Origin of the sequence: Pseudokineococcus lusitanus (assembly GCF_003751265.1) — a bacterium.
GTDB lineage: Bacteria > Actinomycetota > Actinomycetes > Actinomycetales > Quadrisphaeraceae > Pseudokineococcus > Pseudokineococcus lusitanus.
In genome coordinates this window covers 57672-171399 of the sequence record NZ_RJKN01000008.1, presented here as the reverse complement: position 1 = coordinate 171399, position 113728 = coordinate 57672, and the positions used below count along the sequence as shown (strand labels likewise).

Annotated in this window: 105 protein-coding genes (2 of these 105 only partly in view); 43 read left to right on the top strand and 62 right to left on the bottom strand. The window is 77.2% G+C overall.

All coding sequences use genetic code 11. From position 1 onward, the window contains the following. Both araA and EDC03_RS15035 read right to left on the bottom strand, forming a co-directional pair. A protein-coding gene (gene araA, locus EDC03_RS15040) for an L-arabinose isomerase (protein ID WP_123381070.1) crosses the window boundary here: on the bottom strand, positions 1–1255 show its 5' portion. 254 nt of this gene lie to the left of the window's left edge; 1255 of the gene's 1509 nt are visible here — the first part of the coding sequence; the start codon lies at positions 1253–1255; its stop codon lies off the left edge, out of view. Then, entirely contained in the window at positions 1252–1995 is a 744-nt protein-coding gene (locus EDC03_RS15035; protein ID WP_123381099.1) for an L-ribulose-5-phosphate 4-epimerase, read from the bottom strand. The genes araA and EDC03_RS15035 overlap by 4 nt, the downstream gene beginning before the upstream one ends. A gap of 308 nt (positions 1996–2303) precedes the next feature. Here EDC03_RS15035 and EDC03_RS15025 point away from each other — a divergent pair, with 308 nt between their 5' ends. Both EDC03_RS15025 and EDC03_RS15020 read left to right on the top strand, forming a co-directional pair. Continuing rightward, positions 2304–2540 carry a hypothetical protein gene (locus EDC03_RS15025; protein WP_123381068.1) on the top strand — a complete coding sequence of 79 codons (237 nt, stop codon included), beginning with the start codon at positions 2304–2306 and terminating at the stop codon, positions 2538–2540. 512 nt (positions 2541–3052) lie between these two features. Continuing rightward, complete coding sequence (locus EDC03_RS15020; protein WP_123381067.1) at positions 3053–3505, top strand: hypothetical protein; 453 nt, start codon at positions 3053–3055, stop codon at positions 3503–3505. Between the two features lie 81 nt (positions 3506–3586). Here EDC03_RS15020 and EDC03_RS15015 read toward each other — a convergent pair whose 3' ends face one another. From EDC03_RS15015 to EDC03_RS14980, 8 genes are all read right to left on the bottom strand, one after another. Further along, a complete protein-coding gene (locus tag EDC03_RS15015) occupies positions 3587–3784 on the bottom strand; it encodes a hypothetical protein (protein WP_123381066.1) in 198 nt (65 codons plus the stop codon). A 52-nt stretch (positions 3785–3836) separates the two neighbouring features. Further along, on the bottom strand, positions 3837–4232 hold the full coding sequence (locus EDC03_RS15010) for a DUF2382 domain-containing protein (protein WP_158674329.1): 396 nt from the start codon (positions 4230–4232) through the stop codon (positions 3837–3839). Between the two features lie 5 nt (positions 4233–4237). After that, positions 4238–5272, bottom strand: coding sequence for a DUF2382 domain-containing protein (locus EDC03_RS15005; RefSeq protein WP_199720298.1), 1035 nt, complete (start codon positions 5270–5272; stop codon positions 4238–4240). Between the two features lie 230 nt (positions 5273–5502). Then, positions 5503–6210 (bottom strand): phosphocholine cytidylyltransferase family protein, encoded by a 708-nt coding sequence (locus EDC03_RS15000; protein ID WP_123381064.1) that lies wholly within the window; start codon positions 6208–6210, stop codon positions 5503–5505. A 236-nt stretch (positions 6211–6446) separates the two neighbouring features. Then, positions 6447–7220: an anti-sigma factor gene (locus tag EDC03_RS14995; RefSeq protein WP_123381063.1), complete on the bottom strand. Its 774-nt coding sequence runs from the start codon at positions 7218–7220 to the stop codon at positions 6447–6449. Then, a complete protein-coding gene (locus EDC03_RS14990; RefSeq protein ID WP_199720297.1) occupies positions 7217–7900 on the bottom strand; it encodes an RNA polymerase sigma factor in 684 nt (227 codons plus the stop codon). Before EDC03_RS14990 ends, EDC03_RS14995 begins: the two co-directional genes overlap by 4 nt. A gap of 81 nt (positions 7901–7981) precedes the next feature. Then, complete coding sequence (locus EDC03_RS14985) at positions 7982–8689, bottom strand: class F sortase (protein ID WP_199720296.1); 708 nt, start codon at positions 8687–8689, stop codon at positions 7982–7984. A 191-nt stretch (positions 8690–8880) separates the two neighbouring features. Next, complete coding sequence (locus tag EDC03_RS14980) at positions 8881–9711, bottom strand: DUF4397 domain-containing protein (RefSeq protein ID WP_123381062.1); 831 nt, start codon at positions 9709–9711, stop codon at positions 8881–8883. Positions 9712–9938: 227 nt separating this feature from the next. On the opposite strand from EDC03_RS14980, the gene EDC03_RS14975 reads away from it, so the two are divergent. The 3 genes from EDC03_RS14975 (at position 9939) to EDC03_RS14965 (ending at position 11984) form a co-directional block, all read left to right on the top strand. Next, complete coding sequence (locus EDC03_RS14975) at positions 9939–10481, top strand: hypothetical protein (RefSeq protein WP_123381061.1); 543 nt, start codon at positions 9939–9941, stop codon at positions 10479–10481. A gap of 95 nt (positions 10482–10576) precedes the next feature. After that, complete coding sequence (locus tag EDC03_RS14970) at positions 10577–11515, top strand: aldo/keto reductase (protein ID WP_123381060.1); 939 nt, start codon at positions 10577–10579, stop codon at positions 11513–11515. Positions 11516–11519: 4 nt separating this feature from the next. Then, positions 11520–11984: a hypothetical protein gene (locus tag EDC03_RS14965; RefSeq protein ID WP_123381059.1), complete on the top strand. Its 465-nt coding sequence runs from the start codon at positions 11520–11522 to the stop codon at positions 11982–11984. Between the two features lie 42 nt (positions 11985–12026). Here EDC03_RS14965 and EDC03_RS14960 read toward each other — a convergent pair whose 3' ends face one another. Together EDC03_RS14960 and EDC03_RS14955 are read right to left on the bottom strand one after the other, a co-directional pair. Next, complete coding sequence (locus EDC03_RS14960; RefSeq protein WP_199720294.1) at positions 12027–13748, bottom strand: amidase; 1722 nt, start codon at positions 13746–13748, stop codon at positions 12027–12029. Further along, positions 13718–14056 carry a hypothetical protein gene (locus EDC03_RS14955; protein WP_123381058.1) on the bottom strand — a complete coding sequence of 113 codons (339 nt, stop codon included), beginning with the start codon at positions 14054–14056 and terminating at the stop codon, positions 13718–13720. The genes EDC03_RS14960 and EDC03_RS14955 overlap by 31 nt, the downstream gene beginning before the upstream one ends. 177 nt (positions 14057–14233) lie before the next feature. Here EDC03_RS14955 and EDC03_RS14950 point away from each other — a divergent pair, with 177 nt between their 5' ends. Together EDC03_RS14950 and EDC03_RS14945 are read left to right on the top strand one after the other, a co-directional pair. After that, positions 14234–15361 (top strand): LLM class flavin-dependent oxidoreductase, encoded by a 1128-nt coding sequence (locus tag EDC03_RS14950; protein ID WP_123381057.1) that lies wholly within the window; start codon positions 14234–14236, stop codon positions 15359–15361. Next, positions 15361–15975, top strand: coding sequence for a CE1759 family FMN reductase (locus EDC03_RS14945; protein WP_123381056.1), 615 nt, complete (start codon positions 15361–15363; stop codon positions 15973–15975). Before EDC03_RS14950 ends, EDC03_RS14945 begins: the two co-directional genes overlap by 1 nt. A 91-nt stretch (positions 15976–16066) precedes the next feature. On the opposite strand, the gene EDC03_RS14940 is transcribed toward EDC03_RS14945, so the two are convergent. Further along, positions 16067–17056, bottom strand: a complete 990-nt coding sequence (locus EDC03_RS14940) for an acetylxylan esterase (RefSeq protein ID WP_123381055.1) — start codon at positions 17054–17056, stop codon at positions 16067–16069. 197 nt (positions 17057–17253) lie between these two features. On the opposite strand from EDC03_RS14940, the gene EDC03_RS14935 reads away from it, so the two are divergent. Continuing rightward, a complete protein-coding gene (locus EDC03_RS14935) occupies positions 17254–18303 on the top strand; it encodes a sensor domain-containing diguanylate cyclase (RefSeq protein WP_123381054.1) in 1050 nt (349 codons plus the stop codon). A gap of 15 nt (positions 18304–18318) precedes the next feature. Here EDC03_RS14935 and EDC03_RS14930 read toward each other — a convergent pair whose 3' ends face one another. Continuing rightward, entirely contained in the window at positions 18319–19137 is an 819-nt protein-coding gene (locus tag EDC03_RS14930) for an endonuclease/exonuclease/phosphatase family protein (protein ID WP_148058107.1), read from the bottom strand. An 87-nt stretch (positions 19138–19224) separates the two neighbouring features. On the opposite strand from EDC03_RS14930, the gene EDC03_RS14925 reads away from it, so the two are divergent. From EDC03_RS14925 to EDC03_RS14915, 3 genes are all read left to right on the top strand, one after another. Continuing rightward, complete coding sequence (locus tag EDC03_RS14925; RefSeq protein ID WP_123381052.1) at positions 19225–20280, top strand: App1 family protein; 1056 nt, start codon at positions 19225–19227, stop codon at positions 20278–20280. A gap of 90 nt (positions 20281–20370) precedes the next feature. Further along, the gene (locus EDC03_RS14920; RefSeq protein ID WP_148058106.1) at positions 20371–21567 is read left to right on the top strand and encodes a serine hydrolase; all 1197 of its coding nucleotides are present in this window, start codon (positions 20371–20373) and stop codon (positions 21565–21567) included. Between the two features lie 238 nt (positions 21568–21805). Then, positions 21806–23167 carry a M14 family zinc carboxypeptidase gene (locus tag EDC03_RS14915; RefSeq protein ID WP_199720293.1) on the top strand — a complete coding sequence of 454 codons (1362 nt, stop codon included), beginning with the start codon at positions 21806–21808 and terminating at the stop codon, positions 23165–23167. Between the two features lie 57 nt (positions 23168–23224). Here the strand turns inward: EDC03_RS14915 and EDC03_RS14910 are convergent, their stop codons facing one another. Continuing rightward, entirely contained in the window at positions 23225–24055 is an 831-nt protein-coding gene (locus tag EDC03_RS14910) for a hypothetical protein (RefSeq protein ID WP_123381049.1), read from the bottom strand. Beyond that, on the bottom strand, positions 24052–24567 hold the full coding sequence (locus EDC03_RS17695; RefSeq protein WP_158674328.1) for a GNAT family N-acetyltransferase: 516 nt from the start codon (positions 24565–24567) through the stop codon (positions 24052–24054). Before EDC03_RS17695 ends, EDC03_RS14910 begins: the two co-directional genes overlap by 4 nt. Positions 24568–24646: 79 nt before the next feature. Between EDC03_RS17695 and EDC03_RS17690 the strand changes: the two genes are divergently transcribed. The 4 genes from EDC03_RS17690 (at position 24647) to EDC03_RS14885 (ending at position 27478) form a co-directional block, all read left to right on the top strand. Continuing rightward, positions 24647–24955: a DUF2218 domain-containing protein gene (locus tag EDC03_RS17690; protein WP_158674327.1), complete on the top strand. Its 309-nt coding sequence runs from the start codon at positions 24647–24649 to the stop codon at positions 24953–24955. A 226-nt stretch (positions 24956–25181) separates the two neighbouring features. Continuing rightward, positions 25182–25988 (top strand): GAF and ANTAR domain-containing protein, encoded by an 807-nt coding sequence (locus EDC03_RS14895; RefSeq protein WP_123381046.1) that lies wholly within the window; start codon positions 25182–25184, stop codon positions 25986–25988. Further along, on the top strand, positions 25985–26752 hold the full coding sequence (locus tag EDC03_RS14890; RefSeq protein WP_199720292.1) for a GAF and ANTAR domain-containing protein: 768 nt from the start codon (positions 25985–25987) through the stop codon (positions 26750–26752). Before EDC03_RS14895 ends, EDC03_RS14890 begins: the two co-directional genes overlap by 4 nt. A gap of 48 nt (positions 26753–26800) precedes the next feature. Then, positions 26801–27478 carry a metal-dependent transcriptional regulator gene (locus EDC03_RS14885; RefSeq protein WP_123381045.1) on the top strand — a complete coding sequence of 226 codons (678 nt, stop codon included), beginning with the start codon at positions 26801–26803 and terminating at the stop codon, positions 27476–27478. A 3-nt stretch (positions 27479–27481) separates the two neighbouring features. Here EDC03_RS14885 and EDC03_RS14880 read toward each other — a convergent pair whose 3' ends face one another. The 3 genes from EDC03_RS14880 to EDC03_RS14870 are packed head-to-tail and all read right to left on the bottom strand — an operon-like array spanning position 27482 to position 30080. Then, positions 27482–28381 carry a metal ABC transporter permease gene (locus tag EDC03_RS14880; RefSeq protein ID WP_123381044.1) on the bottom strand — a complete coding sequence of 300 codons (900 nt, stop codon included), beginning with the start codon at positions 28379–28381 and terminating at the stop codon, positions 27482–27484. Continuing rightward, a complete protein-coding gene (locus EDC03_RS14875; protein ID WP_123381043.1) occupies positions 28378–29124 on the bottom strand; it encodes a metal ABC transporter ATP-binding protein in 747 nt (248 codons plus the stop codon). The genes EDC03_RS14880 and EDC03_RS14875 overlap by 4 nt, the downstream gene beginning before the upstream one ends. Next, a complete protein-coding gene (locus tag EDC03_RS14870; RefSeq protein WP_123381042.1) occupies positions 29121–30080 on the bottom strand; it encodes a metal ABC transporter solute-binding protein, Zn/Mn family in 960 nt (319 codons plus the stop codon). The genes EDC03_RS14875 and EDC03_RS14870 overlap by 4 nt, the downstream gene beginning before the upstream one ends. A 95-nt stretch (positions 30081–30175) precedes the next feature. On the opposite strand from EDC03_RS14870, the gene EDC03_RS14865 reads away from it, so the two are divergent. After that, complete coding sequence (locus EDC03_RS14865; protein ID WP_123381041.1) at positions 30176–31111, top strand: NADP-dependent oxidoreductase; 936 nt, start codon at positions 30176–30178, stop codon at positions 31109–31111. Between the two features lie 473 nt (positions 31112–31584). On the opposite strand, the gene EDC03_RS14855 is transcribed toward EDC03_RS14865, so the two are convergent. The 5 genes from EDC03_RS14855 to EDC03_RS14835 form a co-directional block, all read right to left on the bottom strand. Continuing rightward, positions 31585–32232, bottom strand: a complete 648-nt coding sequence (locus tag EDC03_RS14855; protein ID WP_199720291.1) for an HAD family hydrolase — start codon at positions 32230–32232, stop codon at positions 31585–31587. A gap of 62 nt (positions 32233–32294) precedes the next feature. Next, a complete protein-coding gene (locus EDC03_RS14850; RefSeq protein ID WP_123381039.1) occupies positions 32295–33482 on the bottom strand; it encodes an NAD(P)/FAD-dependent oxidoreductase in 1188 nt (395 codons plus the stop codon). Positions 33483–33660: 178 nt separating this feature from the next. Continuing rightward, complete coding sequence (locus EDC03_RS14845; RefSeq protein ID WP_199720290.1) at positions 33661–35961, bottom strand: endo-1,4-beta-xylanase; 2301 nt, start codon at positions 35959–35961, stop codon at positions 33661–33663. A 256-nt stretch (positions 35962–36217) separates the two neighbouring features. Further along, positions 36218–37537, bottom strand: coding sequence for an endo-1,4-beta-xylanase (locus EDC03_RS14840; protein ID WP_123381038.1), 1320 nt, complete (start codon positions 37535–37537; stop codon positions 36218–36220). Positions 37538–37615: 78 nt separating this feature from the next. Next, a complete protein-coding gene (locus EDC03_RS14835) occupies positions 37616–38623 on the bottom strand; it encodes a LacI family DNA-binding transcriptional regulator (RefSeq protein WP_123381037.1) in 1008 nt (335 codons plus the stop codon). Positions 38624–38835: 212 nt separating this feature from the next. Here EDC03_RS14835 and EDC03_RS14830 point away from each other — a divergent pair, with 212 nt between their 5' ends. The 5 genes from EDC03_RS14830 (at position 38836) to EDC03_RS14810 (ending at position 45767) form a co-directional block, all read left to right on the top strand. Then, positions 38836–40158, top strand: a complete 1323-nt coding sequence (locus tag EDC03_RS14830; RefSeq protein ID WP_123381036.1) for an extracellular solute-binding protein — start codon at positions 38836–38838, stop codon at positions 40156–40158. 108 nt (positions 40159–40266) lie between these two features. Then, positions 40267–41301, top strand: a complete 1035-nt coding sequence (locus tag EDC03_RS14825; RefSeq protein ID WP_199720288.1) for a carbohydrate ABC transporter permease — start codon at positions 40267–40269, stop codon at positions 41299–41301. Further along, positions 41298–42200, top strand: a complete 903-nt coding sequence (locus tag EDC03_RS14820) for a carbohydrate ABC transporter permease (protein WP_123381035.1) — start codon at positions 41298–41300, stop codon at positions 42198–42200. The genes EDC03_RS14825 and EDC03_RS14820 overlap by 4 nt, the downstream gene beginning before the upstream one ends. Positions 42201–42291: 91 nt before the next feature. Next, the gene (locus EDC03_RS14815) at positions 42292–44628 is read left to right on the top strand and encodes a beta-xylosidase/alpha-l-arabinosidase (RefSeq protein ID WP_123381034.1); all 2337 of its coding nucleotides are present in this window, start codon (positions 42292–42294) and stop codon (positions 44626–44628) included. 56 nt (positions 44629–44684) lie between these two features. Further along, positions 44685–45767 carry a LacI family DNA-binding transcriptional regulator gene (locus EDC03_RS14810; RefSeq protein ID WP_123381033.1) on the top strand — a complete coding sequence of 361 codons (1083 nt, stop codon included), beginning with the start codon at positions 44685–44687 and terminating at the stop codon, positions 45765–45767. A 33-nt stretch (positions 45768–45800) separates the two neighbouring features. Here the strand turns inward: EDC03_RS14810 and EDC03_RS14805 are convergent, their stop codons facing one another. Then, positions 45801–46109, bottom strand: coding sequence for a hypothetical protein (locus EDC03_RS14805; RefSeq protein WP_148058104.1), 309 nt, complete (start codon positions 46107–46109; stop codon positions 45801–45803). Between the two features lie 222 nt (positions 46110–46331). On the opposite strand from EDC03_RS14805, the gene EDC03_RS14800 reads away from it, so the two are divergent. Further along, entirely contained in the window at positions 46332–47078 is a 747-nt protein-coding gene (locus EDC03_RS14800; protein WP_123381031.1) for a DivIVA domain-containing protein, read from the top strand. 203 nt (positions 47079–47281) lie between these two features. After that, entirely contained in the window at positions 47282–48289 is a 1008-nt protein-coding gene (locus EDC03_RS14795; RefSeq protein WP_158674326.1) for a nucleoside hydrolase, read from the top strand. Between the two features lie 85 nt (positions 48290–48374). Here EDC03_RS14795 and EDC03_RS14790 read toward each other — a convergent pair whose 3' ends face one another. From EDC03_RS14790 to EDC03_RS14750, 9 genes are all read right to left on the bottom strand, one after another. Next, positions 48375–49436 (bottom strand): LacI family DNA-binding transcriptional regulator, encoded by a 1062-nt coding sequence (locus EDC03_RS14790; RefSeq protein ID WP_123381029.1) that lies wholly within the window; start codon positions 49434–49436, stop codon positions 48375–48377. A gap of 34 nt (positions 49437–49470) precedes the next feature. Further along, complete coding sequence (locus EDC03_RS14785) at positions 49471–50415, bottom strand: carbohydrate ABC transporter permease (protein ID WP_123381028.1); 945 nt, start codon at positions 50413–50415, stop codon at positions 49471–49473. Further along, on the bottom strand, positions 50412–51401 hold the full coding sequence (locus EDC03_RS14780; RefSeq protein ID WP_123381027.1) for a carbohydrate ABC transporter permease: 990 nt from the start codon (positions 51399–51401) through the stop codon (positions 50412–50414). The genes EDC03_RS14785 and EDC03_RS14780 overlap by 4 nt, the downstream gene beginning before the upstream one ends. A 226-nt stretch (positions 51402–51627) precedes the next feature. Beyond that, positions 51628–53025, bottom strand: a complete 1398-nt coding sequence (locus EDC03_RS14775; protein ID WP_123381026.1) for an ABC transporter substrate-binding protein — start codon at positions 53023–53025, stop codon at positions 51628–51630. A 208-nt stretch (positions 53026–53233) separates the two neighbouring features. Then, positions 53234–55540, bottom strand: a complete 2307-nt coding sequence (locus EDC03_RS14770) for a diguanylate cyclase domain-containing protein (protein WP_241967206.1) — start codon at positions 55538–55540, stop codon at positions 53234–53236. A gap of 165 nt (positions 55541–55705) precedes the next feature. Continuing rightward, positions 55706–57745, bottom strand: a complete 2040-nt coding sequence (locus EDC03_RS14765) for a beta-galactosidase (RefSeq protein ID WP_123381024.1) — start codon at positions 57743–57745, stop codon at positions 55706–55708. Positions 57746–57809: 64 nt separating this feature from the next. Continuing rightward, positions 57810–58847, bottom strand: a complete 1038-nt coding sequence (locus tag EDC03_RS14760; protein WP_123381023.1) for an LCP family protein — start codon at positions 58845–58847, stop codon at positions 57810–57812. A gap of 215 nt (positions 58848–59062) precedes the next feature. Next, positions 59063–59362, bottom strand: a complete 300-nt coding sequence (locus tag EDC03_RS14755; protein WP_123381022.1) for a hypothetical protein — start codon at positions 59360–59362, stop codon at positions 59063–59065. Between the two features lie 69 nt (positions 59363–59431). Further along, positions 59432–59728, bottom strand: coding sequence for an ArsR/SmtB family transcription factor (locus EDC03_RS14750; protein ID WP_241967205.1), 297 nt, complete (start codon positions 59726–59728; stop codon positions 59432–59434). 110 nt (positions 59729–59838) lie between these two features. On the opposite strand from EDC03_RS14750, the gene mgrA reads away from it, so the two are divergent. Next, positions 59839–60894: an L-glyceraldehyde 3-phosphate reductase gene (gene mgrA, locus EDC03_RS14745; protein ID WP_277872083.1), complete on the top strand. Its 1056-nt coding sequence runs from the start codon at positions 59839–59841 to the stop codon at positions 60892–60894. A gap of 27 nt (positions 60895–60921) precedes the next feature. Here mgrA and EDC03_RS14740 read toward each other — a convergent pair whose 3' ends face one another. From EDC03_RS14740 to EDC03_RS14705, 8 genes are all read right to left on the bottom strand, one after another. Further along, positions 60922–62691, bottom strand: coding sequence for an ABC transporter permease subunit (locus tag EDC03_RS14740; RefSeq protein ID WP_422393831.1), 1770 nt, complete (start codon positions 62689–62691; stop codon positions 60922–60924). An 89-nt stretch (positions 62692–62780) separates the two neighbouring features. Then, entirely contained in the window at positions 62781–64310 is a 1530-nt protein-coding gene (locus EDC03_RS14735) for an ABC transporter substrate-binding protein (RefSeq protein WP_123381020.1), read from the bottom strand. Between the two features lie 50 nt (positions 64311–64360). Continuing rightward, positions 64361–65146 (bottom strand): ABC transporter ATP-binding protein, encoded by a 786-nt coding sequence (locus EDC03_RS14730; RefSeq protein ID WP_123381019.1) that lies wholly within the window; start codon positions 65144–65146, stop codon positions 64361–64363. After that, positions 65143–66135: an ATP-binding cassette domain-containing protein gene (locus EDC03_RS14725; RefSeq protein WP_241967204.1), complete on the bottom strand. Its 993-nt coding sequence runs from the start codon at positions 66133–66135 to the stop codon at positions 65143–65145. Before EDC03_RS14725 ends, EDC03_RS14730 begins: the two co-directional genes overlap by 4 nt. A 64-nt stretch (positions 66136–66199) precedes the next feature. After that, positions 66200–66994 carry a glycosyltransferase gene (locus tag EDC03_RS14720; protein WP_123381018.1) on the bottom strand — a complete coding sequence of 265 codons (795 nt, stop codon included), beginning with the start codon at positions 66992–66994 and terminating at the stop codon, positions 66200–66202. Continuing rightward, positions 66984–67643, bottom strand: coding sequence for a class I SAM-dependent DNA methyltransferase (locus tag EDC03_RS14715; protein WP_123381017.1), 660 nt, complete (start codon positions 67641–67643; stop codon positions 66984–66986). The genes EDC03_RS14720 and EDC03_RS14715 overlap by 11 nt, the downstream gene beginning before the upstream one ends. Beyond that, positions 67640–68365 (bottom strand): PIG-L family deacetylase, encoded by a 726-nt coding sequence (locus EDC03_RS14710; RefSeq protein ID WP_158674325.1) that lies wholly within the window; start codon positions 68363–68365, stop codon positions 67640–67642. The genes EDC03_RS14715 and EDC03_RS14710 overlap by 4 nt, the downstream gene beginning before the upstream one ends. Next, complete coding sequence (locus tag EDC03_RS14705) at positions 68362–69393, bottom strand: acyl-CoA dehydrogenase (protein ID WP_199720286.1); 1032 nt, start codon at positions 69391–69393, stop codon at positions 68362–68364. The genes EDC03_RS14710 and EDC03_RS14705 overlap by 4 nt, the downstream gene beginning before the upstream one ends. Positions 69394–69505: 112 nt before the next feature. Here EDC03_RS14705 and EDC03_RS14700 point away from each other — a divergent pair, with 112 nt between their 5' ends. From EDC03_RS14700 to EDC03_RS14690, 3 genes are read left to right on the top strand one after another with little or no spacing between them, the layout of a single operon-like run. Further along, positions 69506–70675 (top strand): acetamidase/formamidase family protein, encoded by a 1170-nt coding sequence (locus tag EDC03_RS14700; protein WP_123381015.1) that lies wholly within the window; start codon positions 69506–69508, stop codon positions 70673–70675. Continuing rightward, complete coding sequence (locus EDC03_RS14695) at positions 70672–71742, top strand: GGDEF domain-containing protein (protein WP_123381014.1); 1071 nt, start codon at positions 70672–70674, stop codon at positions 71740–71742. The genes EDC03_RS14700 and EDC03_RS14695 overlap by 4 nt, the downstream gene beginning before the upstream one ends. Then, complete coding sequence (locus tag EDC03_RS14690; protein WP_123381013.1) at positions 71739–73598, top strand: sensor domain-containing phosphodiesterase; 1860 nt, start codon at positions 71739–71741, stop codon at positions 73596–73598. Before EDC03_RS14695 ends, EDC03_RS14690 begins: the two co-directional genes overlap by 4 nt. Before the next feature lie 61 nt (positions 73599–73659). Here the strand turns inward: EDC03_RS14690 and EDC03_RS14685 are convergent, their stop codons facing one another. Continuing rightward, positions 73660–74022 carry a DNA polymerase ligase N-terminal domain-containing protein gene (locus EDC03_RS14685; RefSeq protein ID WP_123381012.1) on the bottom strand — a complete coding sequence of 121 codons (363 nt, stop codon included), beginning with the start codon at positions 74020–74022 and terminating at the stop codon, positions 73660–73662. Between the two features lie 85 nt (positions 74023–74107). Between EDC03_RS14685 and EDC03_RS14680 the strand changes: the two genes are divergently transcribed. Beyond that, entirely contained in the window at positions 74108–74623 is a 516-nt protein-coding gene (locus EDC03_RS14680) for a DUF2243 domain-containing protein (RefSeq protein ID WP_241967203.1), read from the top strand. A 6-nt stretch (positions 74624–74629) separates the two neighbouring features. Next, on the top strand, positions 74630–75457 hold the full coding sequence (locus EDC03_RS14675; RefSeq protein ID WP_123381010.1) for a cytochrome c oxidase assembly protein: 828 nt from the start codon (positions 74630–74632) through the stop codon (positions 75455–75457). On the opposite strand, the gene EDC03_RS14670 is transcribed toward EDC03_RS14675, so the two are convergent. The 8 genes from EDC03_RS14670 to EDC03_RS14635 form a co-directional block, all read right to left on the bottom strand. After that, on the bottom strand, positions 75414–76412 hold the full coding sequence (locus tag EDC03_RS14670) for an SDR family oxidoreductase (protein WP_123381009.1): 999 nt from the start codon (positions 76410–76412) through the stop codon (positions 75414–75416). The two genes, EDC03_RS14675 and EDC03_RS14670, sit on opposite strands and share 44 nt — an antisense overlap. Positions 76413–76431: 19 nt before the next feature. Beyond that, positions 76432–77769 carry an ATP-binding protein gene (locus EDC03_RS14665; RefSeq protein WP_123381008.1) on the bottom strand — a complete coding sequence of 446 codons (1338 nt, stop codon included), beginning with the start codon at positions 77767–77769 and terminating at the stop codon, positions 76432–76434. A 2-nt stretch (positions 77770–77771) separates the two neighbouring features. Beyond that, positions 77772–78593: an SDR family oxidoreductase gene (locus tag EDC03_RS14660; RefSeq protein WP_123381007.1), complete on the bottom strand. Its 822-nt coding sequence runs from the start codon at positions 78591–78593 to the stop codon at positions 77772–77774. Positions 78594–78617: 24 nt separating this feature from the next. Beyond that, positions 78618–79847, bottom strand: coding sequence for an MFS transporter (locus tag EDC03_RS14655; protein WP_123381006.1), 1230 nt, complete (start codon positions 79845–79847; stop codon positions 78618–78620). Positions 79848–79902: 55 nt separating this feature from the next. Beyond that, positions 79903–80925 (bottom strand): ABC transporter substrate-binding protein, encoded by a 1023-nt coding sequence (locus EDC03_RS14650; RefSeq protein ID WP_158674324.1) that lies wholly within the window; start codon positions 80923–80925, stop codon positions 79903–79905. An 87-nt stretch (positions 80926–81012) separates the two neighbouring features. Next, complete coding sequence (locus EDC03_RS14645) at positions 81013–81918, bottom strand: ABC transporter permease (RefSeq protein WP_199720285.1); 906 nt, start codon at positions 81916–81918, stop codon at positions 81013–81015. Continuing rightward, complete coding sequence (locus tag EDC03_RS14640; protein WP_123381004.1) at positions 81915–82694, bottom strand: ABC transporter ATP-binding protein; 780 nt, start codon at positions 82692–82694, stop codon at positions 81915–81917. Before EDC03_RS14640 ends, EDC03_RS14645 begins: the two co-directional genes overlap by 4 nt. Further along, on the bottom strand, positions 82691–83455 hold the full coding sequence (locus tag EDC03_RS14635) for an isochorismatase family protein (protein WP_123381003.1): 765 nt from the start codon (positions 83453–83455) through the stop codon (positions 82691–82693). Before EDC03_RS14635 ends, EDC03_RS14640 begins: the two co-directional genes overlap by 4 nt. Before the next feature lie 321 nt (positions 83456–83776). On the opposite strand from EDC03_RS14635, the gene EDC03_RS14630 reads away from it, so the two are divergent. Next, positions 83777–84484: a GntR family transcriptional regulator gene (locus EDC03_RS14630; protein WP_158674323.1), complete on the top strand. Its 708-nt coding sequence runs from the start codon at positions 83777–83779 to the stop codon at positions 84482–84484. 12 nt (positions 84485–84496) lie between these two features. On the opposite strand, the gene EDC03_RS14625 is transcribed toward EDC03_RS14630, so the two are convergent. Then, positions 84497–85633, bottom strand: coding sequence for a glycosyltransferase (locus EDC03_RS14625; protein ID WP_148058103.1), 1137 nt, complete (start codon positions 85631–85633; stop codon positions 84497–84499). Positions 85634–85985: 352 nt separating this feature from the next. On the opposite strand from EDC03_RS14625, the gene EDC03_RS14620 reads away from it, so the two are divergent. Then, the gene (locus tag EDC03_RS14620; RefSeq protein WP_123381000.1) at positions 85986–89231 is read left to right on the top strand and encodes a hypothetical protein; all 3246 of its coding nucleotides are present in this window, start codon (positions 85986–85988) and stop codon (positions 89229–89231) included. A 10-nt stretch (positions 89232–89241) separates the two neighbouring features. Here the strand turns inward: EDC03_RS14620 and EDC03_RS14615 are convergent, their stop codons facing one another. Both EDC03_RS14615 and pulA read right to left on the bottom strand, forming a co-directional pair. Further along, a complete protein-coding gene (locus tag EDC03_RS14615; RefSeq protein ID WP_123380999.1) occupies positions 89242–89631 on the bottom strand; it encodes a YchJ family protein in 390 nt (129 codons plus the stop codon). A 94-nt stretch (positions 89632–89725) separates the two neighbouring features. Then, positions 89726–92800, bottom strand: a complete 3075-nt coding sequence (pulA, locus tag EDC03_RS14610) for a pullulanase-type alpha-1,6-glucosidase (RefSeq protein WP_199720284.1) — start codon at positions 92798–92800, stop codon at positions 89726–89728. A gap of 116 nt (positions 92801–92916) precedes the next feature. On the opposite strand from pulA, the gene EDC03_RS14605 reads away from it, so the two are divergent. Then, positions 92917–93978 carry a LacI family DNA-binding transcriptional regulator gene (locus tag EDC03_RS14605; protein ID WP_123380998.1) on the top strand — a complete coding sequence of 354 codons (1062 nt, stop codon included), beginning with the start codon at positions 92917–92919 and terminating at the stop codon, positions 93976–93978. 53 nt (positions 93979–94031) lie between these two features. Here EDC03_RS14605 and EDC03_RS14600 read toward each other — a convergent pair whose 3' ends face one another. Next, the gene (locus EDC03_RS14600) at positions 94032–94454 is read right to left on the bottom strand and encodes a VOC family protein (RefSeq protein WP_123380997.1); all 423 of its coding nucleotides are present in this window, start codon (positions 94452–94454) and stop codon (positions 94032–94034) included. Between the two features lie 105 nt (positions 94455–94559). On the opposite strand from EDC03_RS14600, the gene EDC03_RS14595 reads away from it, so the two are divergent. The 3 genes from EDC03_RS14595 (at position 94560) to EDC03_RS14585 (ending at position 98572) form a co-directional block, all read left to right on the top strand. Next, positions 94560–95543: a helix-turn-helix transcriptional regulator gene (locus EDC03_RS14595; RefSeq protein ID WP_123380996.1), complete on the top strand. Its 984-nt coding sequence runs from the start codon at positions 94560–94562 to the stop codon at positions 95541–95543. Positions 95544–95645: 102 nt separating this feature from the next. After that, positions 95646–98024 carry a putative bifunctional diguanylate cyclase/phosphodiesterase gene (locus tag EDC03_RS14590; RefSeq protein ID WP_123380995.1) on the top strand — a complete coding sequence of 793 codons (2379 nt, stop codon included), beginning with the start codon at positions 95646–95648 and terminating at the stop codon, positions 98022–98024. A gap of 77 nt (positions 98025–98101) precedes the next feature. After that, positions 98102–98572, top strand: a complete 471-nt coding sequence (locus tag EDC03_RS14585) for a nucleoside deaminase (RefSeq protein WP_123381084.1) — start codon at positions 98102–98104, stop codon at positions 98570–98572. Between the two features lie 21 nt (positions 98573–98593). Here the strand turns inward: EDC03_RS14585 and EDC03_RS14580 are convergent, their stop codons facing one another. After that, positions 98594–100507 carry a putative bifunctional diguanylate cyclase/phosphodiesterase gene (locus EDC03_RS14580; protein WP_148058102.1) on the bottom strand — a complete coding sequence of 638 codons (1914 nt, stop codon included), beginning with the start codon at positions 100505–100507 and terminating at the stop codon, positions 98594–98596. Between the two features lie 399 nt (positions 100508–100906). On the opposite strand from EDC03_RS14580, the gene EDC03_RS14575 reads away from it, so the two are divergent. The 8 genes from EDC03_RS14575 to EDC03_RS14540 all read left to right on the top strand — a co-directional run bounded on the left by EDC03_RS14575 (position 100907) and on the right by EDC03_RS14540 (position 109977). After that, the gene (locus EDC03_RS14575) at positions 100907–102757 is read left to right on the top strand and encodes a laminin G domain-containing metallophosphoesterase family protein (RefSeq protein ID WP_158674322.1); all 1851 of its coding nucleotides are present in this window, start codon (positions 100907–100909) and stop codon (positions 102755–102757) included. Positions 102758–102962: 205 nt separating this feature from the next. Continuing rightward, on the top strand, positions 102963–104972 hold the full coding sequence (locus tag EDC03_RS14570; RefSeq protein ID WP_123381083.1) for a serine hydrolase domain-containing protein: 2010 nt from the start codon (positions 102963–102965) through the stop codon (positions 104970–104972). A 55-nt stretch (positions 104973–105027) separates the two neighbouring features. Then, positions 105028–106344 carry a sensor histidine kinase gene (locus EDC03_RS14565; protein WP_123380992.1) on the top strand — a complete coding sequence of 439 codons (1317 nt, stop codon included), beginning with the start codon at positions 105028–105030 and terminating at the stop codon, positions 106342–106344. Beyond that, complete coding sequence (locus tag EDC03_RS14560; RefSeq protein ID WP_123380991.1) at positions 106341–107012, top strand: response regulator transcription factor; 672 nt, start codon at positions 106341–106343, stop codon at positions 107010–107012. Before EDC03_RS14565 ends, EDC03_RS14560 begins: the two co-directional genes overlap by 4 nt. 258 nt (positions 107013–107270) lie before the next feature. Next, the gene (locus EDC03_RS14555) at positions 107271–108056 is read left to right on the top strand and encodes a hypothetical protein (RefSeq protein WP_123380990.1); all 786 of its coding nucleotides are present in this window, start codon (positions 107271–107273) and stop codon (positions 108054–108056) included. Next, positions 108053–108490: a phage holin family protein gene (locus EDC03_RS14550; RefSeq protein ID WP_123380989.1), complete on the top strand. Its 438-nt coding sequence runs from the start codon at positions 108053–108055 to the stop codon at positions 108488–108490. The genes EDC03_RS14555 and EDC03_RS14550 overlap by 4 nt, the downstream gene beginning before the upstream one ends. Next, on the top strand, positions 108487–109107 hold the full coding sequence (locus tag EDC03_RS14545; protein WP_123380988.1) for a DUF3618 domain-containing protein: 621 nt from the start codon (positions 108487–108489) through the stop codon (positions 109105–109107). The genes EDC03_RS14550 and EDC03_RS14545 overlap by 4 nt, the downstream gene beginning before the upstream one ends. A 114-nt stretch (positions 109108–109221) precedes the next feature. Beyond that, positions 109222–109977, top strand: coding sequence for a ZIP family metal transporter (locus EDC03_RS14540; RefSeq protein ID WP_123380987.1), 756 nt, complete (start codon positions 109222–109224; stop codon positions 109975–109977). 6 nt (positions 109978–109983) lie between these two features. Here EDC03_RS14540 and EDC03_RS14535 read toward each other — a convergent pair whose 3' ends face one another. The 6 genes from EDC03_RS14535 to rpmB all read right to left on the bottom strand — a co-directional run. Continuing rightward, positions 109984–111357, bottom strand: coding sequence for a glycosyltransferase (locus EDC03_RS14535; RefSeq protein ID WP_123380986.1), 1374 nt, complete (start codon positions 111355–111357; stop codon positions 109984–109986). A gap of 49 nt (positions 111358–111406) precedes the next feature. Further along, a complete protein-coding gene (locus tag EDC03_RS14530) occupies positions 111407–111676 on the bottom strand; it encodes a DUF2277 domain-containing protein (protein ID WP_123380985.1) in 270 nt (89 codons plus the stop codon). A gap of 170 nt (positions 111677–111846) precedes the next feature. After that, complete coding sequence (locus tag EDC03_RS14525) at positions 111847–113046, bottom strand: DUF418 domain-containing protein (protein WP_123380984.1); 1200 nt, start codon at positions 113044–113046, stop codon at positions 111847–111849. A 47-nt stretch (positions 113047–113093) separates the two neighbouring features. Next, the gene (rpsN, locus tag EDC03_RS14520; protein WP_123380983.1) at positions 113094–113399 is read right to left on the bottom strand and encodes a 30S ribosomal protein S14; all 306 of its coding nucleotides are present in this window, start codon (positions 113397–113399) and stop codon (positions 113094–113096) included. Between the two features lies 1 nt (position 113400). After that, positions 113401–113571 carry a 50S ribosomal protein L33 gene (gene rpmG, locus EDC03_RS14515; protein WP_123380982.1) on the bottom strand — a complete coding sequence of 57 codons (171 nt, stop codon included), beginning with the start codon at positions 113569–113571 and terminating at the stop codon, positions 113401–113403. Then, on the bottom strand, positions 113571–113728 hold the 3' portion of the coding sequence (rpmB, locus tag EDC03_RS14510) for a 50S ribosomal protein L28 (protein WP_123380981.1). The gene runs 79 nt beyond the window's last position; 158 of the gene's 237 nt are visible here — the last part of the coding sequence; the start codon falls outside the window, past its right edge; the stop codon is at positions 113571–113573. The genes rpmG and rpmB overlap by 1 nt, the downstream gene beginning before the upstream one ends.

Here is a 113728-nt window from a genome sequence, read left to right as displayed (position 1 = left end):
GCGGCTCGTCGGGCTCGACGACCTCGACCTCGTTGAGCGTGAGGCGGAACCGGTCGCCCATGTCGCTCATGCCGAGGATGACCGCGGGGCCGGGGACGGCGTCGAAGACGAGCCGCACGGGGTCCTCGCGGTCACCGATGCCGAGCGGGTGGACCTCGCACGACGGCGTGGCCGCGGCGATCGAGGGGCAGACCTCGAGCATGTGCGCGCCGAGGATCTTCTGCTTCCCCGGGCGGAGCTCGTAGGTGTAGTCCTCCATGAAGGAGGTGCCGCCGGGCAGCCCCTCGGCCATCGCCTTGAGGGTGCGCAGGAGGGTCGAGGTCTTCCAGTCGCCCTCGCCGGCGAAGCCGTAGCCCTCGGCCATGAGCCGCTGGACGGCGATGCCGGGCAGCTGGCGGAGACCGCCGAGGTCCTCGAAGTTCGTCGTGAAGGCGCGGAAGCCGCCGTCCTCGAGGTAGGTCCGCAGGCCGACCTCGATGCGGGCGGCCTCGCGCAGCGAGTCGTGCCGCTCGGCGCCGCGGCGCAGCTCCGGCGCGACGACGTAGGTCTGCTCGTACTCGTCCGCCAGCGCGTCCACCTGCGCGTCCGTGGCCTCGGCGACGGCGCCGACGAGCGCGTTGACGCCGTAGGCGTTGACCGTGACGCCGAGGCGGGACTGCGCGTCCACCTTGTCGCCCTCGGTGACGGCGACGTCGCGCATGGTGTCGCCGAAGCGGGCGAGGTGCAGCGACCGGAGCTCGGCCCGGCCGACGGCGGCCCGGACCCACGCGCCCACGCGTGCCGTCACGGACGGGTCGGAGACGTGGCCGACGACGGTGGTGCGGGGGACGCCGAGGCGCGACTGGATGTACCCGAACTCGCGGTCGCCGTGCGCGGCCTGGTTGAGGTTCATGAAGTCCATGTCGAGGCTCGCCCAGGGCAGGGCGGCGTCGGCCTGGGTGTGCAGGTGCAGCAGCGGCACGTCGAGGACGTTGAGCCCCGCGATCCACATGCGCGCCGGCGAGAAGGTGTGCATCCACGCGACGAGGCCGATGCAGGCGTCGTCGGCCGAGGCCTCTCGGGCGAGGCGGAGGATGGCGTCGGAGCTCGTGAGGACCGGCTTCCACACGACGCGCACGGGCACGTCGGAGGACGCCCCCAGCTCGTCGGCGACGCGGCGCGACTGCTCGGCCACCTGCTCCAGCGTCTCGGGGCCGTACAGCCCCTGGCTGCCGGTGACGAACCAGACCTCGCGGGTCTCGAGCGCGGACCTCATCGGGATGCCTCCTCGGCGGTGGTGCCGGCGCCGGCGTCGGCGCCGGCCCCCGGGGCGGACGGCGCAGCGGGGCGCTGGCCGTAGACGTTCTGGTAGCGGTCGTAGAGGCTGTCGACCGCGTCCTGGGGGATCGGGACGGTCTCCCCCAGCTGGCGGGCGATGTGGACGGAACGGGCCACGTCCTCGCACATGACGGCGGCCTTGACGGCTGCCTTCGCGTCCTTGCCGATCGTGAAGACGCCGTGGTTCTGCATGATGACGGCCTTGGAGCGGTGGCCGGTGAGCGTCTCGACGACGCCGCGGCCGATGTCCTCGCCGCCGATGAGCGCGAAGGGCCCGAGCGGGATCGGGCCGCCGAACTCGTCCGCCATCGCGGTGAGCACGCAGGGGATCTCCTCCGCGCGGGCGGCCCACGCGCACGCGTAGGTCGAGTGCGTGTGCACCTGGCCGGCCACCTCGGGCATGTGGCGGTAGACGTAGGCGTGCGAGCCCGTGTCGGACGACGGCTGCTGGGCCGGGTCGACGGCCTCGCCGTCGAGCGTGCACAGCACCATCGACGCCGCGTCGAGGTCGTCGTAGGACAGCCCCGACGGCTTGATGAGGAAGAGGTCGGCGCCCAGCACCCGCGCGGACACGTTGCCGCCCGTCCAGACGACGAGCCCGTTGCGCACGAGCTCCGCGTGCAGGACGACGAGCTGGTCCCGCAGGCGGGCCACCTCGCGGCGGACCTCCTCGGGCAGGTCGCGGTCCGTCGCCGGCACCGCCCGCCCGTCCTCGTGCTGGTCGGTGCTCACGCGCCGCTCCCGTCCCGGCCCCGCGGCCGTCGTCGTCCGTCCTGCCCCCGGCTCGACCGCCCGGAGCTCCTGCCGACGGCACCCGACGTCCTCGTCGTGCCGCGCGCAGGCATGTTAACGCTCACGGTGGAGTGAGGTCCACCACGTCCCCGCTCGGCTCCCCCGCTCGTCTTGCCAGGGGCCCGTCCGTGCCGGAGAGTTCGGTGCACAGAAACCCCCCGCGGGTGGGTCGTGGACGCGAGACGGAGGCCGGCATGTACCTCGAGCAGCGCAACCGCCGCGGTGCCGCCCTGGCACCGGTCACGACCGCCGCCGCGACGATGGTGCTCGCCGCCGTCGCCGCCCTCGTCGTCGCCGCGAGCGGGCCCTCCGTGGCCGCCGCCGCGCTCGTCGTCGTCGCCCTCCTGGCCCTGGGCGTCGCCCGGGCCACCGCACCGCGCGCCCTCGCGTGGTGGCAGCGGCCGGCCCCGCCGGCCCGCCGGCTCCGCTGAGGAGCCCCTCTGTCCACGCGTGCGCCTCGGCGGTCCTCGTCGAGGTCGCTGACGGCGTCGACACCTGACCGTCGCCCGGCCCGCTCGCTGGCGAGGTCGCCCGTAGTGCCGACTTCGGCAGCGAAGTCGTGACGCAGGGCCCCCTCTCACCGACTTCGGCAGCGAAGTCGTATCGCAAGGCCCCGCCCAACGACTTCGGCAGCGAAGTGGGGAGACCGAGCCCCCTCCCGCCGACGTCGGCAGTGAAGTCGTGACGCAGGGCCCCCTCTCACCGACTTCGGCAGCGAAGTCGTGACGCAGGGCCCCCGCCCAACGACTTCGGCAGCGAAGTCGGGAAGCAAGGCCCCCGCCCAACGACTTCGGCAGCGAAGTGGGGAGACCGGGCCCCCTTCCGCCGACGTCGGCAGCGACGCGGGACAGGCGGGGGCCACGTGCGCGGGCGCCTCGACGGGCTCCGTGCCGGGACCCCGCGTGGACGGGCGGGACCGCCCGCCCGTCCCTACCCTCGGCCTGTGGTGCTGTGGCTCACCGGAGCGGCGCAGCTCGCCGAGGACGTCGCCGACGAGCTGTGGGACCTGCTGCCCGGGGCACGGCTGGTCGACGTCGGTCCGCTCGCCACCGCCCTCGACGGCGCGGACGACCTCGAGGCGTCCCCCGGCTGGCGGGCGCTGACGGCCACCGCCGCCGCCGAGCTCATGGCCTGGCGCAGCGAGCGCCTCGTCGTCGCCTGCCCCCTCGCCGACGAGCGGGCGTGGGCCGTCGTCGAGGCGGCCCTGCTCCGCGCCGGCCTCGACGCCGTCCTCGTGGCGATCCTGCCCCCGGCGTCCGGGGACGAGACGGGGGACGGGCGGACCTGGTGGCCGGTGGCGCGGGCCGACGTCCTCCTCGACCCGTCCGAGCGGTCCGCCGCGGCGCTCGCCGCCGACGTCACCGCGGCGCTGGGCACCGGCGCCGTCGCACGCTGACCGCGCGCTCGCCCACGGCCCTCGGAGCACGACGACGGCCCCGGCGCAGCGCGCCGGGGCCGTCGTCGTGGAGCGGGTGCGTCAGAGGCCGAGCTTGCCGGCGAGGCCGCCGCCCCCGCCGCCGAGGAGCTCCTGCCGGTCGACGCCGAACTTCTGGAGGAGCCCGGCGTGCTGGTCGGTGTCCACCTGGTCCGGCAGCTCGGAGTCGGCCTGACCGGCCTTCTCGCCGCCGACCTTGCTCTTGATGAGGTCGATGACCTGCTGCTTGGGGATCTGCACGATGTGCCTCCTGCTGCTTCCGCGGTGCGGGTGGGTGGTGGCGGGCGCGGCGTCAGCCGCGGCCGGCGTCCTGCTCGACCTCGACGACCTCGCGGGAGAGGTCGACGGTGACGGGCGTCGTGCTCTCGACCCGGCGGGCGCGGACGGTGACGCGCTCCACCGGGCGGGTCTCCGTCGTGACGACGGGGACCTCCTCGTGGAGGACGACGACGACCTCCTCGGGCTCGCCGAGGTCCGTCGTCGCGGCCGCGCGCGCCTCGTCCTCGTCCACGGGGACGCGCTCGACGACGAGCTCCTGGCGCCGCACCTCGACGTCCACGCGGACGACCTCGGTGACGACGCGCGTCCGGACCCGCACGCGCTCGACGGGGACCCGGACGAGCCGGGAGACGGCCCGCTCCTCGGAGACCGTGACCACGGCCTCCGAGGGGCGGGACGCGTCCTGCACGGTGCTCAGCGCCGGTCGGTGCCGGTCGTGCCGGTCGTGCCCGTGGTGGTGTCGCCGTCGACCTCGATCTCCTCGCGGCGGACGTCCGTGGACACGCGCTCGGTGTCGGTGACGGTCTCGGTGCCGAGGCGGACGCGCTCGACGGCCTCGACGTCCTTCTCGACGACGGGGCGCTCCTCGTGCAGCGTCACCTCGTGCTCCTCCTCGGTGAGGTCACCGCCGGAGTAGGCGTCGCCGCGGTTGGCGTCGGTGATCGGCTCGCGCTCGACGACGACCTCCTCGTGGCTCACGGGGACGTCCTGCGTGACGCGCTCGGTGACGACGTGCTTGCGCAGGCGCGCCCGGCCCGACTCGCGGGTCTGGGTGCCGAAGGAGGCGTGCTCCTCGGAGCGGGTCATGGCGTCGTCGGTGTTCGGGCCGCTCGTGTCGTGGCCCGTGCCCGCGGTGCCGGCCTCGCCGGTCGTCCCGGACGTGCCCGCGGCGGCCGCGGTGCCGACGCCGGCAGCGGTGCCACCGGTCGCGGCGCCCGTCGTGCCGGTGCCCGTGCCCACGCCGCCGCCGTTCTCGCCGGAGGAGTAGCCGCCGGTGCCGGAGAAGTCGCCGGTGGACCCGACGGACTCGCCGGTGCCCGAGCCGGCGCTGCCGGCCGTCGTCGTCGTCTGGGCCGTGTGGCCGGAGGTCAGGAGGCCGCCGCCGTCGCTGCCGCCCTGGACGCCCGAGGCGCCGCCGACGCCGTAGTGCGAGTACAGGCGCTCCTCCTCCTCGGGGGAGAGCTCGGCGTCGGTGTCGAGGCGCGGGGCGTCCTTGACCTGGTCCTTGCTGTAGGAGACGCGGATCTCGTCGCCCTCGAGCGTGGCGTCCGCGAGGGGCACGAAGGACTCCGACGTGCCGAAGAGGCCCGTCTTGACGGTGACCCAGCTGGGGGCCTGCGTGTCGTCGTCCAGGTAGACGTTGCCGACGGAGCCGATCTTGCCGTCGGTGCTGGAGACGACGGTGGCGTCGTAGAGGGCCGAGATCTGGTCAGCGGTGATCGTGGGCACGGTGTGCTCCTCGTCATGGGTGAGCAGCGGTCGCTGCGCGTGACCACCCGGTGCGCGGCGGGCGCCGCGTCTCGCCGGGGGGTTGCCCGCCGTGACGGCGGGGCAGGGACGCGCGGTCTCGGCGTCCGGTGGCACCACGATGGTCACGCCCGGGTCACATCGCCACCCGAAACGACGACGTGCCGCACGACGCCCTGCGTCGCGCGGCCCGTCGGCCGGCACCCGGTCGCTCAGATGGCGTTGGCGCGCTCCAGGTCGTCGGCGAAGTCGACCTCGACGACGCCGAAGGCCGAGATGTCGACGGCCCGCACGCGCATGCCCTCGAGGGCGATGGCGTCCTCGATGCCCTTCTCGAAGTAGTCCTGGTCCCCGGCGGCGGCCAGGTGGCGCACGAGGACCTCGCGGTCGCCGGCGCTGACGTAGTTGATGCCCACGGCCTCGCCGAGCCCGCCGACGACCTGCTTCGACAGGGCGCTGATGTGGCCCGAGTCGTCGAGGAGGTACTTGACCTCCTCCTCCGCCACGCGGGCGGTGTTGACCGCCACGAAGGAGCCCTCGGCCATGTGCGGGACGAGCGTGTCCAGCAGGCCCGGCGAGAAGACGACGTCGCCGTTCATCCACAGCACCCCGCCCGGCGCCGCCATCCGCAGCGCGCGCAGGAGGCTCTTCGAGGTGTTCGTCCGCGAGAACTCCTCGTTGAAGACGAAGCTCGCCTCGGACGCCGCGGCCTCGAGGAGCCGGCGCTTCTTGAACCCGACGACGATGGAGACCCGCGCGTCGTCCGCGAAGGCCCCGCTGATGTGGTCGAGCTGCTGGCGCAGGATCGTGCGCCCGTCCCGCAGGGTGGTCAGCGGCTTCGGGTGGGGGCGGCCGAGCCGGGTCCCCATCCCTGCCGCGAGGATCACCACGTTGACCGACCGGTCGTCCGCAGCACCCATCAGGTCACCTCCGCCTCTGCGCCCTCGGCGCTCACGTCCTGTACGTCGCCGTCGCTCGGCCTCCGCCGTCCGGCTCTCGGTCGCCGCCCGGTGCGGCGCCCTCGCCCTGCCGTTGTACCCCACCTCGTCAACGTGGCGGTGACGGGCGGGCGACGTCGGGGAGGCGGCGCGCCGAGCCGGGCGGCGACAGCGGTTGTCGCACAGCGCCTACCGCCAACTATGGGCGAGCCGGCACCTCAGCGCAGGAGGGCGCCCCGGACGAGGCTGTCCCCCGAGTGGGCGGGGCTCCCGTCGAGCGGCTCGCGCGACACGTCGACCTGCACGCCGTCCACGTCGAGCGCCGCGGGCGGGGCGGTGAAGGTGCCGCGCCCCCCGGCCAGCACGCCGAGGGAGACGAGGCCGCCGTCGGGGTCGAGGAGCCAGACCTCCTCGTACGCACCGGGTCCCGCACCGTCCGCAGGGTCGTCGGCACGGTCGCCGAGGTCGACGTCGACGACCGGCACGCCGTCGACCTCGCGGAGCACGGCCGTCCCGCCGGGGGCGTCGTCGGCGAGCGTCCGCAGCTCCGCCGTCGCGAGCACGTCGCCGACCGCCCCGCCCCCCGTGCCGCCGAGGCCACCGAGGCCCAGGCCGGCGAGGACGCCGACGGCCAGCAGCGCGACGGCGGCGCCCGCCGTCGCGAGGGCCCGGCCGACGGGTCGGCGGACCCGGCGCTGGACCGGCACCGCGGGCGCGGGACCGGGGGCCGGCACGGGACGGTCCCGGGCCACCTCGGCGAGGACGGCGTCGAGCACGCGGTCCGGCGGGCGGCGGAGGAGGTCCGCGGGCTCGCCCGCGCGGCCGGCGTCGACGGCGCGGCGGTCGGCCACCAGCACCGCCCGGCACCGGGCGCAGCCGGCGAGGTGCTGCTCGAGCCGGGCGTCCGCCGGCTCGCCGAGGGCGAGCCCGGCGAGCTCGTCGTCGGTCGCGTGCGCGCCGGGGGTGCGTCCGGCGTCGTCCTGCTCGCTCATCGCCCCTCACCGCCCATCGCGTCGCGCAGCCGCCGCAGCGAGCGGCGGACGTGGCTCTTCACCGTGCCCAGCGGCATTCGGAGCCGCTCGGCCACCTGGACGTGCGTCAGGCCCTCGAAGAAGGCGAGCCGCACGATCTCGCGCGCCGGCTGGTCGAGCGCCCGGAGGTGCTCGGCGACGAGGATTCGGTCCACGAGCCGGTCGACCTCGTCGTCCGGGGTGCCCGCGGGACGGGCCGGATCGGCCAGGCCCGCGACGTCGTCGGGACCGACGAGGACGGTCCGCTGCCCGCGCCGCACGGCGGCGGCGCGGGCGTCGGCGATCTTGTGGCGCGTGATGCCCACGAGCCAGGCGCCCAGCGGCCCGTCCTCCGGGCGGTAGCGGGCCCGGCCGCGCCAGGCGGCCACGAACACCTGCTGCGTGACGTCCTCGGCCTCGCCGGCGTCCCGCAGGGCCCGCAGCGCGAGGCCGTGGACGAGCGGCGACCAGCGGTCGAAGGCGCCGCGGAGCCCGTCGTCGGTCCCGGTGGCGAAGGCCTCGGCCAGGCGGACGTCGAGCGCGAGACGCTCCGCGTCCGCCCCGGCGTCGGTCATGCGCGACCCCTCGCCGTCGTCCACGGGCGCGGACGTGCCGAGGGCGGGGCGGGGGTGCCCTCCGCCGTCCTCGTCATCGACGACCACGGGGGCGACGGTAGCCAGGGGTCGCCTCCTCCGTCGGCCGGCGGTCGCCGGGGAGGCCGGGGAGGGACGGGCGGCGCGCGCTCACGCCGGCTCCGCGACGACGACGACGTTGTCCCGGTGGGCCCCGACGTCGCGCAGGTAGGGCCCGCCGCACGTGACGAGCACGAGGCGCTCGGGGCCGTCGTCGGCGAACAGCTCGGCGACGGGCAGGGCGGGCTTCTCGACCGCGGTGCGGGTGACGACGCGGTAGGCGAGGACCGAGCCGTCCGCCCGGACCACCTCGACGACGTCGTCGACCCCGAGCGCCGGGAGGTCCGCGAGGGCCCCCGGCGAGCCGTCGGCGGCGGACACGTGCCCGGCGACGACGCTCGTGCCGCGGCCGGAGCCGGGGACGGCCCCGTACCGGTACCAGGAGGTGCGGGCCACGTCCTCGGGGAGGGCCATGGCGCCGTCCGCGTCGACGCCGAGCGCGTCGACGGGGGCGACGACGCCCAGCGCGGGCACGCGGACCTCGACGGGCGCGGGGCCGCGGCGCTGCCGCTCGGCCGCCGCGGCGGGCGAGGCGTCCCGCGCGACGGCGGTGGGGGTGGCCGGGGAGGAGGCCACCGGGGCGGGCGCGGCGGGCGGCGGGGACGACGCCGACGCAGGGGGCGCGGGGAGAGCCTCCGCGGGCGGCGCCGTCACGAGCGGCGCGCCGACCGCGGCGACGTCCTCGGGCCCCGTGGCCGCCGCCCAGGCCAGCGGTGTGCCGACGGCCACGAGACCCAGCACGACGGCGGCCGCGGGCACGCGCCCGCGGCGACGGTCCCCGCCCCCGCCGGTCGCCCGCCGTCGTCCTGCCCGCACCCGCACCGCCGCACCCTCTCCCGTCCTCGACCGGCCCGCCGTCCGACCGCTCCCGACCCGGCCGCGCCGTGGGCGGCCGCGGTCCTGCCGTCCCCTCCCGGCGGGGCAGGGCCTGCCGCCGGGAGGGGCCGGGCTCAGGCCCGCTGACGCGTGCGACGCACGGTGAGGAGCACCGCGCCGCCGGCGGCGGCGCCGACCACGAGGGCGAGCGGCAGCGGGAAGCCGCTCGTGTCGTCCCCGAGGCCCGACGGCACGCCGGACGGGTCGGAGCCGAGGTCGTCGATCGTCTGGACCGCCAGCTGCAGGTTCCCCGCCTCGGCGGAGCCCCACGCGTAGACGACGGTCGAGGCGCCCTCGGCGATCGTCAGGTCCGTCGGCCCGATGGCCGTCGTGTCGGTGCCGGCGAGGTTCACCGCGGCGCTGACCGTGCCGGCGGCCGTCTCGAGGGACGCCTCGTCGGGGTTCTCCAGGTCCTCGACGACGGCCGTGCCGTCGGCGAGCACGTCCACCGCCGGCGCGGCGGCCGTGTGGCGGACCGTGAGGCGGCCGTCCCCGGCGTCGACCGCCGAGGTGTCGTTGACGAAGGGCGTCAGCACGGGGCTGCCGGCCGCGTCGAGGTGCGCCGCGACGGACACGTTCGCGCCGGCCGGGACGGACACGTCGTCGGCGCTGATGACCGGCTCCGTGGTCGAGATGTCGGCGCCCGCCGGGTAGACGGCGAGGTCGTACTCCCCCGCGGGGAGCTCGAGCGGGTCGGTGAGCGTGCCCGGCCGGAAGTCGGGGATCAGCTCGTCCCCGTTGGCGTAGACGTCGACCGGCGTGTCCGGGACGGCGTGGAGCACGGACACCGTGGCGGTGCCGGAGCTCGCGAACGCCGGGACGGCGGGCGCGAGGACGAGGGCGCCGGCCGCGACGGCGGCGAGGGCGCGGGTGGTGCGACGACGGGCGGAGGGGGTGTGGCTCATGGCTGCTCCTGCGGGTGCGGCGACGGCGCCTACGCCGTCGGGCTCGGGTGGAGGTCACGTGCACCCCCTCTTCCGCGCCACCCCCCGTGCCGGATGCACCAGTTCTGAACCAGGTCACGCGTGCGTCGTCGCCGGGACGTGAGAGCCGCGTGAGACGCGGATGAGGGAGCCGTGAGAGACCCGCTCCCCCGCTCGCCCCCGCTCCGTCCGGCTGCCACGGTCGGCCCATGAGCAGCCGCCGCGTCCTCGCCCTCGTCGCCTCCGCCCCCCTGGTCCTCGCCCTCGCCGCCTGCGGCGGGGACGACGCGACGCCCGACGTCGGCGGCCCCGTCACCGCCGCGCCGCCCGCCTCGTCGGCCGCGCCGTCGTCCGCCGCGCCCTCGTCGTCCGCGCCCTCCTCCTCGGCGCCCACGACCTCCGCCCCGCCGGTCCCGAGCACCGAGGCCCCCGTCGCGGGCGCCGGCGACCTCCCCGCGTACACGGTGGCCCGCGAGGAGCGCGACGAGGACGACGGCGTCCTCGACGTGGACCTCGACGTCGACGTCCAGGAGGTCCTCACCGAGGACCAGGTCCGCGCGCTCGTCGCCGACCTGCAGGGCACGTACACCGAGGAGGCCGTCTACGACCTCTCCGTCGACTGCGGCGTCGCCGGGCCCGAGGACGACGTGGCCGAGGCCGACTGGGCCGTCGGCGCCGCCGCGCAGCGCGAGTCGGGCCTGGCCGAGGGCGAGGTCCGGGTCGAGCTCGAGCGCGACGCGGTCTGCGGCTGACGCCGACCGCCCGGGCCGCCCCCGCGCGGCCCGGGCACGGCGGCTCCCGCCGCCGGGCGGGCCCGCGCACGCCGACCTACCGTCGGGACGTGGAGATGCGGAACCTCGGGCGCAGCGGGCTGCGCGTGTCGGCGGTCGGGCTCGGCTGCAACAACTTCGGCGGCCGGCTCGACCAGGCCGCGACGACGGCGGTGGTCGACGCGTGCCTCGAGCACGGCATCACCTTCTTCGACACGGCCGACATCTACGGCGGGCGGGGCGCCTCCGAGGAGGCCCTCGGCGTCGCGCTGGAGGGCCGGCGGGACGAGGTCGTCCTCGCGACGAAGTTCGGCATGGACATGCAGGGGGCCTACGGCGACGACTTCGGCGCCCGCGGCTCGCGGCGGTACCTGCGCCGGGCGGTCGAGGGGTCGCTGCGCCGGCTGCGCACCGACCACGTCGACCTCCTGCAGTACCACCGCCCCGACGGCGTCACCCCGCTCGAGGAGACGCTGACGGCGATGCACGAGCTCGTCGTCGAGGGGAAGGTGCGCTACCTCGGCACGTCGAACCTCCCGGCCTGGCAGGTGGCGGACGCCGCCTGGGTGGCGCGGACCGAGCACCTCACGCCCTTCGTCTCCGAGCAGTCGGAGTACTCCCTGCTGCGCCGCGGCGCGGAGGCGGAGCTCCTGCCGGCCTGCGCGGCCCACGGCGTCGGCTTCCTCCCGTACTTCCCCCTCGCCAGCGGCCTGCTGACGGGCAAGTACCGCCGCGGCGAGCAGGCTCCCGAGGGCTCGCGCCTGGCCGGTGACGCCGGTCCGTCGTGGCTGACCGACGAGGCGTACGACGTGGCCGAGGCCGTCGCCGGCTTCGCCGCCGACCGCGGCCGCTCGTCGCTCGACGTGGCGTTCGCGGCGCTGCTCGCCCGTCCCGAGGTGTCGTCCGTCATCGCGGGCGCGACGCGCCCGGAGCAGGTCGCGGCCAACGCCGCCGCCGGTGCGTGGTCGATGACGCCCGAGGACCGCGCCGCGCTCGACCAGGTGCTGCCGGGCTGACGCCGTGCCGGACGCGGTACCGGTCCCGACGGGCGACGTCGTCCGTCTCGTCGTCACCGTCGAGGTGGACGACGCGACGTGGCGACGGCGTCGTGAGGGCCGCCGCCGGCCCGACGCGTCCTTCGGGCTGCGGCTGGAGGTCGGGCTCGCCGGCGGGAGCCGGGTGCTGCTGCGCGACGACCGGGGCTGGACGATAGGCCTGCGCTCCGTCGGCGGCGCTGCCGCTCCGCTCGACGTCTGGGAGCACCTGCGGGAGGAGGACGTCCTCGCCACGGCCCTCCCCACGGCGCTCCCGGAGGTCGACCTCGAGCACCCGGGCCCCGAGGACCTCGCCGCCTACGAGGAGCTGGCCGACCTGGCCGCGGCCGCCGGCGTCGTCGTCGGCGCGGAGCACCTGCGGGCGGTCCCCCACGTCGTCGAGCCGGGGCCCCGCCTCGTCTCCGCCCTCCGACCGCCGCCCGCCGGGTGAGGCGGACCGGCCGCTGCCGGCGGGCGACGACCGGGCGGCCGGCTACTGCGTCTGCTCCGCCGCCGCGATGGCGTCGAGACGCACCTCGGGCGCGGCGGTCGCCGTGAGCGAGCGCGCCCCCGCCGCGGGCACCACCGGGTCCGCGGGCCGCCGCCGGTGCCAGTCGGTCACCGACTGGTAGGCGGCCACGACCTCGAGCAGGCGGTCCTCCTCGTACGGCGCACCGCCGAGGATCGTGCCCAGCGGCAGCGTCGTGCCGTCCGGGCGCGGGCTGCCGAGGCCGATGGGGAAGGCGATCTCCGGCAGGCCGACGACGTCGAACGGCACGGGGCTCGTCTGGAGCACGACGTCGCACTGCCGGCCCAGCAGGTCGCCGAGCACCTCCGCGAGGAAGTGGTGCTTGGCGCGCTGCCCGGTGACCCACTCGTCGCCGGACATCAGGAGGCCCTGCAGCCAGCTGAGCACCGAGACGCCGAAGAGCGTGAGGTCCTGCTGGAGCCACGGGCGGAAGGGCTCCGTCCGCTCGGGCAGCCGGACGACGTTGAAGGTGCCGGACTGCAGGTCCCAGTCCTCCGGGTACGTGACGTCGACGAGCGTGAGCCCGCGGACGCCCCGCAGCGTCGTCAGCAGCGCCTGCCGGGCGGCGAGCTCGTCGCCCGTGACGGCGAGGAAGTCCGGGGGCACGCCGACGCGCGTCCGCCGCCGCAGCGCGGCCCGTCGCCCCGAGGTGACCGGCGTCGCGGCGCGCACGAGGTCGGGCACGGCCGGCAGCCCGAGCGTCCGGGCGTCGCCGTCGTCCGGCCCCGCCATGGCCTGGAGCACCACGGCGGCGTCGAGCGCGTCCTTGGCCAGCGGGCCGACGTGGTCGCGCGTGAAGGACAACGGGATGATGCCGCGGATCGACGTCCGCCCCATCGTCGGCTTGAGGCCCGTGAGGCCCTGGGCATTCGCCGGGGCCGTGATGCTCCCGCCCGTCTGCGTGCCGAGCGACGCGAGCGCGAGCCGCCCGGCGACGGCCGTGGCGGGGCCGCTCGACGAGCCGCCCGGGCTCACCGACGGGTCCGCGGGCGTCCACGCGTTGACGGTCGTCACGACGCCGGCCGGGGTCGTGGCGCGCGTCGTCGCCAGCGGGCCCATCTGCCCCTTGCCGACGACGACGCCGCCCGCCGCCACGAGGCGGGCGCCGACGGTGCTGTCGTACGGCGGGACGAAGTCGGCGAAGATCGTCGAGTTGGCCGTCGTGGGCACGCCCGCGGTGAAGAGGTTGTCCTTCAGGGTGATCGGCAGCCCGCCGTAGGGGTTCGAGCGCCGCCGCCGGTCCGCCCGGCGGGCCGCGACGAGCGCCTCCTCGACGAGGAGCGCGTTGTGGGCGCGGTAGGTGCCCTCGAGGCGCTCGACGCGCTCGAGGTGCGCCTGCACGAGCTCGACGGCGGACAGCGTCCCGGCGGCCATCGCCAGCGCCGCCTCGACGAGCGTCAGCGTCGTCGGGTCCTCGACGGCGGTCGGGGCCGCGCCGCGCGGGACCCGCAGGCCGGACGCCGGGGCCGCCGCCGCGGGCTGGGCGGCCACCGCCGCGGCCCCGGCGCTCATCGCCGCCACGGCGGCCGACCGGGCCAGGAAGCTGCGTCGCGCCAGCCCGCGGCGCTGCTCCTCGGCCGGCGTCGTCCCGGGGACGTCGCCGACCTCCTCCGGCGGCACGGAGGTGAGGTGGTCGCCGCGCCCCGCCCCGGCGCTCATCGCCGCACCGGCCACTGCTCGGTCCACGCCGCCGTGATCGACGGGTAGAGGGAGGGCGCCGCCTCCTGCTGGGCCAGCTCCGGCGAGGGGGCGGGCGGCGTCCAGCGCGCGAGGGCCTGGAGGGCGCCGCCCTGCCGGACGCCGTCGACGAGCGGCCCGGCGAGGAAGGTGCGCAGCGAGGCGTACGCCTGCGCCTGCGTCGGCGAGCCCGTCGCGGGGTCGGGCTCGGTGGGCAGCTGGGTCAGGTCGACGCCGACGAGCGCCAGCCGCGTGCGGATGAGGGTGTCGAGCTCGGCGTCGCCCACGGCGACCGGCTCGGGGACGGGGGTGGTCATGGCCGGACCCAAGCGGTGCCGCGAGTCGGGCGGGTTGCTCGTGCGTGTCGGGTGTGTCACGTCCTCGCCGCCCGGACGAGTGGTGCGTGGCTCCCGGGGGGCGGGGAACACGCGGGCGGGTCGTACCGTTGTGCCCACCGACAGTTGAACGTTGGAACATCTAGCCGGGAGGCGACCATGCAGTTCGGGGTCTTCACGGTCGGCGACGTCACGGCCGACCCGACGACGGGGCGCACGCCCACGGAGCACGAGCGCATCACGGCCATGGTCGCCATCGCGAAGAAGGCCGAGGAGGTGGGCTTCGACGTCTTCGCGACGGGGGAGCACCACAACGAGCCCTTCGTGCCCAGCTCGCCGACGACGATGCTCGGGTTCGTCGCGGCGCAGACGGAGCGGCTGCTGCTCTCGACGTCGACGACGCTCATCACGACGAACGACCCGGTGAAGATCGCCGAGGACTACGCGATGCTGCAGCACCTCGCCGAGGGCCGGGTGGACCTCATGATGGGCCGCGGGAACACCGGCCCGGTCTACCCCTGGTTCGGCAAGGACATCCGCGACGGCATCGCGCTGGCCGTGGAGAACTACGCGCTGCTGCGCCGGCTGTGGACCGAGCACACGGTCGACTGGGAGGGCCGCTTCCGGACGCCCCTGCAGTCCTTCACCTCGACGCCGCGCCCGCTCGACGACGTCCCGCCCTTCGTGTGGCACGGCTCCATCCGCAGCCCCGAGATCGCGGAGCAGGCGGCGTACTACGGCGACGGCTTCTTCGCGAACCACATCTTCTGGCCGAAGGAGCACTTCGTCCGGCTGGTCGACTTCTACCGGCGCCGCTACGAGCACTACGGCCACGGGAGCGCGGACCAGGCGGTCGTCGGTCTCGGCGGGCAGGTGTTCGTCCGCAAGAACAGCCAGGACGCCGTCCGCGAGTTCCGGCCGTACTTCGACAACGCCCCCGTCTACGGCCACGGGCCGTCGCTCGAGGAGTTCACCGAGGGCACCCCGCTCACCGTGGGCAGCCCGCAGGAGGTCATCGACAAGACGCTGACCTTCCGCGAGCACTTCGGCGACTACCAGCGCCAGCTGTTCCTCATCGACCACGCGGGGCTGCCCCTGCCGGTCGTGCTGGAGCAGATGGAGCTGCTCGGCTCCGAGGTCCTGCCGACGCTGCGCCGGGAGCTCGACGCGATGCGGCCGGCGCACGTGCCGGAGGCGCCGACCCACGCGAGCCGGGTGGCGGCGGCGCGGGCCCGCGCGGCCGGCGCGAGCACGACGACCGACGCGACCGCCGGGGCGGTGGCCTGATGGCGACGCGCACCCTCGCGGTCCTGTCGGCCGGGCTGGGGCAGCCGTCGTCGACCCGCCTGCTGGCGGACCGGCTGTCGGCCGCGGCCGCGCGGCTCCTCGAGGCCCGGGGCCTCTCGACGACGGTCGAGGTGGTCGAGGTCCGGGACGTCGCCCGTGACCTCGCCGACCACCTCGTCGCCGGCGCGACGACGCCCGCCCTGCGCCGGGCGCTCGAGACGGTGCAGGGCGCCGACGCGCTCGTCGCCGTCTCGCCGGTCTTCGCGGCGTCGTACAGCGGCCTCTTCAAGACCTTCGTCGACGTCGTCGACCGGGACTCGCTGCGCGGGGTGCCGGTGCTCCTCGGCGCCACGGCGGGGACGCAGCGGCACTCGCTCGTCGTCGACCACGCCCTGCGCCCGCTGTTCTCCCACCTCGGCGCGCTCGTCGTGCCGACCGGCGTCTTCGCGGCGCCGGAGGACTGGGCCGGCGGCGGCGGGGACCCGCTGGCGGCGCGGGCCGACCGCGCGGGCGCCGAGCTGGCCGACCTCGTGGCGGCGCGGGCCCCGCGCCGGACGGTCGACCCCTACGACGCGGCGCCCGACTTCGCGGCGCTGCTCGCCGGGGGCCGCTGACCCCGCCCCCCACCGCGACGTGCGGCCATGTGGGCGCCCCCGGACCTCCGGAGGGCGCCACATGGCCACACGTGCGAGAGGGGACGGGGCGTCAGGGGTGGCGCAGGTGGTGGCGCAGGAAGGCGAGCGCCCCGCGCTCGTCCTCCGTCTCGCCGCCCTCGTGGCCGTTGTAGGGCCACACGACGATCTCCTTCGGCCCCGCGTAGGCGTGGAAGGCGCCGAAGACGGTCGAGGGCGGGCAGATCGCGTCCATGAGCGCCGCCGAGAAGCGGGCCGGCGCGCGGCCGCGGCGGGCCATGACGACGCCGTCCACGTGGGCCAGCGTGCGCAGCACCGCGTCGACGTGGGAGCGGTGGCGGGCCAGGTACCGCGTGACCTCGTGGAAGGGGTCCGCGTCGGTGATCGCGAGCGCCCGCGGGACGTCGCAGAGGAAGGGCACCTGCGCGACGACGGCCGCGACGTCGGGCACGAGCGCCCCCGCCGCGAGCGCCGCCGCCCCGCCCTGGCTGGTCCCCATCACGGCGACGCGCGACGGGTCGACGTCGACGCCGACGGACGGCAGCGCCCGGGCGGCGTCGACGGCGCGGGCGGCGTCGGTGAGGAAGCGCCGGTAGTACGACGTCTCGGGCGACGTGACGCCGCGCGTCATGACGCCCGGCACCTGCGGCCCGGCGGGCCCGCTGTCGGGGGTGTCACCGCGGCTCCAGCCGGAGCCCTGGCCGCGGGTGTCCACGAGCAGGTGCGCGAAGCCGGCCGACGCCCACAGGAGCCGCTCCTCGGGCTCGCCGCGGCCGCCGCCGTAGCCGACGTACTCGACGACGACAGGCAGCGGGGCGTCCCCGCGCAGCGCGGCGACGGGTCGCCGCAGCCACGCCCGGACCGGCTCGCCCCCGAAGCCGGGGAAGGTCACGTCGTGGACCTCGAGCGTCCGCAGGTCGGTCGTCACCGGCTCGGCGCGCAGCGGCCCGCCGACGGCGCGGGCCTCGGCGAGGGTCCGCGCCCAGAACTCGTCGACGCCGTCGGGGTCGGCCAGCGTGCTGCGGTGCTCCCACAGCTGCGGCTCGCTCAGGTCGGTGTGCACGCCCGCGATCCTGCCCCGCGACGCCGCCGCCCCGGGTACGCCGGACGGATGACCTCGGCGCGGCGGCCCGCTCCCCCCGCGCTCAGGCGCCGCCGCGGCGCTGCCGATGCACGGACCGGCGGCGCCCCCGCCACCGCCCGTCCCGTGCAGCAGCGCGCGGGGCGGGCCCTGCCGACCCCGCCCGCGGGAGGAGAGCCGTGACCCGTCCCGCCCGCCCGCTCGACGACGACGCCCGCGTGGCCGCGCTGGACCGCCTCGGCCTGCTCGAGGAGGCGCCCGCCGCCGACCTCGAGGCCGTGACGCGGCTCGCGCGCTTCATCACCGGCGCGCCCACCGCCTACGTCACCGTCGTCGGCGAGCACCGGCTCGACGTCGTCGCCGGCGCGGACGGCCCGGTGAGCATGGACCGCGACGACACGCCGTGCGCGCACGTCGTCGCCGAGGACCTGACGATCCACACGCCCGACGCCCGGGACGACGCCCGGCTCGCCGACGGACCGCTCGTCGACGGCCGCGAGGACACGGTGCGCATGTACGTGGGCGTGCCCGTGCACGACCCGGACGGCCTCGCCGTCGGGACCGTCTGCGCGCTCGACCAGGTCGCGCGCCGTCTCACCGACGACCAGCTGGCCGCGCTCCACGACCTCGCCGGCCAGGTCGAGCAGCTGCTCGTCCTCCGCGCCCAGCGGCGACGCCTGCTCGAGGTCCTCGCCGAGGTCGACCACCACGCCACCTACGACACCCTCACCGGGCTCGTGAACCGGCGCGTCCTCCTCGACCGCCTCGACCGGGCGCTCGCGCGGCCGGGCGCGAGCGCCGGGCCCGCCCTCTTCTTCTGCGACCTCGACGGCTTCAAGGCGGTCAACGACACCCTCGGCCACGAGACCGGCGACGAGGTCCTGCGCACGGTCGCGCGGCGGCTGCAGGCCCTCGTGCGCTCCGGCGACACCGTCGCGCGCCTCGGGGGCGACGAGTTCGTCGTCCTCTGCGAGCAGCTGCCCCCCGAGGAGCTCGACGGCCTCGCCGCCCGGCTCGCGACGGCGGCGGACCCCCTCGTCGACGACGTCGAGGGGCTCGTCCTGGGGCTGTCCGTCGGCGCCGTCGCGGCCGGCCCGGGCGACGACGCCTCCGACGTCCTCTGCGCCGCCGACCAGCGCATGTACGCGACGAAGGCCGTCCGCCGTGCCGCCCGCGCCACGGCCTCGGTCGGCGGCCCGGTCGGCGACCTGGTCGGCAGCAGCCGCTGACCGCGGACCGCCGGGTCAGCCCCGGCGGCGCGCCCCGACGAGCAGCCCGTCGTGGTCGGTGTACGTCATCGGCAGGACGACGGCCGGGCCGGCGGCGAGCGCGGCCCGTGTCCCGTAGACGTGCTGGATGCCCGGCGCCTGGGCCGCGGCGGCGTCCGTGCGGGCCCACGTGCCCGGCGGCGTGCAGGGCGCGAGCCGGTTGACGTCGCCCGCCACGAGGACGGCGCGGCGGGTTCCCTGCGCGGCGACGACGTCGGCCAGCTCGCCGCACTGCGCCTCGTTCGCGGCGCGCGCCGCGGGCGTCCCCGCCGTGGAGAGGTGGGTGACGCACGCGGTGAGGTCGTCGACCGTCGTCGCGCAGGCCCAGCGCCGCTCCTCGGCCCCGGACTGCGCCGCGTAGGGCGCCTCCTCGACGCGCACCTGCGCCTCGCGCGTCAGGACGGCGAGCCCGAAGACCCCGCGGCCCTCCGGCGAGCGGCACGGCAGCGGCGCCCCGCCGTAGACGACGACGGAGAAGGCGAGGTCGTAGCCCGTCGCCGCGGCCACGTCCTCGGCGTCGCCGCTGCAGGCCTCGGTGAGCGTGACGGCGTCCGGCGCGTGCTCCTCGACGCGCGCCACCGCCTCGGCGACGACGGCGGGGTACTGCGTGCGGCCGAAGCAGCCGGCGACGCCGGAGAGGCAGAGGTTCATCGTGAGCATCGAGGCCGAGCGGCGGGGCTCCGGCGTCGTCGCCGCCGACGCCGCCGGGGCGCCCCCCGCGAGGAGGGCCGCGGCGGCGAGGACCGCCGTCACGGCACGACGACGGACCGGCGGGCGGGGTGCGGAGGAGGTCATGGGCGCAGGGTCGGCGGCTCCCGGTGACCGGCGGGCCACGGGGGCGTGACGGGCGGGCGGCGGGCCGGTGCGGCAGCCTGGCCCGCGATGAGGGACCTCGACCGGCTGACCCCGCAGGACGCCCCCCGCGGCGTCGCCGCCGCCTACCGCGCGCAGACGGCCCTGCGCGACGCCGTCGCCGCGGTGGCGCTCCGCGTCGGCTGGCGGCCCGCCGCGCTCGTCCACCCCGGCTACGCCGTGCCCGCGGCGGACGGGCGGACGGCGGCTCGCGTCCTCGGCCGCGTCAAGGCCGCACCCCCGGGCCGCGGCCCCGTCCAGCGGGTGGGGCTGCCGGGCTGGCGGCGCTTCCTCACCGTCGACCTGCCGGACGCCCCGGTCGCCGTCGACCTCCCGGGGGCGCCCGACGGCGGCACGACCGTCCGCACCGACGCCTCGGGGCTGCTCGACGAGGTCGTCCCCCTCGACCTGCCGCCCGACGCGCCGCGCCGCCTGCCCGTGGAGCTGCGGCTGCCGGGCCGCTCGCCCGCCCGCGGCGTCGTCCACGCCGTGCCGGCGGGCGCACGGACCGGCGTCGTGTGCGACGTCGACGACACCGTCTGGATCACCGGGCTGCGGCAGCCGCTGCTCGCCGCCTGGCGCACCGTCTCGGGCTCGAGCGCGAGCCGGCACCCCGTGCCCGGGGTCGCCGCCCTGCTGCGCGCGCTGGCCGGCACGGCCGGCGACGTCCCCGTCGTCTACCTGTCCAACGGGTCGTGGAAGCTGGGCGGCCCGGTGGTCCGGTTCCTGGCCCGCCGGGGCTTCCCCGCCGGGCCGCTCCTCATGACGGACTGGGGCGTCACGCCGGAGCGGTGGTTCCGCGACGGGCAGGCGCACAAGCGGAAGGCCCTCGAGCGGCTGGCGCGGGAGCTGCCCGACGTGCGCTGGGTGCTCGTCGGCGACGACGGCGAGCACGACCCCGCGGTCTACCGGGCCTTCGCCCGGGACCACCCCGGCGCCGTCGCCGCCGTCGCGATCCGCCAGGTCGAGCGCGGGGCGCGGGCCACCGTCGACGCCGAGGGCGACGTGCCCGTCGTCGCGGCGCCCGACGGCCACCGCCTCCTCGCGCTGCTGCGCGAGCACGGGCGGGTGCCGGTCGGCCGCTGACCCCGGGGTTCCGCGCCGCCCGGCGGCACGTCGCAGCACACCGGCCGGGGCGGCGCCACCCGGCGCCGCGGACGGGGCAGGATGCGCCGCGTGCGTCCGCTCCCCGCCCTGCCCGCCGCCCTCGCCGCCGCCGCCGTCGTCGCCCCGCTGCTCCTCGGGCCGGTCGGACCGGCCGCCGCGTCGACGACGGCCCCGACGGACGGGCCGACGAGCACGGCGACCTCCGCGCCCGCGCCGACGCCGGTCCCCGGCGCCGGCCGGCTCGACGTGGCCGCGCTGCAGGAGGTCGTCGACGAGGCGGCCGACGACGACGTCCGCCTCTCCGTCGGCGTGCAGTCGCTCGGCGGCGCGACGCTCACCGACGGCCCGGTCGTGCTCGGCTCCACCGAGTCCTACTCCTCCGCGAGCCTCATCAAGGTGGCGCTCGTCGTCGCGGTGCTGCGCGCCGTCGACCGCGGCGACCTCGCCCTCGACGACACGGTCGAGGTGACGAACTCCGACGACGTGCCCGGCACCGGCGTCCTCGCCGGGTACTCCTCGCCGTACGAGGCGACGATCGGCGAGCTCTGCGGGCTCGCCATCACCGTCAGCGACAACACGGCGAGCAACGTCCTTGCCGAGGAGGTGGGGCTCGAGGAGGTCGACCGCCTCGTCGAGGACCTCGGCCTCGAGCCGACCCACATGGGCCGTCTCTTCTTCTCCGACGGGCCCAAGGACGAGAGCAACGACCTCGACGCGGCCAGCACGCTCGAGCTGCTCCGCGCCGTCCACGACGACGACGTCCTGGCGCCCGCCTCGCGCGGGCGCCTGCTCGGGTGGATGCGTCAGCAGGAGCTCGACACGAAGATCGCCGAGGAGGTCGAGGACGACGTCCAGACGGCGACGAAGACGGGCGACACCTCGCGCGTGAGCCACGCCGGCGGCTACCTGCTCGACCCGGGCCGCGAGACGGCGCTCGTCGTCCTCACCGAGACGGAGGACGGCCGCTCCCCCACGGCGGCGGCCGACCCCTACATCCAGGACGTGGCCGCCCTCGTCGCCGAGCAGGTCCTCGCCGCGCCCGAGGCGCCGGAGCCGACGACGGCGCCGGCGCCCACGACGACGCCGGAGCAGGTCGTCGCCGAGGAGGTCCGCCAGACCCTCGGCGGGGACGACGCCGCGGCCGCGGAGGACGACGGCCTCCCCGCCGCCGTCACCGGCGCCCTCACGGTCGTGGGGCTGCTCGCCCTCGTCGTCGTCGCGCTGCGGGCGCGCGTGCTCCTGAGGCAGCGGGCGCGCCGCCGCTGAGAGGCCGGCCCCGGAGCGTGTGCGCCCAGGTCGCGGTGCACCGCGTCCTGGGCGCACACGCTCCCCGGGCCGGGCGCGGGACGTCGCCGTCGGCCGACTTCTGGTCTCGACCTGTCAGATGCCGTTGACACCGAAACCGGACCATCGGTACACATCACCCACCCGGTCCGGGGGCCACCCGCCCCCTTCGCAGCTGCTCCAGCCCTCGCCTCCCCTTCACGCCACCCCTGGAGCACCCGTGCGCCTCCGCGCCCGTACCACCCGGTCCACCGTCGCCGTCGGCCTCGGCACCGCCGCCCTCCTCGCCGTCACGACCCTCCCGGGCTCGGCCGCCCCGCCGTCCGCGTCGGCCGACGCCCCGCCCGCGTGGTCGTCGTCGCTCGCCGCGGCGCAGCCGTCCGACGCCGCCTTCGCCGCCGCGGCCCCCACCTGCAGCGACACCCCGCGCAAGCTGCCCATCAACGAGTTCACCGACCACCGCGAGCTCGCCGTCGAGCTCGACCGGATCGAGGAGGTGAGCGGGGGCGCCGTCGACGTCGAGCAGGTCGGCCGCAGCAACCGCGGCCGCGAGATCTGGTCGGCCCGCGTCGGCACCGGCGAGAAGGTCGTCCTCATGACGAGCGAGATCCACGGCAACGAGAAGGTCGGCACGGACGCGCTCGTCGACCTCGTCGAGTGGATGGGCACGAGCACGACGCCGAAGGCGCAGCGCTGGCGGGACGAGCTGACCCTCGTCGCCATCCCCAAGATGAACCCCGACGGCGCCGAGCTCGACCGCCGCGGCAACGACCAGACGTGGGCCGAGGTGCAGGCGCGCCACCCGCAGCTGCGCGGCGCCGAGCCGTCGTGGAACTACTACGACACCCCGCGCACGGGTGACGACTACGGCAGCGCCCCGGGCTTCGACACCAACCGGGACTACAACCCCGACCTGTCGTACGTCCCGCAGCCCGAGGACTTCCCGGGCAGCTCCGAGGAGGCCGGCTGGTACGTCACGCCGGAGGCCTCGACGGTGCGCGACGTCTACCGCGGCCTGCAGGCGGAGTTCGGCGAGGTGGACACGTACGTCGACCTGCACCACCAGGGCGCCTGCTACGTCATGCCGGACGACCCCGAGCAGTTCGTCACGCTGTCGATCTCGGGCCAGTTCGTCGCCGACCCGTCGACGAAGCCCGAGTACGCCGAGTACGCCGAGGGCTACGACCTCGAGTACTCCAAGCAGCTCAACGTCGCCGTGAACCAGGCGCTGCAGAAGGCGGCCGAGCGCCGGCCCGTCCTCGGCAACGTCACGCTGTACCCGCAGGGCCTCGACCTGCCGGGCACGGGCCTCGGCTCGTTCCAGCTCAACGGCAGCGGCGCGGTGCTCTTCGAGATCCGCGGCCAGACGCAGAGCCTCGGCCAGCAGTACCGGGCCATGCTCACGCGGGCCACGTACGTCGGTCTCGACGGGCTCATGACGTCGGTCGCCACCGGCCGCGTCGCCGACCTCGACCCGGCCGAGTACGACGCCATCCCGCCGCGCGGCCCGAGCATCGGCAGCGCCGAGCAGGCCGACGAGGACGCGCGCGTCCTGCGCAGCGCGGGCGTCGACGTCGGCTGACGCAGCGTCCGCGACGACGGGCCCGTCACCCCGCGGGGTGGCGGGCCCGTCCGTGCGTCAGACCGCCTCACGCCGGGCCGACGGCCGCCGCACCTGCTCCCCCTGCCGCGCCAGCAGCAGCACCGAGCCGACGAGCAGGAGCACCCCGACGGCGAGCGCCGGCTCCCAGCCGGGCCGGACGGCGTCGCCCAGGAGCAGCAGGCCGGCGCCGCCCGGGACGAGCACCTCGGTCACGGACAGCACCGCGGTCACCGTGCCGGGCGACCCGTCGCGCAGCGCCGCCGCCACGAGGACGACGCCGACGACGCCGAGCACGACGAGGGACCACGTCAGCGGGTGCTCGAGCAGGCGCAGGTCGGCGACGAGGTCGTCGGTGATGTGGAGCGCCCGCACGCACAGCGCCGCGCCGCCGTAGGCGATGCCGGCCACGGCCGCGACGACGAGCGGCCGGCCGCACCGGGCGACGGGGCGCGCGACGACCGCGAGGAGCACGGCGGCGCCCACGAGCACGGGCGTCGCGGCGGCGGGCAGGCTGTCCGGGCGGTCCGTGGCCGCACTGCCGGCGACGAGCACGAGCCCGAGCACGACGCCCACCACGCCCGCGGCCTCGCCCCGTCCGAGCCGCCGGACGCCGCCGCGGTGCAGGACCGTCGTCAGCGCCACCGACGAGGTGAGGACGGACTGGACGGCGAAGACCGGCAGCGTCCGCAGCGCGACGACGGCGAGCACCCAGCCGAGCCCGTCGAGCAGGAGACCGACGACGTAGCTGGGCTGGCGCCAGACCGGCTGCCCGGGCCGGGCGCGCCGGCTGCCCCGGGCCTCGAGGAGGGTCGCGGCGGTGTTGGCGAGCATCGCCGCCACCGCGACCGCGAAGGCGAGGACGGTCACCGGGCGGCCTCCGCCGCCGCACGGCCGGGCGGCGCCATGCGCACGACCTGCGGGGGGACGCCGTCCGCCCCCACCCACGAAGCCGCGTGCCGGCGGGTCTCGACCCACCCGAGACGCGCGTAGACGTCGACCGCCCCGCTGCCCGCGACGACCTGCAGGTCGACGTCGAGGCCGTCCGCCCGCGCCGCCGCGACGGCCTCGGCCAGCAGCAGCGAGCCCACCCCGGACCGGCGTCGGTCGGGGGCGACGAGGAGGCGCACGACCTCGGCCGTGCCGGGACCACCGGCGGGCGGCCCCTCGGGCAGGCGGGCGGGCGCCACGAGGGCGACGTGCCCGACGACGGCCCCGTCCGTCGGCGCGACCGCGACCCATGCCCCGTGCAGGCCCGGGAGGCTCATCCAGCCGGCCGGGTCGTCGGGCCAGCGGGAGGGGTAGTCGTCCGCGGCGTGGACGGCGCGCAGCACCTCCACCACCGCCGGCAGGTCCTCGTCGCGTCGGGGGCGCAGCAGCACGCGCGCAGCCTGGCACCCGGCGCGGCCGACGGCCCCACGCACGTGCGTCCGGCCACCCCGACGGGGCACCCTGGGTCCCGTGGACACCCCTCCCGCCGTCCTGACCTCGCGCGCCGACGTCGAGATCGACCGCCCCGAGCGCTGGGCGAAGCAGCTCGTCACGCACCTGTCCCGCAAGGCGCCCGTCGAGAGCACCGCGGAGGGCGAGGAGCTGACCATCGGCGCCGGCCGGGGCGTCGTCCGGGCCGAGGCGGCCCGGCTCGTCCTCCTGGCCCACGCGCCCGACGCCGAGGTCCTCGCCGTCGTCAAGGACGTCCTCGGCGGCCACCTCGAGCGCTTCGCGCAGCGCGAGGGCGTCGTCGTCGCGTGGGAGGACCGCACCGCCTGACGACGCCGCACCGGTCGGCCCGTCACCGGGTGCCCGGGGCGACCGCGCACCACTACGGTGGTGGGACCGGTGGCCGTCGCGGCCGACGTCGTTCGTCGACGCCTGCTCGCAGCGGCTTCGAGTTGAGGACACAGCTCTCACTGGTCCACGGGGGTCCGCGTACGGGCGTCCCGTGGCCCGTCCTACCCCGCGCCCCGCGGTGGTCCGGCAGAGAGAGCGCTCTCGCATGCACGACCCTGTCCTCGACGGCTCCGTCGCCGCCGCCCTCGACGCGCCCCTCGAGGCCGTCTCCTTCCCGCCCGCCGTGGCCGCCGCCCTGCGGACCGTCGACCGGCTCCGCCTCGACCAGCCCGTCGGCCAGTACCTGCAGCACGTCGTCGACCTCGTCGCCGAGACGCTGCCCGGCGTCGAGGGCGTCTCCGTCGCCCTCGTCGACCGCCGGAAGGTCGTGTCGGCGGCCTTCTCCGCGCCGGTCGCCGCGCTCCTCGACGAGCGCCAGTACGAGGCCGGCTTCGGCCCCACCCTCGCCGTGGTCGCCTCAGGCGAGGGCGTCGTCGTCGACGTGACGGCCGAGGTGGCCGCCTTCCCCTCCTTCGTCCGGGTGGCGGGCCGCCACGGCGTGCGTGCCGCCGCCTCCTTCCCCCTGCGCGACGGCGAGACCGTCGTCGGCGTCCTCTCGCTCTACTGCTCCACGGGGCAGGAGCTCGTGGGCCACGCCCTCACGACCGCCCGGGAGCTCGCCGACCGGCTGGCCCCCGCCGTCGCCGACGTCGCGCGGTACAGCGCGGCCGTGACGCTGGCGGAGCAGCTCGGCGAGGCCATGCGCTCGCGCGCCGTCATCGAGCAGGCCAAGGGCGTCGTCATGCTCGAGGAGGGCGTGGACCCCGACGCCGCCTGGCAGCACCTCAGCCGGGCCAGCCAGCGCACCAACACCAAGGTGCACGACGTCGCCGCCGGGATCGTGGCGCGGGCGCAGCAGGCGTCCGGCCGGACCACGACGGGCACCGACGACGCCGCGGTCGGCCCCGGGTGACCGCGGGACCGGGGCACGAGCACCTGCAGAGCCTCCACGACGACGTCGGCGAGAGCGGGACCGGGACGGAGGCCGCCGTGGAGGCGGGACCGGACCTGGCCGCCCGCCTGGCGCGGCTCGCCCGCGAGCTCCAGGCCACGGCCGAGACGCCGGGGCGCGTCGAGCGCGCCGTCCGGGCCGCCGTCGACCTCGTCCCGGGCGCCGAGGAGGGGTCGATCAGCCTGGTCCGTGCCCGGCGGCGCGTGAGCTCGCAGGCCGAGACGGGCCGGCTGGCGCACCTGCTCGACCGACTGCAGGAGGAGACCGGCGAGGGCCCGTGCCTCGACGCCGTCTTCGACCGCGAGGTCCTCGTCGTCGACGACCTCGCCGCCGACGACCGCTGGCCGGCTCTCGCGGCCCGTGCCCGCGAGGTGGGGCTCCGCTCGGTCCTCGCCCTCCAGCTCTTCGTCGAGGGCGACAACCTCGGCGCGCTCAACCTCTGCGCCGGCCGCCCCGGCGCCTTCGACGAGGACGCCGCCCAGGTGGGCCGGCTGCTGGCCAGCCACGTCGCGGTCGCCGTCGCCGACTCCCTGCAGATGCAGGGGACGGCCCGGGCCCTCGCCACCCGCGACGTCGTCGGGCAGGCCAAGGGCATCCTCATGGAGCGGCACAAGGTGACCGCCGACCAGGCCTTCGTCCTGCTGACCCGGGTCTCGCAGACGACGAACCGCCGCCTCGTCGACGTCGCCGAGGAGCTCACCGCCAGCGGCAGCCTCGGCGGCTGAGCCAGCGGGCGGCGCCGCGCCCGTCGGCGGGTGCGTCATCCTGTCGGCGTGCCCGCGGCCTCCGACCTCACCCCGAGCGCCGAGAACTACCTCAAGGTGGTGTGGGGCCTCGGCGAGTGGTCGAGCGAGCCCGTGACCGCGGGGCTGCTCGCGGACCGGCTCGGCCTGCGGGTGTCCACCGTCTCCGACGGGGTGCGCAAGCTCACCGAGCGGGGCCTGCTCGACCACGCGCCGTACGGCGCCATCCGCCTCACCGAGGCGGGCCGCACCGTGGCCGTCAGCATGGTCCGACGGCACCGGGTCATCGAGACGTTCCTCGTGGAGATGCTCGGCTACGGCTGGGACGAGGTCCACGAGGAGGCCGACGTGCTGGAGCACGCCGTCTCCGACCGTCTCGTCGAGCGCCTGCACGAGGTGCTCGGCCGCCCCGCGCGCGACCCCCACGGCGACCCGATCCCCTCGGCGTCGGGCGCCCTCGACCCGCCCGCGGCCGTCGCCCTCGCCGACGCCGCGGCGGGCGGCGACGTCACCGTCGTGCGCGTGTCCGACGACGACCCCGCCCGGCTCCGCGACTTCGCGGCGCGCGGCCTCGTGCCCGGTGCCGTCGTCCACGTCCCGGAGGACGGGCCGGGCGACGAGGTGCGGGTGCTCCTGGGCGGTCCCGGGGGTCCGGCGCTCGCGCTGGACCCCGCCGCCGCCCGTGCCGTGTGGGTGCAGCCGGCCTGACGGTCAGGCGGCCGGCGCCGCGACGTCGTCGTTCGCGGCGCGGTCGGACCGGCGCGTCCGGCCCGGGCCGGCCTGCCGCGCGACCCGCAGCCGGGTGACGACGAGCACGACCCCGAAGGCCAGCCCCTGCGCGAGGACGACGGCGCCGGCGGTCGAGGTGTCGGTGTAGTAGCTCGTGTAGACGCCGACCAGCGAGCAGACGACGGCCACCGACGGGGCGAGGACCAGCCGCCGGACGAACCGGTCCGTGAGGAGCGCCGCCGTCACCCCGGGGATGATGAGCATGGCGACGACGAGCACGACGCCGACCGCCTGCAGCGCCACGACGGCCGTCAGCGCGAGCAGCCCGAGCAGGAGCGCGCCGAGGAGCCGGGGGCTGAGCCCGATGGCGTGCGCGTGCACGGGGTCGAAGGCGTAGAGGGTGAGGTCGCGCCGCTTGACGAGCAGGACCAGCGCCACGAGCGCGCCGATGACGAGCACCTGCGCCAGCTCGGCCGTCCCGATGCCGAGGACGTTGCCGAAGACGATGTGCCCGAGGTCGACCTGGCTCGGCGTCACGGAGACGAGGACGAGCCCCAGGGCGAAGAGGGTCGTGAAGACGACGCCGATGGCGGCGTCCTCCTTGACCCGGCCCCGGCCGCCGTCGCGCACGAGCCCGACGAGGACCACGCAGAGCAGCCCGAACACGCTGGCCCCCACCGCGAACGGGGCGCCGACGGCGTAGGCCAGCACGACGCCGGGCAGCACCGAGTGCGAGACGGCGTCGCCCATGAGCGACCACCCGACGAGGACGAGCCAGCACGACAGCAGGCCGCAGACGGCCGCCGCGACGACGACCGTCGCCGTCGCCCGGGCCATGAAGCCGTACGTCAGCGGGTCGAGGAGGAGGTCGAGGACGGTCACGGGCGCTCCTGCCGGCGGAGGGGGTCGAGCCCGAAGGCGAGGGCGAGGTTCTCGGGGCGCAGGACCTCGGCGCTCGGGCCGTGGAGGAGCACCCGGCGCATGAGGAGGACGGCCTCGTCGGCGAGGTCGGGCAGCGCCTGGAGGTCGTGCGTGGAGACGAGGACGCTCGCGCCCTCGGCCGCGAGCGTCCGCAGCAGCTCGGTGATGGTGGCCTCGGACGTCCGGTCGACCCCGGCGAAGGGCTCGTCGAGCAGCAGCGTGGCCGCGCCCTGCGCCACCGCGCGGGCCAGGAAGGCGCGCTTGCGCTGCCCGCCCGAGAGCCGGCCGACCTGCCGCTGCGCGAGGTCGGCGAGGCCGACGCGGTCGAGGGCCTCGGCGACGGCGGCGTGGTCGGCCGCCCGCAGCCGGCGGGTGGGGCCGAGGTGCCCGTACCGGCCCGTCTCGACGACCTCCCGCACCGACAGCGGGAAGGTCCAGTCGACGTCCTCGGACTGCGGCACGTAGCCGACGAGGCCCCTCCGCCGGGCGGCGGCGGGGCTGCCGCCGGCCACGACGACGGTCCCGGAGCGCGGGCGGACCGTCCCCATCACCGTCTTGAAGAGGGTCGACTTGCCCGAGCCGTTCATGCCGACGAGCCCGCACACGCGCCCGGTCCCCAGGGTGAGCGAGACGTCCTCGAGGGCGCTGACCTCGCCGTAGCGGACGGTGAGCCCCCGGACCTCCAGGGCCGGCGGGGCGCTCACCCGGCGTCCCCGGTGAGCCCGGCGACGACGAGGTCGACGTCGTGCTGCACGAGCTCGAGGTAGGTCGGGACGGGCCCGTCGGGCGCCGAGAGCGAGTCGACGTAGAGCGTCCCGCCGAAGGCGGCGCCGGTGGCGGCGGCCACCTGCTGCATGGCCTCGTCCGAGACGGTCGACTCGCAGAAGACCGCCGGGACACCGCGGTCGGCGACGAGGTCGGTGACGGCGGCCACCCGGCGCGGCGTCGCCTGCTGCTCGGCGTTGACCGGCCAGAGGTACTGCTCCTCGAGCCCGACGTCGCGGGCGAGGTAGGAGAAGGCCCCCTCGCACGTCACGAGGACGCGCTGCGCGGTCGGGACGGCGGCCAGCTGCTCGAGCGTGCTCTCGTGGAGGCGCCGCAGCTCGGCGTCGTAGGCCTCGGCGTTCGCGGCGAAGGTGGCCGCGCCCTCGGGGTCGAGGTCGGTGAGGGCCTCGGCGGCGTTGGCGACGTAGACCCGCATCTCCACGGGGCTCATCCACGCGTGCGGGTTCGGCAGTCCCGCCGCGGCGTCCGCCGCGATGTCGACCGTCGCCACGCCGTCGGACAGGACGACGCGGGGCGCGTCGACGTCCTCGAGGAACTGCTCGAACCAGGCCTCCAGGCCCAGCCCGTTGTCGAGGACGAGGTCCGCCTCCCCCGCGCGGCGCAGGTCCCCGGGGGTCGGCTCGTAGCCGTGGACCTCGGCGCCCGGCTCGAGCAGCGACTCGACGCGCACGCGGTCGCCCGCCACGACCCGGGTGACGTCGGCGAGGACCGTGAAGGTGGTCAGCACGACCGGGCGGTCGTCGTCCGGCGTCGTGCCCGGGACGGTGCAGCCCGCGGCGAGCACGGCGACGGCGGCCGCGACGGCCGCCGGGCGTGCTCCTGGGCGTGCTCCCGGGCGTGCACCTGGGCGTCCGCGACGGACGGGTCCCTCCATGCCCGCACGCTAGTTTCGGTGCACCGAACTCTCAACCGCGACGGCCGGCGGCCGACCGGGGGAAGCCGTGCCGCCGACGGGCCGTTGGGCAGGGCATGCGCGCGATCAGCTACGACACCTACGCCCCCGACGGCAGCCTCGACGGCCTCCACCTGTCCGACCTCCCCGAGCCCAAGGTGGCGCCGGGCACCGCGCTCGTGGCGGTCCGGTCGACCTCGGTCAACCCCGTCGACTGGAAGCTCGTCAGCGGCGCCCTCGACCCGGTGTTCGACACCGTCTTCCCCGTCGTGCCGGGCTGGGACGTCGCGGGCGTCGTCGTCCGCACCGGCATGGACACCCCCGAGTGGCAGGCCGGCGACGAGGTCGTGTCCTACGCCCGCAAGGACCTGCTGCACGGCGGGACCTTCGGCGAGCTCGTCGCCGTCCCGGCCACGAGCCTGGCCCGCAAGCCGCACGGCCTCTCGTGGGACGAGGCGGGGAGCCTGCCGCTGGCCGGCCTCACGGCGCTGCGCTCCCTCGACCTCACCGAGGTCGGGCCCGACGACGTCGTCCTCCTCCACGGCGCCTCCGGCGGCGTCGGGCACCTCGCGGTGCAGATCGCCGTGGCCCGCGGCGCCCGCGTCCTCGCGACGGCCAGCGAGCGCAACCACGACTTCCTCCGCGGCCTCGGCGCGGAGCCCGTCACGTACGGCGACGGGCTCGAGGACCGCGTGCGCGCCCTGGCGCCGGGCGGCGTCACGGTGGCGGTCGACTACGTCGGCGGCGTGCTGGAGCAGTCCCTCGCCGTCCTCGCCGACGGCGGCCGGCTCGCCTCGATCGTCGACGGCGGCGTCACCGAGCACGGCGGCCACCACGTCTGGGTCCGCCCGGACGGCGCCGGCCTCGAGCGGCTCGGCGCGCTCGTCGACGAGGGCGCGCTGCGCGTCGAGGTGCAGGAGACGTTCCCGCTGGAGCGCGCGGTCGACGCGATGCGCCTGTCCGCCGGCGGTCACGTGCGGGGCAAGGTCGCGGTCCGCGTCAGCGAGGGCTGAGCGGAAGCCCGGGCGCGCGAAGGCGACGTCTACGTCACCGGTGAGAGCCCTCCGGCCGTGACGTCGACGCCTCCTCCACCTCCCGGGGCGTCCAGGACGTGAGGTCGACGTCCACGTCACGTGCCGGTGCGCCCGGACGGCCCTCCACGGCGGATTGCTCCCGCCCCCCAGCGGCACCCGCCCGGCGCAGGCACGTTGCGCCGGGCGGCTGGGCGGGCGCCCGGGACGCTCGCTCCTGCACCGGCATCCGCCGATCGACCGACCATGGGTTACACGGGGGTCGGGCAGACGGGGTGCGCGTGCGCGCTCGAGTACGAGGACCGGTGGCCGGACATGTCGCCGGCGGAGCTGGCGCACGTGCACGCGGCCCGGTGCCCGGTGCGGCTGCGCCGGCTCGAGCGGGAACGCCGCCGGGCGCGTGACGCCCGGCGTGCCCGCCCGGCGCGCGGCCCGGTCCCTCTGCCCCGGCGCGGCTAGCGGCCGACGGGCGGGGCGACGGGCAGGCCCATCCGCCCGAGCTCCCGGCGCAGAGCGCCCGCGTCCGTGAAGAGCACCGCCCGCAGGCCCACACCGGCGGCGGCCTCGACGTTGGCGGGGGCGTCGTCGACGAAGGCCGTCGCCGCGGGGTCGAGGCCGTGGCGGTCGAGGAGGAGCCGGAAGACCGCCGGGTCGGGCTTGGCCAGGCGCTCGCGGCCGGAGACGAGGACGTCCTCGAACGTCGAGAGCCCGACGACCTCCTCGAGGACGTCGGCCGCCCGGTCGAAGAGCTCGGCCGACCAGTTGGTGAGGGCCAGGAGCCGGACGCCCGCGGCGGCGAGCTCCTCGACGACGGCGCGGGTGCCCGGCACGGGGCCGACGAGGGTGTCGAGGAAGCCGTCGACGTAGGCGCGGCCCACGGCCGCGTGCGCGGGGTCGGTCGCCTCGAGGCGGGCGACGGCCTCGGCGCCGGTGAGGCCGGCGTCCATGGCGTGGTTCCACGCGCGGAAGTCGACCGCGGCGAGGAAGGCCGCGACGTCGGCCGGGTCGAGCGTGTTCCACACCCGGGTCGGGTCCCACCGCACGAGCACGTTCCCGAGGTCCATGACGACGGTGGTGGGCGGCGCGTCCGCGGGGGTGGTCACGCGGCGCAGGCTAGGCGGGCGCCCGGCCCGTGCGGTCGGTCGCCGGGGCGGACGACGGCCGGTCAGACGATGGCCACCTCGGTCCGCACGGCGGCCGCCGCGGCGCCGAAGCGGTCCGGCGACAGCCCGGCGACGTCGACGACCGGGGGCCGCCCGGTCACGAGGTCGCGCACCACCTCCCCGACGGCCGGTGCCATGAGGAAGCCGTGCCCGGAGAAGCCGGTGGCGGCGACCACGCGGACGCCGTCGTCGGCGAGGCCGCCGCGGACCGGCCCGAGGGCCGCGTCGCGGTCCGGCGTCACCTCGTAGAGGCCGGCCCACCCGCGCCCGAGCGGGAGCCCGGCCAGGGCGGGGGCCACCTCGGCCAGCGCCGCGCGGAGCCCGGCGTGCCAGCCGTCGTCGACGGTGACGTCCTCCCCCTCGGCCTGGTCGGGGTCGGCCCACCCCAGCAGGAGCCCGCCCTCGCCGTCGCCGTGCCAGTACGCGCACGAGGTCTGGTCGATGGTGAAGGGCAGCGCCTCCGGGGGCACCGGCAGCCCGAGGGCGGCCGTGGCGGCGGGCGGGGCGAAGGCGATCTGGCGGCGCACCGGGCGCACGGGCAGGTCGACCCCGAGCAGCCGCCCCACCCCGGCCGACCAGGCGCCGGCGGCCACGACGACGACGGGCGTCTCGACGTCCCCCGCCGTGGTGCGCAGGCGGGCCCGGCCTCCCGGGATCGCCTCGGCCCCGAGGAGCGCGCAGCCCCGCCGCACCCGCGCGCCCAGCGCGGTGGCCGCGGCGAGGTAGGCGGCGACGACGGCGCGGGGGCGCGCGACGCCGTCGTCGGGCGACCAGGCGGCCCCCTCGAGGGCCTCCGCCCGCAGGACGACCCCGCGCCGGGCGGCCTCGGCGGGCCCGAGCAGCCGGCTGGGGACCCCGTGGGCGTGCTGGACGACGGCGGCACGGCGGAAGGCCTCGACGTGGGCCGCCGTGCGCAGGGCGAAGAGGTAGCCGGTCCGGCGCAGGCCGACGTCGGCCCCCATCTCCGCGGTGAAGCGGTGGTAGGCGGCGAGGCTGCGGGCGGCCAGCGCGACGTTGGTCGCGCCGGAGAACTGCGCGCGGACCCCGCCGACCGGCTTGCCCGACGAGCCCCCCGCCGGCTCCCCGCGCTCGAGGAGGACGACGTCCAGCCCGGCCTGCGCGCAGCGGAACGCCGCGCTCGCCCCGACCACCCCGCCCCCGACGACCACGACGTCCGCCGACCCGACCACGGTGCCTCCCGGTGCTGCCCACGACCCGTGCCCGCGGCCGTGCGGGCGGGGCCGACGGTGCCAGGTCGCCGGCCCGGGCGGGAGGGGTCGCGGCCGGTCGGTCACGCGTGCCCGGGCGCCGGGACGCACGAGGGGGCCGGGTCTGCGCGGACCCGGCCCCCTCACGCGCTGGTGGGCGTCAGGGACGGACTGCCACCTCGACGCGCACCGTGTCGCTGACGACGAGGCCGGCCTCGTCCTCGACCGAGACCGTGCAGTCGGTGGCGGCCGCGCCCGCCGTCGTCGCCGTCCCGCGCATCGTCACGACGACGTCGCGGCCGGCGCGGAGGTCGCGCACCGCCAGGCGGTCGAGCGCCGCCTGCTGGACGGCCAGGTCGAGGCGACCCGGCGAGCCCTCGACGGACGCGCACGCCACGTCGAGCGTCCGGCTGCGCAGGGCGCCCGGGCCGTCGACGGAGAGGACGGCCGTGGCCGTCACCGTGCGGCCGACCCGCGGCGTCGCGGGGCTCGCGCCCCGCAGCGTGACGCCGAGCTGCGTCGCCGGGGCGACCTCGACGGTGAAGGTGCCGCGCTCGACGTTGCCCCGCGAGTCCGTGGCGGCGCACCGCACGAGCGTCTCGCCGACGGCGAAGGTGCTGCCCGCGCGGGGCGAGCAGGTCGGCGTCACGACGCCGTCCTGCGTGTCCCGCACCTCGGGCACGACGTAGTCGACGGCGACCCCGCCCGGCCCGGGCGTCGTGGCCCGCGCCTGCACCGTCGGCAGGTCCGAGAAGCGCGGCGGCAGGAAGTCCTCCGGCCGCTCGGGCAGCTGCGACGGGTCGACGATCCCCCAGTACGCGGGCAGCGCCTGGTTCGCGTCGTCGAAGGGCAGCGGCTGCTCCCACGGGCGGGCGCTCGGCCACGTCCGCAGCCAGCTGCGGCCGTTGTTGATGCCCCACATCGTCACCGAGGAGATGACGTCGCTGCGCTCGCGCAGCACGTCGAAGAGGTCGCGGTAGTAGTAGCCGATCTCCGCGGCCGCGGCCTCGCGGTCGTCGGTCACCTGCACGTACTCGCCGCCGCCGCCGACGTCCGCGCCGCGGTTCTCCCGCGAGGAGTTGACGTCGAGCTCGGTGACGACCTGCTGGAGGTCCGGGTCGAGCGCCTCGACGGCGTCGACCGAGTCGGCCAGCCACTGCACCGGACGCGCGAAGTCGACGTGCGCCTGGTGGCCGACGCCGTCGATCGGCACGCCCCGCTCCTGCAGCGCCCCGACGAGCGAGACGTAGCGGGCGCGCTTGGCCGGCATCTCGGTGTTGTAGTCGTTGATGAAGAGCGCGGTGCCGGGGAAGTACTGGTCCGCGTAGCGGAAGGCGTCGTCGACGAAGGTCTCGCCGAGGACCTGGAACCACCGGCTGTCGCGCATGTCGTGCGGGTTGGCGTTGTCGCCGTCCGCGATGACCTCGTTGACGACGTCCATGCCCCAGATGGGGCTGTCGCCGTCGGGGTAGCGCGCCGCGACATGCTCGCCGATCGCCTTGATGTGCGCCTCCATGCGGCTGCGCAGCAGCGCCTGGTCCGCCGGTGCGCTCGTGAGGGGGCGGTCGCCGTCGAGGAAGAACCAGTCCGGCGTCTGCGAGTGCCACACGAGCACGTGGCCGTAGACCTCGACGTCGTTCGCGTCGGCGAAGTCGAGCAGCGCGTCGAGGTCGTCGAAGGTGAACTGCCCCTCGACGGGCTGGATCTCGGCGGGCTTGCCGTCGTTCTCGGGCGTGATGGCGCTGTAGTGGCGCGTGAGGAGCTCCGAGGCCAGGCCGGTCGTCTCGCGGCGGTCGACGGCGACGCCGACCCGCTCGATCCCGTCCTCGGCCAGCACGTCCGCCAGGCCGGGCAGGTCCTGGATGCCCGGGACGCTCGTCGTGCGCACGGTGACGTCGTCGAGGAGGAAGGACGCGCCCGCCGTGCCCTCGGCGTACAGCTGCACCCGGTCCGAGGCGACGGGCAGCGTGTAGGTGCCGCGGAGCTCGGTCCACGCGTCGGCCGTCACCGTCCCCGCCGCGCCGGCGACGCCCTCGTAGGAGGCGCTGCCCCCGAGGTCGCGCTGCACGGAGAGGTTGACCGAGGCGGGCGCGCTGCCCGCGGGCAGGCGGACCCAGGCGGAGACCTCGACGGCCTCGCCCGCGGCGAGGTCCCCGGTCACGTCGACCGTGGCGCCGTGCCAGCCCTCGGTGCGGCCCGTGGTGAGCAGGCTCGAGGCGCCGCCGTGGGCCGCCTCGGTGGTGACGGCCGTCGTCGCCGGGCCGCGCGCGCCCCAGCCCTGCGTGCCGTCCTCGAAGTCGTAGGTCAGGTCCACGGCCGCCGCCTGGACCGCGGCCGCGGCCCGGGTGGGGGCCGGCGCCGGGGCGGCGGACGCCGCGAGCGGCACGCCCATCGCCAGCGCGGTCGCCGCCGCCAGTGCCGGGGCGGCGTAGCGGCCGCCCCGTCGGATGTCTCGTCGCACGACGAGCCTCCTCCCCGCGGCACCCTTGCCGCGCGTCGAGAAACTTTCGGGATGTTTCACGGCAACGGTCGCACGCGGTCGGGCGGGCGTCAACGGCCGGGAACGCCCCACTTCGGCGCCCACCTGCCGCCGGGGACGCGCGGGACCCGGCACATCGGCGCCCTCGTGCCGCCTCCGGCGCCCTGCGCCGGCACGTCGGCGCCCTTCTGCCGCGGGGAGGGCCCACGCGCGGCAGAGGGGCGCCGAGATGCCGGGGTCAGCGCAGGACGACGTCGACGACGGCGTCGCCGGCGCGGTCGAGCACGAGGTCGGCGGCGCGGTCGCCCGCCGTCACGCGGTGGTCGCCCAGGAAGCCGTGCAGGACCAGGTGCCCGTCGGCGTCCGTGCGCACCGTCGTCGGCGCCACCCACCACTCGCCGCGCACGAGGTCGCGCAGCGCGGCGAACGAGGGCTTCGGCGTCCCGTCGGCGCGCACGAGGCCGACCGGCGCGCCCAGCCAGGCGCCCGCGTCCCCGAGCCCCCAGTACGTCACGCCCTGCACCGCCGGGTGCGCGACGAGCGTCCGGTAGTGCCGCACGACCTCCTCGGCCTGGCGGGCCTCGCCCTCCGGCGTCGACGGCCACGCCGACGGCCGGAAGTCGTTGAGGTCGACGACCTCCGCCGGCATGAGGTCCCCCGACAGCAGCGTGGTCTCGGTCATGTGCAGCGGCAGGCCGTAGCGGGCGAAGCGGTCGAGGACCGCCGTCGTGCGCTCCTCGCCCCAGTAGCCCTGGTGCATGTGGCTCTGCAGGCCGATGGCGTCGACGGGGACGCCGGCCTCCAGCACCCCCTCGACGAGGCACTCGAAGGCGGTGCCCATGTTGAAGTCGTTGAGCAGCAGCGTGGCCCGCGGGTCGCTCTCCCGGGCGGCCTCGAAGGCCGCACGGATCACCGGGATCCGCCCGCGCTCGAGGAACCACCGCGTGATGCCGTTCTGCGTGGGCTCGTTGTCGAACACCGGGGCGATGACCGCCTCGTTGACGACGTCCCACGCGCCCACGAGCCCGGCGAACCGGGTGACGTCGCGCCGCACCCGCTCGAGCGCCACGCGCTCGACCTCGTCGGTCGGCAGCTCGCGCAGCCAGTCCGCCGTGACGGTGTGCCAGACGAGCGGGTGGCCCTTGAGGCGCACGCCCCGGTCGGCGAACCAGCGGGCCGCGCGCTCGAGCCGCTCCAGGCGCGGCGCCCCGCGCTCCGGCTCCACCGCGCCCCAGTAGAAGGGCAGCGTCGCGGTGTCGAAGACCTCCGTGAAGAGCTCGGCGAGACGCCGGCCCACCTCCGGCGGCGCGCCGGCGCCCGGGCCGTCGGGGTCGTGCGCGTCGGCGTCGAGCAGGTCGACGACGTCGAAGCCGATGCCGCCGAGGGCGACGGCGTGACGGACCTGCCCGACGACGACGTCGGCGTCCGCGAGCGGGGCGCCGTCGGCGCCGCGCACGGTGACGACGGCGCGGGAGACCCGGTGCGCCAGCGCGGGCTCCGTGGCGGCGGGGGCGGCGACCGGGGCACCGGCGGGCAGGGCGTGGCTGGTCGGGCTCATGGGGACCTCTCGCGGGACGCGGCCGGGGCCGCGGTCGTGCCGGGGCGCCGCGGGCTCGGGCGCCGGGGGTACGGCCGGTCAGGCGGGGGGCGCCGTCGAGGCGCGGGGGACGAGGGCGGTGGGCAGCCGCAGGTGGTCGCCCCACGCGGCGCCCTCGCCGGCCGCGGCGTCGCCGTCGACGAGACCGACGAGGCGGCGCACCGCCCGCGCCCCCATCTCCTGCAGCGGCTGCTCGACGGTCGTCAGCGGCGGGTCGACGAGGGCGGACTCGGGGATGTTGTCGAAGCCCACCACCGACAGGTCGGCGGGCACGGCGAGGCCCAGCTCGCGCGCGACCTCGACGACGGCGATGGCGGAGAGGTCGTTGGCGGCGAAGACGGCCGTGGGGCGGTCGGCGAGGGCGAGGACGGCGCGCGCCGCCTCGGCCGCGGGACCGGGCCGGTACCCGCCGACGCGCAGGAGCTCCGGGGCCACGGGCACGCCCGCGGCCCGCATCGTCGTGACGAAGCCCTCCTCGCGCAGGCGGCTCGACTCGAGCCCGGGGCGACCGCCGAGGAAGGCGACCCGGCGGTGGCCGAGACGCAGGAGGTGCTCCGTGGCGAGGACCGCGCCGCGGTGGCTGTCGGCGTCCACGGTGGGCACCGCCGCCGGGCCGGCGTGCGGGTCGATGGCCACGACGGGCGTCGCTCCGGTGACGAGCGCGACCGTCGGCGTGACGAGGACGGCGCCGTCGACGAGCGTGCCGCCGAGGCGGGACAGCGAGCGGCGCTCCCACCCCTCGTCCCCGTCGGTCCGGGTGCCGCCGGAGTAGGCGAGCAGCTCGTACCCCGTCCCCGCCACGGCGCGCGAGGCGCCCTTGAGGATCTCGGTGCTGTACGGCTCGAACTCGGCGACGAGGACGCCGAGCACCCCGGTGCGGCGGCTGCGCAGGCTGCTGGCGACGAGGCTCGTCTCGTAGCCGAGCTCGGCGACGACCTGCCGGACGTGGGCGATGGTGCGCGGCGCCACCCCGTAGCGGCCGTTGACCACCTTGGAGACCGTGGCCGGCGAGACGCCCGCCCGGGCCGCGACGTCGGTGATCGTCACCCGGGTCGGTCCCGCCACGAGTCCCGGGGCCGGCGTCGTCGCCGGCTGCCACGCGTCAGCCACGGCCGCACCCTACGTGTGGAGAACGTTTTAGAAAACGTTTGACACATCGCTCGGGCCCGTGTGAACCTCGGACCGCTGCCCCCGTCGACGTCGACGGGCGGACCTGGCGACGACGCCCACGGCCGGCACGCACCCTGACGAGGAGTCCCATGACCCGCACAGCCCTGACGAGCACCCCCCGGCGGACGCACGCCCGTCGCGCGGCCTCCGCGGTCGTCGCCCTCACCACCGCCGCGGCCCTCGCCGCCTGCGGTGGCGGCAGCGACGGCGGCAACGCCGGCGGTGACGAGAACACCCTCACGTGGTGGCACAACTCGAACACCGACCCCGGCGCCGGGTACTACGAGGAGGTGGCCGCCGCGTTCGAGGAGGCCAACCCTGGCACGACGATCGAGATCAGCGCCCTGCCCCACGAGGACATGCTCACGAGGCTCAACGCGGCCTTCCAGAGCGGCGACGTGCCCGACGTCTACATGGAGCGCGGCGGCGGCGAGCTGGCCGACCACGTGGAGGCCGGCCTGACCATGGACCTGTCCGAGGGCGCCGCCGACACCATCGAGAAGATCGGCGGCTCCGTCGCCGGCTGGCAGGTCGACGGCGCCACCTACGCGCTGCCGTTCTCGGTCGGCGTCGTCGGGTTCTGGTACAACACCGAGCTCTTCGAGCAGGCCGGCATCACCGAGGCCCCCACGACGATGGAGGAGCTCGACGCCGCCGTCCAGGCGCTCAAGGACGCGGGCATCCAGCCCATCTCCGTCGGAGCCGGCGACACCTGGCCCGCGGCCCACTACTGGTACTACCTCGCCGTCCGCGAGTGCGGCCAGGACGTCCTCACCGACGCGGTGACGAGCCTCGACTTCTCCGACGAGTGCTTCGTCCGGGCGGGCGAGGACCTCGAGGCCTTCATCGGCACCGAGCCCTTCAACGAGGGCTTCCTCGCGACGCCCGCGCAGGTCGGCCCGGCCAGCGCCTCCGGCCTCCTCGCCAGCGAGCAGGTGGCCATGGAGCTCGCCGGCCACTGGGAGCCCGGCGTCATGCAGGGGCTCACCGAGGGTGGCGAGGGCCTCGGCGAGAAGACCGGCTGGTTCGCCTTCCCGACCGTCGAGGGCGGCGAGGGCGCGCCGGACGCGGCGCTCGGCGGCGGCGACGCGTGGGCCTGCGCGGCCGACGCCCCGCCCGTCTGCGTCGACTTCGTCAACTACCTGCTGAGCGACGAGGTGCAGACCGGCTTCGCCGAGCGCGACATGGGCCTGCCGACCAACCCGGCCGCCACCGGTGCGGTCTCGGACCCGGCGCTCGCCGACCTCATCGCGGTCCGCGACTCGGCCCCGTACGTCCAGCTCTACTTCGACACGGCCTTCGGCGAGAACGTCGGCGGCGCCATGAACGACGCCATCGCGCTGATGTTCGCGGGCCAGGGCTCGGCGCAGGACGTCGTCGACGCCACGCAGTCCGCGGCCGGCACCGCCTGAGCCGCAGCACCTCCGGCTCCCCCGCACGACCGGCGCGCGCCGGGCCCCGGCCCGGCGCGCGCCGCACCCCACCGACCCGCACCACCTCACCGGCGAGGAGCTCGTGACGTGACGGCACGACCGACGTCCACCGGCACCACCGCACCGCCCCGCCCCGCCGACGACGCCCCGCCCTCCCGGCCGGCGTCGTCCGGGCCGTCAGGGCCGCGCGGGACGAGGCGCGGCCTGTCCCCGGCGGCGCGCAAGCGGGCGGAGATCGCCTTCTTCGTCGCGCCCGCCCTCGCCCTCATGGCGGTCTTCATCGCCCTGCCGGTGCTGCAGGCCGTCCGCTACTCGCTCTACCGCTGGAACGGGCTCGGGCCGCTCGACGACTTCGTCGGCCTGGAGAACTACGCGACGGCGCTGGACAACCCCGTCTTCCGGGACGCGGTGTCCAACAACTTCCTCATCATCGCGGTGTCCATCGCCGTGCAGCTGCCGCTCGGCCTGCTCGTCGCGCTCCTGCTCAACCGCGAGATCCGGGGCCGCTCGTTCCTCCGGGTCGTCATCTTCATGCCGTACGTCCTCGCCGAGGTCGTCGCCGGCGTCATCTGGGTGCTGCTCCTGCAGCCGCGGGGCCTCGTCGACGAGCTCTTCGAGGCCGTCGGCCTCGGCGGCGTCACGCAGCTGTGGCTCGGCGACCCCGACGTGGCGCTGTGGACGGTCATGGCCGTGCTGACGTGGAAGTACCTCGGCCTGGCCGTGATCCTCTTCCTCGCCGGCCTGCAGGGCGTGCCCGAGGACGTCTACGAGGCGGCGCAGCTCGACGGCGCCTCGTGGTGGCAGGTCCAGCGGCGCATCACCATCCCGCTGCTGGGCCCGACCATCCGGACCTGGGGCTTCCTGTCGATGATCGGCTCGCTGCAGCTCTTCGACATGGTGTGGATCCTCACCGGCGGCGGCCCCGCCAACTCCACGGTGACGATGGCCATCTACCTCATCAACCAGGGCACCGACCGCGGCCTCTACGGCTACGCGTCCGCCGTCGCGGTGCTCCTCTTCGGCATCTCCCTCGTCCTCGCGGTCCTCTACAACACCCTCGTCCTCTCCAAGGACCGCGACGACGCCCCCCGCCCCCGCCGGCAGAAGAAGGTCGCCCGATGAGCGCCCCCACCACCACCGCGGTCCCCACCGGGAAGCCCGCCGTCCTGCGGTCGGAGAAGGGCCGGCGCGGGCGGCGCGGCGGCTACGGCAAGGGCGGGCCGCTCGTCTACGCCGTCGCGGCCGTCGTCGTGGTCGTCACGGTCGCGCCGGTCCTCTACGCCTACCTCGGCGGCTTCCGCAGCAACGCCCAGCTCGCGGCGTCGCCCGCCGGCCTGCCGGACCCGTGGGTCCTCGACAACTACGTGAACGTGCTGACGTCGGCGTCGTTCTGGCGCTACGCGGCCAACTCGGCCGTGGTGGCCCTCATCACGACGGCCGTCGTCTGCGTCCTCGGCGTCATGGCGGCGTACCCGCTGGCGCGCTACCGCTTCCGCGGCCGGGAGGCCGTGGCCCTCGTCTTCACGATGGGGCTGCTCTTCCCGCTGACCGTCGCGATCATCCCGCTCTTCCTCCTCGTGCGGGACCTGGGCCTCGTCAACAGCGTGTGGGGCGTGGCCCTGCCGCAGGCGGCGTTCGCGCTGCCCCTGACGGTCGTCATCCTGCGGCCGTTCCTCGCGGCGCTGCCGAAGGAGCTCGAGGAGGCGGCGATGATCGACGGCGCCAGCCGCATCGGCTTCTTCTGGCGGGTGCTCCTGCCGCTGTCCGGCCCGGGCCTCGTGACCGTCGGCGTCCTCGCCTTCGTCGCCTCGTGGAACGCCTACCTGCTGCCGCTGCTCGTCCTCAACGACCCGGCCTCGCAGACGCTCCCGCTCGGCGTCGCCAGCTTCTCCACGCAGTACGCGCAGGACACCGCCGGCGTCCTCGCCTTCACCTCGCTCGCGATGATCCCCGCGCTGGTCTTCTTCCTCGCCATGCAGAAGCGGATCGTCAACGGGCTGCAGGGCGCCGTGAAGGGCTGACGCCCTCCCGCGCACCGACCTCCACCACCACCGCGCCCCCCGCGCGCCCCACCGGTCAGGGCCCCGCCCCCGCCCGCCCCGAGAGGACCCCATGAGCACCGACGTCGCCCCCGCCTCCCCCGCCGCGGCCGGGGCCCCCGCCTCCGACCGTGTCGAGCGCCTCCTCGCCTCGCTCTCCCTCGAGGAGAAGCTGGCCCAGCTCGTCGGCCTGTGGGAGGGCCGCGGGGGCGACGGCGAGGGCGGCGACGTTGCGCCGATGCAGGACGCCATGCAGGCCGAGGACGCCGAGTTCGAGTCGTTCGCCGCCCGCGGCCTCGGCCAGCTCACCCGTCCCTTCGGCACGACGCCCGTCGACCCGGCCGAGGGCGCCCGACGCCTCGCGGCCCGGCAGCGCTGGCTTCTCGAGCGCACCCGGCCGGCCGTCCCCGCGCTCGTCCACGAGGAGTGCCTCACCGGGCTCGCCGCGTGGAGGGCGACGACCTTCCCCGCGCCGCTGACGTGGGGCGCGACCTTCCACCCGGAGCTGGTGGAGGAGATGGGCGCGGCCATCGGCGCGTCGATGCGCTCCCTCGGCGTCCACCAGGGCCTCGCGCCCGTCCTCGACGTCGTCCGCGACGCCCGCTGGGGCCGGGTCGAGGAGTGCATCGCCGAGGACCCCTACGTCGTCGGGACGGTCGCCACGGCGTACGTCCGCGGGCTGCAGTCCACCGGCGTCGTCGCGACGCTCAAGCACTTCGTCGGCTACTCGGCGAGCCGCGCCGGCCGCAACCTCGCGCCGGTGCACGCCGGCCCGCGCGAGGTCGCCGACGTCCTGCTGCCGCCCTTCGCCATGGCGGTGCTCGACGGCGGGGTCGACTCGGTGATGAACAGCTACGCCGAGGTGGACGGCGTGCCCGCCGCCGCCGACGCCTCGCTGCTCACCGACCTGCTGCGCGAGGAGTGGGGCTTCGACGGCACCGTCGTCGCCGACTACTTCTCCGTCGCCTTCCTCCAGACGCTCCACGGCGTCGCCGCCGACGCGGGCGACGCCGCCGCGCAGGCCCTGCTCGCCGGCATCGACGTCGAGCTGCCCACCGGCACCGCCTTCCTCGAGCCGCTGGCCGCCCGGGTCCGCGACGGGCGCACCGACGAGGCCCTCATCGACCGGGCGCTGCGCCGGGTGCTCGCCCAGAAGGAGCGGCTCGGCCTGCTCGACGCCACCGCCGCGGACTTCGACCCGGCGGCGGTCGGCAGCATCGACCTCGACCCGCCGGCGCACCGCGACCTCGCCCGCCGGATCGCCGAGGAGGGCGTCGTCCTCCTCGCCAACGACGGCACGCTGCCGCTCGCGCCCGACGCCGCCCGCCGGGTGGCCGTCGTGGGCCCCAACGCCGACGACACCTCGGCGCTCTTCGGCTGCTACAGCTTCGCCAACCACGTCCTCGCGCAGCACCCGGACGTCGAGCTGGGCCTCGACGTCACCTCGGTGCTCGACGCCGTCCGCGGCGAGCTGACCGGTGCGGACGTCACGCACGTGCGGGGCTGCGACGTCGACACCGCCGACACGAGCGGCATCGCCGCGGCCGTCGAGGCGGCCCGCGGGGCCGACCTCGTCGTCGCCGTCGTCGGCGACCGCGCCGGCCTCTTCGGGCGCGGCACGTCCGGCGAGGGCTGCGACGCCGACTCGCTCGACCTGCCGGGCGTCCAGGACGAGCTCCTCGACGCGCTGCTCGCGACGGGCACCCCCGTGGTCGCGGTGCTGCTGACGGGCCGCCCGTACGCCGTCGCGCACCTGCTCGAGCGCTGCGCCGCCGTCGTGCAGGCGTTCTTCCCGGGCCAGGAGGGCGCCGGCGCGGTGGCGGGGGTGCTGTCCGGGCGGGTCAACCCGTCCGGCCGGCTGCCCGTGTCGCTGCCGCGCTCGGTCGGCGCCCAGCCCTACAGCTACCTGCACCCGCGGCTCGGCGCCGCCAGCTCCGTCAGCAACATCGACACCGCGCCGGTGCGGCCCTTCGGGTTCGGGCTCTCCTACACGACCTTCGAGCGGGGCGACCTCGCCGTCGCCGAGACGCGGGTCCCCACCGACGGCGCGCTGCGGGTGTCGGTGCGCGTCACCAACACCGGTGACCGCGCCGGCGCCGACGTCGTGCAGGTCTACGCGAGCGACCCCGTCGCCTCCGTGACCCGTCCCGTCGTCGCGCTGCTCGGGTACGCCCGGGTCGAGCTCGCCGCGGGCGAGAGCGCCGAGGTCGTGCTCGACGTCCCGACGTCGCGCCTGGCCTTCAGCGACCGGTCGCTGCGGCGGGTCGTCGAGCCGGGCGAGGTCGTCCTCCACGTCGGCGCCTCCTGCGAGGACCTCGGCGAGGGACTGGCCGTCGAGCTCGTGGGCCCCGTCCACCGCTCGACGACGGCCGACCGCCGGGTCGTCGGGGTGGACGTCGTCCGCGGCTGAGGACGCCCGGGCCGCGGCGTGCGGGAGGCGCTGGTCGTGACGACTACGGTGCCCGCATGCCTGCCCCGGACGACGCCGCCGCCGGTGCGGTGCGCTCCCCCGTGGGCGTGCCCGCCGCGCGGCCGCGCGTGACGCTGGCCGACGTCGCCCGCGCGGCCGGCGTCTCCTCCCCCACCGTCTCCAAGGTGCTCAACGAGCGCGGCGACGTGGCGCCGGAGACGCGCGACCGGGTCCTCGCCGCGCTCGACGCCGCGGGGTACCGCCGGCGGGGGACGACGCCCGCGCGGCGGCCGGGGAGCCTGCTCGTCGAGCTCGTCCTGTCCGACCTCGACTCGCCCTACGCCGTCGAGGTGCTGGCCGGGGCCGAGGAGGGCGCGGCCGCCTCCGGCGCCGGGCTCGTCGTCACCGCGGCGCACGGCCGCCGCGCCGGCGGGGGCCGCTGGCTGAGCCGTCTGCGGGCCCGCCGGTCGTCCGCCGTCGTCCTCGTCATCTCCGACCCGGGGCCCGACGCCGTCGAGGAGCTGCGCCGCACCGGGACGCCGCTCGTGCTGCTCGACCCCGTGGGCACGCGCGACCCGGGCCTGCCGACCGTCGGCGCCACCAACTGGAACGGCGGGCTCAGCGCCACCGAGCACCTCCTCGGGCTCGGGCACCGCCGGGTCGCCGTCGTCAGCGGCGACCCGTCGCTGGCCTGCAGCCAGGAGCGGGTGGACGGCTACCGCGCCGCGCTCGGCCGGGCCGGCGTGCCCGTCGACGAGGACCTCGTGCGCTGGGGCGACTTCACGCCCGAGGGCGGCCGCCGCGGGGCCGCCGCGCTGCTCGACCTCGCCGACCCGCCCACGGCCATCTTCGCCGGCTCGGACTCCCAGGCCAGCGGCGTCTACCAGGAGGCGCGGGCCCGGGGGCTCGCCGTCCCGGAGGACCTGTCGGTCGTCGGCTTCGACGACGTCGCGCTCTGCCAGTACCTGTCCCCGCCGCTGACGACGGTGCGGCAGCCGCTCGTGGACATGGCCTCCCACGCGGTACGCCTCGCGCTCGAGGGCGCGGGCGGCGAGGCGGCCGACGTCGTCACGCCCCAGCACGTCCAGCTCGCCACGCGCCTCGTCGTCCGCGAGAGCACGGCGCCGCCGCGCGCCTGAGCCGACGGCGCCGCGTGGTGCGCCCCGGTCGGGTCAGCGGACGGGCTCGAGGCCCGCGAGCGTCGCGAGGAGCGTCCACCCGGCCGTCGAGGCGACACCGACGAGCGCCGCCGGCAGCCGCGCGCCGCGCCGCAGCCGCCACCAGCCCAGCGCCCCGACGAAGGTCAGCGCCGCCGCGGCGAGGACCCACGCGACGCGGGTGGCGAGCCGGAGCCCCGCCCCCTCGCCGGTGTCGTCGAGGTGGACGCCGGTGAGCAGGCACGCCGACGCCGCGAAGCCGGCGGCGAGGACGACGAGCACCCCGCCGAGGACCGACCCGCCCTGCTCGGGGATGCGCACCATGGCGCCCACCCTGCCAGCCCCGCCCCACCCCCCGATGTGTGACCTCATCGGGCCTCCGCCGCGCTCCCCACCCCGACGTGTGGCCACGTCGGGCGGGGAGGTGGGGGTCGGAGGCGCTCGTCGTCGTCACGGTGGGCGACCGCCGGGACGGTCCGTGCGCACCCGCGACTCACCGGTGGACCCGTGACGCGCGCGGGGTCCCGGGCGTGGTGAGGTCTCGCCATGACGTACGCGGTGGTCACCGTCTTCACCCCCGGTCCGGAGCACCGGGCCGCCCTCGTCGCGTCCATGCGTCGGTGGGGGCGGGTGGCGCGGAGCCAACCGGGGCTGCTGTGGACGGGCGTCGTCGACGACGAGGGCGGCCGTCTCGTCGGCACCGCCGTGTGGGAGTCCCCCGAGGCCGCGCGCGCCGCCGCGCCGGCGCTGCGGGCCGAGGTCGGGAACGACCCCTTCGCCGCCTGGGAGGCCGCGCCGACGACGACGGTGCGCGGGACGGTCCTCGAGGAGGGCGGCCGGCTGCTCGAGCTGGACGACCCGGTCGACGACGAGGCGGACGACGACGAGGGGGCCGACGAGGGCACCGAGCCGCCCGCCGCCGGCGAGGCCGCCTGGGACGAGCCCGTCCCGGCCGACGAGGAGGGCGAGCGCGACGAGCGCCCCGCGGGCCAGAGCGGTACGGCGTCGGCGGCCCTGCGCAGCACCTTCCTCCCGGTCGTCCGCTTCCGGGACGGCTACGACATCGACGAGGTGGACGCCTTCCTCGAGCGGGTCAAGGACGCCCTCGACCGCCCGGGCACCGGCGGTGACGGGCTGACGCCGCGCGACGTCGCCACGGCGAACTTCACGACGACGAGCCTGCGGCGCGGGTACGACGTCGTCGCCGTGGACCGCCTCCTCGGGCGTCTCGCCGGCTCGGTGCAGGCCCCGTCGCCCGTCGACGTGGCGCCCGGCACCGACGTCACCGGCTGAGCCCGGCCGCCCACCCGTCCGGCCGGGGGCCGTCGGACGTCGCCCTCCCGCGCGCGTCATGGCCACACCTCGCGGTGGGGGCGGCCTCGTGGAACGCCTCGTGGCCACACGTCGCGGTGAGGACGGCCGGCGACGTGCGGCACGGCCGCACGTCGCGGGAGCCGGGCACGACGCGGGGCCGACGGGTGCGGCACGGTGGGGCGGTGACCGCGCCCGTCGACCGTCCCCGCCCGCTGCCCGCCCTCGTGCCGGCCGACCCGGCGTCGCCGGTGCCCGTGGTGGTCGACTGCGACCCCGGGGTCGACGACGCCGTCGCGCTGCTGCTCGCCGTGGCGGCGCCGGGGCTCGACCTCCGCGCGGTGACGACGGTCGGCGGCAACGCGTCCCTCGACGTCGTCACCGCCAACGCCGCCCGGGTGCTCGACCTCGCCGGCGCCCCGGCCGACCTGCCCCTCGCGCGGGGGGCCGCCGGCCCGCTCGGGCGGGCGCTGCGGGTGCGCGACGAGCCGGTCCACGGCGTCGGGGCGCTCGGCGGGCTCGACCTGCCGGCGTCCTCGCGGGCCGTCGCGACCGCCTCCGCGGTCGACGTGATCGCCGACGCCGTGGCCGAGCGGCCCGGTGAGGTCGTCCTCGTGGCCCTCGGGCCGCTGACGACCGTCGCCGCGCTCCTCGCCCTGCGCCCGGAGGTAGCCGCGGACCTCCGCGAGGTCGTCCTCATGGGCGGCGCGGCGTTCTGCGAGGGGAACCTCGAGCCGCGGGCGGAGTTCAACCTCCGCTGCGACCCCGACGCCGCCCGTCGCGTCACGGAGTCCGGGGTGCCGCTGCGCGTGGTGCCGCTCGACGCGACCCACCGGGCCCTCGTCGACGCCTCGACGACGGCGCCGCTGCGCGCCTCCGCCGACCCGCGCGGCCGTGCCGTCGGCGCCCTGCTCGAGCACCTCACGGCCCAGCAGCGCCTCGCCGACGGGCTGGAGGCGGCGGCCGTCCACGACGCCCTCGCCGTCGCGGCCCTCCTCGACCCCTCGCTGTGCACGTGGGTCGAGGCGGGTGTCCGCGTCGAGACCGCGGGCGAGCTGACGCGCGGGGAGCTCGTCGTCGACACGACCGCCGGCACCGCCCGGGCCCGCACCGACTGGGCGCGGACCGCCCGCGTCGCCGTGGACGCCGACCCCGACGCCGTCTCGCGCCTCCTCCTGCACCACCTGACCTGACCCGCCGGCCCGGGCCACGACGCACGACCGACGTGTGACCTCGCCGGGGTAGAGACGGAGCGGGCGCGGGCGGGCGTGGGCGGCCTCAGCCCGCCCGGGCGGGGCTCCGTGCCGCCCGGCGGCGCGCGCCGGGCGGCGGCGCCGTGCTCGCCCGCAGCCGCAGGGTGGGCGCGGGCACCTCCACGGGGCCGGTGTCGCCGTCGCGCACCTGCCGCACGAGGAGGTCGGCGACGGCCGCGCCGTAGCCCACGAGGTCGTGCCCCACCGCGGTGAGCGCCGGATGCGTCACGTGGCAGAGCGGGGAGTCGTCCCAGGCGACGAGGCTGACGTCGTCGGGCACCGAGCGCCCGGCACCGGCCAGGGCCGACAGTCCCGCCACGGCCATGACGTCGTTGTCGTAGAGCAGCGCGGTCGGGGCGCCGGCCCCGGCGTCCGGGCCCGCGAGGGCCAGCGTCGCCTCGGCGGCGCGCGGTCCGGTGAAGTCGGTGTGCCGCACGACGCCCGTGGCCCCGCTCGCCGCCAGGGCGTCCCGGAAGGCGTCGTCGCGGACGACGGTGTGCCCGAGCCGCTCCGGGCCCGCCACCCGCCCGACGCGCGTGTGGCCGAGCCCCACGAGGTGGTCCACGGCCGCGGCCACCGCGGCGGCGTCGTCCTTCCACACGCTCGGCAGCCCGCCCGCGACGGAAGGGTGCCCCACGACGACCGACGGCATCCTCAGCTCGCGGACGAGGGGGACGCGCGGGTCGTCGACCCGCGGGTCGAGGAGGACGACGCCGTCCACCCGCCGCTCGCGCGCCCACGTGCGCAGGGTGTCCTCCTCGGCCGCCGCCGCGGGCACGACCTGCAGCAGCAGGCCGTGCCCGGACGGGCCCAGCACGCTCTCCAGCCCGGAGACGAACTGGATGAAGAACGACTCGGTGCCCAGCGTCTCGGCGGGCCGGGTGACGACGAGGCCGACCGTGCGGGTGCGGGCGCCCGACAGGGAGCGGGCGGCGCTGTGCGGGTGCCAGTCCAGCTGCCGCGCGACCTCGAGCACCCGCTCGCGCGTGGCCTCGGAGACGCCCGGCCGCCCGTTGAGGGCGTAGGACACGGCCCCGGTCGAGACGCCCGCCCGGCGGGCGATGTCGGCGATGGTCACGCGTGCCACGGCCGCACCTCCCCCGCCGGGGCGGGCGTGCCGGTCATCCCTTGACCGAGCCCGCCAGCAGGCCGCGGACGAAGAACCGCTGCAGGCCGAGGAAGACCGCCAGCGGGACGATCATCGTGAGGAAGGCGCCGGCCGACAGCAGGTACCAGGCCGAGCCGCGGGTGCCCACGAGGTCCGCGACGGCCGCCGTCATGGGGCTCGCGTCGTTGCTCGCGAAGGTCAGGGCCACGAGCAGGTCGTTCCAGACCCAGAGGAACTGGAAGACGCCGAAGGCGGCGATGGCCGGCGTGAGCAGCGGCAGGAGCACCTTGAAGAAGATCGTCACGTGCCCGGCGCCGTCCATGCGCGCCGCCTCGACGAGCGAGGGCGGCACGTCCTTCATGAAGTTGTGCAGCAGGAAGATGGCCAGCGGCAGCGCGAAGATGCTGTGCGACAGCCACACCGTCCAGAACGAGCCCGCGATCCCCAGGTCGCCGTAGATGGTCAGCAGCGGGACGAGCGTCACCTGGAGCGGGACGATCTGGAGCGCGAAGACCGCGACGAAGAGGATGTTGCGGCCCTTGAAGGGGATCCACGCGAAGGCGTACGCCGCGAGCAGCGCCAGCGTGATGGGGATGAGCACCGCGGGCAGCGTGATGACGACCGAGTTGACGAAGTTGTCGGCCAGCCCGCCGCCGCCGAAGAGCGCCTCGACGTAGTTGTACTGCGAGAAGAGCGGGTTGGAGAGCGCCGTCCACCAGCCCGAGCTGTTGATGTCGTCGACCGTGCGGAACGACGTCACGAGGAGCCCGAGCGTGGGGATGCTCCAAAGGATCGCGATGAGCACCGCGATCGTCGACGCCACCGGCGAGGACAGCCGCTCGGCGGCCGCCTCGGCCTTCTGGCGCTTGCGGCGCTGCCGCCAGCTCTCCGTCGTGGCGACGGGCGCGTCGACCTGCGCCGTCTGCGGGCCCACCACCGTGGGGGTCGTCGACGTCATCGGATCTCCTCGGACAGCCGCAGCTGACGGACGTTGTAGGCGATGATCGGGATCACGAGGACGAAGAGCAGGACCGCGAGCGCGGCACCGAGCCCGTCGTTGAACTGCCGGAAGGTCTGCGAGTAGAACTCGGTGGCGATGACCGAGGTGCCGTACTGGCTGCCGGTCATCGTGTAGATGATGTCGAAGACCTTCAGCGTCGAGATGGCCACCGTGGTGAGCACGACCACGAGCGCGGGCCGGATGCTCGGCACCGTCACGTAGCGGAACATGCCGATGCCCGAGACCCCGTCGAGCCGGGCCGCCTCGGTGATGTCGTCGGGGATGGCCTTGATCGAGGCCGACAGCACCGTCATGGCGAAGCCGGCGTTGATCCACACCATGACGACGATGATGAAGAACGTGTTGGTGGGCTGGTCGAGCAGGAACTGCCGGGGCTCGAGGCCCAGCCACACGAGCAGCTGGTTGAGCAGCCCGATCTGGTTGATGCCCTCCTGGTCCGGCCGGTACTCGTAGACGAACCGCCAGATGAGGCCGGCCGCGACGCCGGAGATGGCCATCGGCAGGAAGACGAGCATCTTGGCGAAGTTCTCGAAGCGCGTGCGGTCGACGAGGTACGCGTAGACGAGCCCGAAGAACGTCGCGAGCAGGGGCACGAGGACGACCCACAGCACGGTGTTGCGCAGGACCACCTGCAGCCCCTCCGAGCTGAAGATCGCCGTGTAGTTGTCGACCCCGACGAACTGCGAGCCGTCGGCGTTGAAGAAGGAGTTGAAGAGCGTCCGCAGGGCGGGGTACACGAGGCCGAACGCCATGATGAGCAGCGGCGGCCCGATGAAGCCGAGGACGAGGAGCCAGTTCGGCACCCGCTTCGGCTTGTCGACGGCGAACAGGATCGCGCCCATCACGACGACGAAGAGCGCGATGGCCACGACCATCAGCACGAGCTTGTGCGGCGTCGTCTCCGCGTCGAGCAGGAAGTCCATCGGCGTGCGTCTCCTCAGGTCCGGGAGGTACCCAGGGGCGGGGGGCCGCCGGGCGGAGCCGGGCGGCGGGGGGCCGCCGGGCGGGGCCGGGCGGCGGGGGGCCGCCGGGCCGGGGCCGGCGGCGGGGGCCACGGCGGGGCCGTGGGGTGCTACGTCAGCGGGCGGGACGGCCGAGGGCGCCGCCGGACGCGTGTTCCCACGGCCCGACGACGCCCTCGGCGCGTGCTCACTGGGGCCAGGCGGCCTCGATGTTGTTCAGCGTGTCCTCGTCGGACTGGTCGGCGGCGATCCAGTCCGTGAGCTGCTGCCACTCGGCGTCCGCGCCGACCTGCGCCGGCATGAGGTCCGAGGCGTCGAAGCGGAAGGTGACCTCGGGGTCCTGCAGCTGCTCGACCGCGAGCTGGTCGATCGGGCTCTTGAGGTTGGCCGGGTCCAGCTCGAGGTTGGCGTTGAGCCAGCCCGGGTTGGAGGCCTGCGCCTTGAGGTTGGCCCAGTCGGCCGTGGACAGCCAGTACTGGACGGCCTGCGTGGCCGGCTCCTCGTTGAAGGCCGCGACGAACTCGCCGCCGCCGACGACCGCGTTGCCGACCTCCTCGTTGATGGTCGGGAAGGGGAAGGCGAAGACGTCGCCGTCCTCGGACACGTCCGTGCCCGCGGGCCAGTTGGCCTGGTAGAAGCTCGCCTGGCGGTGCATGAAGCACGTGCCGTCGAGGATCGGCAGGCCCGCCGCCTGGAACTCCGTCGACGCGACCGAGCGGACGTCGCCGAGGCCGCCGTTGACGTACTCGTCGTTCTTGAGGACGGTGCCGACCTGCGCCAGCGACTCGGCGATGGCCGGGTCGTTGAACGGGATCTCGTGGTTGATCCACTGGTCGTAGACGTCCGGGCCCTGCGCGTGCAGGACGACGTCCTCGAGGAAGTCGGTGGCCGGCCAGCCGGTGGCCTCGCCGGAGGCGATGCCCGCGCACCAGGGCTTGACGCCCGTGGCGGCGATGGTGTCGGAGAGGGTCATGAGCTCGTCCCACGTGGTGGGGATCTCGTAGCCCGCCTCCTCGAAGGCGCTGGGCGAGTACCAGACGAAGGACTTGACGTTGGCCCCGAGCGGCGCGGCGTAGAAGGTGCCGTCCACCGTGCCGTAGTTCTTCCAGTCCTCGCTGAAGTACTGGTCGACGTTGTCGACGACGGCCTGCGGCGGCTCGACGACGGCGCCCGTGGACACCATCTGGGCGAGCAGGCCCGGCTGCGGGAGGAACGCGATGTCGGGGGCGTTGCCGGACTGCACGCGCACCGGCAGCTGCGCCTCGAACTGGCGCGAGCCGTTGTAGTTGATCTCGATGCCGGTGCACTCGGTGAAGGGGCCGAAGGCGTCGATGAAGGACTGCGACTCGGGGTCGACGATGGTCGTGTAGACCTCGACCTCGGCGCCGTCGGTGTCGCCGAACTGCTCGAACTGCGTGCAGTCGATCTCCGACTCGGCGGCCTCGGCCCCGGCGGTGTTCTCCCCGCCGCCACCGACACCGGCCTGCTCCTGCGAGGCGCAGCCGCTGACGGCGACGAGGACACCGAGCCCGGCGGCGAGGGCCGCGGCGCTCCGGGTCCGGCGGGTGGTCTGACGGACGCTCATGGGTCTCCTTCCGGGCGGCGCCCTCGCCGCCTCGCGGAGGGGATCACAGCACCCGTCGGGCTCCCGATCAACGCCCTCCGGTCACGATCCCGTCACGAACTGAAGCGCTTCAGGTCGTGGGCGCGCACATGTCCGTCCCGTCCGCCTTCGTCGGCCTCCCCGATGCCGAGGACCGCTGCGGCAGTGGACCGCCCGGGTGACGCGCGTCTCAGGCCGGCGCCGTCGCCCCCGGCCCCACCTGCTCGCGGGCGGGCGCGCCGGCCTGCCCGGGCACGACGGCGGCACGCCGCGCCCGCTTGGCGTCGTACATGCGCCCGTCGGCGTGGTGCAGCAGGTCGCGGAAGGTGGCGCCGTCGTCGGGGTGCAGGGCGACGCCGACGCTCGCGCCCACGGCGACGCGGCGGCCGTCGGGCAGCACGAGGGGTGCGGCGAGGTCCGCCGCGAGCTCCTCGGCCACCCGCGCCGCGTCCGCCGCGGCGGTGGCGGGCACGAGCCCGGGCAGGACGACGAGGAACTCGTCGCCGCCCGGCCGCGCCAGGAGGTCGTGCTCGCGCAGACGCCCGCGCAGCCGCTCGGCGACGGCCACGAGCAGCGCGTCCCCGACCCCGTGGCCGTGGCGGTCGTTGACGGCCTTGAAGCCGTCGAGGTCGCAGAAGAGCAGGGCCGCGGCGGTCCCCGTGGCGTCGGCCCGGGCGAGGACCTCCTCGACGCCCTCCTCGACCCCGCGCCGGTTGGCGAGGCGGGTCAGGGGGTCGGTGACGGCCAGCCGCTCGAGCCGCTCCAGGTAGCCGGCGGCGCGGTCGCGCTCCTGCGCGAGCCGCCGCTCGGCCTGCACGCGGTGGGTGACGTCGTCCTGGACGCCGATGTACTGCAGCACCCGGCCGTCCTCGTCGAGGACCGGCGAGAGGTGGATCTCGTTCCACCACGGCTCGCGGTCGGGGCCGCGGTGGTTGAGCAGCGTCCCGTGCCACTCGCGGCCGGCGGCGAGCGCGGCGCGGATGGCGTCGACGACGCCGCGGTCGGTGTCGCTGCCCTGGAGGAAGCGGCAGTTGCGCCCGAGGACCTGCTCGGCGCGCAGGCCGGAGAGCTGCTCGAAGGCGGCGTTGACGTACACGAGCGGCATGTCGGGGCGGCGGGCGTCCGCGATGGTGACGCCGCTCGTCGTCGCCGCGAGCGCGCGGTGCAGGAGCGCCTCGCCGGCCCCCGTGGGCCCGACCACGGTCGTCGTGCCGGGCACGGACGCCGCGAGGACCGCCGGCGCACCACCCGCGACCGCGCCCGGGACGGCCGGGGCCGTCGGCACCCGCGGCGCCACCCGGGAGAGCAGCGAGCACGCCGCGGCGACGACCGTGCTGCGCCGGTAGGTCAGCGCGTACTCGAAGGTGCGCTGCATGTCGGGGCCGTCGTCGCCGAGGTCGCGCGCCAGCAGCGCGGCGGAGAAGTGGGGGCCGAGGACGACGACGTCCCACTCGCCCCGGACCGCGTCCGTCGGGTCGAGGTGGGCGCCTCGCAGGCCCGGCACCGGCTCGGCCGGGAGGTCCTCGCCGATGGCGCAGACGAAGCCCGTGCGCTCCACGAGGTCGCGGTAGCGGCCGGCGGTCGCGGGCGTGAAGTGGCGCGCCTCCTGGAAGGTCGAGGCGACGACGGCGGTCTCGCCCAGCCGCAGCGCCTCGCGCTCGAGCTGCTTGGACAGCTCGATGAGCAGCCGCTTCGGGGAGCGCCGCAGCGGCGTGCCGGGCGGCAGGAGGGCGAAGGGCGACGAGCGCTCGGGGAGCACGGGCGGCGGCGCGGGCAGCGCGAGCGCGCCGACGGCCAGCCCGGCCACGGGGCCCGGACCGGGCCGGCCGAAGAGCCAGCCCTGCCCGAGGCGCGCGCCGAGCCCGCGGGCCGCGCGGAGGTGGCCCTCGTGCTCGATCCCCTCCGCGAGGACGACGGCGCCCGTCTCCTCGGCGTAGGCGTTGACGGCGTTCATCACCTGGGCGACGGCGGGGCCGGGCCGGTCCTGCACGAGCCGCAGGTCGAGCTTGACGACGTCGGGGCGCAGCAGCGGCATGAGCGCGAGGGACATCGCCTCGGCGCCGACGTCGTCCAGCGCGACGCCCCACCCGAGGGAGCGGACGCGCTCGACGGTGCGGAGCAGCTCGGCGGGGCGGGCCGCGAGGGCGCGCTCGGTGAGCTCGACGACGACGCGCAGGTCGCCCGGCGCCCCCTCGGCGAGGGCGAGCAGCTCGTCGAGCGGTGCCGCGTCGAGCACCTCGGGCTCGACGTTGACGAAGAGGGTGAGCGGGGCCAGCAGGCCGGCGTCGACGGCGCCGCTCAGCGCCGCGCGGCGGCAGGCGCCGTCGAGCTCGCCGAGGAGCCCGTGCGCGCGGGCGGCGTCGAAGAGGTCGGACGGCATCTCCAGCGCGGTCCCCCGCGGCCCGCGGGCCAGCGCCTCGTAGGCGACGACGGCGCCCGTGTCGAGGTCGACGATGGGCTGGAAGACGCTGCGGACGCCCCCCAGGGCGGCGCTCACCTCATGTCGGTCCAACGGGGACTCCTGCTCCTGCTGGTGGCCCGGGCGGGGCCGCGCGCGGGGCCCCGCGCCCGGACCTGGACGGCGGGAGCCCCGCTCTCCCGTCGGCAGGCGCGCGGGCCGCGCCCGGGCGTGCGCGGCACGGTCACCCGTCCGGCCCAGCGCTCAGGCGGCGGCGCCCTCCCGCAGCACGACGACGCCCCCGGCCGGCACGAGGACGGGGGCGGCGCCGTCGTGCGCCGCGCCCGTGAGGAGGTCCGTGCCGGACGCCGCCAGCGGCAGGTCGACGTCGCCGTGGTTGACGGCGAAGAGCCACGACACCTCCCCGGCGCGGCGCCGCACCACCTCGAGGTCCCGCGGGAGGTCGCGCGCGGGCGTGCCCGCGGCGGCGAGCACCTCGGCGTAGAGCTCCCGCAGGCCCACGACGTCGAGCCGGGTCGCGACGTACCAGGCGGCGCCCGCGCCCAGGTCGTGCCGCGTGAGCGCGGGGTGGCCGGCGTCGGGGCCGTCGAGGAAGGTCCGGAGCACCTGCGCACCGCGGGGCCGGACCCGCTCGGACCAGACGTCGGCCACCGGCCCCGGGGTGCCGCCCGCCGGCGAGAGGCGCACCCGCCCGCCCTCGGGCAACGGGTGCCACTCCTCGACGTCGAGGCCGAGCACGTCGCGCAGCTGCCCCGGGTACGGCCCGGCGGGGACGGCGTCGGTCTCGTCGACCACCCCGGAGAAGAAGGGGACGACGAGGTGCCCGCCCTGCTCGACGTACGCGCGCAGCACGTCCCGCGCCCGGTCCGGCACGAGGTACTGCTGCGGCAGCACGAGCACGCGGTGCCGGGCGAGGCGCTCGAGGTCGGCGTCCACGGGGACGACGGCGACGGTGCGGTGCAGGTCGAGCAGCGCCTCGTGGGTGGCCGCGGCCCGCTCGGCGTACGTGAGGTCGACCGTCGGCCGGAACTCCAGCTCGAGCGCCCACCAGGACTCCCAGTCCCACACCATCGCGACGTCGTCCTCGACGACGCTGCCCCGGACCTCCGCGAGGGCGGCCAGGTCGGCGCCCAGCGCGACGACGTCCCGCCACTGCCGCGAGCCCGTCCCCGCCTGCGGCAGCATCGCCGAGTGGAACTTCTCCGCCCCGGCGCGGGACGCCCTCCACTGGAAGAACATCGCGCCCTCGGACCCGCGGGCCACGTGCGTCAGCGCGTTGCGGCGCATCTCCCCGGGCCGCTTGGCCAGGTTGCGCGGCTGCCAGCTGACGGCCGACGTCGAGTGCTCGAGGAGGAGCCACGGGCCCCCGCCCGCGAGACCGCGGGAGATGTCGTCCGCGAGCGAGAGGCCCAGCTGCGGGCGCTCCGCGGCGGCCGTGAGGTAGTGGTCGTCGGCGACGACGTCCACCTCCCGCGCCCAGCGCCAGTAGTCGAGGTGCCGGCTGCCCTGCGTCATGAGGTTGGTCGTCACGGGGACGTCGGCGCCCGCCGCCGGGCGCCGCGCCCGGATGGCGTCGCGCTCCCCGACGAAGCAGGCCAGGTGCTCGTCGGAGGAGAAGCGCAGGTGGTCGAGCTGCTGGGCGGGGTTGGACGGCATGGGCGCGAGCCGCGGCGTCCCGACCTCCTCCCAGGTGCCGTACCGCTGGCCCCAGAAGGACGTCCCCCAGGCCTCGTTGAGACGGTCGAGGTCGCCGTACCGCTCCCGCAGCCACGCGCGGAAGGCGGCGTCGCTGACCGGGCACCAGCAGGCGCCGACGTGGGCGCCGAACTCGTTGCCGACGTGCCACAGGGCGAGGGCGGGGTGGCCGCCGAGGTCGGCGGCCAGGTGCCCGGCGAGGGCCTGCGCGGCGCGCCGGTACTCCGGGCTGCTGGGGCAGAAGTGCTCCCGCGCGCCGACGTCGAGGCGGACGCCCTCGCGCGTCATCGGCAGGGAGGCCGAGTACCGGCGCGAGAACCACGCCGGGGGCGAGGCCGTGGGCGTCGCGAGGTCGACCTTGATCCCCTCCGCGTGCAGCCGGTCGAGCAGCGCCCGCAGCCAGGCGGTCTCGTAGCGGCCCTCCTCCGGCTCGAGGAGGACCCAGGAGAAGACGCCGACCGTGACGAGGGTGACGCCCGCCTCGGCCATGAGGCGCACGTCCTCCTCGAGGACGTCGGCCGGCCACTGCTCGGGGTTGTGGTCGCCGCCGAAGGCGAGCCGGTCCAGGCGCGGGACGAGGTGGGGCACGGGTCTCCTCGGCGGGTCCGGGCCGGCGGCCGCCGGCGCGGCCCCACCGTAGGGACGGGCGCCGTCAGCCCACGGCCGCCCGCAGCGCCTCGGCGTCGCCCGCCGTGAAGGCGGCCCAGACGGCCGCGGCGCCGGCGTCGTCCGCGTAGAGGACCGACTGGCCCTGCTCCGTCCCGTCGCCGGCCACCGGCACGGTGACGGCGACGACGTCCTCGCCCGGCGTCGTCCCCAGCGCCCGCGCCAGGGCCTCGAGGTCGGCGGCACCGGTGGCGTCGTCGACCGCCACGTGCTCGCGGACGACGCCGAGGACGGCCCGTGCGCGGCGCGGGTCCGTCAGTGTGTCGGGCGAGAGCACCTCGTCGAAGAGGGCGAGGAGGTACCGCTGCTGGTTGGCGATCCGGTCGAGGTCGCCGCGGGGCAGGCTCTTGCGCTCGCGCAGGTAGGCCAGCGCCGTCGGGCCGTCGAGGGTGACCTCGCCCTCCGCGACGGGGACGCCCTGCGCCGTCATGGCGACGGGGTTGTGCACGGTGACGCCGCCGACGGCGTCCGTGAGGTCGGTGATGCCGGCGAAGTCGATGGCCGCGTAGTGCTGCACCTCCACGCCCGTCTCCTGCGCGAGCGTCCGCACGAGCAGGGACGGCCCGCCCCAGGAGTACGCGGCGTTGAGCTTGGCGGGGCCGTGGTCCGGCACGTCGACCCACAGGTCGCGCGGCAGGGAGACGAGGAGGACCTCGCCCGCCGGCGTCACGCGGCCGAGCACCATGACGTCGGAGCGCTGCGCCCCCGGCACCCAGTCGCCGTCGCCCTCGACCTGCGCGGCGCCGCGGGCGTCGGAGCCGACGAGGAGGAAGGGGCCGTCGAGCGGGCGCCCGTCCCCCTCGGACGCGCCGGCGCCGGGCGTGACGACGCCGGTGAGCCGCTGCAGGTCCGCGAGGGCGGTGCCCGCGACGCCGCGCAGGCCCACGAGCGCGACGGCCGTGGCGGCGACGAGGCCCAGCACGACGACGCCGGCGACGACCGCGCGGCGGCGGCGACGTCCACGGGTCGGGCGTCCGGCGGCGGTCTCGGCGGCGCCCGTGCGCGCCCGGCGGTCCCTGCTCATCCGGCCCTCCCGGCCCTCGTCGGGGAGGCCGTCGGCCGTCGTGCCCGGCGGGGCCCCCGGCCCGTGGCGCCCGCGGTGGCCGGCGCCTCGTCACGCACGGTAACGAGGTCAGGGGTGCGTGACCCACCCGTGACCGCGGCGGTGACCCGTCCGGACGCACGGACGCCCCGCCGGCGGGGGCCGGCGGGGCGTCGGTGGCGGTGCGTCGAGCGGCGTCAGTGCTCGTCGTAGTGGCCCTCGTGGGCCGCGTGGCGGTGCTCGCCGTGGACGTAGTCGACGTGGTCGCCGTGCTCGACGGTCGCGTGGCCGCAGCCCTCGCCGTGCTCGTGGTCGTGGCCGCCGTCGACGACGTGCGCGTCGACGGGGTGCTCGTCGTAGTGGCCGTCGTGGCCGTTGTGCGCGTGGCCGTCGTGGAGGTAGTCCACGTGGTCGCCGTGGGGGACGACGGCGTGGCCGCAGTCCGGGGCGTGCACGTGGTCGTGGTCCGCGTGGGTGTCGTGGGTGGTGGCGCTCATGGCGGTCCTCCGTCGGTCTCGGGGGGATGGCGGTGCGGGGGTGGCGGTACGGGGGCGGCGCGGGGCCGGTCAGCCGTCGTCGTCCTCGGTGCCGTGCGCGAGGGCGTCGGCGACCACGTGGGCCACGTGCTCGTCGACGACCTCGTAGGTGACGGTGCGGCCGTCGCGGCGGCCGTGGACCAGCCGGGCCTGCCGCAGCACCCGGAGGTGCTGGGAGACGAGCGGCTGGCTCACGCCGAGGTCCTCGGCCAGGTCGCCCACCGTGGCGGGGGCCTGCGCCAGACGCTGCACGAGCGCCAGGCGCCGGGGGGAGGCCAACGTGGCGAACAGCTCCGCCGTCCGCTCGTAGACCTCCTCCGCGACCACGACCGGGACCATAGGTGCGCACGTGCGCATGTGTCCACCGCGCGCCCGGCGCGCGACCCGCCGCTCCCTAGGCTCGGGCGCGAAGGACCACCCCTCGAGAGGACGACGACGTGCCCCGCCTCACCGACCCCTCCGTCCACCACCGCGCCGCGGACGACCGCTACGACGCCATGACCTACCGGCGCACGGGCCGCAGCGGGCTCGACCTGCCGCTGCTGTCGCTCGGGCTGTGGCACAACTTCGGCGACGACGTCCCCCTGGACCGCCAGCGCGCGGTGCTGCGCCGGGCGTTCGACCTGGGCATCACCCACTTCGACCTCGCCAACAACTACGGCCCGCCCTACGGCAGCGCCGAGGCGAACTTCGGCCGGGTGCTGCGGGAGGACCTGGCGCCCTACCGGGACGAGCTCGTCATCTCCAGCAAGGCCGGCTACGACATGTGGCCGGGCCCGTACGGGCAGGGCGGCGGCGGCCGCAAGTACGTCCTCGCGAGCCTCGACCAGTCGCTCGAGCGCCTGGGCCTGGAGTACGTCGACATCTTCTACAGCCACCGGCCGGACCCCTCGACGCCGCTCGAGGAGACGATGGGCGCGCTCGACACCGCCGTCCGCTCGGGCCGGGCGCTGTACGCGGGCATCTCCTCCTACGGCCCCGAGGACACCCGCCGGGCGGCCGAGATCCTCCGCGACCTCGGCACGCCGCTGCTCATCCACCAGCCCTCGTACTCGATGCTCAACCGCTGGGTCGAGACCGAGGGCCTGCTCGACGTCCTCGCCGAGGTCGGCGCCGGCTGCATCGCCTTCTCGCCGCTGGCCCAGGGGATGCTGACGAGCAAGTACCTCGACGGCGTGCCCGAGGGCTCGCGGGCCTCGCAGGGCAAGTCCCTGTCCCCCGACCTGCTGACCGAGCAGACGCTCGCCCACGTCCGCGCCCTCGACGGCATGGCGCGCGAGCGCGGCCAGTCGCTCGCGCAGATGGCGCTCGCCTGGGCGCTGCGCGACGAGCGGGTCACCTCGCTCGTCATCGGCGCCAGCAGCGTGCAGCAGCTCGAGCAGAACGTCGCCGCGCTGGAGCACCTCGCCTTCGACGACGAGGAGCTCCGCCGGGTCGACGAGCACGCCGTCGAGGCGGGCATCGACCTGTGGAAGGCCCCGCGGGAGGCCTGACGTCCCGGCCGGGGGGCGGCGCGGCGGTCAGCCGCGCCGCGCCCCCGGCCGCCGCCGGCGGGGAGGCCGGAGCCCGGCCGCGGTGACGGCGAGGACCGACAGCGCGACGAGGGCACCCGCCGGCGCCAGCACGACCCAGGGCGCGCGCTCGACGTACGGCATCCCGCCGGCCAGGACGAGGCCCCAGTCCGGCGAGGGCGGCTGCGGGCCCAGCCCGAGGAAGCCGAGGGCGGCGAGCGCCAGCGCGACGCCGGGCAGCCGGACGAGGGCGTTGCGGACGACGGGCGGGACGACGGCCGGCAGGACGTGCCGCACCGTGCGGCGCACCCGCCCGACGCCGAGGACGGGCAGGACCTCGACGTGCGGACGGGCCCGCGCCTCGCCGACGAGCGCGGCCGTGTGCGCGGCCAGCGGCGCCCAGCTCACGAGCAGGACCGCCACCGCCGCCCCCGCCGCCGAGGGCCCGACGAGCGCCACGACGACGATGCCGGCGACGACGGGCGGCGTCGCGTTCGTCACCTCGACGAGCCCCGTGGTCGCGCGCGGGAGGAGGCCGAGCACGACGCCGAGGACGCAGGACAGCGCGGTGACGGCGAGCGCGAGCGCGCCGGTCGCGGCGGCCCCCGCGGCCAGGCGGGCGAGGAGGTCGCGGCCGGACGCGTCGGCGCCCAGGAGCAGGTCCGGCGACGGCGGGGCGAGCCGCCCGCGGTCGGCGGCGTAGGCGTCCCCCGGCAGCCCGAGGGCGACGACGAGCACGAGCAGCAGCGCGGCGGCGGCGGGCACGACCCAGGCGGCCCGGCCGGCCGGCGTCGGGACGGGGGGCGGCGGCAGGGCGGCCGTGCGGGCCGCCGCGCCGAGGAGCAGCCGCCGCGCCGCCTGCGCGAGCGCCCCGAGGACGGCGGCGACGAGGAGCAGGGCGAGGACGCCGACCTGCAGGGCGGGCAGGTCCTGCGCCGACGCGGCGCCGAGGGTGAGGCGGCCGAGCCCCGGGACGGCGAAGACCTGCTCGACGGCGACGGCGCCGCCCGTCAGGCCGACGAGCACGAGCCCCACCTGCGGCAGCAGCCCAGGGAGCGCGCGGAGGAGGAGGCCGCGCGCCAGCATGGCCCGCGAGGCACCCGCCGCCGTCCACGTGGCGACCCAGGAGCCCGTGGCGGCGTCCGCGACGGCGTCCGCGAGGAGCAGGCCGAGCAGGCCCCCGCCCGGCACGCCGAGGGCGAGCGCGGGCAGCACCGCGTGGTGCAGCCCCTCCCAGCCGTAGGGCGGCAGCACCCCCCACCACACGGCGACGACGACGAGGAGCACCGACGCGAGGAGGAAGTCGGGCAGGGCCACGAGGGTCGCGGCGAGCGCGCCGCCCGGACGGCGCGGTCGGCCGCCGGCGGCCCGCCGGAGGGTGGGCAGGACGAGCAGGCCGGCCACGACGACCGCGACGAGCGCGGCCAGCGCCATGAGGGTGAGGCTCACGCCGAGCCCCTCGACCGCCCCGGCGAGGACCGGCCGCCCGCTGACCCACGACGTCCCGAGGTCGCCGCGGACCGCGTCGGCGAGCCAGCGTCCGAGGAACGTCCACGGGCCGTCGTCCAGCCCGAGGTCGGCGCGCACGGCCGCGAGCGCCTCGGGGGTGGCGAGGGTCTCCGCCGAGCGGCTGCGCAGGACGGTGAGCGCCGGGTCGGTGCGCGACAGCCAGGGCAGGAGGCCGACGAGCGCGACCGTCCCGCCGACGGCGGCGAGGCGGGACACGGGCACGACGAGGTCGCCGGCCCGCCGCCGCCACCGGCGCGGGTCGGCGGGCACCGCGGGACGGGGGGCGTCGGGGTCGAGGACGCGGTGGCCCGCGGCGCCCGGGGGCGCCGCGGCCGTGGACGGGCCGGCGGTCACGGGCGTCAGCCCACGCTCGTCCCGGGCAGCACGAGCAGGCGCTCGCGCGGGTCGCGCGCCGCCCCGGCCACCCGCGCCGACTCTCCCTGGACCACCCGCTCGTGGAGCATGGGGATGCCGGCGTCGGCCTCGAGGACGAGCCGCTCCGCCTCGAGGACGGCGGCCCGTCGCGCGTCGCCCGGAGGGGTCCTCGACGCCCGCACGAGCGCCGCGTCGACCTCCGGGTCGCAGAGCTGGGAGATGTTGAAGGAGCCCTCGCAGGCGAAGTCGGAGTAGAGGTACGCCACGGGGTCGCCGGAGTCGAGGACCGTGGCGCGCGAGAGGACGAAGGCGTCGAAGGCGCCGTCGAGGGCGTCGGCCTCGATCTGCGCGTACTCGCGCACCTCCTGCGTCACGTCGAAGCCGACGGCCTCGAGCTGCTGCTCGAGCTGGACGGCGACCTCGGGCAGCTCGGCCCGGTCGGTGAAGGTCCCGAGGGTCAGCGGCGTGCCGGGCGGCACCGTCCCCGCCGCGGTGGGCGTCCGGTCGGGGCGCCCCTCGGCGGCCCACGGCAGCGCCGGGCCGAGCAGGCCCTCGGCGACGTCGGCGCGACCCTCGTAGACGCCCTCGACGATGCCCTCCGCGTCGACCGCCTCCCGCACGGCGGCGCGCAGCGCCGGGTCGGCGAGGACGCCGTCGGCGGTGTTGAGGTAGAGCGTGTTGGTCCGGGGCATCGGGACCTCGGTGATGAGCTCCTCGTCGACGAGGGACGCCTGCGAGACGGGGATCGCCTCGACGACGTCCGCGGTGCCCGTCCGCAGCGCCGCCGCGCGCGCCGTCCCGTCGGAGACGTAGCGCGCGTCGATGCCCGCGGCCGCCGCCGGCTCCCCCCAGTAGTCGTCGTAGCGCTCGAGCGTCGCCCCGGTCGTGCCGTCGCGGACGGTCAGCTCGAAGGCGCCCGTGCCCGTGCCGACGGGGTCGACGACGCCGCCGTCGCCGTACGCGGCCTCGGCGAGCACGACCAGCTGGGGGCTCGAGAGCCGCTGCGGCACCAGCGGGTCCACCTCGGCGGTCCGCACGAGCACCGCGGAGGGGTCGGCCGGGTCCACCTCGGCGGTGAGGTCCACGCCGTCGAGGATGCGCGGCGGCGTCGTCGCGCCGGCCGCCGCGGTGAGCGACCGGACCACCGCCGCGGCCGTGAGGTCGGTGCCGTCGTGGAAGGTCACGCCCGGCCGGACCGCGAAGCGCCAGGTGAGGTCGTCGACCTGCTCCCACGCCGTGGCGAGCGCCGGCTGCGCGTCCCCGGCCTCGTCGAGGACGACGAGCGTCTCCGCCGTCGACCAGCGGGAGAGCTTGAAGGCGTCGTCCGACAGGGGCGACAGCGCGGAGCGGGGCGGCTGCAGGTGCGCGATGCGGATGCGGTCGTCCGGGGCCGCGGCGTCGGCGCCCCCGGCGTCCCCGGTGCCGGCGGGCCCGGCCGAGAAGCACCCCGAGAGGAGGGTGCCGGCGAGGAGGAGGCCGCCGGCGCGGGCGGCGGTGGTGCTGCGGGTGGGCATGGCGGTGCTCTCCAGGGGTGCGGGGCCGGCGGGGGCCGGGGCGGGTCGGGTCAGGCGGGGGACGGGACCGGGGCGACGACGGACGCGTCGACGAGCGCGCGGGCGGCGGCGGAGCGGGGGGCGGCGAGGACGACGTCGGCGGGGCCCTCCTCGACGACGCGGCCGCCGTCGAGGACGAGCACGCGCGGGCAGAGCGCGGCGGCCGCGGCGAGGTCGTGGGAGACGACGACGAGCGCCGTCCCCTGCTCCTGCGAGACCCGCCGGAGCAGGGCGAGGGCGTCCGCGCGGCGGGGCGGGTCGAGGCCGCCGAGCGGCTCGTCGGCCACGAGCAGCCGGGGGCGGGTGACGAGCGCGCGGGCGAGCGCGACCCGCTGGGCCTGCCCGCCGGAGAGCTGTCCGGGGAGCCGGTCGGCGAGGTCGTCGTCGAGGCCGACGGCCTCGAGCGCCCCCGCGACGCGCGCCGCCCGGTCCGCCGGCGCCACGGCGGGCTCGAGCCGGCGGACGGGCTCGGCGACGAGGTCGCGCACGGCGGCGCGCGGGTCGAGGGAGAGGGCCGGGTCCTGGGGGACCAGCTGGACGAGACGGCGGAACCAGCGCAGGGCCCCTGCCCGGCCGGGTCGCACGGGCCGCCCCCCGGCGACGAGCGTGCCCGCGTCGAGCGGCTGCAGCGCGAGCAGCGCGCGGACGAGCGTGGACTTGCCCGAGCCCGAGCGGCCCACGAGCGCGGTGCGCTCCCCCGGCGCGACGACGAGGTCGACGCCCGCCAGGGCGTGGACGGGCGCGGCGCCACGACGACGGTGGACGACGTGCAGGCCACGGGCCTCGAGCAGGCTCACGCCGGCACGCCCGCCGGGGCGGGGACGGTCGCACCGGCCCGGGGGTCGGTGCCGCCGGCGCGGTCGGCCCCGACGAGCGCGCGGGCGGCCGGGTGCCCGGGGGCGGCGAGCACGCGGGCGGTCGGGCCGGTCTCGACGACCCGGCCGTCCGCGACGACGGCGACGCGGGAGCAGAGCGCCGCGGCGACGGCGAGGTCGTGGGTGACGAGGAGGAGGCCGGCGCGGCCGGGCCCGGTCCGGTCGGCGAGGACGTCGAGCACCGCCGCCTGCGTCACGGTGTCGAGCGCCGTCGTCGGCTCGTCGGCGACGACGAGCGGCGCCGCGGCCGCGAGCGCGACGGCGAGGGCCACCCGCTGGCGCTGGCCGCCGGACAGCTCGGCCGGGCGGCCCGCGGCGACGCGCCGCGGGTCCTCGAGGCCCACGGCGGCGAGGAGCTCGAGCACCGCGCGGCGGGCGGCGGCGCGACCCGGGCGGCGCCCCGCCCGGTCGTGGCGCGCGCGCAGCGGCATCGCCACCTGGGCACCGACGGCGACGAGCGGGTGCAGCGCCGCCGAGGGGTCCTGCAGGACGACGGCGGGGCGCCGGTCGACGGGGCGGCGGGGGCCCGGGACGTCGAGGACGTCGGCGCCTCCCAGCCGGACCCGTCCCTGCGCCCGCAGCCCCGGCGGGAGCTGCCCGCGGACGGCGGCCGCGGTGAGGCTCTTGCCCGACCCCGACGCGCCGACGAGGGCCACGCGCTCGCCGGCGCCGACGGCGAGGTCGACGCCGCGCAGCAGCGGCACGGTGGCGTCGCGACGGGTGGCGGGGACCTCGACCCGCAGGTCGGAGACCTCGAGCACGGGCTCGTCGGCGGCCGTGCCGTCGGCGGTCCCGGTCGCCCCGGCCCGGGGACGCCCGTGGTGCGCCGGCGGCGTCGCGGTCGTGGGCGCGGGACGGCCCCCGCGGTGGTGACGGGCGACGGAGGGCAGGACCGGGCGACGGTGCGGCACGGCGACCTCCGGGCGTGGTGGAGCAGGACGCCGCGGAGGTTAGCGCAGGTGGGAGTCGTTATCGTTAGCCACTGGGCACGCGCCCCGGGCCGGCGAGGTCGGCGAGGAGGTCGGCCAGCCCGCCGTCGGCCCGTCCGCGCGTCCGACCGCTCGTCACGGCGCGCGGCCACGTCGGACGGACGACGACCCCGCCGGCCGCCGCGACGGCGTCGAGCAGCGCCGCGTCCTCGCCGGAGTCGACGCGCGGGAAGCCGCCGGCCGCCCGCCAGGCCGACGCGCGCACCCCTAGGTCGGCGCCGTAGACGTGCCCGTGCTCCTCCCCGCCGACCCCGTCGCGGGGCCGGACGAGGCGGGCGTAGCGCTCGCGGGCCGGGCGGTCGAGGCCCGGGTCGTCGTCGAGGTCCACCGCGCCGGCCACGAGGTCCGCCCCCGCGTCCGCGCGCCGTACCTGCTCGACGAGCCACCCGGGCGGGACGACGGTGTCCGCGTCCGTCCCCGCCACCCACAGCTCGTCCGTCGCGACGGGCCGCCGTCGCCGGGCGAGCGCGAGCCCCGCGGTCACGGCGGCGTCCCGCACCTCCGCGACGGTGCGTCGCGGCGCGGGCCCGAGCTCGACGACGAGCGTGCCGGGGCGGCCCCCGAGCACGGCCTCCACGGCGGCGCGGGAGCCGTCGACGCAGCGGTCGAGGGCGACCGCGACGACGACGGGCAGCGGCACGCGGGCGGCCGCGGCGAGCACCGAGCGCAGGCAGGCCCGCACGCGCCGCTCCTCGTCGCGCACGGGGACCGCCACGACGACGGCCCGGACCGGTCGTCGGCGGCCGCGCGGCGCCGGGACGGGGTGCGGCTCAGCCGTCATCGCCGGGACGTCGCCACACGTCGAGGAGGAACGGCTCCTCGACGTGGGCGACGAGGTGCTCGGCGCCGTCGTCCTCCAGCCGCCGGAGGCGGCGGTGCACCTCGTCGCCGGGGACGGGCAGCGTCTCGGGGTCCCGCCGCCAGTGGACGGCGAGGAGCTCGCCGCCCGGCGCCAGCAGGGCGGGCAGCCGCGCGACGAGCTCGTCGAGCGCGTCGGGCCGCAGGAAGTACCCCACCTCGGAGAGGACGACGAGGTCGACGACGGCGCCGGGGCCGCTGGGCAGGTCGTCCGGCACGGTGCCCCGGCGGACGTCGACGTCGGCGCCCCCGAGGCCCGCGGCGGCGACCTCGCGCCGGGCGAGGTCCACCGCGACGGCGGAGGCGTCCAGCGCCGTGAGGCGGCCGGCCCGCCGGGCCAGCTCGACCGTCATGACGCCGTTGCTGCAGCCGATCTCGAGGACCCGGCCGTAGCGCTCGCGCGGCAGGGCCGCCAGCGCTAGGGCGCGCTTGCGGCGCTCGTACCAGTCGCCCCGGACGCGCCACGGGTCGGCGTCGCCCCGGTAGAGGGCGTCGAAGTGCTCGCCGTCGAAGGGCGGGAGGTCGGAGCGGTCGGGGTCCTGCGGACACCCTGCGCCCGTGGGGGCGCTCACGCCGTCACCACGAGGCCGTCGCCGGCGAGCGCGGCGAGGTCGTCGGGCCCGAGCAGCGGCCCGTGCCCCTCGAAGCCCTCGACCTGGCTCGCGTGGGCGGCGAGCGCCGCGGCGAGCCGGCCCGCCGCCGGTCCCGCGACGGGCACGCGGGACGCCGTCGCCCGGGGCAGGCGGGCGTCGTCGTCGTCCCACCAGACCCGCGCCCACAACGGGGCCTGCACCGACGGCACGGCGAGGCGGGCGGCCAGGGCGACGGCCGCGAGCGCCGCCCCGGCGTGGTCGTGGTGCGGGTCGTGCGGCCACAGGCCCACGACGAGGTCCGGGGGCGACGCGGCGGCCGCCGCGTCGACGGCCCCGCGCACGGCGGCGGCGACGTCGGGCAGCCGGGCGTCGGGCAGCCCCGCCCGGAGCACCCGCCCGCCGCGGTGACCGGCCCCGGGGAGCAGGGCCGCCCACGCGGCGTCGAGCTCGTCGCGGCGCACCGCCGCGAGCCGGGCCCGCCCCGCCGCGTCGAGGGCGGGGTAGGCCGCCTCCCCGTCGGTGAGGACGAGCAGGTCGAGGACCCAGCCGGCGGCGTCGAGCGTCGTGACGACGGGCCCGAGCGCCAGGACCTCGTCGTCGGGATGGGCGACGACGACGAGCGCCCGACCCGGCGGCACCGGCGGCGCCCACACCGGGAGGACGGGGCGGCCGGGCCGCGCGGTGGCCGTCGACGCGGTCACGCCGCGTCCAGGACGGCGCGGCCGAGCCGCTCGAGGTCGCCCTCGGCGTGCTGCTGGCGGACGTAGACGGCGAGGTCGGCGGCGCGGCGGGCGATGTCGGCGTCCCGGCACAGCGGGGTGGCGCCCGTGGCGCGGGCCGAGCGGCGCAGCACCTCCTCGACCACCTGGTCGACCTCGTGGCGCACCCGCAGCGCGAGCGTCGTGCGGTCGCCCGTCGGGTCGGCGTCGACGACGCCCGCGGCCTCGGCCAGCAGGGCCTGCCCCCGGGCGACGGCCGACGACGCCGCCCCGAGGTGGACGAGCTGGTGCGGTGTCGGGGCCCGCCCGGAGGCCTCGCCCCGCGCGAGCGAGGCCGTCAGCGCCCGGACGACGCCGCGGGCCCCGCCCCACCACACGGCGGCGACGCCGAGCCCGCCGACGTGGAGGCCGGGCCGGCCGGCGTAGAAGCCCGGCGGGCCGACGACCGCGGCGGCGGGCACGTCGACGTCGTCGACGACGACGTCGAGGCTGTCGCTGTCGTCCATCCCGACGGCCGCCCACGTGCCCGGCCGCGGCGTCACGCCGGTCCCGCGGACGTCGAGGAGGACGAGGTGCGGCTGCCCGCCGTCCTCCGTGGCGGTGACGAGCGCGGCGTCGAGGACGCGGGCGCCGCTGGCGTAGCGCAGGGTGCCCGCGACCCGCAGCCCGCCGTCGCCGGTGGCGACGGCCCGCAGCCCCGTCCCCTCGCTGGCCGACGCCCACACGCCGAGCAGCGCGTCCTCCGGCGCCGGCACGCCCGCCTCGGCCAGGACGGCGACGGCGTCCGTGTGCCCCTCGGCGAGGCGGCCGAGCACGAGGTCGGCGCTCCCCCACTCCGCGAGGGCGGCCCACCGCTCGGCCGTCCGGCCGACGCCGGGCAGCGGGACGTCCAGCTCGCCGGCCGCGAGCATCGCCCGCAGGTGGGCGCGCTGCGCCGCCAGGACGTCGGCGGTCGGAGAGGTGCTGCGCGGGAACGGGTCGTCCGGGAGGGCGGGCGGTGCGGAGGTCACGCCCACGATCCTGCGCGCGCCCGGCCCGCCGTGCCCGCCGTGGCGGCTGCCGTGCCGCGGTGGGCATCCCGCCGGCTCGTGCCCGGCCGGGCCCGCGCCCTAGCGTCGCGGGATGGCCGTCCACGTCGTCCCGCACCGCGACGCGTCGCTCCACGGGCGCTTCGACGCCGACCTCCCGCCCCTGCTGGAGGTCGCGAGCGGCGACGTCCTCGTCCTGTCCACCGTCGACGCCGGATGGCACGCCGACGAGCAGGGCGACCTGCACGGACCCGACGCCGCGCCGGCGCCGCGCCCGGGCCGGGACCGCGAGCAGGACCCCGGGCACGCGCTCACCGGGCCCTTCGCCGTCGTGGGGGCCGAGCCCGGCACGGTGCTGGAGGTCCGGGTGCGCGCCCTCGAGCCCGGCGGCTGGGGCTGGACCCGGGCGGGCGGCTGGCCGAGCTGGTGCAACGACGCGCTCGGCGTCGCGGACGCCGACCCCGAGATGCTGCTCTGGCACCTGGCCTGGGACGCCGCCGCGGGCACCGGCACCGCGCGCGACCAGCACGGCGACGTCGTGGCGCTCCGGCCCTTCCTCGGCGTCGTCGGCGTCTGCCCCGCCGGACCCGGTCCCCGCAGCACGGTGCCCCCGCGCCGGACCGGCGGGAACCTCGACTGCCGCGAGCTCGTCGTCGGCAGCAGCCTCTTCCTGCCCGTCGAGGTGCCGGGGGCGCTGCTGTCGGTCGGGGACGGCCACGCGGCGCAGGGGGACGGCGAGGTCTCCGGCCTCGCCGTCGAGTGCCCGATGCGGCGCGTGGAGCTGGAGGTCGTGCTGCACACCGCCCCCTCGCCCGCCCTCGCCCGGACGCCACGCGCGACGACGCCGGCGGGCGACGTCACCTTCGGCGTGGACGCCGACCTCCGCCGGGCGACCGTCATGGCGCTCGACGGGATGGTCGAGCTGCTGCGCGAGCGGCACGGCCTCGGCCGCACCCGCGCGCTGGCCCTGGCGTCGGTGGCCGTGGACCTGCGGGTCACCCAGGTCGTCAACCAGGTGCACGGGGTCCACGCGGTCCTGCCGCCGGGCCGCCTGGTCGTCGGCGGGCGGTGCCGCCGACCGAGCAGGCCCTCGTCGCGGCACCGGGACCGGCGCCGGCTCGGTGGACCGGCGGCTGACCGCGGTGGTCCTGCTCCCCATGGCTCCTCGTGCCGACGACCGCTCAGGTGCTCGCCGCCCGGACCGATGGACCGCCACGACGGGACGCGGTCGAGCGGCCCGAGACGGAGCGGGGAGTCGGTGTGACGGGCGAGGAGCCGGTGGACGGGCTGCTGTCCTTCGAGGCCGCCAGCGCACGGGTGCTGTCGTGCCTGCAGGAGCAGCTGCCGCTCGGCATGTGGGCGATCACCCGCCGTGACGGCGAGGAGCAGGTCTTCGTCGACGTCCGCGACGACACCTTCGGCTTCGCCCCGGGCGACGTGGCCTCGTGGGAGGGCTCCCTGTGCCGACGGATGGTCGCCGGCGCACCCCGGCTGGCGCACGACACCGCCGCGGTCGAGGAGTACGCCGCGACGGCCCCGGTGCAGCAGTGGCCGGTCGGGGCCTACGTCGGCGCGCCGATCCGGCTCGAGGACGGGCACCTGTACGGGACGTTGTGCGGCTACCACCCCCGGTCCGTGGCCGCCGGGGAGGTCGAGCGGCTCGCGCCCGTCCTCGACCTGCTGGCCGACCTGCTCGCGCAGGTGCTGCTGTCCGAGCGGCTGCGGGCGCAGGCCCGGGAGCGGGAGGCCGAGCTGCACCGGCTGGCGACCCACGACGGGCTCACCGGCCTGGCCACCCGGGCGGTGTTCCACGACCGCCTGGCGCACGCGCTGGACCTGCACCGCTCCGACGGACGGGCTATCACGGTGCTGCTGATGGACCTCGACGACTTCAAGGGCGTCAACGACACGCACGGGCACGCCGTCGGCGACGACCTGCTGGTGCAGGTCGCCGCCCGGTGGGCGGCGATGGTCAGCCCCGGCAACACCCTCGCGCGCCTCGGCGGCGACGAGTTCGCCCTGCTGGTCGAGGACGACACCCCGCTCGAGCGGATCACCGCGGTCGCCCGGGGCGTGCTGGCCGGCCAGAGCTACGACGTCGCGGGCGCCCCGCGGACGGTCGGCGTCAGCGCCGGCCTGGTGCACCTGGACGCGACCACGCCGCCCACCACGGCGGCGGAGGTGCTGGTGCGTGCGGACACGGCGATGTACGCCGCCAAGCGCTCCGGCAAGCACCACCTCGTCGTCCACGAGCCGGCCGTGCGGGACACGGCGCACCGCATCCCCTCCCAGCCGGCGCCGGGCCGGCCGTCCCCGACGAGGGCGGCATGAGCCCGGCGGCCGAGGAGCTGGTCCCCGTCGTGGACGGGGTCGTCTCGATCGCCGGCGAGGAGTCCGAGCGCGGCGTGCTGGAGCGTCTGGTCGACGTCGCCCGCACCCTCACGGCCGCGCGCTTCGGCGTCGCGCTGCTGGTCGGCGCCGACGGGGCCCCGTCGGCGCTGGCCCACCAGGGCATGACGTCGACCGAGGTCTCGGTGCTGCCGCACCTGCCCCGGCCCGTCGGGCTGGTGGGGGTGGTGCTGACCGGCAGGACGCTGCGGCTGGACGACATGCGGACCCATGCCGAGGCGGTCGGGCTGCCCTCGGCGCACACCCCGATGGCGGCGCTGCTGGCCCTGCCCGTCACGCACGACGGCGTCGTGCTCGGCGCGCTCTACCTGACCCGCCCCCCGGGCCACGGCACCTTCGACGACACCCACGAGGCGCTGGCCCGTGCCCTGACGCGTCAGGCCGCCGTCCGTGTCACGTCGCTGCGGGCCCGGCAGCGGGCCCTCGAGGTCGTCGACGTCCTCGCCCCCCTCGCCGGCGGCGGCCGCCCCGGCGACCGCTCCGGCACCGCACCGGGCGAGGCCTCCACGGCGACCTCCCCGGTGGTGCGGCGGCTGCTGGCCGCCGGACGCGCGACCACCGGCCTGGAGGTCACCGCGCTGTCCACGCTCGAGGGCGGCACCCAGACCTTCACCGTCGTCGAGGCCGGCCCCGACGTCGGTCCGGCCCTGCAGGGGCTCGTCGAGGGCAGCAGCCTCGACGCGGCGGACGGCTACTGCAGCCGCGTGCTGGACGGCACGCTGCCCGCCTCGGTGGCCGACGTCCGCAGCCACCCCACCCTGGCCTCCCTGCCGGTCACGAAGGCCTTCGGGGTCGGCGCCTACTGCAGCGTCCCCGTGCACCTGCCCGACGGCACCCTCTACGGGACGGTCTGCGGCGTCGGGTCCACCGCGTCGACGCCGCTGACCCCCGGCCAGCTCGGCGCCCTGCAGACCATCGCCGATCTCGTCGGCGCCCACGTCGCGCAGGAGCTCGAGCAGCACCGGCGCCGCGAGGACGAGCGCCGCACCTTCACGCCTCATCTGGACGGGCGACGTCGCACCCTCGTCCTGCAGCCGATCGTCGACCTCGCCACCGGCGACGTCGCCGGCCACGAGGCGCTGTCCCGCTTCACCGACCCCGCCGGCGCCCCCCGGCGTCCCGACCACGTGTTCGCCGACGCCGCCGACCTCGGCCTGGGCGTCGAGCTGGAGCAGGCCGCCGCCGCCGACGCCCTCGCCCTGCTCCCCCACCTGCCCACCGGCCAGTACCTGTCGGTCAACCTCTCGGCCGCCGCCCTGCTGCACCCCGCCACCCACGACCTCCTCGCCGACGCCCTCGACCCCGCCCACCCCCGCCGCCTGGTCGTCGAGCTCACCGAGCACGACCGGGTCCAGGACTACCCCACGCTCCTGACCGCCCTCGCCGGCCTCCGGGCCCGAGGCCTCCTGCTGGCCATCGACGACACCGGCGCCGGTTACGCCAGCCTCCAGCACCTGACCCGGCTCGAGCCCGACGTCATCAAGCTCGACATCGCCTTCGTCCGCGCCGTCCACACCGACCCCGCCCGCCGTGCCATCGCCCGCGCCGTCATCGGCCTGTCCCACGAGCTCGGCGCCACCTGCGTCGCCGAGGGGGTCGAGGACGCCGCCGAGCTCGCCGAGCTCCGCCTCCTCGGCGCCACCCACGCGCAGGGCTTCCACCTCGCCCGCCCCGCGCCGCCGGACCTCCCCGGACCGGCGGGCACGGGCGTCCCCCGCCCCCGGGCTCCCGCCGCCCTCCGCACGACGCCGGCGGCGAGCGCCCCACCCGCGCCCTGACGGCGACGGTCGCGGGAGGTCCGTCCGCCGCCGAGGGCTCGGACGGGTGCCGCCGCCGGGCTCACGGCTGCTGCGTCGTCAGCAGGAGCAGCCAGTCCCGCGACGTCCGGACGAGCGCGTAGCGTCGCGGCGCGCCCCGGCCGTGGAGGGTGAGGACGAGACGCCGCTCGTCGCGGCTGTGCTCCTCCCACCAGCCGGTGTCGGCGACGGACTTGTCGTCGTCCTCGTACGCCAGGTGGTCGAGGTCGTGGTCCGGCACGGCGACCGCGAGCCGCCGGTCGCCCGCCCGCCCCGGCAGGCCCCGCGGCAGCGCCCAGGAGCGCAGGACGCCGTCCTCCTCGAGCCGCAGGTCGAGGTGGTGGGTCGGCCGGCGGTGGTCGTGGAGGACGAAGGACGGCCGCACCGTCGTCCCGTCACCGCCCACGCCCCCATGGTCGCCGCGGCGTGGTCGGATGGCCCAGCGGCGGCGTCCAGCACGGCGGCCCGGCGCCGACGGCAGGAGATCACTCGTGACGAGCACCTCCGGCAGCGCCTCCTCCGGCCGCGCCGTCCGCGCCCGCGGCGGACCCGCCGACCCGTGGCGGCGGACGACGGCAGCGGGCGTCCTGCTGGGTGCGGGCGTCGCGGCGTCCGTCGTCGACCTGCTCGTGCTGCACCTGCTCCTGCAGTGGCACCACTTCTACGACCGCTCGACGACGGCCGTCGCGGTCGCCTCGGACGGCGTCCTCCACGCGCTCGGCTGGACGGCGACCGTCTGGGGCCTCGTGCTCCTGCTCGACGTGCGACGGCGCGGGCCCGTGCCGCGCGGGCGGTGGTGGGGCGGCGTCCTCGTCGGCCTCGGCGGGTTCCAGCTCGTCGACGGCGTCGTCGACCACAAGCTCCTGCGCCTGCACCAGGTCCGCTACGACGTCGAGGACCTGGTGGTCTACGACGTCGTGTGGATCGGGTCGGCGGTGCTCGTGCTCGCGGCGGGGCTGGTCGTGCTGCGCCGCGCCGGGCGGTCGGCCGCCCGCGGCGACGGCTGAGACGCCGTGCACCACCACGGCTCCGGGCCCGCGGGCGGCGTCGTCGTCCTCGACGCCGTCACCGCCGCCGCCCTCGTCGGCGCGGGCGCGCTGCTGGCCGTGGCGGTCGTCCGCGCCCGGCGCCGCGGGCCGTGGCCGGCGCACCGGACGGCGCTCCTCGCCCTCGGGCTCGTCTGCGTCGCCGCGGCTCTCGTCGGCCCGCTCGCCGTCGCCGCCCGCACGGGCTCCTCGGCCTTCACCGCGCACATGGCCGGGCACCTCCTCCTCGGGATGCTCGGGCCGCTGCTGATCGTGCGCGGGGCGCCCGTCACGCTCGCGCTGCGGGCGCTGCCCGTCGGGCCCGCACGTCGTCTCGTCCGTGCGCTGCGGAGCCGCCCGGTCCGCCTGCTGACCCACCCCGTCGTCGCCGCCGTCCCGGCCACGGGCGGGCTGTGGGTGCTCTACGGCACCGACCTGCTCGCGCTGACGCACACCTCGCCGCCCGTCGCCGCAGCGGTCCACGCCCACGTCCTCGTCTCGGGGTGCGTGCTCACGGCGTCGCTCGTGGGCGTCGACCCCGACCCGCACCGGGCGCCCGTCCCCCTCCGCGCCGCGGTGCTCGCGGCCTCGCTCGCCGCGCACACCGTCCTGGCCCAACGCCTCCGGACGGACCCGCCGGCCGGCGTCGGGCCCGCCGAGGCCGAGACCGGGGCGCTGCTCATGCTCTACGGCGGCGAGGTGGTGGACGTCGCGCTCGTCGCCCTCGTCGCCGCCGGCTGGTACCGGGCGACGGCGCCCCCGCGGGTGCCGGTCAGAGCGCGCGCGGGCGGTACGCCTCGACCAGCCGGTCCATGACGTCGTCCATGTGCGGGTCCACCACCCGGCGGGCCGGGTCCTCGTCGTGCCACGCCACCACCTCGCGCGCCCCGCGCGAGAACGGCGTGGTGGCCACGAAGTCGGGCACGAGCGTCCTCAGCAGGCTGTTGTCGAAGACCATCGAGTGGGACTTGTCGCCGAGCAGGCCGGCGCCCCACTCGGCGTCGACGGCGGCGACGGCGTCCGACGGCACGTGGACGAGCCGGGGCTCGATCCCCGCGGCCTCGCCGACGGTCCGGAAGATCTCGTCCCACGGCAGCGCCTCGTCCGAGGTGATGTGGACGGCCTGCCCGAGCGCGTGGCGGTTGCCGAGGAGGCCGACGAAGCCGCGCGCGAAGTCGCGGTGGTGCGTGAGGGTCCACAGCGAGGTGCCGTCGCCGTGGACGACGACCTCCTTGCCCCGGCGCATGCGGTCGACGACGGTCCACCCGCCGTCGAAGGGCAGCAGCGTCCGGTCGTAGGTGTGCGACGGCCGCACGACCGTGACGGGGACGCCCTGCTCGCGGTACGCCGTCGTCAGCAGGTCCTCGCAGGCGATCTTGTCGCGGCTGTACCGCCAGAACGGGTTGCGCAGCGGCGTCGACTCGACGACCGGCAGGCGCGCGGGCGGCGTCTGGTACGCCGAGGCCGAGCTGATGAACACGTACTGCCCGGTGCGGCCGGTGAAGACGTCCAGGTCGGTGCGCACGTGCTCCGGCGTGAAGGCCACCCAGTCGACGACGACGTCGAACTCCTCGTCCCCCAGCGCCTCCCGCAGTGCGGCGGGGTCGCGGACGTCCGCGTGGAGCACTCGCGCGGCCTCCGGCAGCGGCCGCGTCGAGGTCTGCCCGCGGTTGAGGACCGTGAGGTCGACGCCGCGCTCGACGGCGAGCGCGGAGCAGGCCGAGCTGATGATGCCGCTGCCGCCGAGGAACAGGACCTTGAGGTCGCTCATCCCCGCACGCTAGGGGCGCTCAGAGGTAGCTGCCGGTCAGCGGCTCGGCCCGCCACCGCCCCTCGGCCACGACGGCGAGCACCCGCTGCGTCGTCAGGCCCCGCCCGTGCGCGAGCACCGCGCGGCGCACGACCTCGCGCAGGTCCGCGCCGGTCACCCCGGCGGGCAGCGCGGCGGCGACCGTCGTGGTGTCGACGCGGGCGCCGTCGTCGAGCGCGACCCGCGCCAGGTACCGGTCGAGGATGCGCGCCGACGCCGCGGCGTCCGGCGGGTCGAGCGTGATGACGCTGTCGAAGCGGGCCGAGCGCGTCACCGCCGCGTCGAGGGCGGAGGGGTCGTTGGTCGAGGCGATCGTGAGGACGTCGGTGTACGGCTCGGTGCCGTCGAGCACCGCGAGGAAGTCCGCGAGCGCGGTGCCGCGGGCGCCCGCGCGGCGGTCGCCGAGGTAGAGGTCGACGTCCTCGAGCACGACGACGCACGGCCCGAGGTCCGCGGTCTCCCGGTAGACCTGCCGCAGCACCGTCGAGGCGGCCGCCGCGTCGACGACGACGACCGTGAAGTCGCCCGCCATCTCCCGGGCGACCACCCGGCTGAGGGCGCTCTTGCCCACGCCGGGCGGGCCGGCCAGCAGGACACCGCGGTTCGTGCCGAGGCCCGCCTCGCGCAGGACGTCGGCGCGGGTGGTGAGGGCGGACACGGCGGCGTCGACCTCCGCCCACACGGCCGCGGGCAGGACCAGGTCGTCGCGCCCGCCCGGCCCGAGCGTCGTGGGCTCCAGCTCGAGCGGCAGGCGGGAGCCGGCGTGGAGGACCCGGCCGCGGAAGAAGCCCTTGTCCCTCCGCGCCGTCGCGAGGACGTCGTCGACGAGCGCCCGCGCCGCCGCGTGGTCGGCGGGCCGGGCGAGGACCCGCAGCGACGCGGGCTCGGGGTCGAACTCGTTGCGCACCAGCTGGAGGACGACGTCGACCGGCGCCGCCGTCCCCGCCGGCAGCGCGACGGCCGCCGACGTGGGGACCGACACGTGGTCGCCGTCGAGCTCGATCCGCGTCCACGTCGGCGCCTCGCCGTCCTCGACGGGGCCGAGCACCGCGGTCGGGTGCGCGGCGACGAGGTCGGCGACGACGGCCCCGACCGACACGGACTGCGTGTGCGTGAGGTCGACCCGCTCGAGGACGAGGGAGGTGTGCGGCTGCCCGAGGTGCGCCTCGACGAAGCCGCCCGCGGTCGCGGACCCGCGCCGGGCGCCCGTCAGCAGCTCGCCGAGGACGGTGAGCGTCCGGCGGACGTGCTCGGGCTCGGCGTCGAGGCGGGCGCCGACCGGGTCCTGCCCGTCCGTGCCCGCCGTGAGGTCGGCCACCCTCAGCCGCCGGCCTTCTCGGCGACCGGCTGCCAGGCGCGCCACGTCTCCAGGCGCGAGGCGTAGTCGGCCTCGGCGATGGCGAGCGGTGCGGCGCCGAGGAAGACGCGCAGCGGCGGCTCGTCGGCGTCGACGACCTGCAGGACCGCGGCGGCCGAGGCCCTCGGGTCGCCGGGCGCCGACGTCCGCTGCGAGCGCGCCTGCTGCGCGGCCTCGCGGACGCCGTCGTACGCGGGGAGCGCCTCGGCGTGGCGGGCCGACGAGCCGCCCCAGTCGGTGGCGAAACCACCGGGCTCGACGAGGGTGACGTGGATGCCGAAGGACGAGACCTCCTGGGCCAGCGACTGGCTCAGCCCCTCCAGCGCCCACTTGCTCGCGTGGTACATCCCCACGTTCTGGAAGGCGCTGATGCCGCCGATCGACGAGACCTGCAGCACGTGCCCGCTGCCCTGGGCCCGCAGCTGCGGCAGCACCGCCTGGGTGACCCACAGCGCGCCGAAGAGGTTGACCTCCATCTGCTGCCGCGCGTCGTCCTCGCTCAGCTCCTCGACCATGCCGAACTGGCCGTAGCCCGCGTTGTTGACGACGACGTCGAGCCGCCCGAAGCGCGCGACCGCCGCGTCGACGGCCGGCTGCACCGCGGCGCGGTCGGTGACGTCGAGCGCCAGCGGCAGGACGCGGTCGCCGAAGCGGGTCGCGAGGTCCTCGAGGGAGGAGACGTCGCGGGCCGTGGCGGCCACGGAGTCGCCCCGCTCGAGCGCGGCGGTCGCCCACTCGCGGCCGAAGCCGCGGGAGGTGCCGGTGATGAACCAGGTCTTCGCCATGGGCACCGCAGCGCTCGGGCGGGCTCAGGCCTTCCCCGCGGGGACGCCGACCACGGGCGCCGCGGTCGGGGGACCGCCGTCGGAGGTCCCGGCTGCGCCTCCGCCGCCGGCGCGACGCCGACCACGTCCCAGCACCGCGAAGACGACGGCGGCGGCCACGGGCACGAGGCCGAGGGCGACGACGGCGACCTCCCAGCGCCCGGCGCCCACGAGCGCCCCGAGGAGCAGGGGACCGACGAGCGTGCCGACGTCCCCGCTGGTGCGGTAGACGCCCACGGCGGTGCCCCGCCGCCCGGGGGGCGCGTGCTCGGCGAGGGCGGCCCCGACCGCCGGGCCGGCCGCGGTCGTCAGCACGCCGACGAGCACGACGGCCGCCACGAGCTGGGCCGGGCGCTGCGACCCGAGCAGGAGCAGGCACGAGGCCCCGAGGAGCAGGACGGCCACGGGGACGACGCGGGCCCGTCCCGCCCGTCGGCTGACCGCGGCGGCGACGGGCAGGAGGACGAGGCCCAGGACGGTGACGCCCCCCATGACGAGACCCAGCTGTCCCGGCGTCATGCCCGCCTCCTCGTAGGCGAGGACGGGGGCGAGGTACTGCATCCCGCCGAAGCGGACGAGGAAGACCGCCAGGCCCACGACGCAGACGGCGACCAGCCCGCGCGACCACAGCCGCTGCCGCGGCCGGTCCTCCCCCGGTACGGCCGGCGCGGCGGTGGGCACCTCGCGCGCCGGGAGCGGACGGGTGCACCCCACGAGCACCGTCGCCAGGAGGAGACCACCGGCCACGACGAAGGGGAGACGGGCGTCGACCGCCACGGTGAGGCCGCCGACGACGGGTCCCACGGAGCCCCCGGCCAGCTGGAACGCCTGCAGCGACGACATCGTCCTGTCCCACCGCGCTGGCGCGGTCTCGGAGAGGACGAGCTGCCCGACCGTGATGGCGACGCCGCCAGCGGCACCGGTGAGCAGGCGGACGACGAGCAGCTGGGGGGTCGTCTGGACGAGGGCGGTGAGCAGCGTCAGCACCGCGACGACGGCCACGGAGGAGAGCAGGAGCGCCCGGTGCCGGTCGAGGCGCTGGGCCAGCAGGCCCCCGGGGACGTTCGTGAGGAGCCGGCCGACGCCGAAGACGGCCACCGCGGCGCCGAGGGCCGCCGGCGAGGCGCCCAGCCCGTCGGCGTAGACGGGCAGGACCGGGACGACCAGGCCCCACGTCATCTGCGTCGAGGCCACGAGGAGGCACACCAGCAGCACGCCGGGCGGGGAGGTCTCCCTCCCCGCCCGGCGAAGACGACCCGGTGCCCGGTCCTCAGGCACCGTCGTCGAGGTCGTCGACGAAGCGCATGTCGACGAGCTCGTCGAAGGTCACCGGGTCGGCCGCGTCGTCGAGGACGCCGGAGGCACGGACGACCTCGAGGGCCGTCTCCACGGAGGCCTCGCTGACCCGGCCGTCGAACTCCCAGATCTCGTCGGCGTAGGAGCGCTCGAGGGTCTCGGCCAGCACGGCCGGGTCGAGCGTCGGGAACTCGGCGGCGGCCACCCCCTCGGCCGCCGCCGGGTCGTCTTCGACGAGCGCGAGCGCCCTCGCCATCGCGCGGGTGAAGGCGGCCGCCGTCGCCGGGTCCTCCTCGACGGAGCTCTGGAGCACGTTGAGGGTCGAGTAGGCGTAGTCCCCGAGCCCCTGCGGGACGTTGTAGACGGGCTCGCCCCAGATGCCCTGCGCGATCCCCTGCCCGAGCACCGGCTCGGCGACGACGGCGAGGTCGGCCCGGCCCTGCTCGACGATCGACAGCACGGCCGAGGCGTCGGCCGACTCGACGAGCGTGACGTCGTCCTCGCCGAGGTCGCTCTCGGCCATGAGGTAGCGGGTGATCGAGTTCGGCGTCCCGCCGTAGGCGCCGGTGGCGACCGTCGCCCCGCGCAGGGCTTCGGCGAGGTCGTCGGGCACCTCGGCGCCGGCGGCGGCGACGAGGTACACGTTGCCGCGGTTGACGACGTTCCCGATGGCCCGCAGCTGGGCGTCCCCGGAGGCGCGGGCCGCGGCGAGCGCGTTGTGCTCGGGACCGCCGATGAAGGCCCACGCCTCCCCCGTGAGCACGGCGTTGGTGTGGGCGCTGCCGCCCTGGAGCGTGACCACCTCGACGTCGAGCCCCTCCTCCGCGAAGAAGCCCTCGGCCTGCGCCACGTAGAGCGGGAGGTACCCGAGGCTGTGGACGGGCTCGGCGACGGTGAGGGTCGTCGTCCCGTCGGCGCCCTCCGCCGCGGCGGTGGGGCGCTGCGGGCTGCAGGCGGTCGTGGTGACGGCCAGCGCGGCGACGGCGAGGAGGGCCACCGCCGCCCCTCGGTGGCGACGGGGGACGGGCGGGGACGGGACGGGCAGCGGACGACGCACGGGTGCTCCTCGGGGAGGGGGTGCCGCTCAGCGGCTGACGTGGAGGGAGGCCAGGAACTTCCGCTCGACGGCGCCGACGACGGCGTAGAGCACCATCGACAGGGCGGCGAGGACGGCGATCCCGACCCAGATGAGGGAGATCTCGTAGGTGCTGCCGGCGTACTGGATCATCCGGCCGATGCCCTGGGTGGCGCCGATGTACTCGCCGACGATGGCGCCCGACAGGGCGAGCCCGATGGTGACCCGCAGGCCCGAGACGACCCAGGGCAGCGTCGTCGGCACGACGACCTTGGCGAAGACCTGCCGCCGGCTCGCGCCCACCGAGGCGAGCATCCGCGTGAGGTCGGGGTCGACCGACTTGACGCCGGAGTAGGTGTTGAGGGCCTGGACCACGACGACGAGCGCGGTGGCCATGGCGACCTTCGACGAGATGCCGATGCCGAGGACCAGCACGACGATCGGCGCGAGCGCGAGCTTCGGCATGGCCTCGAAGGCGACGACGAAGGGCTCCGCGACGGCCGCGTAGCGCCGGGACCACCAGAACGACAGGCCCACCGCCACCCCGACGAGCGTCCCGATCGCGAAGCCGAGCAGGGTGGCGGAGAAGGTGTAGGCGGTGTCGAGGAGGACGGTGCCCTCCGTCACGGCCGTGACGCCGGTGGCCCAGATCTGCGAGGGCATGCTGTAGAAGAACGGGTCGACCACGCCGGTCCGGGCAGCCAGCTCCCACCCGCCGACGAGGGCGACGAGGGCCAGCACGCGCAGCGCGGGCACGAGCAGCCGCGGCTCCGGCCGCGGGGCGGGCGGCGCCGGGCGTGGGCGGGGCGGCGGCGTCAGGCGCTCGAGGTCCTGCATCGTGTCGCGCACGTCGGCGGACACGGGCGCGTGGCCGACCGCCGCGCCGTCCGGGCGCGTCTGGGTCGGGGCGCTCATGCCGCCACCCGTCCGGCCGGGGCGTGGTCGAGCAGGTCCAGGGCCTGCGCGCGCAGCTCGACGAAGCGTCGGGACGTGACGACGGAGGGCTTGCGGGGACGCTCCAGGTCGATCTCCAGCCGCCCCACGACGCGGCCGGGGCGGGGCGACATCACGTAGACGACGTCGGAGAGGTAGACGGCCTCCTCGATGTCGTGGGTGACGAAGAGCACCGTCTTGCCGAGGTCGTCCCAGAGGTCGAGCAGCCACTCCTGCATCTGCGCCCGGGTGAAGGCGTCCAGGGCGCCGAAGGGCTCGTCGAGGAGGAGCACCTGGCGGTTGGTGAGGATGGTGCGCAGGAGCGCGGCCCGCTGGCGCATGCCGCCCGACAGCTCGGCGGGGTAGCGCCCGGCGAAGTCGCCGAGCCCGTAGTGCTGCAGGAGGCGACGGGCGATGCCCTCCCGCTCGCGCCGGCCGACGCCCGCGACCTCGAGCCCGAGGACGACGTTGGCGAGCACGGTCCGCCACGGCAGCAGCAGGTCCTTCTGGAGCATGTAGCCCACCCGGCCCTGCTGCCCGGTGCAGTCCTCCCCGTCGAGGAGGACACGCCCCTCGGTCGGGCGGTCGAGCCCGGCGATGATGCTGAAGAGCGTGCTCTTGCCGCAGCCGCTCGGGCCGATGATCGAGGTGAAGGAGCCCGGGGGCACGTCCACGACGGCGTCCTCGAGGGCGACGACGACACCTCCCTCCGCGGTCGTGAAGCGCCGCGTCAGGTGCTCGACCGCGAGCCCCGTCACCGCACCGCCCCGGCGGGCTCCGGCGCCGCGGGCGTGGCCACGGCCGGCGCGACACGACCGGGGAAGACCTCCGTCGGGAGGCCGGCCAGGTGCTCCAGGACCTCCTGCAGCGGCAGGACGTCGGCGTACTTGGCGTCCATGTCGAAGAGGTTGAGGGCGTGCGAGGCCTGCCCGCGGTCGAAGCACCCCTCCTCGACGACGACGACGTTGAAGTTGTGCGAGAAGGCGTCGACGACCGTCGCGCGCACGCACCCGCTCGTCGTCGTGCCGACGACGAGGAGGTCCTCGACGCCCAGCTCGAGCAGCAGGGCGAGCAGCCCCGTGCCGAAGAAGGCGCTCGGCTTGCTCTTGCGCAGCAGGACGTCCCGCTCCTGGGGCGCGATCTCCGCGACGACGTCGCTGCCGACGAAGCCGGGGACGCCGGCCGTCTCCCCGACGCGGCTGCTGCGCCACATGCCCCGGCCGAGGCCGTCGGGCCGGGGCTCCTCGCTCGTCGAGTAGAAGATGGGCAGCGAGTGGTCGCGGGCGGCCTCGAGCAGCGTCGCGATGGCGGCGACGCCGTCCCACCCCTCCTCGCCGCAGCTGTTGCGCCAGGTCTTGGCCGACTCGAGGACCGGCGCACGCTCGTGGCCCACGAAGTCGTAGTTGACGTCGATGACGACGATGGCGGGCCGCGAGCCGAGGGGCCGCCTCGCCCCGTAGCCCGCCGTCGCGTAGACGGCACGGTCACGCTCGGTCAGGTACTCGTCCCACACGGCCACGGGGCCCTCCTCCGGTCGGCGTCCGGCGGACCACGTCGGCCCACCGGTGCCGCCACCCGCGGTCGTTGCCGCGGGCGACGTCTGACGAGGACGCTAGGAACGGCGCGTCACACCGCTGTTTCGCCGGCGCACGCCGCGGTTACGCCGTTCGCAGCGGCCGGCGCAGCGCGCTGAGCTGCGACGACGCCGTCCCGACCGGGCGTCCCGCCGCGTCACCGGCGTGAAACACCGGCCCGGCACACTCCGGGCATGTCGCCGGCAGACGGACGTCGGGCCCCGGGACGCGGGCCGCGGGCGGTCCCGCGCGGTCCCCGCTCCGACGTGGCCACCTCCGCCGCGGACCTGCGCGACGTCCTGCGCGCCGAGGTGCTGGACCCGTCCGGCGGCGACCGCCTCCTGCCGGACGAGCGGACCCTCCAACGGGTCTACGGGGCGAGCCGGGGCGCCGTCCGGGGCGCCCTCGACCTGCTCCGCGCCGAGGGCCTCGTCACGCGCCAGCCGGGGCAGGGCACCTCGGCCGTCGGGCGGGGCGCCCACCACCGGGTCGACGACCTGCGCAGCATCAGCACCCTCGGCGGGCCGGTGCGTCACGAGGTCGTGCTGCGTCGCACCGTGACGGCGCAGGGCCCGGTCGCCGCGCTGCTCGACCTGCCCGCCGGGGCGCCGGCCCTCCGTCTCGACCGCCGCACCGTCGCGGGAGGGGAGCCAGTGGGGGCGTGGACGTCCTACCTGCCCCTCGAGGTCGCCGCCCCCCTGCTGGAGTGCCCGGCCTCGGACCTCGTCGGCGACTACTACGAGGCGCTCGAGCGCGTCCTCGGCGTGGCCTGCGACCACGAGGACCTCACGACGGAGGCGGTCGCGGCGGACGACGTCGTGGCCGGCGTCCTCGGCGTGGCGGTGGGCGTCCCGGTGCTCCGCCTGGAACGGGTGCTCCGCCTCGCGGACGGGCGACCGCTCGAGTTCGGCGTCGGGCGTTTCCGCGGGGACCGGCTGCGGCTGTCCGTGCGGCGACGGCGCGGCGGCGCCTGACGGCGACGCCCGTCAGCCCGTCGTCCCGGCCCCGCCCACCAGCTCCTCGAGCAGCTCCGCGCACCGCACGGGCGCGTCGAGCGCCGCGTACTCGGCCGCCAGCTGCCGTGCCCGGGCGCCGTGCCCGCCCGCGAGGACGGCGCCGACCCCGCGCCGCACCTGCTCCGGGCGGGGGCGCTGGACCCGGAGGTCGACGCCGGCGCCGGCCCACGCGACGCGGGCGGCGACCTCCGCCTTGTCCTCGGTCCGGCCGGCGAGGACGAGCGGCACGCCCGCGGCGAGCGCCGTCTGCACGCCGCCGAAGCCGCCGTTCGTCACGAGGACGTCCGCGAGCGGCAGGAGGTCGCCGAAGGGCAGGAAGCCGCCGACGCGCACGTCGTCCGGGGGCGGGCCGCCCGGGAGCGTCGTGACGTCGCGCCGACCGGTGGCCACGACGACGAGGTGGCCCTGCCCGGCGAGCCCGCGGACCGCGGGCAGCAGGAGGTCCTCCGGCGTCGTCGCCACCGTGCCCTGCGTGACGACGACGACCCGGCGCCCGGCCGCGCGGGCCACCAGGACGTCGTCCCACCAGGGCGGCCGGGGGGCGTCGCCGACCGGCGGTGCGAGGTGGCCGACGAAGCGGACCGACGGCGGCATGGCGCGGCGCGGGTACTCGAGCGCCGCGAGGCCCGACTGGAGGTGGAGGAAGGGCGAGACGGGGCCGACGTCGGGCGGCGGCTGGGCGCCCGGCAGGCCGAGCCGCTCCCGCTCCTCGCGCAGGGCGTCGGCGGCGGGCCTGAGCGGGCCGCGCCAGACGGCCTCCTGCAGCACCCGGTTCCGCGCCCGGCCCAGCCGCCCGCGCGCCGGCGCGAGGCCGAGCCCGTACGGCGCGGTGTCGGTGTCGCGCAGCAGGAGCGGGACGACGCCGAGGACGGCGAAGGGCGGGCCGCCGCGCTCGTGGACGGCGCGCGCCGCCTCGACGAGCCCGGTGTCGACGAGCAGGACGTCGGCCGGCTCCTCGGCCAGGGCCGCCTCGACGTCGGCGACCCAGCCGGGCATCGAGCGGAGGAAGAGGTGCGTGAAGTCCTGCGCCAGCCGCCGCGGGCCGGGCGGCCGCCGCCCCGGCAGCGCCTCGAGCCAGGCGGTGTCCGCGTAGTCGTGCGCCGCCACGAGCGGCCGGTGCACCGCGCCCGTCGCCCGGACGGCGCCCGCGTGGCCCGCCCCCGCGAGCCACCGGACGGCGTGCCCGCGCCGAACGAGCTCCGCGGCGACCGGGACCGCGGGCCGGGTGTGGCCGTGCAGCGGGACGGTGGCGAGGAGAACCCGCAGGGGCCGAGGCGGCGCGGGAGGTCTGCGTGCCGAGGTGACGGCGGACCGTCGGGTCGACGCACCGACCTCCCCGTCACCCGTCACGGGTCCATGGTCGCCCGTCCGGGGAGGAGCCGGCCGCCGCAGGACTCGGTCGGGTCACGCTTCCGCCGAAGCGCTGCTGGCCGGCGACCGCGCTGCCGACACTCCCGTCGTGCCCGCCACGCTGCGCTCCGTCCTGCCCTCGGCCCGGTCCCTCGGCCTCCTCCTCGCCGCGACGCTCGTCGTCGGCGGGTCGGTGGCGACGACGCCGCCCGCGGCCGAGGCGGCGCCGGCGGGGGCGACCGTGGTGACGCTGCCGTCGCCCGACCGCCCGACGCCGCGGGACGCGCGGGTCGAAGGCGGCGAGGAGGCGTGGGTCCTGTCCCAGGAGGTCGACCCCGCCGGGCGTGGCACCGTCGCCCCCGCGACGTGGTTCTCGGCGAGCGGCGAGACGGCACCCGTCGTCCTGGACCCGCAGCGCCACGTCGACCAGACCGTCGTCGTGGGTGACCGACGCGTCCACTACCGCGTCGGGAGCTTCGACATCTCGTCCACGTCGCTCGGGTCCGGGGAGTACGAGGAGCTCGTCCCCCCGAGCACGACGACGCCGGTGGCCGCCACGGGCGACGGCGTCGTCGTCGAGACCACCACGGGTCTGGCTCTCGTCCCCTGGGAGCGCCCCGGGCAGCTGCTCCCCATCACCGGCGGCGAGTCGCTGGCCCCGCTGGAGCCGCGCCTCGGCCGGTGGTCGTCGTCCCCGCAGGAGGACGCGCACGGCGTCCTGCTCATGGAGCAGAGCCGGAACGGCCAGCAGGCGGCGCTCGTCCTCGTCGACACCGAGGCCCTCCGGGTGCGTCCGATCACCCGCGGCGAGCTCGAGCTGGCTGCCCTCGGCGACGACGCCGTCGCCTGGGTCACGGGCTACGACGCCGGACGCACCGTCCACAGCGTCCGCCGCCCTCGCGCCGGGGACGCGGACGTCGCACCGGCGGACGTGCTCGTCCGACCCGCGACGGCCGTGCCCCCTCCGACGACTCCCTTCTACGACGCCGCCCAGGTCGTCCCGGTGGGCGACGTCCTCGTCGTCCTGCCTCTCACGAACCCCACGGACCAGGACCAGTCCCCCCGTGACCTCCTGGTGGTCGGTCGGGACGGCTCGTCCGAGGTCCTGCGGCGGGCGGCGACCTCCGTGGTGGCGGCGGGCGACGGCGCCGTGCGCGTCGTCTCCGGTGTCACGGCGAGAGGCCGGGCGCTCGAGCGTGTCGACGCCCGCACCGGGGCGACAGCGGAGCGCCTCAGCCTGGCTCCCGTCCCCGCACCGGTCTGGGCACTGGCCATGGACGGACGGCGCCTCGTCGTCGCCGACCAGTCCGGGGCCACCCACACGACCGTGCGGCAGCACAGCCTCACCGGTGACGGATCGGGCCTCCTGGTCGGGAGCGGCCAGGCACTCGGGCTCCAGACCGACCGGCCGTCGTCGTGCTCCGCCTCACGGCCGCTGTCCCGGTGCCTCCTCCTCGCGGCCGGCGGCGGGACGACGGCGCTGGCGACATGGGGGGCCGTCCTCGTCCGCGACGCCTCGGGTGGCGTCGTCAGCGTGCCCGACCCCACGGACGACGGCGTGTACGCCACGGTGGAGGGCATCGACGGCCCGTACCTGGTCGACATGTACGACGAGCACCGCGACGCGGTGCTCGACCTGCGCTCCGGGGCACGCGTGCCTGCCCGCGCGGACGGCGATCTCCTCGACGGCGTCCTCTACGGCGTCTCGAGCCTCGACCGGCGCGTCGACGCCGTCGACCTCGCGACCGGGCGGAGCGATGTGCTGGGCCCCCGCTGCCCGGACCGCCGGGACGGCGCGGTGAGGGCGGCGGGGTCGTGGCTCCTCGTGTGCGGCCAGGTGGTCGACCGCACGGGGCGTCACCCCTCGGTGCAGGTGTCCGGTGGTGACGTGACCCTCGGCGACGGCTTCCTCGTCCGCCGACGGGACGGCTACCTAGAGTGGGCAGCCCTGGCCGGGTCGGCGGCGACCACGAGCGCCGCGCTGACGTGGCAGCGCCTCGGCGAGGTGGCCGAGGACGGCGTGCCCTCGGCCACCTCTCGCTCGGGCGACCTCCCGTCGGTCGCGTGGGTCGGCCGCGACGGGCGTGTCCGGGTCGCCGCCATCCCCGTCCCGAGCAGCCCGCTCCCGCCGAGGCCGACGGGCGTCGTCACCGCGCCGGCCGCACCGACCGGTGTCCGGGCCACCGCCGGCGACACGACCGTGTCGGTCCGGTGGGACGCCCCCGCGGCGGGCGTGAGGGCCGTCCGCGCCCGGGGCGCGGGCCTGCCCGACGCCGCGGTCATGACGACCGACGCCGACGGGCTCGGCGTGCAGGTCACCGGCCTCGTCAACGGCCGGTCGGCAGCTGTCGACGTCGTCTCGCTCAACCTGGCCGGCGAGTCCGCCCCGGTCCGGGTCACGGCGACGCCGTTGTCCGCCACTCCGCCCGCACCGCGGGACGTCCGTCTGACGATCGACCCCCTGTCGTCCCGCGCCACCGTCACCTGGTCCTGGACGGCGGCGCCCGCGACGATGCCGCTGACGGGCTTCCGCGTCAGCGACGCCGTCGGCCCCGACGTGGTGCTGCCGCCCGACGCCCGCAGGGCCTCGTTCGTCATCGACGCCTCGGGCGTCACGGGCGTCACCGTGACGGCCGAGACCGGCCACGGCAGCGCGTACGCGCAGAGCAACTCGGTACCCGTCCACGGCGTCGACCGCACCGCCCCCACCGCGGCCGTCCGCGCCCTCCCCGCGGTGACGACCGAGACCGCCGTCACGGTCGGGCTGTCCGGCAAGGACGACCGGCGCCTCGACGGCTACCAGCTGCGCTGGCGCCGTGGGGACGCCACCACCGCCCAGTCCCTCGGCGGCTGGGAGTACCCGCGCGCGTGGTCGGCCCTGCGGACCGGGGCGGTCGAGGCGGCGCGCCTCACGCCTGGCTGGACGTACTGCTTCTCCGCGCAGTCCGTCGACCACGCGGGCAACCGCTCGGCGTGGACGGCGCCGGCCTGCACGACGCTGCCCCTCGACGACCGCGCCCTCGCCGTGGCGTCGGGCTCGTGGACGCGGGCGACCCACAGCGCCTTCGCGGCGGGCACGGCGACCCGCTCGCGCCAGACGGCTTCGGTGCTGACACGGACGAAGGTCCGGACGGACGAGGTCACCCTCGTCGCGACGTCCTGCCCGACGTGCGGGCGCGTCCGCGTGAAGGTCGGCAGCACCGTGGTCGGCGAGGTGGACCTGCGGGCCACGACGACCACGCACCGCCGGCTCTTCCGGCTGCCGATGGCGAGGGCTGCCGGCGGCGCGCTGTCGCTCCAGCACCTGGGCGGCGGCGACGTCGTGGTCGACGGGGTGGCCCTCCGGGCCTACTGACGACCGCGCGTCAGGTCGGCGACCCGTCCACGTACACCCACCGCCCGCCCTCCCGGGCGAAGCGGCTCCGCTCCCCCTGCACGTGCCGCCGCCCGTCGGCGCGGGCCACGGCCTCGAAGGCGACGACCCCCTCGTCGTCGAAGGGGCCCCCGCGCTCGACGGCGGTCACGGCGAGGTGCAGCCAGCGGACGTCGTCGTCGAGGTCGAGGGCGGCCGGGCGCGTGCCCGGGTGCCACGAGCGGAGGAGGTACGCCGCGTCGCCGACGGCGAAGGCGCTGTACCGCGAGCGCATGAGCGCCTCGGCCGTCGTCGCCTCCCGCTCGCCGCGGTGGAGGGCGCCGCAGCAGCGGCCGTAGGGCTCGCCCCAGCCGCAGGGGCAGGGGGCGTCGTCGGCGGGCACGCGCCCATCATCGACGGCCACCCCACGACGACGGAGCCCGTGCGCCCAGGACGCGGTGCACCGCGACCTGGGCACACGGGCTCCCCGGGACCGGTCAGCGGGCGACGAAGACCGCCGCCGTCCGCGCCGGCACCGTGAGGACGTCGCCGTCCGCGGTCGCGCCCTTGACCACCTCGTCCGCACCGCCGGCGAGGACGGGGTGCAGCTCCCAGTCCCCGGCCACCCGCGGCACCTCCTGCGTCACCGCGTCCGGCGTCGCGTTGAGGACGACGACGAGACCGCCGAGGTCGGGGTCGACGTCCTCGCCGACCGTGTCGTCGACGAGCAGGGTCACGACGCCCGCCGCCTGGCCGGCCCCGCTGCCCGGGAAGGACAGCTTCTGCTGCACCCGCTCGGCCGTGCCGAGCGAGAACAGCGGGGTGCTCGCGCGGACCTGCAGCAGCGCGTCGGCCTGGGCGCGGGCGTCGGCGATGTCCGCGGGCGTCGGCCGGAGCGCCGGGTCCGCGAGCAGCGGCTGCATGAAGGGCCACTTGTCCTCGTTGTCCGGCGCCGGCGGCAGGCCGCGGGCGAAGCCGTTCGTCGTGCCGGTGTGGTCGAGGACGTTGAACCAGTCGCCGGAGTCGTAGCTGTTGCGGTCCAGCGACTTGCTCCGCAGCTGCTCACCGCCGGCGTGCCAGAACGAGACTCCCTGGCCGTACGCCGTCGTCGCGAGCGCGAGGGTCTGCATGCGTACCCGGTCGGCCATGGGCGTGCCCTGCGGCAGCTTGAGCGCCAGGGCGTCGTAGAGCGTCTCGTTGTCGTGCGCCTCGACGTAGGTGACCGCCTCCTGCGGGTCGGCCGTGTACCCGGTCGGCGACCCGCCGTAGTCCACGTCGGCGCCCGTGACCTCCGCGCCCGTGCGGTCGGTGAAGCGGTAGTCGCGGAGGTTGCCGGTCATGCCGACGCGGACCTGGTCCTGCGCCAGGAGGAGCCGCTCGCGCTGCTGCTCCTCGGTGCCGTTGGCCTCGGCGCCGTTGGGGTCGGTGAGCAGGCCGCTCGCGAAGCCCTGCACGCGCGGGTCCTCGTCGAACGGCCCTCCGCCGCGGACGGCGTCGCGCAGCCGGTCGTTGAAGGTGCCGATGCCGGTCCCGGCCATGTTGACCTGCGTGGCCTGCTCGAAGCGGGCGTCGCCGGCCACCTCGCCGAAGTCCCAGCCCTCGCCGTAGAGGTAGACCGAGGAGCCGTCGACGCCGTCCTCCTCGACGGTCAGCGCGTCGAGCGCGGCGCGCACCTCGAGGATGTTCGCCTTCGGGTGGTGCCCCATGAGGTCGAAGCGGATGCCGTCGAGGCGGTAGGTCCGCACGAGCGTCACGAGCGAGTCGACGACGAGCTTGCCCATCATCGTGTGCTCGGTGGCCGTGTTCGGGCAGCACGTCGAGGTCTCGACGGCGCCGGACGTCGGGTCGAGCCGGTGGTAGTAGCCCGGCACGACGCGGTCGAGGTTGTTCTCCCCGCCCTGGCCGGCGCTGGAGGTGTGGTTGTAGACGACGTCCTGGACGACGCCGAGCCCGGTGCCGTGCAGCGCCGCGACCATCTCGCGGAACTCGCGGATGCGCGTCGCGCCCTCGGGGTCGGTCGAGTACGAGCCCTCCGGCACGGTGTAGTGCAGCGGGTCGTAGCCCCAGTTGAAGCCGTCCTCGCCGGCGGTCGCGAGCACGCACTCCTGCTGCCCGGGGCTGTCCGGCGGCAGCGCGGCGAGGTCGCACGTGGGCTCGCGCCGCAGCGACGCGTCCTCCTCGATCGTCGCGATGTCGTTGACGGGCAGCAGGTGCACCGCCCTCATCCCCGCGTCGGCGAGGCCGCGCAGGTGCTCCATGCCGTCGCTGCCGGCGTCGGTGAAGGCCTTGTAGGTGCCGCGGTGCCCGGCGGGGACGGTCTCGTCGGTGATCGAGAAGTCGCGGACGTGCAGCTCCCACACCGAGAGCTCCTCGGGCCGCAGGGGCCTCGGGGGCGCGACGTCGTCCCAGCCCTCGGGGGCCAGCGCCGGGGCGTCGAGGTCGACGACGAGGCTGCGCTCGGAGTTCGTCGACAGCCCGACGCTGTACGGGTCGGTGACGAGGTTGCGCTCGACCCGTCCCGTCTCGGGCACGAAGACCTCGACCTCGTAGAGGTAGTAGCGGCCCTCCCAGGTGCGCGGGCCGCGCGCCGTCCAGACGCCGTCGCGGTTCCGGGTGGCCGTCGTGCTGGCGAGGGGCTCCCCGCCGGAGCCGTCCTCGTAGACGTGCAGCGTCACCGAGCGGGCGGTCGGCGCCCACAGGTCGAAGCGGGGGCGGTGGCCGCGCTGCCAGGTGAGGCCGAGCCTGCGGTCGGCGGCCCCGGCGTAGACCTCGTCGAGGACGCGGGGCACCTGGACGCCGGACGTCGCGACGACGCGGCCGGCGCCGTCGAGCGCGGCGACGAGGAGCTGGCCCTGCAGCAGGTCGCCGACCCGGGCGCGGGTCGAGCGCGGCAGCGTCAGCGGGTCGAGCCGGGCGAGGTGCGGCGACGTGGCCGCGAGGTCCGCCGGCAGCGCGTCGCCGGTGCGGCGCAGCGGGTACGACGACGTCGCCCCCGTCACGGCGCCGTCGGCGAGCGCGAGCCCGCCGTCGCGGGCGGCGTAGAGGCGGAAGGAGGCGGCGTCGGCGAGGGGCGCGGTGTCCCAGGCGACGACGTCGCGCGAGAGCCAGTGCGCGGCCTGCTGCCCGCCGACGGCGTCGGGCAGGTCGTCGGTGAGCAGGTGCGTGGCGTGGTCGTAGGTGAAGGTCACCGCTCCCCCGGGCGCCTGCAGACCGATGTTCGCGCCGCCCGCGGCGCCGCCGGCGCCGTAGTTCTCCGTCCACGAGCCGCCGAGCGCCACCTTGGTCTCGTAGGACCCGGCGGGCACGTCGAAGGTCGCGCCGAAGACGCCGGGCCGCCCGTCGACGGGCAGCAGCGCCGTCGCCGCGCAGTCGGGCTGCCAGTCGCCCGGGCAGCCCAGCTCGTCCTGCAGGGAGCCGACGAGGGTCACCACCGAGGGCGTCGGCGTGTGGTGCGCGAGAGCCGGTGCGGCCGAGGGCACGAGCAGCGCGGCGGCGAGGGAGACCGCCGACGTGACGGCGAGCGCCGCGGGACGACGACGCCGGGCGGGCGGGAGCGGGGACGGACGGGGCACGCGGACCTCCGGGCACGACGGTGTGCGGGCCGCCCGGGGCGGGACGCACCGGTGGCAGCCGGACAGTAGGGACATCGTCGTCCGCACGTCAACGCTTTGCGGTAACTTGCAGCGCCATGACGACGTCGTCGACCACCGGCACCGCCGCGGCCGCACCGGCGGGCCGCGCCCGCCTCGAGGACGTCGCGGCCCGCGTGGGCGTGAGCGTCGCGACGGTCTCCCGCGTCGCCAACGGCCGGCCCGGCGTCGCCGCGGAGGTGCGCCAGGCCGTCATGACGGCGATGGACGAGCTGGGCTACGCCCGCCCCGACCGCCCCGGCGCCGCGCGGGGGCAGGTCGGCGTCGTCATCCCCGACCTCGTCAACCCGATCTTCCCGGCCATGGCGCAGGCGGTCAGCACGCTGCTGGCGCGCGAGCGCTACGTCCCGGCGCTGTGCCCCCTGCCCGGCGGCGGCATCACCGAGGACGAGCACGTCCAGATGCTGCTCGACCACCAGGTCCGCGGCATCGTCTTCGTCTGCGCCGCCCACGCCGACACCGAGGCCGACCAGGAGCGCTACGCGCGGCTGCGGGCCCGCGGGCTGCCGCACGTCTTCGTCAACGGCACCCGCCGGCCCCTCACCGCCCCCTGCGTCGCCGTCGACGACGCCGCCGCCGTGGCCTCGGCGGTCCGGCACCTCGCGGCCCTGGGCCACGAGCGGGTCGGGCTCGTCGTCGGGCCCGACCGCTTCGTGCCCAACCGCCTGAAGGAGGAGGGCTTCCGGCGTGCGCTCGCCGAGCACCTCGGCGTCGTCGAGGCCGCCGCGGACCACGCGGTCGCCGTCGGGATGCACACCGTCGAGGGCGGGCGGGCCGCCGCCGACGAGCTCCTCGACCGCGGCTGCACCGGCCTGGTCGGCGTCTCCGACGTCATGGCGCTCGGCGCCGTCCGCGCCGCCCGCTCGCGCGGCCTTCGCGTGCCGGAGGACGTGTCCGTCACCGGCTTCGACGACTCCCCCCTCATGGCGCACACCGACCCGCCCCTGACGACGCTCCGCCAGCCCGTGGCCGAGATGGCCGAGGCGGCCGTCACCGCGCTCACCGCCCAGCTGACCGGCCGTCCGCCCGCGCTGCAGGAGGTGCTCTTCGACGCCGAGCTCGTCGTCCGCGGCTCGACGGCGCGGGCGCCGCGGCGCTGACAGGGAGGCGCCCGGGTCGCGGTCCACCGCGACCCGGGCGCACGCCCTCGGCGTCACCCCTCGTACGCCACCGCGACGTCGAGCACCCACGTCACGCCGAAGCGGTCGGTGACCATGCCGTACCAGGGCGAGAAGCCGGACGGCGCGAGCGCCTCCCGGACGACGCCGCCGTCGGCCAGGCCCTCGAAGTACCGGGTGATCTCGTCGGCGTCGTCGCCGCGGACGGAGACGAAGACGGCGTCACGACCGGCGTCGTAGGCGCGCTGCGGCGGGACGTCGAAGGCCATGACCCGCAGGCCGGCGGGCGACTCCACCTGGCCCCAGACCACCTCGTCGGCGACCGCGCCCTCGCCGGTGCGGTGCGCGTCGGCGTAGGTGAAGACCTGCAGCTGCCCGCCGAAGACGTCGCGGTAGTGCTCCAGCGCCGCCCGCGCGGTGCCGCGGAAGTTGAGGTGGGTCGTCGTCTGCACGCTCATGGCGGGGTCCTCCCGGTCGTCCGACGGCCTGCCCGTCGGCTGCAGGAGAAGACTTCCGCCAGATGCGGTCAGGTCCTGTCCGCCACCTCGGCCGATACTCGTCGCATGAGCGGGACGCCGGGGCGGCTGCTGCAGCTGCTGTCGTTGCTGCAGGCCCGCCGGGACTGGCCGGGTGACGCCCTCGCCGAGCGGCTGGAGGTCAGCCCGCGGACGGTGCGCCGCGACGTCGACCGGCTCCGCGACCTCGGCTACCCGGTGCGGGCGAGCCGGGGCCCCGCCGGCGGCTACCGCCTCGACGCCGGCGCGGAGCTGCCGCCGCTGCTCTTCGACGACGACCAGGCCGTCGCGCTCGCGCTCGCCCTGCAGCTCGCCGCCGGGCAGGGCGTCGCCGCGGAGGCGGCCGAGCGGGCGCTCGCGACGGTCCGGCAGGTGCTCCCGGCACGGCTGCGGACGCGCGTCGACGCCGTCCGCGTCACCCCGCTGCCGACCACCGGCGGCGGCGCGCCCGTCGACCCCGCCGTCCTCCTCGCCGTGACGGCCGCCGTCCGGGCGCGCGAGGTGCTGCGCTGCGACCTGCTCGTGGCGGCCCGCGACGGCGACGACGGCGACCTCCGCCCGCCCCGCCGCGTCGAGCCGCACCACGTCCTGGCCCGCGGCGGGCGCTGGTACCTGCTGGCGTGGGACCTCGACCGCGACGACTGGCGCACCTTCCGGCTCGACCGGCTGCGCCCCCGGACGCCGACGGGCCCCCGCTTCGTCCCGCGCCCCGTGCCCGGCGGCGACCCGGCCGCCTTCGTCGCGGCGCTCTTCCGCGGCAGCCGCGACCCCGGCGGTGCGGGCGGGTGGCCGTGCCGCGGCGAGGTGGTGCTCGCCGCCCCGGCGTCCGCCGTCGCGCCCTACGTCGGCGACGGCACGCTCGAGCCGCTGGACGACGACCGCTGCCGGCTCGTCGCCGGCTCGTGGTCGTGGGCCGGGCTCGCGGCGTCGCTGGCGCGCCTCGACGTCGACCTCGAGGTCGTCGGCCCGCCGGAGCTGCGGGAGGCCTTCGCGCACCTGGCCCGGCGCGCGGGGGCGGCGGCCGGTCGCTGACGCGGGGCAGCGCCCACGGCCCGCCGGTGCGGCCCTCATCCGTTCGCCACGTGCCGCCGCCCGCGCGCTCAGCGCGGTGCCCCCCGCGCCGATGCAGCAGGAGTGGAGGTCCTGGCCCCGGCCCGTCGCGGTCGCTACGCGATGGCGCCCGCCCAGGCCCCGGCCGCCGTGCGGTGGGGCCAGCGCCTGCTGCTGGCCGGCGCCGTGGTCTTCACCGGCTCGACCCTGCTGCGCCCCGAGCCGGGGTGGTCGGTGGTCTTCGACGGGTTCGTCTACGGGGGCTGCGCGCTGCTCGTCGCGCTGCTCGTCGCCGGACGGGCCTCGTCGGTCCGGGCCGAGCGCGGCACGTGGGCGGCCCTGGCCGTCGGCGTCGTCGCGAACGCCGCCGGCGAGGTCGTCTACTCCACGCTCGTCGCCGGGCCCACCGAGACCTTCCCCAGCATCGCCGACCCGCTCTACCTCATGATCTTCCCCTGCGCCTACGTGGCGCTGGTCCTGCTGCTGCGGACCCGGGTGCGGGGCCTGCCGGCCGCGGTGTGGGTGGACGGCGTCGCGGCGGGCCTCGCGCTGGCCGCGCTCTTCGGCGCCGTCGCCTCCGAGAGCTTCGGCGGCACGACCCTGGAGGGGTCGGCGCTCGCCGTCGCCGCGGGCCTGGCCTACCCGCTGGGCGACGTGCTGCTGCTGTCGGTGGTGACCGCGGCCCTGGTGGTCCTGGGGCGCCGGGCCGACCGCCGGTGGGTCTTCCTCGCCGGCGGGATCGCGCTCTTCGCCGTCGCCGACACCACGCTGCTGGTGCAGATCGCCCGCGGCTCCTACGTCGAGGGCACCCCGCTCGACGCGATGTGGATCGCCGCGGGCGTGCTCTACGCCCGCGCGGCCTGGCTCCCCACGCGGCAGATCACCGACCGGCACCCGGGCCGCGGCGGCGTCCTGGCGCCGCCGCTCGTGTGCACGGTCGTCGCCGTCGGCGTCCTGCTCGCCGGCTACGACGCCGCCCTCCCGCGCGTCGCCGTCCTCCTCGCCGCGCTGACCCTCGTCGCCGTCGCGGTCCGCCTGGTGCTGACCTTCCGCGAGGTGAGCGACCTGGCCGACAGCCGGCGCCAGGCCCTCACCGACGACCTCACCGGGCTGCCCAACCGCCGCGCGCTGCAGGCCGCGCTCGAGCCCGCGCCGCCCGGCCGCCGCGGGTCCGCGGACGCCGGCGCGGGCCCGCCCGCCGGTCTGCTCCTGCTGGACCTCGACCGCTTCAAGGAGATCAACGACTCCCTCGGCCACCACGTCGGCGACGAGCTGCTGCGCCAGGTCGCCGGCCGGCTGGCCGCCCGGACGCGCCCGGGCGACCTGCTGGCCCGTCTGGGGGGCGACGAGTTCGCCGTCCTCCTGGCCGCCGGGACCACGGCCGGGGCCGCCGACGACGTCGCCCACGGTCTGGTCCGGCAGGTGGCCGAGACCTTCGCCCTCGACGACGTGACCCTGCACGTGGAGGCCAGCGTCGGCGTCGCCCTGCACCCGGAGCACTGCGACGACCCCGCGCTGCTGCTGCAGCGCGCCGACGTCGCCATGTACCGCGCCAAGACGGCCCGCGACCGGGTCGCCCGCTACCGCGTCGAGGACGACCCCCACAGCCGCGCGCGGCTGCAGACGCTGGAGGCGCTGCGGGACGCCCTGGCCCGGGGGGAGCTGGTCTGCCACTTCCAGCCGAAGGTCACCGTCGCGGACGGGGCGACCCGTTCCGTCGAGGCCCTGGTGCGCTGGCAGCACCCCACCCGCGGCCTGCTCGCCCCGGACACCTTCCTCCCGCTCGCCGAGCAGACCGGGCTGATGCGCCCCCTCACGCTCGCCGTGCTCGACCAGACCCTCCGCCGTCTCCGGGCCTGGCGGGCGCAGGGGCGGGACCTCACCGTGGCGGTCAACCTGTCGGTGACCAACCTCCTCGACACCGACCTGCCCGGCGACGTCGACCGGCTCCTCCGCACGCACGACGTCCCCGCCGCCGCGCTCGTCCTCGAGATCACCGAGAGCGTCCTCATGGCCGACTCCCGGCGCGCCGGCTCCGTCGTCGCCGCCCTGCGCGCGCTCGGCGTCGGCCTGTCCATCGACGACTACGGGACCGGCTACTCCTCCCTGTCCTACCTGCAGGACCTCCCCGTCGACGAGCTGAAGCTCGACCGCACCTTCGTCGCCCGGTGCACCGCCGACCCCCGCTCCGCGGCCATCGTCCGGTCCACCGTCGACCTCGCCCACAGCCTCGGGCTGCGGCTCGTGGCCGAGGGGGTCGAGGACACCGCGACGCTGGAGCGGCTGAGGGCGTACGGCTGCGACGTCGCGCAGGGCTTCCTCCACAGCCGCCCCCTGCCCGCCGACGAGCTCGAGCGCTGGCTCGACACGCACGGCGCCCGGCCGGCCGGCCCCGGTCGCGCCACCGCGCAGGTCCCGCCGCAGCACCGCGGCCGGGCGGCACGCCACCTCCCCGTCGACTGAGGGTGCGGCGAGCGGCCGGCGGACGGCCGGTCGTCGTCGAGGGGCGTCACGGCCCGGCCCGACGGAGACTCACGGACGTGGACGAGCGGGACCTGGTGCACCTCCGGCGGTGCGTCGAGCTGGCGACGGAGGCCCTGGAGGCCGGCGACGAGCCCTTCGGGTCGGTGCTCGTCGACGCCGACGGGCGGGTGCGGCACGAGGACCGCAACCGCGTGGGCGGCGGCGACGCGACGCAGCACCCCGAGCTGGCGCTGGCGCGCTGGGCGGCCGAGCACCTCACGGCGGCGGAGCGCGCGGGCGCCACCGTCCACACCTCCGGCGAGCACTGCCCCATGTGCGCCGCCGCGCACGCGTGGGTCGGCCTCGGGCGCGTGGTCTTCGCCAGCTCGTCGGCGCAGCTGGCGGCGTGGTCGGCCGAGCTGGGGCTGCCGCCGTCGCCGGTCACGCCGCTGCCGATCACGGCGGTCGCCCCGGGGCTCGTCGTCGACGGCCCCTCCGAGGAGCTGGCCCCGCTCGTGCGCGCCCTGCACGCCCGCCGGGCGGGCTGACCGGACGGGGCGCGAGGCGACCTACGCGTCCGCGGTCGGGCGGCCGGCGTCGGCGGCCACGGCCCCGGCGCGATCGTGGTCGCCACGGCCCTGCCGCACCACCGCGGGGGCCTGCAGGGGCAGCGCCCGGCCGACGGGGTGCGTGGTCTCCGTCGCCAGGCGCCGCGCCAGGGCCTCGACCGGCTCGGGACGGCCCAGGTGGAAGCCCTGGAGGACGGGGCACCCCATCGACGCGAGGACGTGGGCCTGCTCGAGGGTCTCGACGCCCTCGGCGACGAGGGTGATGTCGAGGGAGCGGGCCAGCGCCGCCGCGGCCCGCACGAGCCGGGCGCGGCGCGGCGACGTGTGGACGGTCGCGATGAGGGTGCTGTCGAGCTTGAGGTACCCGGCGCCGATGTCGTCGAGACGGCTGAGCGCGGAGAAGCCCGTGCCGAAGTCGTCGACGGCCAGCGCGACCCCGAGGTCGGCGACGGCGCGCAGCGCCGCCAGCGCGGCCCGGGAGTCCGCCTCGACGACGGACTCGGTCACCTCGAGCACGAGCAGGTCCGCCGGCCAGCCGGAGTCGCGGAGCGCGTCGGCGACCCGGCCCGGGTAGGCGGGGTCGAGCAGCTCGAGTCCGGACACGTTGACGGACAGCCGCACCCGGCGCGCGGCGGCGTCCGGCAGCGCGGCCATCTCGTGGCAGGCCCGGCGCAGCACGAAGGCGCCGAGCTGGGCGACGAGGCCCTCGCGCTCGGCGAGCGGCACGAAGACGTCCGGCCCGACGGGGCCGTGGACGGGGTGCGTCCAGCGCACGAGCGTCTCCACCCCGGCGAGCAGGGCCTCCTCCGCGGCGAAGCCGGGCGTGCTCGGCGTGGCCCGCAGGGGCTGGTAGACGAGGTGGAGCCCGCCGCTGCGGAGCGCCTCCGTGAGCTCGCGGGTCAGCGCCGCGGAGTCCCCCGCGCCGGGCAGGTCGTGGTCGGCCTGCAGGCAGCGGCCCCGGCCCGTGCTCTTGGCGCGGTAGAGGGCGGCGTCGGCGCGGCGGACGACGTCGGCGGTCGACTCCGTGGGGCCCTTGGCGGCGACGCCGGCGGAGGCGGGCCGGTGCGGGTCGGCGCACAGCGCGTCGAGCAGCGCGGCGGCCGCCGCGGGCGAGCGGTCCGGCAGCAGGACGGCGAACTCGTCGCCCCCCATCCGCGCCAGCACGACGTCGGCGGGCAGGGCCTCGCGCCAGGCGGCGGCGGTCTCGCGCAGCAGGCGGTCGCCGGCCTCGTGGCCGAGGCCGTCGTTGACCGCGCCGAAGCCGTCGAGGTCGAGCAGGCCGACGGTCAGCACGGTGCCGCCGCGCCCGGCGGCCGTCGCGGCCGCCTCGAGCATCTGGTCGAGCCCCCGACGGTTGGGCAGGCCCGTGAGCTCGTCGACGCGGGCGTCGGAGGCGTGGCGCGCGAGCACGCCGACCACGGCGGCGGTGGCCACGAGCACCACGACCACGGCGACCATCTCGCCGGGGTCGACGTCGTCGCGGCAGCTGAGGCTGATGACGGCCGCGCTGCCGCACAGGAGGAACTGCAGCGTCGCCGGCCCGGGCGCGAAGACCACGGCGCTCTCGATGACGACGAAGCCGTAGACGGCCGCGAGCGCGACGGCGGCGCCGTCGTCGGGGGCGGCGACCACCGCCACGCCGATGAGGCACGTCGCCACCGCGGTGAGCAGGTGCGCCCAGCGGTGGGTGACCGCCTCCCGCCGGAGGGTGACGACCGCGCTGACGACGACCGCGGCGGCCGAGAGGGACAGGAGGGTGACGGGCCCCTGGAGGGACCGGGCCATGTCGCTCGAGGCGACCTCGGACACGAAGGGGAAGCCACCGGGCACGCCGAGGGCCTGGGCGGCGAGGGCGAGGGCGGCGGCGAGGTAGAGCACGCCCAGCGAGGCGCCGACGGCGTGCGGGGTGGCCACCTCGTGCTGCCGCGTCCACCACCGGGCCGAGGCCCAGGGCCGGTCGCGCAGCCGCGGCCGCACCGGCCGGGGACCGCCGGGGGACCGCCCCGCCGTCCGTCCGCCGCCGACGCGGCGCCGCTCACCGTCCACGAGGTCCTCCGTCCGTGACGCCCCGGCCCCGGGCAGGCCGGAGGGAGCGGCGGGCGGGGGCGGCTGCGTGCACGCCCTCCCATCGGGCGGGCACGGCCCCGCCTGAGCCGGTGCGACCCCGGGGCGGGGGCGCGGGTCACCCGGTCGGTCGCGTCCCACCACCCGACCGGCCCGACGACGTTCATGCCCCGGCCCACCCGACGTCCGGCGGCCGTCGCCCGGTTCGTCCACCGTCGCGGCATCTGCCCGGTCACCGAGAGGACCGCCATGCCCGCCCGCCGGACGCTGCGCACCGCCGCCGTCGCCACCGCGCTCACCGCGCTCGTGCTGCCCACCGTGGCCGCCGCCGTCCCCCCCGGCGCCGCCGAGCCGCAGCGCCTCACCATCGCCGTCGTCCCCGACACGCAGTACCTCTTCGACGGGCAGGGCCGCGGCGACGCCGCCCCGCTGGCGGCGGGCCTCGACTGGCTCGTCGAGCACGCCGAGGAGCGCGACGTCGTCTTCACGGCCGCGCTCGGCGACCTCACCGAGGGCGGCGACGCCGACCAGATGGGTCGCGTGGGCGAGGTCTACGAGCGCCTCGACGACGCGGGGATGCCCTACGCCGTCCTCGCCGGCAACCACGACGTCGACGGCAGCCGCACCGACGCCGAGCGGCTCGGCACCCCCTACCTCGACGAGTTCGGCCCGCAGCGCTTCGCCGACCAGCCCACCTTCGGCGGTGCCGACGAGACCGGCTACAACACCTACAACGTCGTCCCGGCGGCGGGGCGCGACTGGCTCGTGCTGTCCCTGGACTGGCGCATGTCGGACGCCTCCTTCACGTGGGCGCAGGACGTCATCGACGCCCACCCCACGAGCCCCGTCGTCCTGACGACGCACGAGCTCGTCGCCGACGGCGGGGGCGGCGTCGCCACGCCGTCCGCCTACGGGCAGCAGCTGTGGGACCGCCTCGTGGCCGCCAACGACCAGGTCTTCCTCGCGCTCGGCGGCCACTTCTGGCCCGTCGCCCGCACGACGGCCCGCAACGACGCCGGCCACGACGTCGAGATGCACCTCGTCAACTACCAGGAGCGCTACTACGGCGGCGCCGGGATGATCCGGCTCTACACGATCGACCTCACCGAGGACCGGGTCGACGTCGAGACCTTCTCCCCGTGGGCGCAGCAGCAGGCCGAGGAGGGCAACCCGCTGGCGCGCCCGCTCGCCCGCCCGACGACGCCCGGCGAGCGCGCCGTCGACCAGTTCTCCTACCCGCTCGACGCCGACGAGCGCTTCGCGGCCTTCACGCCCGACCCCGCGGGACGCGAGCCCGGCGCCCCCGTGGCCGACTCGCTGGTCGACGGCGTCGTCGCCTACTGGCGGCTGGGCGACACCGGCCGCGGCCGCAGCAGCGACGGGCGGCCGCTCGCCCCGACCTCGCCGACCCTGCGGGACCTGTCCGGCTCCGGCAACGACCTGCGCCTCGTCACGCTCCCGGAGGGCGACCGCCGCTCGGTGCTCCTGTCCGACGACGACGACCCCGACCAGCCCGGGTCGGGCAGCCTCCGGCTCGTCGGCGGTGTGCCGGGCGGCGGTGCCTACCTGCGGACGGTCGAGGGCGCCCCGCTCGACGACCTGACCCTCGCCGACGGGTACACCGTCGAGGCCTACGTGCGGCTGCCGGAGGGGTGCTGCGAGGGCGACCGGGCGTGGTCCGGCTTGCTCGGCCGCGGGGCGTCCGGCGTCTCGGCGGGCAAGTCCGGCGGCTACGACCCCCGGGCCTCGACCGCCACGCTCGCCTTCTCGCCGAGCCGCCAGGTGCAGTGGGAGATGTACCCCACCAACCGCGACGACGCCGTGACCAGCTGGAGCCACGAGCTCGAGGCCGGCGTGTGGCGCCACCTCGCCGTCGTCAACGACGGCACCCGCACGCGGATGTACGTCGACGGCGCCCCCATCGCCCGCGACCCGGGCCTCGACGCCGTCGGCATCGCGGGCGCGGGTAGCTCTTGGCTCGTCGGGGCGACGACCTTCGACGAGCAGGTGGAGAAGACCTTCGACGGCTGGGTGGGCGACGTCCGCATCGCCGACCGGGCCCTCGCGCCCGAGGAGTGGCTGGTGCGCCCGGCGCGCTGAGGCCCGCGGGGTGTGCGCGTCGATGTGACGGCCTGCCGTCAGATCGACGCGCACACCTCCGACCTCGCGGCCGCCCACCTCCTCCGGAGGTCGGAGGTGGGGTGCCTGCCCGCGCGGGACGACCCCGCGCCCGCCCGTGGCGAGGCTCGTCGTGACCGCAGGACCGGCCCCGCGCCGGCCCGCCGCCCGGCACGAGGAGCCCGCCATGACCACCCGCACCACGTCACCGCCCGTCCGCCGCCGTCGCGGCGCCACCGCCCTGGCCGGCGCCGCGCTCGTCGCCGTCCTCGCCGGCTGCGGCGCCCCCGCGGCCGTGCCCCCGCCCACGCCCGCCCCCGTCGTCACGGCCGAGCCCACGACGGCGGACGTCGACGCCTGGCTCGACGGGTACCTGCCCGCCGCGCTGGAGCGCGAGGGCATCGCCGGGGCGACGGTCGCCGTCCTCGCGGACGGCGGGCTCGTCACCGCCCGCGGCTTCGGCCTGGCCGACACGGGGCGGACGGCCGACGACGGCGCCGTCCCGAGCGGCACGCCCGTCCCCGTCGACGCCGAGGCGACGCTCTTCCGCGCCGGCTCGGTCTCCAAGACGGTCACGGCCCTCGCGGTCGCGCAGCTCGTCGCCGACGGACGCCTCGACCTCGACGTCGACGTCAGCGAGTACCTCGACTTCCCGGTGCCGCGCGGCTACCCGCAGGACCTCACGCTGCGGCACCTGCTGACGCACACGGGCGGCTTCGAGGAGCGGGTCGAGGGCGTCCTCGCGACGGACGGCCCGGTCGACCTCCGCGAGCACCTCGCGACCGACCCGCCCGCGCAGGTCTTCGCCCCCGGGACGACGCCGGCCTACTCCAACTACGGCAACGCGCTCGCCGGGTACGTCGTCGAGCGGGTCACCGGCACGCCCTTCGCCGAGCACGTGCAGGAGGCGGTCCTCGACCCCCTGGGCATGACGAGCTCGACCTTCGCCCAGCCGCTGCCCGACGACCTCGCCGGCCGGCTGTCCCGCTCCTACCCCGACGCCGCGGGCGCCCCGACGCCGTTCGAGTTCGTGGGCCCCGCCCCGGCGGGCGCGCTGACGACGTCCGGGCCCGACATGGCGCGGTTCACGCTGGCGCTGCTCGGCGACCTGCCCGGCACCGAGGACGTCGTCGGCGACGAGGAGCGCGCCCTGCTCCTCGCGCCCGCCGCCGACGAGGAGGCGCTCGGCGACCTCGCCGCCGGTCCTCTGCCGGGCCTCGGCACCTTCGACGAGAGCCGCGGCGGCACCCAGGCGTGGGGCCACGGCGGAGACACCACGCACTTCCACAGCCAGCTGCACGTCCTGCCGGACGCCCACGCCGGGATCTTCGTGTCCTTCAACAGCTCCGGCACGGACGCCACCGCGACCGTCGGCCTGCGCCGCGAGCTCGTCGAGGCCTTCGACGACCGGTACGTCGTGCGCCGGGACGCCGTCGAGCCCGTCGCCGCGCGCCCCGACCCGGGCGGCACGGCCGACCGCGCCGCCGCCGTGGCCGGCCGCTACAGCGACACCCGCGGCTCGGCGACGACGTTCCTCGCCGCGCTGCCGGCCCTCGGCGGCACGACGCTGACCGCCCTGCCCGACGACCGCCTCCTCGCCACCCCGGCCCCCGGCTCGGTGACGCCCGCCGTCTACGAGGAGGTGCGGCCGTGGCTGTGGCGCGAGGTCGGCGGCGAGCGGCTGCTGCCGGTCCGCGTCGAGGACGGCGCCGTCGCCGCCGTCGGCTACGAGGGCGCCTTCACGCTCCGCCCGGCGACCGTGGCGGAGCAGGTCGGCCTGCCCGTCCTCGTCGTCTCGGCCCTCGTGCTGCTCGTCGCCGTCGTCGCGGTGCCCGTCGGCGCGGTCCGCCGTCGGCGCCGGGGCCGGCCCGCCGCCCCGCGGGGGCTGCGGGTGCTCCGGGGGCTCTCCCGCGGCGCCGCCCTCGCCGGGCTGCTCGCGCTCGTCGGGTGGGTCGTCGTCGTCCAGGCGGTGATGTCCTTCACGGCCCTGCCCGCCGCGCCGCTGCGGGGCGTGCAGGCGCTGCAGCTGCTGGCCGCGGTCGGCGTCGTGCCGGCGGCCGCCCGGGTCGCCGCCGAGGTCCGCGCGCGCGCCGGCCGGTGGCAGGTGGTCGGTGCGGTCCTGCTGCTCGCGGCGCTCGGCGCCACGGCGTGGCTGGCCGTCGCGCTGCGGCTGCTCGCCCCGTCGGTCAGCTACTGAGGCGCGGGCGGTGCGCGGGGACGGGCCCGGCGGCGGCGGGCGCCAGGATGGGCGGGTGACGCGGTGGGGGGCGACGGACGACGGACCCGTCGACGTCTCCCGCGGCCGCCTCGACGACCTCCTCGAGGAGCGGGGCGTCCGGACGGTCCTCGGGCGGGACGCCCTCCTCGCCGTGGTGGTCGTCGTCCTGACGACGGCGATCACCCTCGCCCTGCCGGCGCTCCTGCCGGCCGACCTCCTCGGGCCGGAGGAGGCCTCCGTCCACCGCGGGAGCGCGGGGTGGCTCGCCGCGGTCGCGGCGGTCCAGGGCGCCGCCCTGTGCGTGCGACGCACGGCGCTCCCGTGGTGCCTCGCCGCCGTCGTGGGCTGCCAGGCCCTCCTCGCGGCCGTGGCCCCCGAGGAGACGCTGCGCGCCCTCGCGCCGGTGGTCGCCTGGTACACGGCGGGCGTCCTGCTCACCGTCCGTCGGGCCGGGGCCGCCCTCGCCGTCGCCGTCGTCGTCGAGACGGCGACGGCGGGGGTGGCGGCCGCGACGACCGGCCAGGACGTGGCCACGTCCGTCGGTCTCAACGCGCTGTCCGCCGCCGTGAGCGGGGCCGTGGCCGTCGCCGTCGGGCTCCACGTCGCCACCCGGCGGCGCTACCTGCACCTGCTGCGCGCGGAGGCCGCCGCCGCGGAGGCCGGTCAGCAGGAACGGGTCCGGGCGGCCGTCGCGGCCGAGCGCTCGCGGCTGGCGCGCGAGCTGCACGACGTCGCCGCGCACCACCTCTCGGGCATGGTCGTCCAGGCGGCGGCCGTCGAGCGGCTCGTGGGGCGCGACCCGGCGGCGGCCCGCGAGGGCGCGGCCTGGCTGCGCGAGCAGGGCAAGCAGACGCTGGCCGACCTGCGGCAGGCCGTGGGGCTGCTGCGCGGTCCCGCGGGCGAGCCCCTGGGCGACGCCGCCGCCCGGGCCCCGCTGCCCGGCCTCGACGCCCTCGACGACCTCGTCGCCCAGGCACGGGAGGCGGGGGACGCGCTCCTCGTCGACGTGCCGCCCCGGCTGCCCGTGCTGCCGCCGCTGGCGGACGCCTCGGTCTTCCGCGTCGCCCAGCAGGCCCTGACCAACGCCCGCCAGCACGCGCCGGGCGCGCCCGTGCGGCTGGCGCTCGCCGTCGCGGGACCCGAGCTGGCGCTCGACGTCGTCAACGGGCCGGCGGCCGCGCCCGGCGTGCGGGGCGGCGGCACCGGCCTGGCGGTGATGCGCGAGCGCGCGGCGCTCGTCGGCGGCCGGCTCGCCGCCGGGCCGACGCCCGACGGCGGGTGGCGCGTCACGCTGCACGTGCCCGTGCCCGACGGGCCCCGCGACCCCGGCGACGAGGAGGTGCCCGCATGACCCGCGTGCTGCTCGTGGACGACCAGGCGGTGGTGCGCGCGGGCTTCCGCGTGCTGCTCGAGGACGCCGGCGACCTCGAGGTCGTCGCCGAGGCGTCCTCCGGCGCCCAGGCGGTGGCCGCCGCGCGGGCCGTGCGCCCCGACGTCGTCGTCATGGACGTGCGGATGCCCGGCGGCGACGGCCTGACGGCGACCCGGCGCATCGTCGGCGAGCACCGCGGCGAGGACGGGTCGCGGCCGCCGGCCGTCCTCGTCGTCACGACCTTCGACCTCGACGAGTACGTCTTCGGCGCCCTGGAGGCGGGGGCCAGCGGCTTCCTCCTCAAGGACTGCGAGCCCGAGGAGCTCGTGGCGGCGGTGCGCCGGCTGGCCGCCGGCGACGGCCTCGTGGACTCCGCCGTCACGCGGCGGGTCATCAGCGAGTTCGCCCGCCGCGCACCGGCTCCTGCTCCCTCGGCCCCCGAGGTCGACCTCCTGACCCCCCGCGAGCGCGACGTCGTCGTGCTGCTCGCCCGGGGCCTCACCAACGCGGAGATCGCCGCGGAGCTCGTCGTCGAGGTGAGCACGGTGAAGTCCCACCTCGGGAGGGCGATGACGAAGCTCGGCACCGCCGACCGGCTCCAGACGGTCGTGTGGGCCTTCCGCAGCGGGCTGGCCGTCCCCGGCTGAGCCGGCCCCGGACGGGGCGGGACGCGGGCGCTGCGGGCCGTCCGAGGTGCAGGCCGCACGGCACCGGGCCATGGTGGGCGCGACCGGTCGTGCAGAAGCGCGCGACCCCCGTCGACCCCGTGGCCCAGCAGCGGCGCCCGGACCGTCGACGCCCCGGGCCCCGGTCCCCCACCCCTCCCGCGCCCTCCGGCGCGTCGTCGTGGTGGGCACCGACGACCCAGCGGGCGCGACCCGCCCCCTCGGAAGGACCCCAGGCCCATGAGCCACGACAGCACCGACCCGTCCGCGGCCCACCGCGCCCCGGACCCCCGCACCGGCAGCACCGGCAGCACCGGCTCGGACGCCTCCGCGACGGCGTCCGCCGCCCGCGACGAGGCGCAGCAGCGCGCCGGCCAGGTGGCCGGCACCGCGAAGGACGCCGGCTCCCAGGTCGCCGGCACCGCGAAGGACGCCGGCCGCGAGGTCGCCGGCACCGCCCAGGCCAAGGCCGCCGACGTCAAGGACGAGGCCGCCGCCCAGGCGAAGGACCTCTACCGCGAGGGCCGCAGCCAGCTCACCCAGCACGCCGGCGAGCAGCAGCAGCGCGCCGCGCAGGGCCTGCGCGCCGTGACGACCGAGCTCCGCGGCATGGTCGACGGCACGGACCAGCAGGGCCCCGTGACCGACCTGGCGCGCCAGGCGGCCGACCGCGTCGACGAGGCCGCCCGCTGGCTCGGCGACCGTGACACCGACGGCCTCCTGCGGGACGTCCGCTCCTTCGCGGCCCGGCGCCCCGGGGCCTTCCTGGCCCTCGCCGCGGGCGCCGGCCTCCTCGCCGGCCGCCTGGCCCGCGGTCTCAAGGACGCGTCCGACGACAGCTCGTCGTCGACGACCGCCGGCACCTCCACGGGCACCGGCACCACCGCCGCCCCCACCTACGGCACCGCCGCGGTGGGGACGACGACGGCCACCGGCGCCGCCGGCACGACGACGACGCCCGGCGCCCCGACGCTGCCCTCGCTCGCGGACACCACGTCGGCCGACGTCCACCGAGGGGTCCTGTGAGCACCCCCGCCGACGGCCCCCTCCGCACCGCGCCGGGCACGGGCGGCGACGACCACCGCTCCATCGGCGACCTGCTGCGGGCGGTGACCGAGGACCTCTCGACACTGCTGCGCCAGGAGGTCGCGCTCGCCAAGGCCGAGGCCAAGGAGTCGGCGTCCAGCGCCGGCAAGGGCGCAGGCCTGCTGGGCGGAGCCGGCGTCGCCGGCCACTTCGTCCTGCTCTTCCTGTCCGTCGCCCTCTGGTGGGGCCTCGGCACCGCCATCGGGAACGGCTGGTCCGGTCTCGTGGTGGCCCTCCTGTGGGCCGTCGTCGCCGCCGTCCTCGCCGTCGTGGGCCGGCGCTCGCTGAAGTCCGCGAAGGGCCTCCCGCAGACGCAGGAGACCCTCCAGAAGATCCCGAACGCCGCCAAGGGCCACGAGGAGCAGAACCGATGAGCCAGTCCCCCGACGAGATCCGCGCCGAGATCGAGCGCACCCGCGCGGCCCTGTCCGCCGACGTCGACGAGCTGGGCCACGAGGCGAGCCCCTCGACGCAGGTCCACCGCCAGACCGACAAGGTCAAGGGCCGGGTCACCGACCTCAAGGAGCGCGTCATGGGTGCCGCCCACGACGCGTCCAGCAGCACCGGCTCGGCGACGTCGTCCGTCAAGGACGCCGCGGCCGGCGCCCCGGACCAGGTCAAGGCCCGCACCCGCGGCAACCCCCTGGCCGCCGGCGTCATCGCCTTCGGGGCGGGCATGCTCGCCGCCGCGCTGCTCCCGACGAGCCGCAAGGAGCAGGAGGCCGCGCAGCAGGCCAAGGAGAAGGCGCAGCCGCTCGTGGAGGACGTCAAGGGCGCCGCCACCGACGCCGCGCAGCAGCTGAAGGAGCCGGCGCAGCAGGCCGCGCAGTCCGTCAAGGAGACGGCGCAGTCCGGGGCCCAGGAGGTCAAGGACGAGGCGTCGTCGCGGGCGCAGGACGTCCGCGGCGAGGCGCAGGACCAGGCGCAGCAGGTCCGGGGCGAGGCCCGGGGCCAGGCCGAGGACGCGCGCCGGCAGCACGGCCAGCACTGACCGCACCACCGCACCACCGTCCCGCCGGCGTCCGCCGGCGGGACGAGCACCCGCAGGGCCCGGCGCCGCGCGCGCCGGGCCCTGCGTGGCTGACGAGACCCGACGGAGGACGACGTGCCCGGATGGCTCGAGGCCGGCCTGTGGGGGCTGGGCGGCGGGGCGGCGCTGCTCGTCGGCGCGCTCGTGGCGTGGAAGGTGCGGGTCCCGCAGCCCGTCGTGGCGCTCGTCATGGCCTTCGGCGCCGGGGTCCTCATCTCCGCGCTCGCGTTCGAGCTCGTCGAGGAGGCCACGGAGAGCGGCGGTCTCCTGCCGGCGGCCGGCGGGTTCCTCGCGGGCGCCGTCACCTACGTCGCCGCCAACGCGGCCCTCGCCCGGCGGGGCGCCCGGCACCGCAAGCGCTCCGGCGGGCAGCAGCCCTCGGAGGGCGAGCAGGGCGGAAGCGGCACGGCCATCGCGCTCGGGGCGCTGCTCGACGGCATCCCCGAGTCCGTGGTGCTCGGCCTGGGCCTGGTCGGCGGGGGGACCGTCAGCCCCGCGGTGCTCGCGGCCGTCGTCATCTCCAACGTGCCGGAGGGGCTCTCGAGCTCGGCCGGCATGAAGCGGGGCGGCCGCAGCGCCCGGTACGTCTTCGGCGTCTGGAGCGGCATCGCGCTGGCGAGCGGCCTGTCCGCGACGGTCGGCTACCTGGCGCTGCAGTCCGCGTCGCCCGCGGTCGTCGCCTTCATCACCACCGTCGCGGCCGGCGCCATCCTCGCCATGGTCGTCGACACGATGGTCCCCGAGGCGGTCGAGCGCACCCACCTGCTGACCGGCCTCGTGACGACGCTGGGCTTCCTCACGGCCTTCGGCGTCGACCGGCTGGGCGGCTGACCGCCCTCACCAGGGCTGGCGGACCCGGTCGCGCCGGCGGCGCTGCCGGGCCTGCACGGGCGGCCGCGGCGTCGTCCCCCCGACGAGCTCCTCGAGCAGGCCCGCCCCGCGAACGGGCGCGTCGAGGGCGGCGTACTCGGCCGCCAGCGCCCGCGCGCGCGCCCGGTAGCGGGGGTCGTCGAGGACGCGCGCGACGGCGCGCGCCACCTGGCGGGCGGACGGCGTCTGCGTGCGCAGGTCGAGACCGGCTCCCGCCCACGCCACCCGGGCGGCGACCTCGGCCTTGTCCTCGCTGCGGCCCGCCACGACGAGCGGCACCCCGGCGGCGAGCGCCGCCTGCACGCCGCCGTAGCCGCCGTTCGTCACGACGACGTCGACGTGCGGCAGGAGGTCGGGGACCGGCAGGAAGCCGCCCACGCGGACGTCGTCGGCCCGGGCGGCGCGCTCCGGGAGGGCGAAGGGCAGCGTCGTGCGGCCCACCACGCCGGTGCCCACGACGACGAGGTACCCGTTCCCCGTGAGCCCGCGCACCGCCGGTCGCAGCAGCTGGCCGGGGTCGGTGGCCACGGTGCCCTGGGTCACGAGGACGACGGGGCGCCCCGCCGCGTGCGCCGCCGACACCTCGGCCTCCCACGGCGGGCGGGCCCGGCGCAGGCCCGGCGGCACCGGGGGCGCGAGGTGGCCGAGGAAGCGCAGGGACCCCGGCAGCGCGCGCCGCGGGTACTCCAGGGAGGGCACGCCCGACTGCAGGTGGAGGAAGGGCGAGACGGGGCCGAGCTGCACCCCGGCGGTGTGCTCCGGCAGGCCCAGCCCGCGACGCTCCTCGGCGAGGGCGTGGACGGCCCGCCGCATGACACCGCGGTGGACGACGGCCTCGAGGGCGAGGACGCGGCAGCGTCCCAGCCGCCCCCGCGGCGGCGGCAGGCCGAGGCCGTAGGGCGCCGTCTCGCCGTCGTGCAGGAGGAGGGGCGAGACGCCCACCGTGACGAAGGGCGCACCGCCCCGCTCGTGGGCCGCGCGCAGGGCCTCGGCGAGGCCGACGTCGCCGACGACGACGTCCACCGGCGCCGCGGCCGCGGCGGCCTCGAGGTCGGCCACCCAGGCGGGCAGCGTCCGGATGAAGAGGTGCTCGAGGTCGGCGGCCAGCCGGAGCACCTGGGGCGACCAGCGGCCCGGCTCGCGGCGCAGCCAGGCGGCGGCGGCCTCCTCCTGGCCCCCCGTCAGCGGCAGGTGACGGGCCCCGGCCTCCTCGACGAGCGGGCGGTGCGCCGCCGCGGTGAGCCAGCGCACGTCGTGGCCCCGGGCGACCAGCTCCCGCACGAGCGGCAGGAGCGGCCCGGTGTGCCCCTGCAGGGGGACGGTGGCCACGAGCACCCGCACCGGCGGAGCGTCCCACAGGGGCGCCGCCCGGCGCCGGAGGACGCGGGGGTCAGGAGGCGAAGCGTGCCGCGGACCGGGCGCGGGCCTTCTCGGCCTCCACCTCGCGGTCGCGGGCCGGCGCGGAGGTGACGAGCCCGTCGAGCAGACGGGCCGTCGCCGCCTCGACCTCGGCGACGGCCCGGGCGAAGACCTCCGCGTTGGCCTGCGAGGGCCGGGTGGTGCCGGCGAGCTTGCGGACGTACTGCAGCGCCGCCTCGTGCACCTCCGTGGGCGTGGCGGGCGGCGCGAGGTTCTGCAGCGGCTTGATGCTCCGGCACACGACGGGCTCCTCCCCGCGCGTCCGCGCGGGCCTCGGGGGCGCGGCGCGGCCGGGGCCGCGCCGTCGGGACCCGACCAGCGTCCGCCGGGCAGGTGACGGGGTCAAGGGGTCGTCGGCGAGGTGGCAGCCCCTCGTCGCGCTCTTCCGCGTCGAGGGGCTGCCACCTCGGCTCAGCGGGCGCCGAGGGCCCGGGCGGCGCGCTGGGTGACGGCCTCGAGCGGCCCGCGGCCCCAGCGCCGGACCCAGAGGTGGGCGGCGAGCAGGACGACGGCCACGACGACGCCGTAGACCCCGACGGTGAGCGGGACGCGCCCCGGCTCGCCCACCCGGGCGGCGAGCCCGAGGCCCCAGCCGTAGCAGAGCACCGAGGCCACGAGGTTCTGGAGCACGTAGCAGGACAGCGCCGTCCGGCCGACCTCGGCGAGGCGGCGCCGCGCCCACCCCGGCGCGCCGCGCCGCCGGACCACCTCGACGACGAGGGCGAGGAGCCCGAGCGCGACGACGGGCGCCGTCCCGTACCGGGTGAGGACGACGCCCGCCGCGGGCCACCCGAGGCCGAGGGCGAGGTCGACGACGAGCGCGACGGCACCCGCGACCAGCAGCCGGCGGCGCAGCCCGGCCCCGCGGTCCTCGAGGAGGCCGGCGCGCAGGAGCCGGGCACCGAGCAGGAAGGCGGCGACCGTGAGCGCCGTGATGAAGACCGGCTCGGCCCGGAAGAGGACGAGGTTGTCGAGGCGGTGGGCGACGAGGTCGAGGAACGAGCCGTCGGCGTACACCGCCGCCTCGGCGGCGAGGTCGGCCTCCTCCTCGGGGCTGACGTCGCCGGGCGGGACGAGCGCCAGCGCCAGGCCCACCGCGGCGAGCAGCAGCGCGTGCACCGCGAGCGCGACGGTGAACCACGTCCGCTGGGCCCGCTCCGACGTGGCCAGCAGGTACGCGACGACGAGACCGACGACGGCGTAGCCCATCAGCACGTCGAACTCGGCGAGCAGGAGGAAGTGCAGCGTCCCGTCGAGCAGGAGCAGCCCGGCCCGTACGGGGTACCGGCCCGGCCAGGGCCGGCCCGCCCGGAGCGCGGTGCGGCGCTGCAGCTCGAGCCCGACGCCGAAGAGCACCGTGAGCAGCCCGAGGAACTTGCCGGTGGCGAGCTGCTGGCAGACGAGCTCCAGCGCGCGCCAGCCGGGCGGCGTCCCGTCGGCCGTGCCGACGACGTAGCCGGCGAGCCCCGCCGACGCCGTGAAGATCCAGACGTTGGTGGCGAGGGTCCCGAGGATCGCCAGACCGCGGGCGACGTCCAGCGCGGCGTACCGGCCCGAGCGGGCGGACCCTCTCGGGACCGTGCCCGCAGCAGGGGGTCCGGGCTCCGTCACGGGCGGCCATCCTGCCGGGCCGCCCGCCGGCCGCGGGCCCCGCGCGGCTACCAGCTGGACTTCGTGATGCCCGGCAACTGCCCGTCGAGGGCCATCTGCCGGAACCGCACGCGCGACAGCCCGAACGTCCGCAGGTGACCGCGGGGGCGCCCGTCGACGGCGTCGCGGTTGCGCAGCCGGGTGGGGCTCGCGTCGCGCGGCATCCGCTGCAGCGCGAGGCGTGCGGCGGCGCGCTCCTCCTCGGTGAGGTGCGGCGAGACGGCGGTGCGCTTCAGGACCGCCCGTCGCTCGGCGTGCCGAGCCACCACCTCGCGCCGCTGCGCGTCCTTCGCGACCTTGCTCTTCTTCGCCATCTCAGCGCTCCTCGCGGAAGTCGACGTGCCGGCGGACGACCGGGTCGTACTTCCTCAGCACGAGCCGGTCCGGGTCGTTGCGACGGTTCTTGCGCGTCACGTACGTGAAGCCGGTCCCCGCTGTCGAGCGGAGCTTGATGATCGGGCGGACGTCGGCGCTCCTCGCGGCCATCAGACCTTCTCCCCCCGGGCGAGCAGCTCCGCGACGACGACGTCGATGCCCCGCCGGTCGATGACCTTGATGCCGGTCGTGCTGACCTGCAGCCGGACCTTCCGGCGGAGGCTCGGCACCCAGTAGGTGCGGCGCTGGACGTTCGGCCTCCACGTGC

Bases quoted from the DNA above. Each gene is read 5' to 3' on its own strand.
- rpmG (WP_123380982.1), bottom strand. From the start codon at position 113,571: ATGGCCGCGAGGAGCGCCGACGTCCGCCCGATCATCAAGCTCCGCTCG.
- EDC03_RS14925 (WP_123381052.1), top strand. From the start codon at position 19,225: ATGAGGGACCTCGACCGGCTGACCCCGCAGGACGCCCCCCGCGGCGTC.
- EDC03_RS14570 (WP_123381083.1), top strand. From the start codon at position 102,963: ATGACCACCCGCACCACGTCACCGCCCGTCCGCCGCCGTCGCGGCGCC.
- EDC03_RS14950 (WP_123381057.1), top strand. From the start codon at position 14,234: ATGCAGTTCGGGGTCTTCACGGTCGGCGACGTCACGGCCGACCCGACG.
- EDC03_RS14810 (WP_123381033.1), top strand. From the start codon at position 44,685: ATGCCTGCCCCGGACGACGCCGCCGCCGGTGCGGTGCGCTCCCCCGTG.
- EDC03_RS14785 (WP_123381028.1), bottom strand. From the start codon at position 50,415: ATGACGTCGACGACCCCCACGGTGGTGGGCCCGCAGACGGCGCAGGTC.
- EDC03_RS14755 (WP_123381022.1), bottom strand. From the start codon at position 59,362: ATGAGCGCCACCACCCACGACACCCACGCGGACCACGACCACGTGCAC.
- EDC03_RS14805 (WP_148058104.1), bottom strand. From the start codon at position 46,109: ATGGTGCGCATCCCCGAGCAGGGCGGGTCGGTCCTCGGCGGGGTGCTC.
- EDC03_RS14760 (WP_123381023.1), bottom strand. From the start codon at position 58,847: ATGAGCAGGGACCGCCGGGCGCGCACGGGCGCCGCCGAGACCGCCGCC.
- EDC03_RS14870 (WP_123381042.1), bottom strand. From the start codon at position 30,080: ATGGAGGGACCCGTCCGTCGCGGACGCCCAGGTGCACGCCCGGGAGCA.
- EDC03_RS14780 (WP_123381027.1), bottom strand. From the start codon at position 51,401: ATGGACTTCCTGCTCGACGCGGAGACGACGCCGCACAAGCTCGTGCTG.
- EDC03_RS14595 (WP_123380996.1), top strand. From the start codon at position 94,560: ATGAGCGGGACGCCGGGGCGGCTGCTGCAGCTGCTGTCGTTGCTGCAG.
- rpsN (WP_123380983.1), bottom strand. From the start codon at position 113,399: ATGGCGAAGAAGAGCAAGGTCGCGAAGGACGCGCAGCGGCGCGAGGTG.
- EDC03_RS14955 (WP_123381058.1), bottom strand. From the start codon at position 14,056: ATGACCACCCCCGTCCCCGAGCCGGTCGCCGTGGGCGACGCCGAGCTC.
- EDC03_RS14830 (WP_123381036.1), top strand. From the start codon at position 38,836: ATGACCCGCACAGCCCTGACGAGCACCCCCCGGCGGACGCACGCCCGT.
- EDC03_RS14840 (WP_123381038.1), bottom strand. From the start codon at position 37,537: ATGAGCCCGACCAGCCACGCCCTGCCCGCCGGTGCCCCGGTCGCCGCC.
- EDC03_RS14555 (WP_123380990.1), top strand. From the start codon at position 107,271: ATGAGCCACGACAGCACCGACCCGTCCGCGGCCCACCGCGCCCCGGAC.
- EDC03_RS14775 (WP_123381026.1), bottom strand. From the start codon at position 53,025: ATGAGCGTCCGTCAGACCACCCGCCGGACCCGGAGCGCCGCGGCCCTC.
- EDC03_RS14690 (WP_123381013.1), top strand. From the start codon at position 71,739: ATGAGCCCGGCGGCCGAGGAGCTGGTCCCCGTCGTGGACGGGGTCGTC.
- EDC03_RS14815 (WP_123381034.1), top strand. From the start codon at position 42,292: ATGAGCACCGACGTCGCCCCCGCCTCCCCCGCCGCGGCCGGGGCCCCC.
- EDC03_RS14945 (WP_123381056.1), top strand. From the start codon at position 15,361: ATGGCGACGCGCACCCTCGCGGTCCTGTCGGCCGGGCTGGGGCAGCCG.
- EDC03_RS14645 (WP_199720285.1), bottom strand. From the start codon at position 81,918: ATGAGCGCCCCGACCCAGACGCGCCCGGACGGCGCGGCGGTCGGCCAC.
- EDC03_RS14600 (WP_123380997.1), bottom strand. From the start codon at position 94,454: ATGAGCGTGCAGACGACGACCCACCTCAACTTCCGCGGCACCGCGCGG.
- EDC03_RS14560 (WP_123380991.1), top strand. From the start codon at position 106,341: ATGACCCGCGTGCTGCTCGTGGACGACCAGGCGGTGGTGCGCGCGGGC.
- EDC03_RS14995 (WP_123381063.1), bottom strand. From the start codon at position 7,220: ATGAGCGAGCAGGACGACGCCGGACGCACCCCCGGCGCGCACGCGACC.
- EDC03_RS14970 (WP_123381060.1), top strand. From the start codon at position 10,577: ATGCGGAACCTCGGGCGCAGCGGGCTGCGCGTGTCGGCGGTCGGGCTC.
- EDC03_RS15025 (WP_123381068.1), top strand. From the start codon at position 2,304: ATGTACCTCGAGCAGCGCAACCGCCGCGGTGCCGCCCTGGCACCGGTC.
- EDC03_RS14735 (WP_123381020.1), bottom strand. From the start codon at position 64,310: ATGCCCACCCGCAGCACCACCGCCGCCCGCGCCGGCGGCCTCCTCCTC.
- EDC03_RS14545 (WP_123380988.1), top strand. From the start codon at position 108,487: ATGAGCCAGTCCCCCGACGAGATCCGCGCCGAGATCGAGCGCACCCGC.
- EDC03_RS14605 (WP_123380998.1), top strand. From the start codon at position 92,917: ATGACGACGTCGTCGACCACCGGCACCGCCGCGGCCGCACCGGCGGGC.
- EDC03_RS14820 (WP_123381035.1), top strand. From the start codon at position 41,298: ATGAGCGCCCCCACCACCACCGCGGTCCCCACCGGGAAGCCCGCCGTC.
- EDC03_RS14700 (WP_123381015.1), top strand. From the start codon at position 69,506: ATGGCCGTCCACGTCGTCCCGCACCGCGACGCGTCGCTCCACGGGCGC.
- EDC03_RS14865 (WP_123381041.1), top strand. From the start codon at position 30,176: ATGCGCGCGATCAGCTACGACACCTACGCCCCCGACGGCAGCCTCGAC.
- EDC03_RS14895 (WP_123381046.1), top strand. From the start codon at position 25,182: ATGCACGACCCTGTCCTCGACGGCTCCGTCGCCGCCGCCCTCGACGCG.
- EDC03_RS14980 (WP_123381062.1), bottom strand. From the start codon at position 9,711: ATGAGCCACACCCCCTCCGCCCGTCGTCGCACCACCCGCGCCCTCGCC.
- EDC03_RS14800 (WP_123381031.1), top strand. From the start codon at position 46,332: ATGACGTACGCGGTGGTCACCGTCTTCACCCCCGGTCCGGAGCACCGG.
- EDC03_RS14720 (WP_123381018.1), bottom strand. From the start codon at position 66,994: ATGACGGCTGAGCCGCACCCCGTCCCGGCGCCGCGCGGCCGCCGACGA.
- EDC03_RS14975 (WP_123381061.1), top strand. From the start codon at position 9,939: ATGAGCAGCCGCCGCGTCCTCGCCCTCGTCGCCTCCGCCCCCCTGGTC.
- EDC03_RS14575 (WP_158674322.1), top strand. From the start codon at position 100,907: ATGCCCGCCCGCCGGACGCTGCGCACCGCCGCCGTCGCCACCGCGCTC.
- EDC03_RS14660 (WP_123381007.1), bottom strand. From the start codon at position 78,593: ATGGCGAAGACCTGGTTCATCACCGGCACCTCCCGCGGCTTCGGCCGC.
- EDC03_RS14930 (WP_148058107.1), bottom strand. From the start codon at position 19,137: ATGACCTCCTCCGCACCCCGCCCGCCGGTCCGTCGTCGTGCCGTGACG.
- EDC03_RS14670 (WP_123381009.1), bottom strand. From the start codon at position 76,412: ATGAGCGACCTCAAGGTCCTGTTCCTCGGCGGCAGCGGCATCATCAGC.
- EDC03_RS15000 (WP_123381064.1), bottom strand. From the start codon at position 6,210: ATGGGTGCTGCGGACGACCGGTCGGTCAACGTGGTGATCCTCGCGGCA.